General features: G+C 60.5%; 110 protein-coding genes and 1 pseudogene (1 of these 111 running past the window's edge). 50 read left to right on the top strand and 61 right to left on the bottom strand.

The annotated features are described in order from the left end of the window. From aspT to FA04_RS36145, 4 genes are all read right to left on the bottom strand, one after another. A protein-coding gene (aspT, locus tag FA04_RS30815) for an aspartate-alanine antiporter (RefSeq protein ID WP_034798732.1) crosses the window boundary here: on the bottom strand, window positions 1-1,297 show its 5' portion. 395 nt of this gene lie to the left of the window's left edge; only the first 1,297 of its 1,692 coding nucleotides appear in the window; it begins with the start codon at window positions 1,295-1,297; its stop codon lies off the left edge, out of view. 386 nt (window positions 1,298-1,683) lie between these two features. After that, window positions 1,684-2,136, bottom strand: coding sequence for a DUF2721 domain-containing protein (locus FA04_RS30810; RefSeq protein ID WP_034798730.1), 453 nt, complete (start codon window positions 2,134-2,136; stop codon window positions 1,684-1,686). Window positions 2,137-2,711: 575 nt separating this feature from the next. Continuing rightward, window positions 2,712-3,251 (bottom strand): ABC transporter substrate-binding protein, encoded by a 540-nt coding sequence (locus FA04_RS36150; RefSeq protein WP_234798883.1) that lies wholly within the window; start codon window positions 3,249-3,251, stop codon window positions 2,712-2,714. Next, window positions 3,248-3,778 carry a TroA family protein gene (locus tag FA04_RS36145; protein ID WP_234798882.1) on the bottom strand — a complete coding sequence of 177 codons (531 nt, stop codon included), beginning with the start codon at window positions 3,776-3,778 and terminating at the stop codon, window positions 3,248-3,250. The genes FA04_RS36150 and FA04_RS36145 overlap by 4 nt, the downstream gene beginning before the upstream one ends. Window positions 3,779-4,307: 529 nt before the next feature. Here FA04_RS36145 and FA04_RS30795 point away from each other — a divergent pair. Then, a complete protein-coding gene (locus FA04_RS30795; RefSeq protein WP_034798802.1) occupies window positions 4,308-5,309 on the top strand; it encodes an Lnb N-terminal periplasmic domain-containing protein in 1,002 nt (333 codons plus the stop codon). Window positions 5,310-5,595: 286 nt separating this feature from the next. Here the strand turns inward: FA04_RS30795 and FA04_RS30790 are convergent, their stop codons facing one another. Beyond that, the gene (locus FA04_RS30790) at window positions 5,596-5,742 is read right to left on the bottom strand and encodes a DUF1127 domain-containing protein (protein WP_064817045.1); all 147 of its coding nucleotides are present in this window, start codon (window positions 5,740-5,742) and stop codon (window positions 5,596-5,598) included. A 472-nt stretch (window positions 5,743-6,214) separates the two neighbouring features. Here FA04_RS30790 and FA04_RS30785 point away from each other — a divergent pair, with 472 nt between their 5' ends. From FA04_RS30785 to FA04_RS30750, 8 genes are all read left to right on the top strand, one after another. Then, window positions 6,215-6,961: a GntR family transcriptional regulator gene (locus tag FA04_RS30785; protein ID WP_034798725.1), complete on the top strand. Its 747-nt coding sequence runs from the start codon at window positions 6,215-6,217 to the stop codon at window positions 6,959-6,961. A 69-nt stretch (window positions 6,962-7,030) separates the two neighbouring features. After that, window positions 7,031-7,717 carry an N-acetylmannosamine-6-phosphate 2-epimerase gene (locus tag FA04_RS30780; RefSeq protein WP_034798722.1) on the top strand — a complete coding sequence of 229 codons (687 nt, stop codon included), beginning with the start codon at window positions 7,031-7,033 and terminating at the stop codon, window positions 7,715-7,717. 2 nt (window positions 7,718-7,719) lie between these two features. Next, complete coding sequence (locus FA04_RS30775) at window positions 7,720-8,592, top strand: ROK family protein (protein ID WP_051659466.1); 873 nt, start codon at window positions 7,720-7,722, stop codon at window positions 8,590-8,592. Next, window positions 8,589-9,923 (top strand): extracellular solute-binding protein, encoded by a 1,335-nt coding sequence (locus FA04_RS30770; protein ID WP_034798720.1) that lies wholly within the window; start codon window positions 8,589-8,591, stop codon window positions 9,921-9,923. Before FA04_RS30775 ends, FA04_RS30770 begins: the two co-directional genes overlap by 4 nt. 248 nt (window positions 9,924-10,171) lie before the next feature. Continuing rightward, complete coding sequence (locus FA04_RS30765) at window positions 10,172-11,059, top strand: carbohydrate ABC transporter permease (protein ID WP_051659465.1); 888 nt, start codon at window positions 10,172-10,174, stop codon at window positions 11,057-11,059. Next, a complete protein-coding gene (locus tag FA04_RS30760; protein ID WP_034798718.1) occupies window positions 11,056-11,877 on the top strand; it encodes a carbohydrate ABC transporter permease in 822 nt (273 codons plus the stop codon). Before FA04_RS30765 ends, FA04_RS30760 begins: the two co-directional genes overlap by 4 nt. Before the next feature lie 17 nt (window positions 11,878-11,894). Continuing rightward, window positions 11,895-12,956, top strand: coding sequence for an ABC transporter ATP-binding protein (locus FA04_RS30755; RefSeq protein ID WP_034798716.1), 1,062 nt, complete (start codon window positions 11,895-11,897; stop codon window positions 12,954-12,956). Between the two features lie 318 nt (window positions 12,957-13,274). Continuing rightward, entirely contained in the window at window positions 13,275-13,676 is a 402-nt protein-coding gene (locus FA04_RS30750) for a hypothetical protein (protein ID WP_060516733.1), read from the top strand. A gap of 245 nt (window positions 13,677-13,921) precedes the next feature. Here FA04_RS30750 and FA04_RS30745 read toward each other — a convergent pair whose 3' ends face one another. The 5 genes from FA04_RS30745 to FA04_RS30725 form a co-directional block, all read right to left on the bottom strand. Then, window positions 13,922-14,161 carry a tautomerase family protein gene (locus tag FA04_RS30745; RefSeq protein WP_034798712.1) on the bottom strand — a complete coding sequence of 80 codons (240 nt, stop codon included), beginning with the start codon at window positions 14,159-14,161 and terminating at the stop codon, window positions 13,922-13,924. A 183-nt stretch (window positions 14,162-14,344) separates the two neighbouring features. After that, entirely contained in the window at window positions 14,345-15,232 is an 888-nt protein-coding gene (locus FA04_RS30740) for a branched-chain amino acid ABC transporter permease (protein ID WP_176960447.1), read from the bottom strand. 24 nt (window positions 15,233-15,256) lie between these two features. Next, the gene (locus FA04_RS30735) at window positions 15,257-15,994 is read right to left on the bottom strand and encodes an ABC transporter ATP-binding protein (protein WP_226020830.1); all 738 of its coding nucleotides are present in this window, start codon (window positions 15,992-15,994) and stop codon (window positions 15,257-15,259) included. Window positions 15,995-16,085: 91 nt separating this feature from the next. Then, window positions 16,086-17,249, bottom strand: coding sequence for an ABC transporter substrate-binding protein (locus tag FA04_RS30730; protein ID WP_051659459.1), 1,164 nt, complete (start codon window positions 17,247-17,249; stop codon window positions 16,086-16,088). Between the two features lie 22 nt (window positions 17,250-17,271). Continuing rightward, on the bottom strand, window positions 17,272-19,152 hold the full coding sequence (locus FA04_RS30725) for a branched-chain amino acid ABC transporter ATP-binding protein/permease (RefSeq protein WP_082936616.1): 1,881 nt from the start codon (window positions 19,150-19,152) through the stop codon (window positions 17,272-17,274). 180 nt (window positions 19,153-19,332) lie between these two features. Between FA04_RS30725 and FA04_RS30720 the strand changes: the two genes are divergently transcribed. The 7 genes from FA04_RS30720 to FA04_RS30690 all read left to right on the top strand — a co-directional run bounded on the left by FA04_RS30720 (window position 19,333) and on the right by FA04_RS30690 (window position 27,533). Then, on the top strand, window positions 19,333-20,214 hold the full coding sequence (locus tag FA04_RS30720) for a MurR/RpiR family transcriptional regulator (protein ID WP_034798710.1): 882 nt from the start codon (window positions 19,333-19,335) through the stop codon (window positions 20,212-20,214). Window positions 20,215-20,261: 47 nt separating this feature from the next. After that, complete coding sequence (locus FA04_RS30715; RefSeq protein ID WP_082936615.1) at window positions 20,262-20,924, top strand: cysteine hydrolase family protein; 663 nt, start codon at window positions 20,262-20,264, stop codon at window positions 20,922-20,924. Window positions 20,925-20,962: 38 nt separating this feature from the next. Beyond that, on the top strand, window positions 20,963-22,306 hold the full coding sequence (locus tag FA04_RS30710; RefSeq protein ID WP_051659458.1) for a glutamine synthetase family protein: 1,344 nt from the start codon (window positions 20,963-20,965) through the stop codon (window positions 22,304-22,306). A gap of 18 nt (window positions 22,307-22,324) precedes the next feature. Then, on the top strand, window positions 22,325-23,143 hold the full coding sequence (locus tag FA04_RS30705) for an N-formylglutamate amidohydrolase (RefSeq protein WP_051659457.1): 819 nt from the start codon (window positions 22,325-22,327) through the stop codon (window positions 23,141-23,143). Further along, window positions 23,140-24,444, top strand: a complete 1,305-nt coding sequence (locus FA04_RS30700; RefSeq protein ID WP_034798708.1) for an aspartate aminotransferase family protein — start codon at window positions 23,140-23,142, stop codon at window positions 24,442-24,444. Before FA04_RS30705 ends, FA04_RS30700 begins: the two co-directional genes overlap by 4 nt. Window positions 24,445-24,622: 178 nt before the next feature. Next, a complete protein-coding gene (locus FA04_RS30695; RefSeq protein WP_034798706.1) occupies window positions 24,623-26,920 on the top strand; it encodes a PBP1A family penicillin-binding protein in 2,298 nt (765 codons plus the stop codon). A gap of 385 nt (window positions 26,921-27,305) precedes the next feature. Then, a complete protein-coding gene (locus FA04_RS30690) occupies window positions 27,306-27,533 on the top strand; it encodes a hypothetical protein (RefSeq protein ID WP_034798704.1) in 228 nt (75 codons plus the stop codon). A 375-nt stretch (window positions 27,534-27,908) separates the two neighbouring features. Here FA04_RS30690 and FA04_RS30680 read toward each other — a convergent pair whose 3' ends face one another. Together FA04_RS30680 and FA04_RS30675 are read right to left on the bottom strand one after the other, a co-directional pair. After that, entirely contained in the window at window positions 27,909-28,904 is a 996-nt protein-coding gene (locus FA04_RS30680; protein ID WP_034798700.1) for an ABC transporter permease, read from the bottom strand. Between the two features lie 46 nt (window positions 28,905-28,950). After that, a complete protein-coding gene (locus tag FA04_RS30675) occupies window positions 28,951-29,739 on the bottom strand; it encodes an ATP-binding cassette domain-containing protein (RefSeq protein ID WP_234798880.1) in 789 nt (262 codons plus the stop codon). Between the two features lie 150 nt (window positions 29,740-29,889). Between FA04_RS30675 and FA04_RS30670 the strand changes: the two genes are divergently transcribed. The 4 genes from FA04_RS30670 to FA04_RS30655 all read left to right on the top strand — a co-directional run bounded on the left by FA04_RS30670 (window position 29,890) and on the right by FA04_RS30655 (window position 33,812). Further along, window positions 29,890-30,870, top strand: a complete 981-nt coding sequence (locus tag FA04_RS30670; RefSeq protein WP_034798698.1) for an NAD-dependent epimerase/dehydratase family protein — start codon at window positions 29,890-29,892, stop codon at window positions 30,868-30,870. Between the two features lie 48 nt (window positions 30,871-30,918). Then, the gene (locus FA04_RS30665; RefSeq protein WP_034798695.1) at window positions 30,919-31,911 is read left to right on the top strand and encodes a sugar-binding protein; all 993 of its coding nucleotides are present in this window, start codon (window positions 30,919-30,921) and stop codon (window positions 31,909-31,911) included. Between the two features lie 179 nt (window positions 31,912-32,090). Next, a complete protein-coding gene (locus tag FA04_RS30660; RefSeq protein ID WP_034798693.1) occupies window positions 32,091-32,987 on the top strand; it encodes an NAD-dependent epimerase/dehydratase family protein in 897 nt (298 codons plus the stop codon). Window positions 32,988-33,029: 42 nt separating this feature from the next. Further along, entirely contained in the window at window positions 33,030-33,812 is a 783-nt protein-coding gene (locus FA04_RS30655) for a FadR/GntR family transcriptional regulator (protein WP_034798691.1), read from the top strand. 133 nt (window positions 33,813-33,945) lie between these two features. Here FA04_RS30655 and FA04_RS30650 read toward each other — a convergent pair whose 3' ends face one another. Beyond that, entirely contained in the window at window positions 33,946-34,860 is a 915-nt protein-coding gene (locus FA04_RS30650; RefSeq protein WP_034798776.1) for a LysR family transcriptional regulator, read from the bottom strand. Between the two features lie 128 nt (window positions 34,861-34,988). Here FA04_RS30650 and FA04_RS30645 point away from each other — a divergent pair, with 128 nt between their 5' ends. From FA04_RS30645 to FA04_RS30635, 3 genes are read left to right on the top strand one after another with little or no spacing between them, the layout of a single operon-like run. Beyond that, entirely contained in the window at window positions 34,989-36,287 is a 1,299-nt protein-coding gene (locus FA04_RS30645; protein ID WP_034798689.1) for an MFS transporter, read from the top strand. Between the two features lie 21 nt (window positions 36,288-36,308). Further along, window positions 36,309-37,397 carry a tartrate dehydrogenase gene (locus FA04_RS30640; RefSeq protein WP_034798686.1) on the top strand — a complete coding sequence of 363 codons (1,089 nt, stop codon included), beginning with the start codon at window positions 36,309-36,311 and terminating at the stop codon, window positions 37,395-37,397. After that, the gene (locus tag FA04_RS30635) at window positions 37,394-38,662 is read left to right on the top strand and encodes a glycerate kinase type-2 family protein (RefSeq protein WP_034798684.1); all 1,269 of its coding nucleotides are present in this window, start codon (window positions 37,394-37,396) and stop codon (window positions 38,660-38,662) included. Before FA04_RS30640 ends, FA04_RS30635 begins: the two co-directional genes overlap by 4 nt. A gap of 310 nt (window positions 38,663-38,972) precedes the next feature. Here the strand turns inward: FA04_RS30635 and FA04_RS30630 are convergent, their stop codons facing one another. From FA04_RS30630 to FA04_RS30605, 6 genes are all read right to left on the bottom strand, one after another. Continuing rightward, complete coding sequence (locus tag FA04_RS30630; protein ID WP_034798682.1) at window positions 38,973-40,046, bottom strand: ABC transporter ATP-binding protein; 1,074 nt, start codon at window positions 40,044-40,046, stop codon at window positions 38,973-38,975. After that, window positions 40,043-40,870 carry a carbohydrate ABC transporter permease gene (locus tag FA04_RS30625; protein ID WP_034798680.1) on the bottom strand — a complete coding sequence of 276 codons (828 nt, stop codon included), beginning with the start codon at window positions 40,868-40,870 and terminating at the stop codon, window positions 40,043-40,045. The genes FA04_RS30630 and FA04_RS30625 overlap by 4 nt, the downstream gene beginning before the upstream one ends. Beyond that, entirely contained in the window at window positions 40,867-41,769 is a 903-nt protein-coding gene (locus FA04_RS30620) for a carbohydrate ABC transporter permease (protein ID WP_034798678.1), read from the bottom strand. Before FA04_RS30620 ends, FA04_RS30625 begins: the two co-directional genes overlap by 4 nt. Window positions 41,770-41,971: 202 nt before the next feature. After that, window positions 41,972-43,204: an ABC transporter substrate-binding protein gene (locus FA04_RS30615; protein ID WP_034798675.1), complete on the bottom strand. Its 1,233-nt coding sequence runs from the start codon at window positions 43,202-43,204 to the stop codon at window positions 41,972-41,974. Between the two features lie 59 nt (window positions 43,205-43,263). After that, window positions 43,264-44,166, bottom strand: a complete 903-nt coding sequence (locus FA04_RS30610) for a sugar phosphate isomerase/epimerase family protein (RefSeq protein ID WP_034798673.1) — start codon at window positions 44,164-44,166, stop codon at window positions 43,264-43,266. A gap of 10 nt (window positions 44,167-44,176) precedes the next feature. Beyond that, entirely contained in the window at window positions 44,177-45,211 is a 1,035-nt protein-coding gene (locus tag FA04_RS30605; RefSeq protein WP_082936614.1) for a Gfo/Idh/MocA family protein, read from the bottom strand. Between the two features lie 137 nt (window positions 45,212-45,348). Between FA04_RS30605 and FA04_RS30600 the strand changes: the two genes are divergently transcribed. Beyond that, on the top strand, window positions 45,349-46,365 hold the full coding sequence (locus FA04_RS30600; RefSeq protein ID WP_034798668.1) for a LacI family DNA-binding transcriptional regulator: 1,017 nt from the start codon (window positions 45,349-45,351) through the stop codon (window positions 46,363-46,365). Here FA04_RS30600 and FA04_RS30595 read toward each other — a convergent pair. The 6 genes from FA04_RS30595 to FA04_RS30570 all read right to left on the bottom strand — a co-directional run bounded on the left by FA04_RS30595 (window position 46,302) and on the right by FA04_RS30570 (window position 53,272). Next, on the bottom strand, window positions 46,302-47,462 hold the full coding sequence (locus tag FA04_RS30595) for a glycoside hydrolase family 88/105 protein (protein WP_051659455.1): 1,161 nt from the start codon (window positions 47,460-47,462) through the stop codon (window positions 46,302-46,304). The two genes, FA04_RS30600 and FA04_RS30595, sit on opposite strands and share 64 nt — an antisense overlap. A gap of 8 nt (window positions 47,463-47,470) precedes the next feature. After that, window positions 47,471-49,024 (bottom strand): polygalacturonase PglA, encoded by a 1,554-nt coding sequence (gene pglA / locus FA04_RS30590; RefSeq protein WP_034798666.1) that lies wholly within the window; start codon window positions 49,022-49,024, stop codon window positions 47,471-47,473. A 75-nt stretch (window positions 49,025-49,099) separates the two neighbouring features. Then, a complete protein-coding gene (locus FA04_RS30585; RefSeq protein ID WP_034798663.1) occupies window positions 49,100-50,365 on the bottom strand; it encodes an ABC transporter substrate-binding protein in 1,266 nt (421 codons plus the stop codon). Between the two features lie 39 nt (window positions 50,366-50,404). Next, window positions 50,405-51,499, bottom strand: coding sequence for an ABC transporter ATP-binding protein (locus FA04_RS30580; RefSeq protein ID WP_034798661.1), 1,095 nt, complete (start codon window positions 51,497-51,499; stop codon window positions 50,405-50,407). Between the two features lie 2 nt (window positions 51,500-51,501). Then, entirely contained in the window at window positions 51,502-52,386 is an 885-nt protein-coding gene (locus FA04_RS30575) for a carbohydrate ABC transporter permease (RefSeq protein ID WP_034798658.1), read from the bottom strand. A gap of 4 nt (window positions 52,387-52,390) precedes the next feature. After that, a complete protein-coding gene (locus tag FA04_RS30570) occupies window positions 52,391-53,272 on the bottom strand; it encodes a carbohydrate ABC transporter permease (RefSeq protein ID WP_034798656.1) in 882 nt (293 codons plus the stop codon). Window positions 53,273-53,485: 213 nt separating this feature from the next. Between FA04_RS30570 and FA04_RS30565 the strand changes: the two genes are divergently transcribed. Further along, entirely contained in the window at window positions 53,486-54,406 is a 921-nt protein-coding gene (locus FA04_RS30565; RefSeq protein ID WP_034798654.1) for a helix-turn-helix domain-containing protein, read from the top strand. A gap of 123 nt (window positions 54,407-54,529) precedes the next feature. Here FA04_RS30565 and FA04_RS30560 read toward each other — a convergent pair whose 3' ends face one another. From FA04_RS30560 to kduI, 4 genes are all read right to left on the bottom strand, one after another. After that, complete coding sequence (locus FA04_RS30560; RefSeq protein WP_064817069.1) at window positions 54,530-55,666, bottom strand: mandelate racemase/muconate lactonizing enzyme family protein; 1,137 nt, start codon at window positions 55,664-55,666, stop codon at window positions 54,530-54,532. A 20-nt stretch (window positions 55,667-55,686) separates the two neighbouring features. Then, window positions 55,687-56,598: a 5-dehydro-4-deoxyglucarate dehydratase gene (gene kdgD / locus FA04_RS30555; RefSeq protein ID WP_034804438.1), complete on the bottom strand. Its 912-nt coding sequence runs from the start codon at window positions 56,596-56,598 to the stop codon at window positions 55,687-55,689. A 92-nt stretch (window positions 56,599-56,690) separates the two neighbouring features. Further along, on the bottom strand, window positions 56,691-57,434 hold the full coding sequence (kduD, locus tag FA04_RS30550; RefSeq protein WP_034801873.1) for a 2-dehydro-3-deoxy-D-gluconate 5-dehydrogenase KduD: 744 nt from the start codon (window positions 57,432-57,434) through the stop codon (window positions 56,691-56,693). Then, a complete protein-coding gene (gene kduI, locus FA04_RS30545) occupies window positions 57,431-58,255 on the bottom strand; it encodes a 5-dehydro-4-deoxy-D-glucuronate isomerase (protein ID WP_034801876.1) in 825 nt (274 codons plus the stop codon). The genes kduD and kduI overlap by 4 nt, the downstream gene beginning before the upstream one ends. Window positions 58,256-58,340: 85 nt before the next feature. Here kduI and FA04_RS30540 point away from each other — a divergent pair, with 85 nt between their 5' ends. The 9 genes from FA04_RS30540 (at window position 58,341) to FA04_RS30500 (ending at window position 66,308) form a co-directional block, all read left to right on the top strand. Next, a complete protein-coding gene (locus FA04_RS30540) occupies window positions 58,341-59,135 on the top strand; it encodes an NAD-dependent epimerase/dehydratase family protein (RefSeq protein ID WP_034801955.1) in 795 nt (264 codons plus the stop codon). 2 nt (window positions 59,136-59,137) lie between these two features. Next, the gene (locus FA04_RS30535) at window positions 59,138-60,655 is read left to right on the top strand and encodes an aldehyde dehydrogenase (NADP(+)) (RefSeq protein ID WP_034801878.1); all 1,518 of its coding nucleotides are present in this window, start codon (window positions 59,138-59,140) and stop codon (window positions 60,653-60,655) included. A gap of 83 nt (window positions 60,656-60,738) precedes the next feature. Further along, a complete protein-coding gene (locus FA04_RS30530) occupies window positions 60,739-61,476 on the top strand; it encodes a FadR/GntR family transcriptional regulator (RefSeq protein ID WP_034801880.1) in 738 nt (245 codons plus the stop codon). Window positions 61,477-61,556: 80 nt separating this feature from the next. After that, window positions 61,557-62,297 (top strand): FadR/GntR family transcriptional regulator, encoded by a 741-nt coding sequence (locus FA04_RS30525; RefSeq protein ID WP_034801882.1) that lies wholly within the window; start codon window positions 61,557-61,559, stop codon window positions 62,295-62,297. A 44-nt stretch (window positions 62,298-62,341) separates the two neighbouring features. After that, the gene (locus FA04_RS30520) at window positions 62,342-62,701 is read left to right on the top strand and encodes a cupin domain-containing protein (protein ID WP_418235975.1); all 360 of its coding nucleotides are present in this window, start codon (window positions 62,342-62,344) and stop codon (window positions 62,699-62,701) included. Between the two features lie 95 nt (window positions 62,702-62,796). Continuing rightward, the gene (locus FA04_RS30515) at window positions 62,797-63,819 is read left to right on the top strand and encodes an ABC transporter permease (RefSeq protein ID WP_034801884.1); all 1,023 of its coding nucleotides are present in this window, start codon (window positions 62,797-62,799) and stop codon (window positions 63,817-63,819) included. Continuing rightward, window positions 63,819-64,706 (top strand): ABC transporter permease, encoded by an 888-nt coding sequence (locus FA04_RS30510; RefSeq protein WP_034801886.1) that lies wholly within the window; start codon window positions 63,819-63,821, stop codon window positions 64,704-64,706. Before FA04_RS30515 ends, FA04_RS30510 begins: the two co-directional genes overlap by 1 nt. Before the next feature lie 4 nt (window positions 64,707-64,710). After that, the gene (locus FA04_RS30505) at window positions 64,711-65,547 is read left to right on the top strand and encodes an ABC transporter ATP-binding protein (RefSeq protein WP_034801888.1); all 837 of its coding nucleotides are present in this window, start codon (window positions 64,711-64,713) and stop codon (window positions 65,545-65,547) included. After that, window positions 65,547-66,308, top strand: coding sequence for an ABC transporter ATP-binding protein (locus FA04_RS30500; RefSeq protein WP_034801890.1), 762 nt, complete (start codon window positions 65,547-65,549; stop codon window positions 66,306-66,308). Before FA04_RS30505 ends, FA04_RS30500 begins: the two co-directional genes overlap by 1 nt. 456 nt (window positions 66,309-66,764) lie before the next feature. Here the strand turns inward: FA04_RS30500 and FA04_RS30495 are convergent, their stop codons facing one another. The 3 genes from FA04_RS30495 to FA04_RS30485 all read right to left on the bottom strand — a co-directional run bounded on the left by FA04_RS30495 (window position 66,765) and on the right by FA04_RS30485 (window position 70,249). Continuing rightward, the gene (locus FA04_RS30495; RefSeq protein WP_034801892.1) at window positions 66,765-68,363 is read right to left on the bottom strand and encodes an ABC transporter substrate-binding protein; all 1,599 of its coding nucleotides are present in this window, start codon (window positions 68,361-68,363) and stop codon (window positions 66,765-66,767) included. A 90-nt stretch (window positions 68,364-68,453) separates the two neighbouring features. Next, on the bottom strand, window positions 68,454-69,083 hold the full coding sequence (locus FA04_RS30490; RefSeq protein WP_034801894.1) for an SGNH/GDSL hydrolase family protein: 630 nt from the start codon (window positions 69,081-69,083) through the stop codon (window positions 68,454-68,456). Between the two features lie 17 nt (window positions 69,084-69,100). After that, window positions 69,101-70,249: a mandelate racemase family protein gene (locus tag FA04_RS30485; protein ID WP_034801896.1), complete on the bottom strand. Its 1,149-nt coding sequence runs from the start codon at window positions 70,247-70,249 to the stop codon at window positions 69,101-69,103. Between the two features lie 653 nt (window positions 70,250-70,902). Here FA04_RS30485 and FA04_RS30480 point away from each other — a divergent pair. Next, on the top strand, window positions 70,903-71,127 hold the full coding sequence (locus FA04_RS30480; RefSeq protein WP_034801898.1) for a hypothetical protein: 225 nt from the start codon (window positions 70,903-70,905) through the stop codon (window positions 71,125-71,127). Between the two features lie 99 nt (window positions 71,128-71,226). Here FA04_RS30480 and FA04_RS30475 read toward each other — a convergent pair whose 3' ends face one another. Both FA04_RS30475 and FA04_RS30470 read right to left on the bottom strand, forming a co-directional pair. Then, window positions 71,227-71,730, bottom strand: a complete 504-nt coding sequence (locus FA04_RS30475; RefSeq protein ID WP_034801900.1) for an SRPBCC family protein — start codon at window positions 71,728-71,730, stop codon at window positions 71,227-71,229. After that, window positions 71,723-72,070: an ArsR/SmtB family transcription factor gene (locus FA04_RS30470; RefSeq protein WP_034801901.1), complete on the bottom strand. Its 348-nt coding sequence runs from the start codon at window positions 72,068-72,070 to the stop codon at window positions 71,723-71,725. Before FA04_RS30470 ends, FA04_RS30475 begins: the two co-directional genes overlap by 8 nt. Window positions 72,071-72,208: 138 nt before the next feature. Between FA04_RS30470 and FA04_RS30465 the strand changes: the two genes are divergently transcribed. Further along, a complete protein-coding gene (locus FA04_RS30465; RefSeq protein ID WP_034801903.1) occupies window positions 72,209-72,994 on the top strand; it encodes a L,D-transpeptidase in 786 nt (261 codons plus the stop codon). Between the two features lie 164 nt (window positions 72,995-73,158). Here FA04_RS30465 and FA04_RS36335 read toward each other — a convergent pair whose 3' ends face one another. From FA04_RS36335 to FA04_RS30395, 16 genes and pseudogenes are all read right to left on the bottom strand, one after another. Continuing rightward, window positions 73,159-73,593: an AbrB family transcriptional regulator gene (locus FA04_RS36335; protein ID WP_051659601.1), complete on the bottom strand. Its 435-nt coding sequence runs from the start codon at window positions 73,591-73,593 to the stop codon at window positions 73,159-73,161. Window positions 73,594-73,675: 82 nt separating this feature from the next. Beyond that, window positions 73,676-73,816: pseudogene (locus tag FA04_RS36330) on the bottom strand (AbrB family transcriptional regulator); the annotation flags it as partial. Window positions 73,817-73,820: 4 nt separating this feature from the next. Continuing rightward, complete coding sequence (locus FA04_RS36325) at window positions 73,821-74,246, bottom strand: AbrB family transcriptional regulator (protein WP_051659602.1); 426 nt, start codon at window positions 74,244-74,246, stop codon at window positions 73,821-73,823. Then, complete coding sequence (locus FA04_RS30455; RefSeq protein WP_034801905.1) at window positions 74,243-74,542, bottom strand: antibiotic biosynthesis monooxygenase family protein; 300 nt, start codon at window positions 74,540-74,542, stop codon at window positions 74,243-74,245. Before FA04_RS30455 ends, FA04_RS36325 begins: the two co-directional genes overlap by 4 nt. Then, entirely contained in the window at window positions 74,539-74,964 is a 426-nt protein-coding gene (locus FA04_RS30450; protein ID WP_034801907.1) for a cupin domain-containing protein, read from the bottom strand. The genes FA04_RS30455 and FA04_RS30450 overlap by 4 nt, the downstream gene beginning before the upstream one ends. Continuing rightward, window positions 74,961-76,361: an NAD-dependent succinate-semialdehyde dehydrogenase gene (locus tag FA04_RS30445; protein ID WP_034801917.1), complete on the bottom strand. Its 1,401-nt coding sequence runs from the start codon at window positions 76,359-76,361 to the stop codon at window positions 74,961-74,963. The genes FA04_RS30450 and FA04_RS30445 overlap by 4 nt, the downstream gene beginning before the upstream one ends. Continuing rightward, window positions 76,358-77,146: a hydroxypyruvate isomerase family protein gene (locus tag FA04_RS30440; RefSeq protein ID WP_034801919.1), complete on the bottom strand. Its 789-nt coding sequence runs from the start codon at window positions 77,144-77,146 to the stop codon at window positions 76,358-76,360. The genes FA04_RS30445 and FA04_RS30440 overlap by 4 nt, the downstream gene beginning before the upstream one ends. A gap of 27 nt (window positions 77,147-77,173) precedes the next feature. Then, complete coding sequence (rraA, locus tag FA04_RS30435; RefSeq protein WP_034801921.1) at window positions 77,174-77,647, bottom strand: ribonuclease E activity regulator RraA; 474 nt, start codon at window positions 77,645-77,647, stop codon at window positions 77,174-77,176. An 11-nt stretch (window positions 77,648-77,658) separates the two neighbouring features. After that, on the bottom strand, window positions 77,659-78,297 hold the full coding sequence (gene otnC, locus FA04_RS30430) for a 3-oxo-tetronate 4-phosphate decarboxylase (RefSeq protein WP_034801923.1): 639 nt from the start codon (window positions 78,295-78,297) through the stop codon (window positions 77,659-77,661). Then, window positions 78,294-79,565: a 3-oxo-tetronate kinase gene (otnK, locus tag FA04_RS30425; protein WP_034801925.1), complete on the bottom strand. Its 1,272-nt coding sequence runs from the start codon at window positions 79,563-79,565 to the stop codon at window positions 78,294-78,296. Before otnK ends, otnC begins: the two co-directional genes overlap by 4 nt. Window positions 79,566-79,585: 20 nt before the next feature. Beyond that, window positions 79,586-80,251, bottom strand: a complete 666-nt coding sequence (locus tag FA04_RS30420; protein ID WP_034801926.1) for an arylsulfatase — start codon at window positions 80,249-80,251, stop codon at window positions 79,586-79,588. A 59-nt stretch (window positions 80,252-80,310) separates the two neighbouring features. Further along, entirely contained in the window at window positions 80,311-81,387 is a 1,077-nt protein-coding gene (locus FA04_RS30415) for an ABC transporter ATP-binding protein (RefSeq protein WP_034801927.1), read from the bottom strand. After that, window positions 81,380-83,140, bottom strand: a complete 1,761-nt coding sequence (locus tag FA04_RS30410) for an ABC transporter permease (RefSeq protein ID WP_034801928.1) — start codon at window positions 83,138-83,140, stop codon at window positions 81,380-81,382. The genes FA04_RS30415 and FA04_RS30410 overlap by 8 nt, the downstream gene beginning before the upstream one ends. 61 nt (window positions 83,141-83,201) lie before the next feature. Then, entirely contained in the window at window positions 83,202-84,299 is a 1,098-nt protein-coding gene (locus tag FA04_RS30405) for an ABC transporter substrate-binding protein (protein WP_034801929.1), read from the bottom strand. 124 nt (window positions 84,300-84,423) lie between these two features. Next, window positions 84,424-85,518 (bottom strand): isocitrate/isopropylmalate dehydrogenase family protein, encoded by a 1,095-nt coding sequence (locus FA04_RS30400; RefSeq protein ID WP_034801931.1) that lies wholly within the window; start codon window positions 85,516-85,518, stop codon window positions 84,424-84,426. A gap of 87 nt (window positions 85,519-85,605) precedes the next feature. Next, entirely contained in the window at window positions 85,606-86,532 is a 927-nt protein-coding gene (locus tag FA04_RS30395; protein ID WP_034801933.1) for a GntR family transcriptional regulator, read from the bottom strand. A 189-nt stretch (window positions 86,533-86,721) separates the two neighbouring features. Between FA04_RS30395 and acnA the strand changes: the two genes are divergently transcribed. After that, window positions 86,722-89,304, top strand: a complete 2,583-nt coding sequence (gene acnA, locus FA04_RS30390; protein WP_034801938.1) for an aconitate hydratase AcnA — start codon at window positions 86,722-86,724, stop codon at window positions 89,302-89,304. A 72-nt stretch (window positions 89,305-89,376) separates the two neighbouring features. Here acnA and FA04_RS30385 read toward each other — a convergent pair whose 3' ends face one another. Together FA04_RS30385 and FA04_RS30380 are read right to left on the bottom strand one after the other, a co-directional pair. Further along, window positions 89,377-89,859 carry a BA14K family protein gene (locus FA04_RS30385; protein ID WP_034801940.1) on the bottom strand — a complete coding sequence of 161 codons (483 nt, stop codon included), beginning with the start codon at window positions 89,857-89,859 and terminating at the stop codon, window positions 89,377-89,379. 358 nt (window positions 89,860-90,217) lie between these two features. Next, window positions 90,218-91,129, bottom strand: coding sequence for a LysR substrate-binding domain-containing protein (locus tag FA04_RS30380; RefSeq protein ID WP_034801943.1), 912 nt, complete (start codon window positions 91,127-91,129; stop codon window positions 90,218-90,220). Window positions 91,130-91,251: 122 nt separating this feature from the next. Here FA04_RS30380 and FA04_RS30375 point away from each other — a divergent pair, with 122 nt between their 5' ends. Beyond that, window positions 91,252-92,505 (top strand): aromatic ring-hydroxylating oxygenase subunit alpha, encoded by a 1,254-nt coding sequence (locus tag FA04_RS30375; protein WP_034801946.1) that lies wholly within the window; start codon window positions 91,252-91,254, stop codon window positions 92,503-92,505. Next, window positions 92,495-93,580: an FAD-binding oxidoreductase gene (locus tag FA04_RS30370; RefSeq protein ID WP_034801950.1), complete on the top strand. Its 1,086-nt coding sequence runs from the start codon at window positions 92,495-92,497 to the stop codon at window positions 93,578-93,580. The genes FA04_RS30375 and FA04_RS30370 overlap by 11 nt, the downstream gene beginning before the upstream one ends. Before the next feature lie 45 nt (window positions 93,581-93,625). On the opposite strand, the gene gfa is transcribed toward FA04_RS30370, so the two are convergent. The 6 genes from gfa to FA04_RS30340 form a co-directional block, all read right to left on the bottom strand. Further along, the gene (gene gfa, locus FA04_RS30365; protein ID WP_034801952.1) at window positions 93,626-94,198 is read right to left on the bottom strand and encodes an S-(hydroxymethyl)glutathione synthase; all 573 of its coding nucleotides are present in this window, start codon (window positions 94,196-94,198) and stop codon (window positions 93,626-93,628) included. Between the two features lie 118 nt (window positions 94,199-94,316). Then, window positions 94,317-95,444, bottom strand: a complete 1,128-nt coding sequence (locus FA04_RS30360; protein ID WP_064817068.1) for an S-(hydroxymethyl)glutathione dehydrogenase/class III alcohol dehydrogenase — start codon at window positions 95,442-95,444, stop codon at window positions 94,317-94,319. A gap of 91 nt (window positions 95,445-95,535) precedes the next feature. Beyond that, window positions 95,536-96,477, bottom strand: a complete 942-nt coding sequence (locus tag FA04_RS30355; protein WP_064817067.1) for an electron transfer flavoprotein subunit alpha/FixB family protein — start codon at window positions 96,475-96,477, stop codon at window positions 95,536-95,538. Window positions 96,478-96,499: 22 nt separating this feature from the next. Beyond that, window positions 96,500-97,249, bottom strand: coding sequence for an electron transfer flavoprotein subunit beta/FixA family protein (locus FA04_RS30350; protein ID WP_064817066.1), 750 nt, complete (start codon window positions 97,247-97,249; stop codon window positions 96,500-96,502). Window positions 97,250-97,294: 45 nt separating this feature from the next. Then, on the bottom strand, window positions 97,295-97,900 hold the full coding sequence (locus FA04_RS30345) for a dimethylsulfonioproprionate lyase family protein (protein ID WP_034799986.1): 606 nt from the start codon (window positions 97,898-97,900) through the stop codon (window positions 97,295-97,297). 2 nt (window positions 97,901-97,902) lie between these two features. Then, window positions 97,903-99,939: an NADH:flavin oxidoreductase gene (locus FA04_RS30340; RefSeq protein WP_034799985.1), complete on the bottom strand. Its 2,037-nt coding sequence runs from the start codon at window positions 99,937-99,939 to the stop codon at window positions 97,903-97,905. 147 nt (window positions 99,940-100,086) lie between these two features. On the opposite strand from FA04_RS30340, the gene FA04_RS30335 reads away from it, so the two are divergent. From FA04_RS30335 to FA04_RS30305, 7 genes are all read left to right on the top strand, one after another. Then, the gene (locus FA04_RS30335) at window positions 100,087-100,716 is read left to right on the top strand and encodes a TetR/AcrR family transcriptional regulator (protein ID WP_034799984.1); all 630 of its coding nucleotides are present in this window, start codon (window positions 100,087-100,089) and stop codon (window positions 100,714-100,716) included. Between the two features lie 7 nt (window positions 100,717-100,723). Beyond that, on the top strand, window positions 100,724-101,524 hold the full coding sequence (locus FA04_RS30330; RefSeq protein ID WP_034799983.1) for a pyrroline-5-carboxylate reductase family protein: 801 nt from the start codon (window positions 100,724-100,726) through the stop codon (window positions 101,522-101,524). 65 nt (window positions 101,525-101,589) lie between these two features. Continuing rightward, a complete protein-coding gene (locus FA04_RS30325) occupies window positions 101,590-102,591 on the top strand; it encodes an ABC transporter substrate-binding protein (RefSeq protein ID WP_034799982.1) in 1,002 nt (333 codons plus the stop codon). Window positions 102,592-102,694: 103 nt separating this feature from the next. Further along, window positions 102,695-103,582 carry an ABC transporter permease gene (locus FA04_RS30320; protein ID WP_034799981.1) on the top strand — a complete coding sequence of 296 codons (888 nt, stop codon included), beginning with the start codon at window positions 102,695-102,697 and terminating at the stop codon, window positions 103,580-103,582. Then, window positions 103,575-104,654 carry a quaternary amine ABC transporter ATP-binding protein gene (locus FA04_RS30315; RefSeq protein WP_034799980.1) on the top strand — a complete coding sequence of 360 codons (1,080 nt, stop codon included), beginning with the start codon at window positions 103,575-103,577 and terminating at the stop codon, window positions 104,652-104,654. Before FA04_RS30320 ends, FA04_RS30315 begins: the two co-directional genes overlap by 8 nt. Window positions 104,655-104,777: 123 nt before the next feature. Continuing rightward, window positions 104,778-106,763 carry an oxidoreductase gene (locus FA04_RS30310; RefSeq protein ID WP_034799979.1) on the top strand — a complete coding sequence of 662 codons (1,986 nt, stop codon included), beginning with the start codon at window positions 104,778-104,780 and terminating at the stop codon, window positions 106,761-106,763. A 1-nt stretch (window position 106,764) separates the two neighbouring features. Beyond that, window positions 106,765-107,784, top strand: coding sequence for an Ldh family oxidoreductase (locus FA04_RS30305; RefSeq protein ID WP_034799978.1), 1,020 nt, complete (start codon window positions 106,765-106,767; stop codon window positions 107,782-107,784). 62 nt (window positions 107,785-107,846) lie between these two features. Here FA04_RS30305 and FA04_RS34715 read toward each other — a convergent pair whose 3' ends face one another. Together FA04_RS34715 and proC are read right to left on the bottom strand one after the other, a co-directional pair. After that, window positions 107,847-107,981, bottom strand: a complete 135-nt coding sequence (locus tag FA04_RS34715) for an FCD domain-containing protein (RefSeq protein ID WP_082572910.1) — start codon at window positions 107,979-107,981, stop codon at window positions 107,847-107,849. Window positions 107,982-108,202: 221 nt separating this feature from the next. Beyond that, window positions 108,203-109,024: a pyrroline-5-carboxylate reductase gene (proC, locus tag FA04_RS30300; protein ID WP_034799977.1), complete on the bottom strand. Its 822-nt coding sequence runs from the start codon at window positions 109,022-109,024 to the stop codon at window positions 108,203-108,205. A 395-nt stretch (window positions 109,025-109,419) separates the two neighbouring features. Here proC and FA04_RS30295 point away from each other — a divergent pair, with 395 nt between their 5' ends. Next, on the top strand, window positions 109,420-110,457 hold the full coding sequence (locus FA04_RS30295) for an NYN domain-containing protein (RefSeq protein WP_082936613.1): 1,038 nt from the start codon (window positions 109,420-109,422) through the stop codon (window positions 110,455-110,457). A 414-nt stretch (window positions 110,458-110,871) separates the two neighbouring features. On the opposite strand, the gene FA04_RS30290 is transcribed toward FA04_RS30295, so the two are convergent. Continuing rightward, a complete protein-coding gene (locus FA04_RS30290) occupies window positions 110,872-111,081 on the bottom strand; it encodes a dodecin (RefSeq protein WP_034799975.1) in 210 nt (69 codons plus the stop codon). Window positions 111,082-111,353: 272 nt separating this feature from the next. Between FA04_RS30290 and FA04_RS30285 the strand changes: the two genes are divergently transcribed. The 3 genes from FA04_RS30285 to aac(3) all read left to right on the top strand — a co-directional run bounded on the left by FA04_RS30285 (window position 111,354) and on the right by aac(3) (window position 113,072). Then, a complete protein-coding gene (locus FA04_RS30285) occupies window positions 111,354-111,632 on the top strand; it encodes a hypothetical protein (RefSeq protein WP_034799974.1) in 279 nt (92 codons plus the stop codon). Next, complete coding sequence (locus FA04_RS30280) at window positions 111,629-111,844, top strand: hypothetical protein (RefSeq protein WP_034799973.1); 216 nt, start codon at window positions 111,629-111,631, stop codon at window positions 111,842-111,844. Before FA04_RS30285 ends, FA04_RS30280 begins: the two co-directional genes overlap by 4 nt. Window positions 111,845-112,259: 415 nt before the next feature. Continuing rightward, window positions 112,260-113,072, top strand: a complete 813-nt coding sequence (gene aac(3) / locus FA04_RS30275; protein WP_034799972.1) for an aminoglycoside 3-N-acetyltransferase — start codon at window positions 112,260-112,262, stop codon at window positions 113,070-113,072. Window positions 113,073-113,275 lie beyond the last annotated feature (203 nt).

Raw genomic sequence — 113,275 nt, 5'->3', positions numbered from 1 at the left:
AGCGGAGCCAGCCGAAGAAAAGCCCGGATATCAATGCGCCTCCAGACGTGGACAGGGTAAACGGCACATCGCCGACCTTGTAGACGAGCGCACCGAGCAAGCCACCGATGGCAATTGCGGCGCCGATGAAGGCGACATCGGCAATGTCACTCGGCCGGTCGGCCACACCCAGGGCTTTGGCGGCAGCCGCGGTGTCCTGCGTTCGCCCGACGATCGTCAGGATATCGCCGCGGTGGACTTGCGTGTTCGGAAGGATCGGAATTTCCGTCGCCGTAGCGCCACGGGCGATCCGGCGCAGGAACACGCCACGGGACGTTGGCCATTGTGCCAGTTCCGCCAGCGTCTTGCCGTTCGCCTCCTTGGTTGTGACAAGAACATCGACCCCTTCGACCGGCACGGCCAGCAACTCGCGGTCGTCGACTTCCTCTGCCGTTTGACCGATCACGCTTACCAGCACTTCGCGCCGCCCGGCCACGGCAACGACGTCGCCTGCCTGGATCACCGTGTCTGCCGTAGCATCCTCGATCTTTCCCCCGCGACGAATACGTTCAATGAAAATCCGCTGCTCAGGGATCATCGATTCGGCTTCACGTGCCGTCTTGCCGACGACCGGCCCGCCCTCGCGGACCCGATAGGCGCGCAACTCGTAGTGGTGCCAAGCGGTTCCAGCGCCCCCCGCTTCCTTCTTGCCACCCTGCTCGGCCTCGTAGCGTTTGCATTCCGCCTCCAGGTCGATACCCATGAGCGCAGGACCGATCAACGCCAGCACGATGGCCGATCCGATCGTTCCGAAAATATAGGTGACGGCATAGGCGACCGGCATGGCGTCCAGAAGACGTTTGGTTTCTTCCGGCGCCAAACCAAGGCGATTGATGGCATCCGTTCCCAATCCCATCGACGCCGAGATGGTCTGCGAGCCTGCATAGAGCCCCAGCGCGGAACCCACATCATAACCGGCTATCTTGGCAGCGATATATGGCGCTCCCAGGCAAAAGACACACACAACCGCCGCGAACAACGCTTGCGGGAGGCCATCCTTCGCGATGCCCCGAACGAATTGCGGCCCGACGCCGTAGCCGATCGCAAACAGGAACATCAGAAAGAACGTGGCCTTGAGCGGCGGCGAAATGGTGATCCCGAGTTGACCGATGATGACGGCAGCGATCAGCGTCGCAGTCACCGCACCGAGGCCAAGGCCTTTGTAGGTGAATGAACCGAAGTAGTATCCCAGCGCCAATGAGAGAAAGATTGCAATTTCAGGATATGTGCGAAGCGTGCTTACGAACCAGTCGATCATAATAACATCCCCAAAACGTGGTAATCGGGACAAAATCAGACTAAGCGCTCATCGCTATTTACGCGAGAATACACCCATGCCCACCCGTTACAAGACATTATTTGTTTATAGTAATACTAGTATGAAAAACGCCGCGGTAACCGCCAGAACGAAGGACATCTTACGCTCTTTGTGCCCGTTCATGCATTCCTGGAGGAAACTGTTAGATGGCCTTGATCCGGGGGCGGCCCTGTCGCTCTATTAGCAGTCTGCGACTCTGCGGAAGAAACCAGAGGCGATCGAAACCTTAAATGCTCCGGTTAGAAGCCGCAGGTCGGTCCAACGGTCGCCTGCGCGTCCCCGAGATCTGGCTGCGAAGGCTTCCTGTGAACCTTTGGACTGTCCGATCAATCGCGTTCCGGGGTGGTTTCGTCCATCCGTATCTGGCGCAACATGCTGCGCCCAGCAATAAGCATCTCGACAAGGAATGCGACAAGCGATCCGATAAGCGACAGGATCGCACCGCCGAAGAACCAGAAGAGATTTTCTTCACGAAACCCGAACTGAAGCGCACCGGCGAGTAGATTGAGGATTGCCCATCCAGTGCAGATCGCGGCAAACGTCCCGAGTGCGACAGCTATTTCCAGGGCAAGCGTACGGCGGCGCAGATAGTCCAACTGCGTGCGTCGCCCGCCCCCTCGCTCACCTTTTTCCTGTATCGCATTGAGCCGATCGGAAACCCTGCCAAGACGCATCTCGTAGACACCGACGAAACCTGCCGTACCAGCGAGGAGAAATACCGGCGCCAGAGCAGTTTGGACAATAGAGGCAAGATCCGTGACGATTGCTGGTGTTTGCATGTGTGCTCTCAACAACTTTCGCGCAATAGAACATTAGCAATCTGTAGCGGCCTCCCCAAAAGGCAAATCACTATAAGCGGGCTCGGGGGGGCGGTCACTTACGATTGAAGGCCAAAATGGCCGCAGCCACTCCAGGGCAAATTCACCCTTTCGTGTGCTCGTGAAAAGAACAGGAAGCACGACCTTTGTTACGTCAAAAGAAGCGGAGAAGGCCAAAGGCAAGCACGGCCTGCCAGAACATTTGACAGAAAATCTTGCACCAGCTGAGAAGCTCGTTGCCAGCGCCGGCGGCGCCCTGAAGAGGAACGACGTCAACACGAACTACGCGGCCTGGCCGTGAGCCACCTGCACTTTTGGGTACGTGCGCCAATAGGGACCGCGTCTTGGTCCTTTAAGTCAGCAGTTCACCCATGGAGAGCCTGCGAAACGCGAGGCAGACATTGGCGACAAGCGCCTCCTTTTTGGGGCCACGGTCTGGGTAGCGGGTCATGTTGTCCTTGTGCATGAAGACGTAGCCGCCGCGCGCCGTCGTCGTCGGGTACTGCCAGATCCAGTCCGCAGGCTACAGGTCGCCCTTACTGGAAGAGCTCGGCATATCTGCTCGCAGGCGCATTGCTTTCAGTTTCAAGGATCGCAGCGACCTGGTCGTCTTTCAGTTCGGCGCCGTAAATGAGCTTGTAGTTGTCGAGGATCTGCTTCTTGAAGGTGGGAGCAAAATCGGCCCCATGGGCGACCGCCGCCAGCCATTCCGATGTCAGGAAGATTTCCGGCGCATCGGGGGTGCTGGCAAAGATCGGCTGCTTGTATACGCGCTTCTCCTTCACGGCCTTCAGGCTGGCAAGGACCGGGTTGTTGAACAAATCCTTGGGGTTGAGGTCGGTCGCATAGGCGGGAATGATGATGATGTCCGGGTTCCAGACGAGCAACTGTTCAAAATCGACGGTTCGCCACCATTCACCGGTTTTATCCGCCGCCGGGTTGGTGACGCCGCTGAGGGAAAGATCCTGCGAGCCATTGGCGATGACTTGGATCTGGTCGGCGACGTTGTCGATGTGAAGGACAGACGGAAGCGCCGACTTGTCGAGCTTGGCAACCTTTTCATTGAGGGCCTTCAACGTTTCGGACTGTGCTTCAGGATTGCCTGGGCGCGGTCGTTGCGGCCGGTCATGTAGCCACTGAGCGTGACATAGTCGAGCCGGTCCTGCTCGGAGCAGCATTGCCAGCCGACGAGAGTGAGCCCCACCCGCTCCAGCGGTTCGATAAGCTTCTCGTCATGGGTCCACTGGATCACCACGTCGGGTTTTTCCGCAAGGATCGCCTCGACATTCGGTACGAAGCCATCCTGGGCGGCACTGGCATTGATTTTGGCCATTTCCGGGAGCATCTCGGCATAGATGCCGCTGGTAAAGTACCTCACCAGCGAATCCTTGTTCATGCCGACGATGCGATCGGCCTTTTCGTCCACGGCACGATAGATGATCGGCGCCGAGCGAACTGTCGTCACGACGCGTTCCGGCGGTTTTGCAAACATGACCTTCTTGCCGCGGTGGTCGAGGAAGGCCGTTTCGGTCGACGCCGCGGCCGGCAGAAACGCCGATAGGGACAGTACCAGTGCAGTGAATGTCTTGAGGCGGCTTGACATATACGCTCCATCGCAAGGTCGGTAGGTTCGGACCAAGTTCTGCCAGTCAAGTTATCGCGCCGTGTCCAGCGCTCCGTAAATTTTTAGGGAGATTCGCCAGAAGATGCTGCTGCACCGGACGAATAGCGCGGTCTGCCTCCAGGCACCAAGGCAGTTTAGTAAACCGCATCGGTCGCGCGAAGATGCCGAGCCAGTCTACGGTTGGCGGCAGTTGACGATTTCCGGAGGTCTTCCCCGTCAATAATTGACGGTTCCCTCCTCACCGCGGCTGCAACGCGCTCGTGCGGAATGTAACCGTTACGTTCTTCAGTAGCACGATATATTCGACATAATGCTGACGAAGAGCGAACCTGGGGAAATACTGTGTGGTTTAAGCGGCTCTTGAAATGGGCCAATCGAGAATGTGACGAGAGGAGTCAAACATGAGCAAGCGGCAGCCCAAACAAAGCGGCTGGCAAACTACGCGGGACCTGAAGTGTTGAGGAATCCAGGTTGGAACAAGCAAAGGAGTGGCTGGAGTCGCTGGGCTCTGGTTGTTCTGACTGTTCCGCCGGCGATTCTGCTAGCCGTGGCAGCCGCCTGGGCCTCGCTTGCATTATGGTATCGTCTTCCCGTTTCCGAATTCACAAGAGGTTTTATCGCCGGACTCTTTGCACTTGTCGGGCTTTTGACGGTCGCCGCGCTGTTTGGCCGCTGGCGTCTCAAAGCTCTCCTGGTATTTGCAGTTGCGTTCGCAGTTGTCTTGATTTGGTGGAGGACGATCAAACCCGTCGAAGACGGTTCGTGGGCACCTGATGTTGCACGACAGGTTACAGGCGAATTTCACGGCGACCTGCTGACACTAACCAATGTTCGCAACTTCGAATGGCACAGCAGCACGGAATTCGTCGAACGGTGGACCACGCGGACCTACGATATGAGGAAGCTCCGAACAGTCGACCTGTTCATGTCCTATTGGGCGGGGCCAGAGATTGCCCATGTAATATTCAGCTTTGGATTTGAAGGCGGCGAGCAGCTCCCGTGGTCGGTCGAAGTCCGTCGGCGGGTTGGCGGCGCGTTCTCGCCGCTCGCAGATTTGTTCAAGAGCAATCCTTTGGTGATCATCGCAGCCGACGAACGGGACGTGGTGGGCGTCCGGTCAAATTTCCGCAGCGAGGATGTTCAAATCTATCGCCTGAAGGCGTCACCTGACCAGGCGCGTGCGCTTCTGCGCGAGTATGTTACAGACGCCAACGCTCTTGCCACAACGCCGCTCTTCTACAACTCGCTTACGACCAACTGCACGACGACGGTTGTCAAGATGATGCGCGTTGTAGGAGACTCGATCCCGTTCGACTGGCGTCTCATCGTCAACGGGTATCTTCCCGACTACGCTTATGATCGGGGGGCGGTCGATACGTCAGTGTCGCTCGCAGAACTCAGAAATGCCAGTCATATCGGCCAACGTGCTCGGGACGACGGGTTGTCGCCAAATTTCTCAAAGGCAATAAGACTCGGCGTGCCTTCGCCAGTGCCGCAGGGCTCGCCTTGAAGACGGCGAACGGTCATCAGGGAGCTCATCAGCAATCCGCAACAGCCTGTTTCATTCTTCGCTACGTGCGCATGTCAGTCTTCTGATGGAGTTTCTTCCCCGAGCCAACTGGGCGTGAGCCTTGCCCCGCCTTCCCCGGCGGGGTTTTCTTTTGGACGATTTTGCGGGGCGCGCCAGCCTGGAACATATGGTGTTCCCTACGCCCCAACAAACTCCATGACCTCAAAAGCAAAAGCGCCCGCAGGAGATGCAGGCGCTTGGCAATTCTTCAGTCTTTAAGATCGCCTTAGCGGGCGAAGGCCGTACGTGCGACGCGGTCGATGTCGGCGCGTTCGATGCCGAGGTCGCGAAGTTCGCGGTTCGACATGCGGCCCAGTTCGGTGACCGTCTGACGGTACTTGCGCCAGTTGTTGATGGAGCGTGCGATGTTCATTTGATCCCCCTTTCAATGGGCTTTCGAAGCCTGGCTGCCAGTCCGTGGCGCCTCGTTTCGCTTCGATGAACACCTTATAGCTCAGGCTTTCCGTAAGTTGCAGCGCTGAAAACTCAGCGCTCCCATGTGGGAAATGCATAGGCGGTCGCCAGCCGACGGTTCAGCTGCGATGGCCATGAACCATCATGAGAGCTGTGCGTTACATGTCAGATCGTGAGGTAAAGAACATGGCGCGAACTTTTAGAAGCCAAAGCCACCGGGCGAACCTACTCCATCTTGCACTCGCGGTGCTCGCAATGCTGTTCATCGCAGCGATAGTGGCACTGCTTTAGGCTCGTGCAGGACGCCATTTGCCGCCACGGATCGGCGCCACACATTGGCCCGGCATGTGTCGCTGAGGCCGATTACGACAATACCAGTTTAAAACCTATGAAAAATTTTGCATAAGGGGTCATCCGGAAAGGTGATCCCCATGAACGATCAGACAACGCTCGAGTTTCTTGCCAGCCAAATGTCGGGCGACAGCGGCGAGCCGCTCTATCGCCGCCTTGAAGAGGCGATCAAACAGGCCATCAGCGCCTCGACACTCCGCCGCGGTTCGGTCATCCCCAGCGAGCGGGACTTGAGCGAGGGCCTTTCGATTTCGCGCGTGACGGTGCGCAAGGCGATCGAAGGGCTCGTCGCTGATGGCCTGCTTGACCGCCGCCAGGGGGCAAAGACCGTTGTTTCATCACGTGTCGAGAAATCCCTGGCCACGATGACGAGCTTCTCCGAAGATATGCGCTCGCGCGGGCTGGAACCCGGTTGCACCTGGATCTCACGTGAAATCAGCCGCCCGTCACCCGCTGAAATGATGGCGCTTGGCATTCCGGCGGGAGAAAAAATCGTACGCCTTAGACGATTGAGGACGGCCAACGACACGCCGATCGCGATCGAAACGGCATCGCTTCCCGCCCGCTTTGTGCCGGATCCGGACGCCATCGGCGCGTCCTTGTACGAATATCTCGCAGCCCACGGCGCTTTGCCTGTCCGGGCACTGCAGCGCATGCAGGCAAAGCCTGCAAGCGATGAAGAGCGACGCCTGCTCGCAACGCCCGAAGACACGAGCCTGCTCGTCATGGAGCGGCGCTGTTTCCTGGCCGATGGGCAAATTGTCGAATTCACCCAGACCAAGTACCGGGGTGACGTCTACGACTTCGTTATCGAGCTGATGAGGTAATACCAGTATAATTCCTGTTGCAATCTGGTCTTACACTGTTACCGTGAGGCCTCCATTGGGAGAGCCTGCGTGACCTTCGACATCCATAGCCTCAAGCACGGTCTGATCGTTTCTTGCCAACCGGTGAAAGGCGGCGTCATGGACAATGCCGCCATGGTTGTCGGTTTCGCCTTGGCCGCGCTCGACGGCGGCGCAACCGCCCTTCGCATCGAGTCTGCAGACTATGTTCGCGCCGTGCGCCAGGCGACCGATCGGCCAATTATCGGCCTCGTCAAACGCGACCTGGAGACATCGCCGATCCGCATCACCCCCTTTGTCGAGGACGTCGATGCTCTGGCGGCAGCCGGCGCCGATATCATCGCCTATGATGCCACTGCTCGCGAACGGCCGGTTGCGACCAGGACGCTGATCGAGCGCATTCACGCCGGCGGCAAGATCGCCATGGCGGATTGCTCTGTTTTCGCCGACGCCGAGCGCGCGCTTGCCGAAGGTGCCGAGATCGTCGGCTCAACCCTTGCTGGCTACACCGGACCGGTCGAGCCGACGGAGCCGGACTTCGCGCTCATCGCCGCCATGCGCGGCCTCACCCCTCACGTGGTTGCCGAAGGCTGTGTGCGCACGCCCGAACAGGCCGCTCAGGCGCTGCAGGCGGGGGCCTTCACTGTCGTCGTCGGTTCCGCGATCACGCGTCCCGAACATGTGACGGCGTGGTTCCGGCAGGCGCTCGATCAAACGCTTGCCGGAAGCGAGGCTTGATCATGACTGAGCCCCGGACCGTTCTTTCGATCGATGTCGGCGGCACGAAGATGCTGGCTGCCCTTATCCGGGGAACAGAGATCGTCGACACGCACCGGATGCCGACGCCCCGCCAAGGCGACCCGACCCAGTGGCTCGCCGCACTCTTCGGTGCGATCGCGTCCTGGCGCGGTGCGTACGGCTCGGTCGGCGCCGCGGTCACTGGCATTGTCGATAACGGCCAATGGTCAGCGCTCAACCGCAACACACTCGCCATACCTGATCGGTTTCCGCTGACAGCGACGATCGAACGACTGGCTGACGTGCCGGTACTGGCTGCAAACGACGCCCATGCGGCCGCCTGGGGTGAATACGCCTTTGGCGCAGGCAACCGCGAAGACATGGTCTTCCTGACGATCTCCACCGGCATCGGCGGCGGCATCGTCCTGAACGGGCGTCTGCTCGAGGGCCTCGCCGGACACTTCGGCCAATCGCGTAGTGCCGAATGGGCTGATGATGTGCTCGAAGATCGCGTGTCCGGCCACTGGATCGCCAGGGAGGCATCCCCCCACCAATCCGGCGCCACCGCGCGCGACGTCTTTGCCGCGGCCCGAAATGCCGATGACTGGGCCAGGCGCATCATCGAAACATCCGCGGGGCGAACCGCGCTGCTCTGCCGCAACATCCAGCTCACGTTGGACCCGAAACGCATCGTCATCGGCGGCAGCATCGGCCTGGCCGAAGGCTATCTCGCCGCCGTCGAACGCGCACTGGAACCGGTGCCGCCACGCCTTCGACCATCGCTACACGCCGCCGCCCTTGGGGAGAATGCAGGGGTGATCGGCGTTGCTAATCTTGCAGAGTGTCAACAAAACTTGAGGGAGAACCAAAAATGACATTTGCGACAACGAAAAGACGTGCGCTGCTCGCCGCAGCGGGTATTGCGAGCCTGCTGGCGGCCACGCCGGCCCTTGCGGAAGTAACGGTGCTCGGCTGGCCGGGCGGCCCGGAAGAAACGGCACTGCGGGCTGCCGCCGACGCCTACAACGCCAAGTCAGACGTTGCCGAGAACGACAAGGTCGAACTTCTGTTCTTCAACCGAGACGGCTTCTGGGACAAGCTGCAGGCCGATCTCGCCGCTGGCTCGAAGGCCTTCGACCTCAACCTGCTCGCTACCTATTCGATCGGCCGTTACGCGCCGTTCATGGAGCCGGTCGAACTTTCGGGCGAAGCCAAGGCGGTCTATGGCGATTCCGTACTGTCGACCATGCAGTACCAGGGCAAGCAATATGGCGTGCCAACCGATCTCTCGCTTCACTTCATGTATTTCCGCAAGGACCTGATCGAGGCCCTGCTGAAAGATGACGCCGGCAAGGCGAAATATGCCGAGATCTCGGAGAAGTATCTCGGCAAGAAGCTGGAGCCCAAGATCCCGGACGAGTGGACCTGGGACGATTACGCCGCCACCGCGCTCTACTTCACTCAGGCGGTCAACCCGGACAGCCCGACCCGCTACGGCACGGTGCTGCAGCTCAAGAACCTTCTCTTCAACATCATGGTCTGGCAGTCGGTACCACGCGCCTATGGTGCGAACTGGATGGACGACAGCGGCAAGATCACCGTGAACTCCGATGCCTATCGAAAGGGCCTCGAGATCTACAAGCTGCTCTACGACAATGGCGCATCACCGAAGGACTCACTGTCTTACGAATTTGCCGAGGCGAATGCCGCCTTTGCGTCTGGCCAAGTGGCCGCAATGCTGCAATGGAATGCGGCAGCCGGCGACCTGACGAGCAAGGAGAAATCCCCTGCTGTGGCAGACGTGACCGAAACGGTCGCACCACCTGCAGGTCCTCAAGGGCGCTTCACCCATATCCACGGCCTCGGTTTCGGCCTCAACAAGAATGCCGAAAACAAGGAGGGTGCGGCCAAGTTCGTGAAGTGGCTGTCTTCCAAGGAAGCCGCGCTGATCTACGCCAAAAACAACGGCGCACCAGCCCTGACGCCGGAAGTGGTCGTCGAGGTCGCCGATTCCCGGCCTGATCTCGTCAAGCTCGGCGAATTCGCCGGCAAGTACGGTTACGTCATGAACGGTGCTACGTCAGCCAAGGCGCTCTCGGTCTACGAACTGCAGGCCAAGGAGTTCACCGGCTACTGGTCCGGCCAGCAATCGATCGAGGATGCGCTCGCTAGCACCGAAAAGGGCATGGCAGACCTGCTGAAGTAAGTGAAAGGGTTGCGGCGTCCACCAGGAAGGCCGCAGCCCTCAACGACAAGCGGGTACCGGGGAATCTTTCTCCACCCCACTTGCCAGTGCTCCGCACGGGATCCAGGTGCGCCGCGTCCGCGGTGCCAAAGAGCCATCCAGCTCAAGGATTTGGGCTGGCTAGATCTCCTGTAACAGGCACTGGGAAGTGGACCGAGGAAACACCTTGCGTCCCCTTGCCCGACCGACAACAGACACAGATCGGTGCCATGACGATAGCCAGACCGCAATCCAATGCCCCTGAGTTCCGGCTGCTCGCCACGCCGCTCGTCCTCTTCCTGCTCGTTTTCCTGGGCTTCCCGGCCCTCGTCAATCTGATCTATTCGGTCTCCGAGGTCTCCTTCGAGACGCTACGCCAGCCGACGTTTACCGGGCTCAAGAACTTTCTCTCGGTCTGGAGCGATGCGGCTTTCTGGCAGGCGAGCTGGTTCTCGCTGCGCTTCGGCCTCTTGACCGCTATTCTCGAATGCCTGCTCGGGCTGTCGCTGGCGATCTTCCTGTCGCCGCTCATCGAAAAACGGAGCTGGCTGATGGCGATCCTGATGCTGCCGCTCATGGTCGCGCCGGCACTGGTCGGCCTGATGTACCGCCTTGTCTTGCACGAATTCGTCGGGCCGGTACCTTATTATCTCTGGACCTATTTCGGCGCCAGCATCTCGTTCCTTGGGCCCGGCTCCGCCTTCTGGACCCTGGTCGTCGTTGAGACGTTGCAGTGGACACCATTCACGCTGCTGCTTTTCTACATGGCTTATCAGGCGATCCCTTCCGAGATTGCCGAAGCATCCGCAATGGACGGGGCGCGAAGCCTGCAGCGCCTGTGGTTCATCGAACTGCCGATGATGGGCCCTACGATCGCGGCCGCGTTGCTTATCCGCTTCATCGACGGCTTCCGGGTCTTTGACAACGTCTATGTGTTGACCGGGAGCGGTCCCGGCGGATCGACGGCATCGCTGTCGATCTACATCTATGAGGCCTTCTTCAAGCAGGGCGCCATCGGCAAGGCGGTTGCCGCCTCAGTCGTCCTGTTCGTCGCCTCCTTCGCCGTGCTTTATGGCCTCAATGCTCTCGCCAGCCGGCGGAAAGGAGCCAAGCGATGATGTCAGTACTCCGTTGGTTCGTGTTCGCTGTTGCCGCCATCGGCTTGAACTTTCCGGTGCTGGTGACGCTTTCCACCTCGTTCAAGAGTGCGCGCGAGCTTTCCGGCAACCCCGGTCTCTGGGTCCAGGCCCCGACATTTGAGAACTACCGCGCCGTGTTCGAGGTCTCCGATCGGCTGAACATCTTCCTCTATCTGTTCAACAGCCTTGCTGTGGCGCTGATGGGAACGGTACTTGCCGTGGCGCTGGCGCTCCCCGCAGCCTACGCGATTGCCCGCGGCAAGATTGGCGAACGCACACTCCTGCCCTTTATTGTCAACCTGCGCGCCGTGCCGCTGATCATCTTCGCCATCCCGCTCTACATGATGTTCCAGTGGCTTGCGCTGCTTGATACGCGCCTGGGGCTGGGGCTGATCCTGACGATCGTCAACCTGCCGCTTGCGCTCGTCATCCTCGTCAACGCCATCCGTGACCTGCCCGCGGAACTCGACGAGGCTGCCCTCATGGATGGTGCAAACCGCACGCAGATCCTCATCAAGGTCGTGATGCCGCTCTGCCGGCCGGCGATCGTCACCAGCCTGATCTTCGGCTTCATCACCGCGTGGAACGAATTCCTCTTCGGCCTGATGCTGACGACCTCGAAGGCAGTTCCGGTCACGGTCGGCGCATCCTTCTTTTTTGCCGCAAGCGGCGGCGGTGTGCAGTGGGGCGTAGCATCGGCAGTGATGGTCGTCGGCGCTTTGCCGCCAATGCTGCTCGGCCTCGTGATGTACCGCCAGATCAGTGGATCGATGACCGCCGGCGCGGTCAAGGGTTGATATTCCAGGAGACACGCATGGGAACGATTTCGCTCAGGAAAGCCGGAAAGCGCTACGGCGCAGTTGAGATCATCCGGGAGCTCGACCTTGAGATCGCCGACGGTGAATTCGTCGTCATCGTCGGGCCCTCCGGCTGCGGCAAGTCAACGCTGTTGCGCATGATCGCGGGTCTCGAGGCAACGACCGACGGCCAGATTTTGATCAATGGGCGGGATGCGACGTCCGCTTCGCCGGTCGATCGTCAGCTCGCCATGGTCTTCCAGTCCTATGCGCTCTATCCGCACATGACGGTGCGGCAGAACATGGGCTTCGGCCTGAGGCTCGCCAAGGTGCCGTCGGCGACCGCAAGAGCCAAGATCGAGGCAGCGGCGGAAACGCTGAAGCTCACGCCCCTTCTGGACCGCTATCCGAAGGAGCTCTCGGGCGGCCAGCGCCAGCGAGTCGCAATCGGGCGGGCAATTGTGCGCGAGCCGGTCGGCTTTCTCTTTGACGAGCCGCTTTCAAACCTCGATGCGGCGCTGCGCGTCGATATGCGACTTGAGATCGCCAAGCTGCATCGCACGCTTGGCGCCACCATGATCTATGTGACCCATGACCAGGTGGAGGCGATGACGCTGGCCGACCGGATCGTCGTGATGAAGGACGGGCGGATCATGCAGCAGGGTAGCCCGAGAGACCTCTACGAAAAGCCGGCGAACCTTTTCGTCGCGCAGTTCATCGGCAGCCCAAAGATGAACCTCCTGCCATGCCGGCGCGACCAGGGCGGCCGCCTCGACCTGAGCGGCGAAGGCGATCTAGCGCTTCCCATGCCAGGGACGGTCGAACCCGAGAAACTGGGCGCAAGGCCCGAGCACTTGGCGCTGGTTGCTCCGGAAACTGGGCATTGCCGCGGCGTCATCGAGGCGAGCGAGTATCTCGGCGGCAATATGAGCGTCTTCGTTCGCGCCGGCCGGCTCGGCCTGATCAATGTCAGCGCACCGGCCGACACACCTTTCCGCGTTGGCGAAGCCGTCGGGATCCGGATCGACGAGAGCCGGTCCTCGCTGTTCGATGGTACGGGCGCAGCAATTGGTGCCTGACACTGGGGGATCCCTCGAAGGCCTTTGAGCTAGGCAGGCGCTCAAGCGATCGGCAGCGTTCAGATGGCAAAAATCGGTTCATTGGCCGATTTCACATCAAACGCTGTGGACCCTGGCAGGCGAAAGAAAAGCCTTCGATTGACCCAACAGCAAGCATGCACATTGGGGAACAGTTAAAACTTGTAGGTCGGACAGCCGACCGTGCGATTTCACATAGATACCCAGCAATCATGAGCGATAATGGTACCGAATGCCGACGAGCAACAGGGTCGTCCTGGCCGGGATGGCCCAGCGAAGTGCTCGTCGCTGTAGCGCTGAATGAAAGCCGATGAAATGTCGCGAAAGTATCTAGCACTCCAGGCCGACGGCGCCGTTGGAAAGATGGAGTTGAACCAAGAGATCGCGGCCGCGCTCGAAAGGTTGCCGGATGATCCTTCGCTCTACTTCGATCTTGGAGAAGCACATCTGCTTATTCCGCTCGAGCAGCTTGTTAACGCGCGAATGCGCGAACGAGGCATCATCAGCGCGAACCGCTATATGCTTGCGTCGGCGCGCGGCAAGCAGGAGAAGCGAAAACCCCTCACTGTACACGCCCTTGGCAACGGGCTGTGGCTCGTGGTGGACGGGAATTCAACGCTGCTCAATGCTCGTCATTCCAATTGGCGGGCTGTACCTTGCACCACGGTTGATAAACCGACGTGGGATCCGAGCTCAGCCTGACGATCACAAGTGCAGACGTAGATCCGGGTCGCGGGGTTGGCGCCTACGGAGCCAGCGCAGGTGCCTGGTGCGCCACCCCATCCTGAATAGCGCGTTCTTCCGCTGGCAGCGCCAGCAGATGAATGAACATTGGACACTCCAATCCTGTCAGCACAGCATGCCGGGCAAAGTGGCCGTGTGGCCGAGGCGAGCGGGGTTTGCATGGCACCCCCGCTTCATTCAAAAACGCCCTCGGCGATCACCCCCTACGACTGTGAGAGAGCCCCGTAACCCGGCCGTTTATAGAGCGTGCTTTCGTTCGCCACGATTTCCGGGTCGTAGACACTCGCATCCCACTCCGCCGGATCCACTTCCAAGATGGAAACGGAAAGCGAAGCGTCGCTTGAGCCTAGGATGGTTTTCGCAGCTTCGACCACTTTCGCGGCGAATTCCTGTTTCTGCTCCTCGGAGCGGCCAAGGAACATCTTTACGACTATGTGCGGCATTTCCATTCCATTCGTTGATACCAAGTGCCATGACGGGAAGACGACAGGGCCCAAGGGCAAGCCGCAAATCCTGCCGACCTCGACGAGCCCACAAGGTGATTGCGGACGATCAATGCCAACTCATTGCCATTGCTTGCGTCTACACTGACCCTATCATCCCGATACCAGGTGCTTTCGCGAACATCAAAGCTTGATGACGGTCTTCTTTGCAAGCAACCCCTGCGGAGCAAAGAGCAGAACCCCGATGACGAGCAGGATAGTGAAGGCGTCGCGGTAGCTGAGCAGGCTTTCCGGCAGATAGGCTTGCAAGAACACTTCGATGAAGCCGAGCAGAAAGCCGCCGGCGACAGCGCCGGAGAGGCTGCCGAGCCCACCGATAATTGCGGCGATAAAGGCTTTGAGCACTGGCAGGAAGCCCATCAACGGATCGACACTGCCGCGCTGGGCCACCCAGAGGATGCCGGCGACGCCGGCAAGCAGGCCGGAGATCGCAAAGGCGGTAGCGACCACCGCATTGGCGCGGATACCCATCAGCCGAACGATAGCGAAATCTTCGGATGCAGCACGCATGGCACGACCGAGCACGGTCGTGCGAAGGAAGAGGTTCAGGCCGACCAGCATGATGATCGTGACGAGGATCGACGTTCCCTGAATGAGGCCCAGATGCAGGCCGCCGATCTCGATCGTGCCAGAAAAGCTTTCGGGCATCGGCACCGGCTTCGGACGGGCGGAAATGAAGTTCTGGAAGATCACGCGCAGGATCGCGCTAACGGCAAAGCTCGTTAGAAGCAGCGTCGTGCCACTGGCGCCGCGCACCGGCCGAAAGGCGATGCGCTCCATCAGCATGGCAAGCACGATGGCGATCAAAAGAGCCGCGCAGACAGCGAGCGGAAACGGCAGGCCCAGCAACAGGGCAAAGCAGAGGCCGTAGCCGGCAGCCGTCATCAGTTCGCCATGGGCGAAATTGATGAGCCCCATGATCGAGAAGACGACCGCAAGGCCAAGCGCCAGAAGCGCATAAGTGCCGCCGAGGCTGAGCGCATTGACGAGTTGCTGCAGGAACATATCCATGAATTGACCCTCCACGCGCTCGGCTCAGGCGCCGAGATAGGCGCCCTGGATTTCGGTTGAATTGCGCAGTTCGGCGGCCGTGCCCGAAAGCACGACCCGGCCATTGGCCATGACGTAGCCCGCGTCAGCAATCTCGAGCGACAGAGAGACGTTCTGCTCGACCAGGAGGATCGTCAGGCCCTTTTGTCTCAGCCCGGCGATCAGGTCGAAGATCAGATCCACCACCTGCGGCGCCAGGCCGAGCGAGGGCTCGTCGAGCAGCAACAAGTCAGGCGACGACATCATCGAGCGGGCGATCGCGAGCATCTGCTGTTCGCCCCCTGAGAGCGAGCCGGCCTTCTGGGTGAGGCGTTCTTTCAGGATCGGGAATCGCGAGAGCATGTCTTCGCGCACCTCTGATATCGCGCCGCGCGCCTTGTGCATGGCGCCGCCGAGCAGCAGGTGTTCGTCGACGGTGAGGCTCGGGAAGATGCGCCGTCCCTCGGGCGTCAAGGTCATTCCGAGCCGGACAATCTGTTCCGGCGCGAGGCCGGAAACATCCCGGCCGTTGAAAGACACACGTCCGGCCTTCTTTCCCGCCAGACCGACAAGCGCGTTCAGCGTCGAGCTCTTGCCAGCGCCGTTGGCGCCGAGCAACGTCACGATCTGCCCTTTGCCGACGGCGAGATCAACACCCTTCAGGGCTTCGACCGCACCATAGGCGACCTTAAGGCCGCTCACTTCCAGAAGCGGCTTCAGAACGGGAATTTCACTCATCATCATCGGGCAAAGTCCTTGCCGTGGATTGCAAAGCGCCGCCGGCGCAGACAGGCACGATCCCCGGGGAAATCCGGGGACCACCACAGGTGATCGATCAGGGGGCTGGAACGTCGGCGGCCGCCGGAACGCCCTGACTGATCAGCTGGCGATTGCCGCTTTCGATCTGCACCAGCGATACCGAGCGCATCGGCATCCCTTGCGTGCCGGCATAGCTGATCGGGCCGGTCACACCCTGGACGTTTTCGAGCGAGGCGATCGCGTTGCGTATGGCAACCGGATCGATACTGTTTGCCTCCGTCACCGCCGCGTCGATCACCTTGCCAAGGTCGTAGCCGTTGGCGATGTAGACCGTATCCGGCACCTGACCGTATTTTTCCTTGTACTTCACGTTGAAGTCAGCGAGCGGGCTGCCTTCGCTGGCAAATCCTGCGGTTGTAAAGACAACCCCGTCGACGGTGGCACCAAGGCCGAAGGTCGTGGGCGAATCGATGCCATCGCTGCCGAGGATCGGCGTGGCCACCCCTGCACCGCGCAGCTGACGGATGAAGGCTGGGAAATCCGGCTCGTAGGCCGCCGTCATGATGACGTCGGGCGCCGGGTTCATCGCCTTGATCTTGGTGACCTCGGCGCCGAAGTCCTGCTGGCCCATGCTATAGGTGCCCTCACCGAGCAGTTCGCCGCCCTTGGCTTTGAACGCAACGGCGAAATACTCCGGCAGCTTCAGAGTATAGGCGCTATCCGGCGACTTCAGGATGTAGGCCTTCTTGTAACCCTTCTCGAACGCGTAGGTCGCAAGAACAGAGGCCTGGACGTTGTCGGCCGGATAATTGCCAAACATGTAGTCGCCCACCGCAAGCGGCATGGTCGGCGTCGTGGCGCAGAAGGAGAAGGCGGGGATCTGGGCTGCCTGCGTCACCTGGCCGGCAGCAATCGACGGATCGGCATCGCAAGGCGTGATCACGATCTTGACGCCTTCGTCAACCAGCTCCTGCGCCACCAGCGCCGTCTGCGCCGCATCCGAGCGCGTATCCTTGGCGACGAGCTTGATCGGGAATTTGCCGGCAGCACCACCGGCCGCATTGATCTCCTCGACCGCCATTTCCAGACCCTTCAGCGACGGCTGGTCATAGGGTGCAAGACCGCCGGTCTGTGCGGTCGCAAGACCGATAACCAGATCGTCTGCAAATGCGGGTAGCGGCGACAACGCGATACCGCCAAGCATGGTGGTGAGGCACAGGGCCGTGACGTTCTTCTTCATCCGGAAAGCTCCCTCTTTTGATTTATGCTGGTTTATGCAGGCCCGGCGCGCCGGACGGCAGAACGGGGGTCCCGACGGGCGCGTTGCGCGCCTGCGCCGCTGAGCGGCGGCGGCCGATGTAGGCCTCGATGACATCAGGGTTAGCCTGGATTTCCGCCGGTGTGCCGATGGCGATCTGCTGGCCCTTGTTGAGCACGACGACAACATCGCAGAGCCGCATGATCAGCTTCAGGTCATGCTCGACGACGAGCAGGCCGAGGCGGTATTTCGCGCGGATGCGGTCGAGCACATGCATCAGTTCCTCGGTCTCGGCCGGGTTCATGCCGGCAGCCGGCTCGTCGAGCAGCAGGTAACGCGGCTTCAGCGCCAGCGCGCGGGCGATTTCTAGCCGCCTCTGCGCACCGTAGGAAAGCGTGCCGGCCAGCCGGTCGGCAAATTCCGCGAGGCCCACTTCCGAAAGCACCGTCAAGGCACGGGCAGCGGGATCCTCACCGCCCGCCTTCAAGGCGCTCGCCGCAACCGTGACGTTCTCGATGACCGTTAGGTTCTTGAAGAGACGGATGTTCTGGAAGGTGCGGGCAAGGCCCGCGACGGGAACCGCGTGAACGGCAAGCGACGCCACATCCTGGCCATCGATCAGCACGCGGCCCGTCGACGGCGGCACGACGCCGGACACACTGTTGATCAGCGTCGACTTGCCCGCACCGTTCGGGCCGATAAGGCCAGTGACGATACCGGGCTTGATCTCGAAATTGGCGTTCTCGAGCGCCACGAGGCCGGCAAATTTCTTGCCGAGATTTTCGACCCGGAGAGAGCCGTGACCGGCTGCAGCGGCCTCGGACGCAGGCACGCTTTTCACCGGCACAACGTCCTTCTCTGTGGAGCGCTTGAACCAGCCGAAGCGCTCGTCAAGTTCGCGCACACCGAAGAGGCCATCCTGCAGGCGGTACATCACGACGAGGATTGCCACGCCGATCCCGATGTCGGTGAGGCCGAAGACGGTCGGCAGCTTGAGGAAGCCGAGATCGACGCCACCCTCGAGCTTGCGCAGGAGTTCGACAATCAGCATGATTACGGCAGCGCCGCCGACGGCACCCGAGACGGTGGTGATACCGCCGAGAATCAGCATCGCCAAAAGCATGAAGGTGAGGTTGAAGTAGAAGTCTTTCGGCGAAAACGCGCCGAGGAAATGGGCCAGCAAGGCGCCAGCAACGCCTGCAAGCACCGCACCGAGAACCCAGGCGAAGAAGCGCTGCAGTTTGACATTGACGCCGACGGCGCTCGAGGCGATCTCGTCTTCGCGCGACGCCCGAAGCTTCAAGCCAGCACTCGAATCCCGATAGAGACGCGCAACCACCACGGCAGCGATAGCAAAGGGCACCGCCACCCAGAGATTGACCGCGCGGGGAATACCAAAAAAGGTCTGGCTGCCGCGGGTGAAATCGGTCGAGGCGACGAGCACAACATGCACGATGACGAGGAAACCAAGGGTCGCGATCGAAGCCGATGAGCCGCCAAGGCGCGCCACGGGAATGCCGATCAGCACCGCGACGAGCGCAACCACGACAAGCGCAATCGCAAGTGCCGGAAGGAAGGGCATGCCCATCCCGGCCAGCCATTCCGGCAGATGTGGCAACGCTGTCTTTTGGATGATCGGATTTAGCGTCAACAGACCCGACGCATAGGCACCGATCGCCATGAAGCCGACATGGCCGAAGGAAACGATACCGGAATTGCCGGCATAGATGCCGATGCCGAGCACGGCGATGACGTTGATCATGTAAAGCGTCACCAGGCGCTCGCCGCTGCCCGGAAAGAACAACGAGGCGATGGCGGCAGCGGCCAAAAGCGGCAGCGACGCTACAAGGATACCAACGACGGTTTCTCGCCTGACGCGCACCATCCGCATTCCCCCAGATTTTGGCCCGGCCGCGTATTTTTTGGCTCGGGTCCGTTCCCGACATGAACGTTATCGCAGATCGACCAAATGTCAATCTTGTTTCAAAAAACATTATCTGCTAGCAATTATGTAACAAAAATTAGAAATCGGAATTCACGCCATCGTTTTTGGGAGGCAGAAATCGTGGCAATCCGGGACCGACTGACAGACGGCGCAATTACCTTCACGCGCTCGGAACTGAAGATCGTCAGGCAGCTTCTGTCGAATTATCCGGCAGCAGGGCTGAACACGGTCGCGCATCTCGCGGCCGCTGCCGGCGTCAGCAATCCGACCGTCGTGCGCTTTGCCAACACACTGGGCTTTGAGGGTTATCCGGAGTTCCAGAAGGCGCTGCTCAGTGAAGTCCAAGAGCGCATGAGCTCGCCGCTCTCCATGCTCGACGCGCGCCGCCCGTCGCTGGAACAAGAGAACTTCTACCAGTACTTCCTTCGCGCCAGCATCCATGCGCTGGAGTCTTCGATGCAAATGCTGCCTTCGGAAGACTTCGAGGCAGCCGTGGATGCGGCGGCCGACATGAGCGCTCGCATCCATTGCCTCGGCGGCCGCTTCAGCGGCTTTCTCGCGGGCCTCCTCTGGTCGCACATGAAGCAGCTCAGGGGCGACACGCGCTGGATCAACGGCAGTCAGGCCGACCAGGTCGATCAGCTTGTCGACCTCGGCAAGCGCGACGTGCTTTTCGTCTATGACTATCGCCGCTACCAGAACGACACGATCCGCTTTGCTCGTCAGGCGGCCGAGCAAGGATCGCGCATCGTCCTCTTTACTGACCGCTGGCTCTCGCCGATCGCCGATTTCGCGACAGTGACGCTGACGGCACCCGTCGACACGGTCTCGCCCTACGACACGATGGTGCCGGCGATTGCCCAGACGGAGGCGGTGATTGCGGCACTTACCGCCCGCCTTGCCACGCAGTCACGTGGTCGCATCGAGCGCATGGAGGACCTGCGCCGCGGATACGCCATCACGGAGGACGCCTTCAATCCAGCCGTTGAAGACGACCGCTGACCTTTTCCGCCGTCCCGGCGAACCAGAACAAACCGAGGAGAATTCGAATGAGTGCAGTCACTGTCAAGGTTGGCGACGATCGCTTGAGGCGCGACAGCGCCTATGAGGCTGGCCGCACCTCGCTGCTGTTCGTCGACATGCAGCGCATCTGGTGCGAGCCGAACCTCGACCCGATCCACCCGCAGGACGCCGAGAGCTATTATCACAGGCGCCTGCGCCAGACCGTCATCCCCAACCAGGTACGCATTCTGGAGGCGGCGCGAAAGGCCGGTTGCGATGTGCTGCACACGATCATCGAAAGCCTGACGCTCGACGGCCGCGACCGCTCGCTCGACCACAAGCTCTCCGACATGCACGTGCCGAAAGGTTCTCCGGAGGGGCAGGTCATTCCGGAACTTTCGCCCATCGACAACGAGATCGTGCTGCCGAAGACGTCGTCGGGCGTCTTCAACTCGACCAACATCGACTACGTCCTGCGCAACCTCAACACCCGCTACCTGATCATCGCCGGCGTCATCACCGACCAGTGCGTCGACATGGCGGTGCGCGACGCCGCCGACCGCGGTTACCTTGTCACCGTCGTCAACGACGCCTGCGCCACCTATAGCGAGCAGCGCCATGACGCGGCCCTTCGCGCCTACTCCGGCTATTGCTGGACGACCGACACTGAGACGGTGGTCAGCCGCCTCGGCACTTTGCGCCAAGCCTGAGTCGCCGCCTAAAAAATGAACGAATAGAGGGGAACCCCATGACGGAAACCAACAACGGCAAGGCGGCCGCCGCACTGACGGAACTTGCCACCTTCGTCACGACCGACATCGCCGGCATCACGCGCGGCCGCAGTTTTGCGGCTTCCGAGATCGACAGCTACCTGCGCAAGGGTGTCGGCTGGGTGCCGGCCAACCTGGCGCTCACGCCCTTCGACCTGATTGCCGAGAACAATCCCTGGGGCTCGGCCGGCGACCTCCGGCTGATGGCCGACCCCGACAGCAAGGCGCGCGTCACCTGCCTGCCAGACGAGACGCCGCTGCATTTCTATCACGCCGACATCACCGACCTCCAAGGCAATGCCTGGGACTGCTGCGTACGCAGCTTCCTGAAACAGACGCTGAAGGAATACGAACAAGTCGGCCTCAAAGTCATTTCAGCCGTCGAGCAGGAGTTCCAGTTGCTCGGCGTCGACTGGCCGGATGCGCCGTCCTTCGGCCTGCGCGCCCAGCGCCGTGCCGAACCCTTCGGGTCTCTGCTGATGACCGCTTTGCAGGAAGCCGGCGCCGAGCCGGAAATGTTCCTGCCGGAATTCGGAAAGGACCAGTTCGAAATCACCTGCCGTCCCGCCGACGCGCTGACCGCCGCCGATCGCGGCGCTACCATCCGTGCAATCACCAAGGAAGTCGCCGCCCTCTTCGGCTGGAATGCGAGTTTTGCCCCGAAGACGGTCTCGAATGGCGTCGGCAACGGCGTGCACCTGCATGTGAGCTTCACCGATCTTAACGGCAATCCGGTGACCTTTGACGCCTCGCGCCCCGGCAGGCTCTCCAAGATCGCCGGCGCCTTTGCCGCCGGCGTCATCAAGCATCTGCCGGCGCTGACCGCCTTTACCGCTCCGTCGGTGCTTTCCTACATGCGGCTCGTGCCGCACCATTGGAGCGCCGCTTACACCTGCCTTGGCGAAAAGAACCGCGAAGCGACGCTCAGGATCTGCCCGACACTGGACCTTCCCGGCAGCAATCCGGCCAGGCAGTTCAACATGGAATACCGCGCCGCCGACGCATGCGCCAGCCCGCATCTGTCGCTGGCCGTCTTGTTGAAGGCCGGCCTCGAAGGCATCAAGGCCGGGCTCGAACAGCCGCCCTTGATCAATTCCGACCCCTCCGATTTCTCGGCGGCAGAGCAGGAGAAGCTCGGTATTCGTCGCCTGCCCGCGAGCCTGCCGGAAGCTCTGGATACGCTCGTCGCCGATCCGGTCGTCACGGGCTGGTTCTCTCGAGATTTCCTTGACTGCTACATGGCGATGAAGCGCAAGGAGATCGAGATCGTCGATGGGCTCTCGCCGGACGAACTTTGTGCCCGCTATGCGGCGGTCTACTGATTGACGGATGGGCAACCCATGACCTCGACAACGGCCATCAAGAGCCTAGAACCCGGCGCGCGACACGACCCGAGCGCGCCGCTGCTTTCGATCGACGAACTGCCGCCCTATGCGGTCTTCAACCCGGACGGCACCTCCCCGATCCTGCTCTTATGCGAGCACGCCTCCAACCGGATGCCACGCGCGCTCGGCGATATGGGGCTTCCGCTGCACGAGCGCCAGCGCCACATCGCCTGGGATATCGGCGCCATGGCGCTGGCTCAGCACCTAAGCCTCAGCCTCGATGCACCACTGTTCTTCACCAACTATTCAAGGTTGGTGATTGACTGCAACCGGCCGCTTCCCGCCCCCTCGATGATCCCCGAGATCAGCGAGACGACGGAGATCCCCGCCAACCGAAACCTGAGCGACGAAGAGCGGCAGCAGCGGATCGATACGCTGTTCACGCCCTTCGCTGAAGCGGTCAGCCGCCGTCTCGACCGGCTCGAAGGCGAAGGCAAGCGGCCATTTGTCGTCGGCATCCACAGCTTCACGCCGGTCTATTTCGGCAAGCCGCGCCCCTGGCAGGCCGGCATCCTCTATCGCGACGCCGTCGATTTTGCCGGTTCGCTGATCCGAGAACTGGCCAGCGAAAGCCAGCTGACGATCGGCGACAACGAGCCCTACAACATCCATCCCGATGAGGATTACACCGTGCCGGTTCATGCCGACGCGCGTGGGCTTCCGGGCGTTCTGGTCGAGGTGCGCCACGATCTGATCGATACGGATGCGGGCGTCACTGCCTGGGGCGAGCGTCTCACCCGGTGTCTTAAAGCTAGCGTAGGGGAAGCCCCGTGACCGCACTCTACAAGAGAGACCAAGCGGCAATCGCCAACCTGCAGAAGCTGCGCTTCTTCCCGCTTGCAGTGACCGGTGGCCGCGGCGCGAGGCTGACGGAGGAAAACGGCCGCGAACTGATCGACCTCTCCGGGGCATGGGGGGCGGCGAGCCTTGGCTATGGCCACCCGGCGCTGGTTGAGGCAATCTCCGGTGCTGCGGCAAATCCCGCCGGCGCCAGTGTTCTTTCTGCCGCCAATGGACCGGCGGCGGCCCTTGCCGAAAAACTCCTCACGGCCTTTCCCGGATCGGGCGACAACAAGGTCTGGTTCGGTCATTCCGGATCCGATGCCAACGAGGCGGTCTTTCGCGCTGTCACCAAGGCGACGGGACGGTCGGGCGTCATCGCCTTCGTCGGCGCCTACCACGGCTGTACCGTGGGCTCGATGGCTTTTTCCGGCCACAGCGTCCAGGCGGGCGCGACCAAGGCGGACGGACTGCTCCTGCTACCGTACCCCGATCCCTACCGGCCCTACCACGACGACCCGACAGGTGGTGCGATACTCGCAGAATTACGGGAGCGACTTGAGGCGGCGCCGGAGCGTTTCGCGGTCGCCTTCATCGAGCCGATCCAGTCAGACGGCGGCCTGATCGTTCCGCCAACCGGTTTTTTTAAAGCCTTTTCCGCGATCTGCCGGGAATTCAATGTGCTCGTCGTCTGCGACGAAGTGAAGGTCGGGCTTGGCCGCAGCGGCCGCCTGCATTGCTTCGAACATGAGGATTTCGTCCCCGACATCTTGACCATCGGCAAGGGTCTTGGCGGCGGGCTGCCGCTTTCTGCCGCGATCGGCCCGGCACGCATCCTCGATTGTGCCAGCGCCTTTGCCATGCAGACGCTCCACGGCAATCCGATCTCTACTGCCGCCGGCCTTGCCGTTCTTGAAACCATTGAGCGCGACGAGCTTGCGCAGGAAGCGGAGCGCAAAGGCAAACTGCTGCGCGACGGCCTGGCAAGGCTTGCCGAACGATATCAACTGATCGGCGATATCCGCGGTCGAGGTCTTGCCTGCGGCGTCGACCTCGTTCTCGATCGGCAGACACGGGCTCCAGCGCGAGCGGAAGCAGCAAAACTTATCTATCGGGCCTATGAACTCGGCCTCGTCGTCTACTGTGTCGGGATGAACGCAAATGTTCTGGAGATGACTCCGCCGCTGACCGTCGCGGACACCGACATCGTTCAGGCATTAAACGTTCTGGATCGAGCTTTCGCCGAAGTCTCCGACGTTCCGGATACAGTTGTTTCGCAGTTCGCGGGCTGGTAAAGGCAGTCTCAAGACCTAAGCTCGCGCCCGCCACAGTTGGGATTTTTAGGTCCCACCTGTCGTGACGCGCGCACTGATGATGGCGGCGTATTTCCTTTGGCTGGAACCAGCGTCTTTGCCGTACGTTGAGAACCCGCCACAGTGCTCTAAGTCATTAAGGGTTTGAGCGTCTTAAAAAATGCCCCGCAATCCTCACGTCTCTACACGAAGTGGCACTGGGTCGGACGACCATCAAAAGGCGGAAATGCTCGCCCAGAGAGCCCCCGCGGGAACAAAAGAGGCCGATCACAGCGCAGACGCTGACCCGTTGATACGAGCTGGAACGAGCGAACGTCCACCTCTGCCGTTTGAGCAGACCCGACAGGCAGCGCACGCTCTGCTTCGTGCGCTTCACTACGATTTGCGGGCTATCTCAACAGCGGTCAAGGTCAAGGTCCGGGCGGCTGCTTCGTCCGTAAAGACCAAGGTCCAGGCTGCGGATAAGCAAACTCTTTCATTTCTGCTGAAAAATCTCGGCGGGGCACTTGCGAACGCTCCCAAAAAGGCAGGACGAGCGCTTCGCCGGTCTAGCCAGCCTGTCTTGCAAAGGAAAGCCAGGTGGAAATCGGCGGTGCGGCTGACCGCCGTTTTCTGTATTCTGGTTGGTGTAACGGGGTTGGTGTGGGCGCTAAAAGATGTCCCTTGGGCCGAGATCCGGGACGGTACACTAAAGCCTATCGTGGTGTTGGAAACCGCGGACGGTCAGCCGCTGGTCAGACAAGGACCTTATCAAGGACCTTACGCACAGTTCGACCAATTCACGCCACAACTGATCGATGCGGTACTGTCTGTTGAAGACCGGCGGTTCATGGACCACTTCGGCATCGATATCAGAGGCATCGGACGAGCGCTTCTTCGAAACCTCAAGGCAGGGTCGGTTGTGGAGGGTGGTAGCACGATCACCCAGCAGCTCATCAAGTTGCAGTATCTCGACAGCGATCGTACGGTAAAACGAAAGATACAGGAGTTCGTGATTGCCCTGTGGCTGGAGTGGAAACTCGGAAAGCAGGAAATCCTGACGCGTTACCTCAACAGCGCCTATCTTGGCGCTGGCGCAACGGGTATGCCGGCCGCCGCACGCATTTATTTCAACAAGGATATCGGAGCGCTAAACCTTTCGGAATCGGCGCTTCTGGCGGGATTGTTGCGGGCTCCTAGCCTATGGAACCCGATCGACAATCTTGAAGGTTCCCGAAAGCGCACATCGGTCGTCCTCGACGCGATGGTTGCGAACGGCAAGGTTGACGCGTCAAAGGCTGCGCAGATCAAGGCGAGCTTTGCTACCCTCCACCCGACAACGCCAACGCCCCGATCCGGCAGTTGGTTTGCGGACTGGGTCTCACCGCAGGCGAGCGAAATCGCCGGGACTTCGCCGGGCTCGACCACAGTTCGAACGACGCTTGTTCCCCGGCTTCAGGGGATTGCCGAAAGGGTCATCAAGAGGGCCTTGGATACTGAGGGAAGAACTGTTGGTGCATCTCAGGCCGCATTGGTGGCAATGACCCCGGATGGAGCGGTTGTGGCCATGGTCGGCGGCCGCGATTACAAAGAGAGCCAGTTCAACCGTGCCGTCACGGCAAAACGGCAGCCGGGCTCCACCTTCAAGCTGTTCGTTTACTATGCCGCTCTGAAGGCCGGACTTTCCTTATCCGACCGGGTACTGGACGCACCGATCGAAATCAACGGCTGGTCACCAGAGAATTCCGGCGGCCGCTATCGCGGCTGGGTCACGATCGCTGAGGCCTTCGCCCGGTCTCTAAACGCGCCAACAGTGGCGCTCGCCCAACATGTCGGCCTTGACAAGGTGATCAGTGCCGCGCGTGAACTCGGGATCGACGCGCCACTTGTCGATACGCCTTCGCTGGCGTTAGGCACGTCCGAGGTCAGCTTGCTTGACCTGACAAGTGCCTATGCGTCCGTGCAATTCGGCAAGGCCCCCGTTGAACCCAGGGGAATTATCGAATTTCAGGCTTCGAACCAAGCAACGGCTTTTCGAGTCGGGGCAAAAGATACGCCAAGCGTGGATCTGGCCCCCTATCGGCGCGATCTCCTTTCCCTTCTACAGCTTGTTGTGGAACGCGGTACCGGGCGCGCAGCCGACCCCGGCGCGTTTGCTGCTGGCAAGACCGGCACCAGCCAGAACAATCGTGACGCTTGGTTTGTCGGGTTCACCGAGCCGCTTGTCGCAGGGGTCTGGGTGGGCAACGACGATGACACGCCGATGAAAGGCGTAACGGGCGGGGATATGCCAGCGCAGATTTGGCGGGATTTCATGCGGGAAGCGTTGGCGACCCCCGCAGCGGGCGTTCTGGTTGACGACAGCGCTCCGCCTCAGAGCTGCAACATCACCGCTTGCTCTCGCAGCTATCGCTCCTTCCGGCCATCGGACTGCAGCTACCAACCCTATTTCGGGGAGCGAAGGCTCTGCGAAAAATGACGAATACGTCGGATCAAATGCGAACCGCCCACAAAGGCGGCAAGCCTCGATGCCTTCCCCTCTCGGAACCGGCCAAGGCGGCCCAGCAAGCGGGAACCTTTTCCGTACATTCGTGTTTTTGCTTTGCTGATGATCTCGGATCCCTCCGGATCAAGGTAGGAGCCCCATCATCGCTCCGGCGAAGGTGGGGCTTTTTCACAACGCCGTCAACGCTTCGTGACAACACCGCGTAGCCGAGGGCCGCCGCCAGGCCGTGCGCAGGTCGTGCAACTGGAAGAGCTCGATCCGCTGTAACAGCTCGATCCGCGGACCATGGTCATAGCGATGACGGCAGACGTGCAATGGCCATGAGACAATTCTGCCCGAAGAGCGTTATGTAGTTGGTATGAGCAGATTCACGGAAGCCGAAATCGCATTGATCGAGCGCCTACGCGCATTGAAGGCTATGCCGGACATGTCCATCAACGTGTTTGAAGTCGGCGATCCTTTGACCTCGGCAGGATTCTCGCAGGATGAAATCCTGGAGGTGCTCTACGCTCTTGAACAGGACAAAATCATCGCTCTGTTGCCTGGAAACCGACTGACAATGCTCAAAGAACTGCCGAATGGCTAGTGTGGCGCTGCGGGTTTGGCCGTAAATTGCCTCACCAAGTGCAACACCGTCGAGCTTGCCCTCGACCAAATCTCGACCTCTTTGCCCTCGGTCATAAGTATCCCCGTCTCCTGGCCCTGATGGCCATAGGCGCTGGCTCGTATGCCTATGGGTAGCGAGCACCCCGAGCCACAGTATGCTGGATCCGTCATGCCTCTCCTCTCCAGTGAGACGCATAGGTCCGAGCAGCCTTCACGACCGCAAGCGGCCTTCGAAGAATGGTAGGCGGGTGATGAACGCGTTCTCCACCGGGAATAGAACACAAACTCGCACTACCGCGCGCACTGGCATGCGCGACCAACGCGTGAGAAAATCGCGTGCTGCAGGGCGTGTGCGCTACTCGCTTTGGCGGAAATTGCGGATGCGATCGAAAAGGACTGCAAGGATTATCGCGCCGCCGATGAATGTCCCCTGCCAGAACGCATTGATGCCGAGAAGTCCGAGGCTATTGCGGATCACCTCGATGAGTGCCGCACCGACAAGTGCGCCGAAGGCAGTACCTGCGCCGCCAGCGAGATTAGCGCCCCCAATCACTGCCGCAGCGATGACCTGCAACTCCATGCCCGCTCCAATATTGGTCGTCACAGCACCCAGCCAGCCGGTCTGAATGATGCCGGCGATGCCAGCCGACAGCGCCGAGATCATATAGACGCAGACCTTGATGGGTCGTACGGGAAGGCCCGTGGCAACGGCCGCCTTTTCGTTGCCACCAATGGCGTAAATGTAGCGGCCGATCCGCGTCCACCGCAGCACGAAGCCGGTCAGGAGCGCCAGCACGATCATGTAGATCACTGGATTGGCGATACCGAAGACCGCCCCACCGCCCAACGCCAGCAGCTTGGCATGATCGGGGCCAAATTCGAAGACGACAGTATTGTTGGACGCGACCATGGCCAGGCTCCGGGCAACCGAGAGCATGCCGAGCGTTACGACAAAGGGCGGAAAGCCGAGATAGGCAATCAAGATGCCATTGAACGCGCCGATCACTAATGCCGTGGCGACCGAGACGGCAATGCCCGTCCCTATGCCGTATCCCGCATGCATCGTGACTGCAAGTACCATACTGCACAGGCAGAGCACCGACCCTACCGATAAATCAATCCCACCGGTGATGATGACAAGCGTCATCCCGAGCGCGATGATTGCGATGAAAGTGACGTTGCGGGTGATGTTGTAGAGGTTCTTTGCCGTTGCGAAACTGTCGGTGGCGAATGACAGGAAGATGCAGGCGAGAACGACGGCGACCAGTACCCAGAAGGTCTGGCTGCCCAGGACTGTTGCTGCGAGCGTGCGCTGCCTATGGGCTATCGTCTCGTGCAGCGTCGTTGCCATGTTAACCTCGCGTTCCTCCGGCGCAAAAGACCCAGATCGTTTTCCGCTATCCACCCTCAATGGCGCCAGTAATAAGTCCTGTCACCTCTTCCGGAGAGGTCTCGATGATTGGCTTGTCCGCCACCTTTCGGCCTCGGCGCATGACAACGACGCGATCGGCGACATCGAATACGTCGGGCATGCGATGGCTGATAAGCACAACCAGAATGCCACGATCGCGCAGTTGTCGGATGAGATGGAGCACTTCAGCGACCTGGCGCACGGAAATGGCCGCGGTCGGCTCGTCCATCAGAACGATTTTCGCCTCCGAAATCATCGTACGCGCAATCGCCACCGCCTGGCGTTGACCGCCCGACATCTGTTTCACGAGGTCGCGTGCTCTGGTCTCGGAACGGAGTTCCTTAAAGATCTCCGCGGCCCTCCGGTACATTGCCTTGTAGTCGAGCACGCCCAATGGGCCGATGCCCCGCCTCAGTTCGCGTCCGAGAAAAACGTTCGCCGCCGCGGTGAGATTGTCACAAAGGGCAAGATCCTGGTGCACGATCTCAATTCCGAAGTGCCGCGCCTCGACCGGGCGATGCAGCACGATTTCGCTGCCATTGAGGCGCATCGTGCCTTCGCTCGGTCGAAAGTTTCCCGCAATCATTTTGACGAGAGTCGACTTGCCGGCGCCGTTGTCGCCCATCAATCCGACAACCTGGCCCGCCTCTAACGACAGCGAAATGTCATTGACGGCCTGTATGGCCCCGAAGTGCTTGGAAATATTGCTGAGTTCTAGCAGCACGACCAGCCTTCCAAACTCCCAAGACGCGCGGCCTTCACCAAGGCGCGTCACAATATGCCCGCCCCTTGAGTGAGAGATTGCTTATTTACGCAAATCATCACAACCGCGTCAATGATCTCTCGTCTGATAAACCTTATTTGTATGACAATTAGACATTGACGAAAGTCGCAATCATATATTAGCTACTACTGGGAGATAAGCATGCTTATCCTTGTCACCGGGGCAACGGGCAAGGTCGGGCAGCACCTCATATCCACGCTGCTTGACCGACCACGTTTTTCGAAAGCGCGCATTCGCGCGCTCTGCCACAACCGCGTGCTCAATCCAAGCGAGCGCCTCGAGATTATCCGCGGCTCCATCGCCGATCGCGCGGTCGCTGACGCCGCGGTTGCCGGCGCGACCCATATCGTGCATCTGGCGACCTGCAAGGAAACGCCCGCCGACGTCATGGATGTGACCGTCAAAGGTCTCTTTTGGCTGCTCGAAGCGTTCAGAATGAGCCCAACAGCCCGGCAGTTCATTCTGATCGGCGGCGACGCCGCGGTCGGCCATTTCTTCTATCGCCATGAAGGACCGATAACCGAGGTGACACCGCATCGCGCCTATCCCGGCAGCTACGCGCTCTCCAAAGTCCTCGAGGAGGTGATGGTCGAGCAGTACTCAGTCCAATATGGGATGAACGTCTGCTGCCTGCGCGCGCCGTGGATCATGGAAAAGGACGACTTCAGGCACTCGCTTTCTTTCGGCGACGACGTTTTCGGTGGACCGGACTGGAAGACGTATTTTCCGCCCCATGAAGCCAGGCGCCACGCAAAGGCCGGAACCGTACCATTACTGCGCGATGCCGACGGAAGACCGCTCAAGCGCAACTTCGTCCACGTCAGCGACCTTGTGTCAGCGATCCTCAGCACGATCGACAATCCGCACGCAGAGCGTCAACGTTTCAACATCGCCATGGATCGTCCGGTCGATTACGGCGAGGTCGCAAGCTATCTCGAACGCACGCGCGGCCTACCGTCGGTCGATGTTCCGAGCCATTTCCACTCAAACTGGTTGGACAACAGCAAGGCAAAATTCCTGCTGGACTGGCAACCGGAATACGATCTCGAAAAGCTTATCGACCAGGCCTTTCAATACGAGCGTCCACCAAGTGACCCTCGTATCGTCTGGTATCCGGGTTGATTTGTGCCGCGGACAGAGGGTGTCCGCTTGTTTCAACGGGAGGATAAAATGAGGAAAGCATTGGTGCTCGCAGTCGCAGCGCTGGCGCTGGGCGCCGGCCCCGCCGGCGCCCAGACGAAAAAGCAGCTCGTCATCGTCGTCAAGGGTCTCGACAATCCCTTCTTCGAGGCGATCAATCAGGGTTGCCAGAAGTGGAACAAGGAAAACACAAGCTCGGAATATGAATGCTTCTATACCGGCCCGGCGTCGACTTCCGACGAAGCAGGAGAAGCGCAGATCGTCCAGGACATGCTCGGCAAGCCCAGCACGGCTGCGATCGCCATTTCGCCTTCCAACGCCAAGCTGATCGCCCAGACGTTGAAGTCGGCAAACCCGACAGTCCCGGTCATGACGCTTGACGCCGACCTTGCCAAGGAAGATGCGGGCCTGCGAAAGACCTATCTTGGTACCGACAACTATACGATGGGCGCGCGGATCGCGGACTACATCAAGAAGGCAAAACCGAACGGCGGCAAGATCTGCACGATCGAAGGGAACCCTGGCGCTGATAACATCCTGCGCCGTGCTCAAGGGATGCGTGACGTGCTGACCGGCAAGGACGGGCTGGCCGAGCTAAAGGGTGAAGGTGGCTGGACCGAGGTTGCTGGCTGCCCGGTCTTTACCAATGACGACGGCGCCAAAGGCGTGCAGGCGATGACGGACATTCTTGCGGCCAATCCCGATCTCGACGCCTTCGGCATCATGGGTGGTTGGCCACTGTTCGGTGCGCCGCAACCCTATCGCGATCTGTTCAAGCCAATGGCAGACAAGATTGCGAAGAATGAATTCGTCATCGGCGCGGCCGATACGATCGGAGAGGAAGTGGCGATCGCCAAGGAGGGTCTCGTGACCGCACTTGTCGGCCAACGACCCTTCGAAATGGGCTACAAGGCGCCATCGGTCATGCTCGACCTGATCGCCGGCAAGCCGGTAGACGATCCGGTATTTACCGGTCTCGATGAATGCACCAAGGATACGGCCGATACCTGCATCCAGAAATAGGAACGGTGGCCGGAGCGCCCTTTGACGGCCTCCGGCGCCTCCGCCCCATGAGCAGCGAGCGCGGTCAGCACGCTTGACGGCCGGCCGCGACTCCTTGCAACGACCCCGCTTGGAAGTTCCCTTCGGCGAACTATCATCGACAAGACCATTCCCCAATTTTGCAAAGCACGGAGAGCGCAATGACCAAGCGGATCATCTTCACCGGAGGTAGCGGCAAGGCTGGTCGCCATGTCGTGCAATACCTCCTCGAGCAGGGCCATCAGGTGCTCAACCTCGACACGAAGCCCCTCGATAACCCGAAAGTACGCACGCTGATCACCGACATTACCGACAGCGGCCAAGTGTTCAATGCACTGTCGAGCTACACCGGCCTGCACGAATTCGACCCGTCGCTTGCGCCGCAACCGATCGATGCCGTTGTTCATTTCGCGGCGATCCCGCGCATCCTGATCGCGCCTGACAATGAACTCTTTCGCATCAATGTGATGGGCACCTACAATGTCATTGAGGCCGCGACGAAACTTGGCATCCGCAAGATCGTCCTCGCATCCAGCGAAACGACCTACGGTCTCGTCTTCGCCAATGAGCCACGAAACCCGACCTATTTTCCGCTCGATGAGGACTATGACGTCGATCCGATGGACAGCTACGCGCTCTCCAAGGTGGTGAACGAAAGGACCGCGCGCGCCTTTGCGCTCAGAAGCGGAGCCGACATCTATGCATTGCGCATTGGAAATGTGATCGAGCCCAACGAATACCACCTTTTCCCAGGCTGGTTTGCCGATCCTGGATTTCGAAAGCGCATCGCCTGGAGCTACATCGACGCGCGGGACCTCGGCCAGATCACCCTCAGGGCCATCGACACGGATGGTCTCGGGTTCCAGATCTTCAATGCAGCGAACGACGAGACGTCTTCAGACCTTCCGACGCAAGAGCTGATCGACCGGTTCTATCGGGGCGTACCGGTCAAGGGACAGCTTGGCGAATACGAGACACTTCTGTCGAACCGGAAGGCGCGCGCGATGCTCGGTTTTCAGCCGCAACACAGCTGGCGGACCTATGTTGGCGGCAGGTGATGCAATGCGTGGCTAGAGGGTTCGAGATACGAGAAAAGATGAATGGCTGAACAGCGACCAGAAAAACTCTCCGCAGGCTCGGGTACCGCGGAGGCGGCGCGTGCGACCCGACGGCTCGACGCGCCGCGCATGTCAGGGCCGAGCGTTCATATGTCGCTTGCCGAAGATATCGGGCTCAGGATCGTGCGTGGCGACTATCCTCCGGGAACGATCCTGCCGAACGAGGCCCAGTGGACGGAAATCTTCAATGTAAGCCGAACCGCTGTCAGGGAGGCGATCAAGATATTGATGGCCAAGGGGCTACTCGCATCGCGTCCAAAAATCGGCAGTTGGGTGGAGCCGAAGGAGCGTTGGAACCTGCTCGACCGCGACGTCCTGAGTTGGTACGCACACTCGCCGGATCGGATCCAGTTCCTCAAGACCGTACAGGAATTTCGTCACATCATCGAACCGGAAGCCACCGCCCTTGCAACGATCCGCCGCAGCGAAGAACAGATGGCCGAAATCAGCGAGGCGCTGAGAGACATGGGGCAAGCGACAACGCTGCAGGCTCGCACCCAAGCTGACACGCGGTTCCACCTCGCGATCCTGCGCGCTTCCGGAAATGACCTCCTCATTCCGCTCGGGACGTTGATCGAATCCGCACTCAACCACCTTTTCCTGCTGGTAACCCGGAACGACAGCACCCTCGTCCATGCCCTTAGGCTCCATGAGAACATCGAGAAAAGCATTCGGCTTCAACGCCCGAACGCGGCCCGTAACGCCGTAAGGCGACTTTTAGCGAACACCGATGCACTCATTGCGCATTCAGAGCGCAACATGTGAGCTCAGGGCGCGCCGCACGTCGTCGTGAACAAACTGCTGCTGAGAACTACCCATGCGGTGGACCGGCTAAGGCCCCCCGCGCAGCGTCAGGCCGAGGATCGCGATCGTGACAGCCTTTTACGGCTCGTGGCGTTCACGCAAATTCCGCGTATCGCGCGACATTGTGCTGCAACAACGCGAGCATCGTGTCGCGCAACGGATCTCGCACCGCTTTCATCCAGGCGGCTGAGAGGGGTAGTCGATGCATCGGCGATCCCGATGGATGAGCGAGCGGGATGTAGCTCACACCTGACACAGCAAGTTTCGAGGTCCAGCGTGGAACGATGGCGGACCCGATTCCGGCGGCAACCAGATTGATTATCGTCTGCTTTTCATCGGCTATTTGTGCGACGCGGGGACGCATGTCAAAGTCCGCGAACAATCCCATTGTGAGGTCATGACTGTGCGGTCGCGAGCGGCGTTCTGGCACGATCAATGGCTCTTCCGCCAGATCCTGGACGGTAATTTCAGACCGTCCAGCAAGAGCACTCCCCATTGGTACCGCAACAACTGCCGTTTCATGAAACAGCAACTGCACATTCAGAGTGCGGCTGATCCCATCGCGAGGACGGATCAAAACAAGGTCGAGGCGCCCGGCCAGCAGTTTCGGAATAAGCCGGACAGACTTGTCTTCAATGATCTGGGTGATGACATCAGGCGCCGCCTCCCGAAAATCCTGCAAGAGCAACGGTAAGAGACCGGCGGCAGCACTATCGATCGCGCCGATGCGCAGTATGGCGGACGGCCTGTGTCGGGCTGCACGAAATTTTTCGGCAACTTCGTCAAGCCGCCCCAGGAGCGGCCGCACTTCTTGCAAAAGCGACACGCCGTCATCGGTCAGGCTCACGCTTCGGGTTGTTCTACTCAACAACTGCGTTCGCAAAGATTCTTCCAGTAACCGGATGTGCCGGCCGAGCGAAGCAGGCAGCATGCCCGTCTTCTGGGCAGCTCTTCCAAAGTGCAGTTCTTCGGCGACCGCGACAAAACACCTGAGCTGTTCGAGTTCCACCCCCACGCCCTCCATTATATCAATAAATTATATAATTGCATGAACCTTCATGCGCAGGAAGGGAGAAACTAACCTTCTCGACAAGCGCGAGAGGACGCGCCGGGTTCGAACATAGGGAGGAGCTTGTTTTGACGAGCGACCGGGAGACGCGCGTATTGCGCAAAATCACATGGCGCATCGTGCCATTCATCATGGTTCTCTACCTGATCGCGTTCATCGATCGCGTGAACATCGGCTTCGCGTCTTTGACGATGAACCAGGACCTTGGATTTTCATCGACCGTCTTCGGCGTGGGCGCGGGCATCTTTTTTCTCGGCTACTTTCTTTTCGAGGTGCCGTCGAACCTCATTCTCCACAAAGTCGGCGCCCGCATCTGGATTGCCCGGGTGATGATTACTTGGGGCCTGGTATCGGGCGCGATGGCGCTGGTCCAAGGCACGACGAGCTTCTACACCCTGCGCTTCTTGCTGGGCGTGGCCGAAGCTGGGTTCTTCCCAGGCATCATTCTTTATCTGAGCTATTGGTTTCCTGCGCGTCGCCGAGCGGCTGTCACCGCGATGTTTATGGCAGCTGCTCCGCTTGCAACAGCCATCGGGTCGCCTATTTCTGGCGCCCTTCTCGAGATGCATGGCATCTGGGGCCTGGCCGGCTGGCAGTGGATGTTCATCATCGAAGCTGTTCCGGCGGTAATCTTCGGTGTCGTCGTATTGTTTTTCCTGACGGACCGACCGGAAAAGGCAAAGTGGCTTACCGACGACGAGCGTGCTTGGCTTGTGAAGACCATGGAGCAGGAACAGGCCGGCAAGGTGAAGGCAAGCCACGGCATCTGGGCAGGGCTCGCTGATGTAAGGGTCCTTGCACTTTCGCTCATCTACTTTGGCACGTCAGCAGGTCTCTACACGCTCGGAATCTGGGCACCACAGATCATCAAGAGCTTTGGCCTTTCGTCTTTCCACGTTGGTTTGATCAATTCCATTCCAGCTGTTTTTGCTGTGATCGGCATGATTGTCTGGGCACGCCATTCCGACAGGACCGGCGAACGCACTTGGCACGTTGTCGGTGCCTGTCTGCTGGCTGCCGCGGGCCTTGTCTTTGCAACCGGTGCGACGACTGTGTTTGCCGTGATGATCGCCCTGACGCTTGTGAACATCGGGATCAGCGCCTCCAAGCCGCCGCTGTGGAGCATGCCGACGATGTTCCTCTCAGGCCCGGCCGCAGCCGCTGGTATCGCCACCATCAATTCATTGGGCAACCTCGGCGGCTTCGTCGGCCCCTCGATGATCGGCTGGATCAAGGACACGACAGGGAGTTTTGCCGGTGGTCTCTACTTCGTCGCGGCACTGCTCGTGATTTCGGCAGTGGTCACTCTGATCCTTGCTCGCGGGGCCTCCCGCGAGGCCACTCGGACGGCTTCCATTCAACATTGAAATCCAGATTGGAGAACAACAATGCGCGAATACAAAATTGCAGCGATACCGGCCGACGGAATTGGCCCGGAAGTGATCGCAGCGGGTCTTCAGGTCCTTGAGGCGCTGGAGAAGCGTAGCGGCGACTTCAAGATCCACTCCGAAACCTTTGACTGGGGCTCGGATTACTACAAAAAACATGGCGTCATGATGCCGGCCGATGGTTTGGAGACACTCAAGAAGTTCGACGCAATCTACTTTGGTGCGGTTGGTGCGCCGGATGTCCCCGATCACATCACGCTCTGGGGCCTGCGTCTTCCAATCTGCCAGGGCTTTGACCAGTATGCCAACGTCCGACCGACCAAGATACTCCCAGGAATTACTCCGCCGCTGCGCAACTGCGGGCCAGGCGACCTGGACTGGGTCATCGTTCGAGAAAATTCCGAAGGCGAATACTCGGGCCACGGCGGTCGCGCCCACAAGGGGCTGCCGGAGGAAGTTGGCACCGAGGTTGCCATCTTCACACGCGTCGGCGTTACCCGCATTATGCGCTACGCCTTCAAACTCGCCCAGTCGCGGCCGCGCAAGCTCTTGACCGTCGTCACCAAGTCGAACGCGCAGCGGCATGGCATGGTCATGTGGGACGAGATCGCTGCCGAAGTTTCGAAGGAATTCCCGGATGTGACCTGGGACAAGATGCTAGTCGACGCGATGACGGTGCGCATGACCCTGAGGCCGGAAAGTCTTGACACCATTGTAGCGACCAACCTGCATGCCGACATCCTGTCGGATCTCGCCGGCGCCCTTGCTGGTTCCCTCGGCGTCGCACCGACTGCCAATATCGACCCGGAGCGTCGCTTCCCATCAATGTTCGAGCCGATTCACGGCTCAGCTTTCGACATCACCGGCAAGGGCATCGCCAACCCCATCGCCACCTTCTGGACGGCCGCCCAGATGCTCGAACATCTCGGAGAAAAAGACGCTGCGACAAGACTGATGACGGCTGTCGAACGCGTCACCGAGGCAGGCATCCTCACCCCTGATGTCGGCGGCACCGCCACCACACAGCAGGTGACCGATGCCGTTTGCGAGGCGATCGCCGGCTCAAACATCCTCGTTGCTGCCGAATGACCTTTAGCGATACATCCGCCCGCGATGCGCTGCGTCAAATGTTCGACGCAGCGGTCACCAGCGCGGATCCGGTTAGAGTGGTGTCAAACCACCTGCCCGATCCGCCCAAGGGCCGCTGCATCGTGATCGGAGCCGGAAAGGCTTCGGCTGCGATGGCGGCGGCACTCGACGCCGCATGGAGCGACGTTGAACTTTCCGGACTAGTCGTGACGAGGTATGGCCATGCAGTTCCTGCCGGGCGCATCGAAATCGTCGAAGCGGCCCATCCGGTCCCCGACGCGATGAGCGTTGAGGCGGCGACACGTATCCTTGAGAAGGTCCGCGACCTTGGGCCGGACGATCTGGTCATTGCCCTGATTTCAGGCGGCGGTTCCGCTTTGCTGGTTGCTCCAGCCGGCAACATGACGTTGGCTGACAAGAAGGAGGTCAACCGGATGCTGCTTGCCAGCGGTGCGACGATCTCGGAGATGAACACCGTTCGAAAGCAGCTTTCAAACATAAAAGGCGGACGGCTCGCGCAGGCAGCATATCCTGCAAGGGTCGTCACGCTCGTGATCTCCGACGTGCCGGGCGACAACTCTTCCGAAATTGCCTCGGGACCCACTGTCTCCAACGAGACGGGCGTTGTCGAGGCTCGCGAAATCGTCGCGCGCTACAAACTCGCTCTTCCACCGGAAGCGATCGCCGTTCTCGACGGTGGCGGCTCCGCGGCGGCGAGCGCCCCGATTAACGCAGAAACGCGGCTGATAGCCTCACCGTCCACAGCCCTGCATGCGGCGGCACAAGTTGCGCAATCTCACGGGATCCGCCCCTTGATCCTTGGCGATGCGCTTGAGGGAGAAGCGAGAGAAGTCGGTACAGTCTTTGCCGGCATCGCGCTCTCCGCGCGCGACAAGGGCTTACCGGTTGCGGGACCAGCCGTGCTCCTGTCGGGCGGAGAAACGTCCGTGTCCTTGCCGAAAGGCTCGACCGGACGTGGCGGCCGCAACACCGAATTCCTGCTGAGCCTTGCGATTGGCTTGAGTGGTGCAAATTCGATCTGGGCAATTGCCGGAGACACAGACGGTATCGACGGTCTCGAGGACGCTGCGGGTGCTTTCGTCACTCCTGACACCCTTACCCGTCTGCAGCAAGTCGGCATTGCTCCGCGCACCGCGCTTTCACAACATGACAGCTACACCGCATTCAAGGCGATTGGCGACCTTGTCGTCACCGGGCCAACACTCACAAACGTCAATGACATACGCGCAATCCTGATCGGATAGAAATCATGCTCCCACGCAGCAACCGCAAGGCCAAGATCGTTGCGACGGTCGGGCCGGCTTCAAATTCGCCCGAAACGCTCAAATCGTTGTTCCTCACCGGCGTCGGACGGACCTTCAAACTGTCATCGTCAGCGGATTCCCGTTCGCGACTGAAGGCAGCACGAATAATCTCCGTGTCGCTCAGATCGGGAAAGCATGATCCTCGAAGCGGGTCGAGCCACCGCTGAGAACCGACGAGTTGGCCGGGAACGCGCAGCCGAGGCGTCGGCAGGCTCCTTTTTTGGCGGTGCGCGCCTGGATAGTTCGGGCTTCAATCGGCAAGGCGGCGCTGGGTATCGGCATCGAAAAGATGCATGCTGCCGGGAGCAAAGCTCAGTCCGACCCGGTCGCCTGCTCTTGCGACCGATCGGCCATTGAAGACCACCGACAGCTCGGGCGTGGTTGCCATTGTCAGAAAGCACGTCGCACCGGTCGATTCGATCATTGCCACTGGTGCTGAGAGAATGCCCTCATCGGCTGCCGCAAGTTCGATATGCTCCGGACGCAAGCCGACGCTCAAGGCCTGTCCTGGCTGCACCGTCCGGTTAAGGGCGATCGTTTGTTTGGTACCGACATCGAGGATGATCGAGCGTCCGTCCGGACCGCCGACCGCGGGCAGGAAATTCATGGCAGGAGATCCAATGAAGCCGGCCACGAACTTGTTAGCCGGCCGGTCATAAAGCTCAAGCGGACTGCCCTGTTGTTCGATGACGCCGTCACGCATGATGACGACATGGTCCGCCATTGTCATCGCTTCCACCTGATCGTGCGTGACATAGACCGACGTGGCGCCCAGCCGATCGTGCAGCGCGCGGATTTCTTTGCGCATATGAACGCGAAGTGCGGCATCAAGATTGGAGAGCGGCTCGTCGAACAGGAACGCCTTTGGGTGCCGGATAATCGCCCGGCTCATCGCTACGCGTTGCCGCTGACCCCCGGAAAGCTCGCGCGGGTAGCGCGCCAGGAGATGCGTGAGCCCGGTGACGGCGGCAACTTCATGTGCCGCCTTCTTGCGTTCGGCCTTGGCAACGCCCCTGATGCGTAGGCTATAAGTCAGGTTTTCCTCAACCGTCATGTGCGGATAGAGCGCGTAGGACTGGAACACCATCGCCACATCGCGCTTGCGCGGCGGCACTGCATTCATCACCTCGCCAGCGATCTTGAGCGTACCGGACGATATGCTCTCCAGGCCCGCCAGAGACCGCAACAACGTCGACTTCCCGCAACCTGACGGACCGACGAGAGCTGTAAAGCTGCCTTTGCGGATCGAAAGCTCGATGTCCTTCAGCGCATGGTAGGCACCATAATACTTGTTGACGTTCCTTAGTTCGATCTGGGCATTCATTTGAGCGCTCCCGAGGTAAGACCAGAGACGATGCGGCGTTGCAGGAGGACGAAAATGGCGAGGATCGGCGTCACGTAGATCGCCGCGTAGGCCATGATATTGTTCCATTCATTGGTGTTTGGCCCCATGAAGGAGTTCAACCCCACGCTTGCCGGTTGCAGCTCGACGGCCTGGATCATCGATTTCGAATAGACGAACTCGCCAAAGGCCTGCATGAAAATCAGGATCGCACTGACGAGGATGCCGTTGCGTGCGAGCGGCAGGACGATATTGAAGAATGCGCCGACCCTGGAGTTGCCGTCGACAAGGGCTGCTTCCTCCAGTTCCTGTGGCACGCTCATGAAGGTCGCGCGCACCAGGACGACGAAGAACGGCATGCTCTTGGCCGCAATCGCCAGGATGACGGCAAGCCGCGGATAGTTGAGCAACCCAACTTGCGAAAAGCCCACGAAAATCGGCGTCACCATCAGCGACGCCGGAAGGACCTGCAACATGAGGATGAGGAAGAGCCCGATATCGATCCAGATGTTGCGATAGCGCGCCAGCACGTAGGCGCAGCCAACACCAAGCACGGTGATGACGCTGACCGCTCCGCAGGCGATGACCAAGGAGTTCCAGATGTACCGGCCCATGTTCCGGCTCTGCCACACGTTGCCGAAGATTTGCCACTGGGGATCGCTCGGCCAGAAGGTCGGCGGAGTGGCAAACATCTCCGACCCCGATTTGATCGTGGTGATGTACATCCAGTAGAGTGGGAACAGATAAAGGCCGGCGAGAATGATCGCGATTGCGAGAAGCAGGCGATCCCGGGATACGTTGCTCATCCGCGCACCTCATGTCGTGTCGAACGCACGTAGACGACAGAAGCGATCATCACAAAGACGATCATGATCACCGAGATCGTCGCGCCCTTGGCGAAATCGTACTGCCGGAAAGACAGATCCCAGGCCCAGTATTGCGTGACGTTGGAGGCATTGTTCGGCCCTCCGGACGTGATCGAGGCGAAAAGATCGAACTGCTGCAGCGTGAAAATGAGCCCGAGCGCGATGATGGCCCCTACGGACGAGCGCATCATCGGCAGCGTGATCGTCCAGAAGCGTTGCCAGACATTGGCACCATCCAATTCGGACGCCTCATAAAGGTCCCGCGGAATGGCCGACAGACCGACGGACATCAGGATCATGTTGAAGGAGGTACCGAGCCAGATATTCGCGATGATGACGGCCCAGAGCGAGTAACCGGGATCCGAGCGCCAGAAAATATTGCTGTCGATGAGGCCTGTTTCCCGCAGCATGAAGTTGAGCACGCCAAAATCGCCCGACAGGATCCAATTCCAGATCGCGCCAACCACGAGGCCAGGCATCACCCAGGAAACCAGAAACAGACCCCGCACCCACGAGGCGCCTGGAAAATTTGTCCAAAAGAACAGCGCCAGTCCAAAGCCGACGAGGAACTGACCGGCGATCGAGGCGACGACGAAAGTCGCGGTATTGGCCAGGATCGGCCAGGTTTCCGGCTGGGCGAAGAGATCGCGGTAGTTCTTGAGACCGACGAACGGGCGCCAGAAGCTGCCGAGGCTGAACATGTCCACCTCCTGGAAGCTCATGGCGATGTTGTAGAGCAGTGGCAGGCCGGACAGGGTTAGCAGGAAGGCGAGCGGCAGGCTCACGAGGCCGATATCGAAGCCGCGGCCGTCGATGATGCTGGATAGAAGGCGTTTCATGAGCTCCTCCGCCGCCAAGGCCTCAGCGCATTTGGGCTGACGCAGCTTGGCCTGCAAACTAGACAACCAGAACCACGCCGGCATAGCCGGCATGGTTTTTGCGGGTTTCCGTCCCAGCGCCTCAATGCGATCGAGCGCTTGCGGAAGGCGGCCCGGCTCTCCGGTTCAGGCGGGATGCCTCTAGGCCGCCTTGGCCAAGACTTTAGCCCAGGACTGCCTTTATCTTTTCAGCAGCCTGGTCGAGTGCTTCCTTCGAGCTCATCTGTCCCGTCAACGCTGCCTGGATTGCATCCTGGATTGCCTTTGAGATCTTCGGCCATTCCGGGTGCGGGCCGCGCGGCTTTGCGTATTTCAACTGCTCATTGAAGACCTTAAGGGCCGCGTCCTTGAGCGGCACGCCAGTCTCCGGAATAGCGATGTCGGAACGGGCGGGAAGCTGGCCGAAGTCCTTGAACATGCGATCGTCCTGCGAGACGAAGTACTCGAGCACCTTGAACGCTTCGGCAGGGTGTTGCGTGTTGGAGAATATCGCCCAGTTGAAATCGCCCATGGCCGATGAACGCTCCGCACCGAGCTCAGGCACGGGCAACAGAGCGACACCCCAGTCGAACTTCGCCTCCTTGACCATCCGGTCGAGCTCCCACGGACCGGAGATGACCATGGCGGCGTTGCCGGAGTTGAAGGTACCGGTCGAATCCCACTGTCCGCGGGTGAGCGTGTCCGGCGACGCCAGCTTCTCCGTAATGATGGTCTTCCAGATGTCGAGCGCCTTGACGGCGCCATCCGAATTGATGTGCTCGTAGCCACCACCGGCCATTTGGGCCCAGGGGAGAAACTGGAAGGTCCCCTCCTCGTTCGCCTTAGCTGAAAACGCGATCCCATAAACGTTGGCCGCAGGGTCCGTCAGCTTGCGAGCCGCATCGACGAGTTCGTCCCAGGTTTGCGGCGGCTTGGAAGGATCGAGGCCCTTCGTCTTGAACATGTCCTTGTTGTAGTAGAGCGCAATCGTGTTCGTGGCCTTGGGAAGACCGTAATTCTTGCCATCCCACATGGTGGAGGCGAGCGGGCCAGGGAAATAGGTCGACGTCTTGACCACCGTCGACTTGGCGATCATATCGGTGAGATCGAGGAACGCGCCGCGCGACGAAAAAAGCGCATGCTCAGGATTGTCGATAGCGATGATGTCGGGTGCCTGCCCGGTCGAATAGGCGCGCATCGCCTCGCTGACGACGTCGTCAAACTGGATCTGGCGGTACTCCACCTTGATGCCAGTGTTCAGCTTGTTGAAGTCCGAAATCAAGTTCGGTGCGGGTTGAATATCGCGATCGAGCGACCAGACGCTGATCGTGACATCCTCCGCCTTGGCGGTGAGGCCGAATAGAGAGACACCTGCAAGGGCGAGCGCGCCCAGGATTGCGGATCCGCGGATAGCCATTTTCTCCTCCTTTGATTATCCCCGAGCCGGCATCCTCCGTGCCGGCCAACATGCACGTCTCAGACCGGATCGATGACGAAGTCGCCGCCCCGGCACGTTTTGAGGTAATTCAGGCCGTGAACCTGGCCGGTCATCTCCAGATCGTCGCGATAGACCGGGTCATGCCAGCCTTCGATATCGATCGAGCCGGACCAACCAGCCAACCGAAGTTCGGAGATCACGTCGGTCCAGTTCGTGTCGCCAAAGCCGGGCGTACGCATGAAGACGAATTTCTCTTTGCCGAAGATCCCGTGTTCACGGATGACGTCCCAGCGGATGGTCGCGTCCTTGCCGTGCACGTGGAAGATCTTGCTTGCCCATTTGCGGATCTGCGGCAGCGGATCGATCAGATAGACCATTTGATGGCATGGCTCCCATTCGAGCCCGATGTGGTCGTCTGGCGTCTCGTTGAAGATCAGTTCCCAGGCATCCGGATTATGCGCGATGTTCCAATCGCCGGTATGCCAGTTGCCGTCCATGGCACAGTTCTCGAATGCAATCCTTACGCCCTTGTCGGCGGCACGTTTCGACAGCTCGGACCAGATTTTCCTGTAACGCGGCAGGCTGTCGGTCAAAGGCTTGCCGCGAAGGCGGCCGGTGAACCCGGCAACGCAGGTCGCGCCGAAGTGGTGGGCATTGTCGATGCAGTCTCGCCAGCCCTGCAAGGTCTCTTCGTCGATCGCGGTCGTCTCCAACGGATTGCCGAACATGCCGATCGTGGAGATGGTGATGTCACGATCGCCGACCGCCGCCACGCAACGCTTGCCGAGGTCGGCGAGGTCCTGGCCATTCGTCGTTTGCCAGAAGAAGGGCTCGAAACTCTCGAAGCCCATGCCCGCGATCTGGGCGATACGCCTGTCGGCACCGCCCTTCGTGGCAGAGATCATCGTGCCAATACGGATGGATTTGCTTGGGTTGATCAAAATAGGCTCCCTAGGCTGCAATGGTGACGCGTTTGCCATCCCGCGCGCTGTCGATCGCGCCGAAGACCATGGCAAGGCTCTTGATGTTGTCGCTGCCGTCGGTTTCCGGCACGGTTCCCGCGTCGATCGCGCGGATGAAATTCTCGATCACGCTGGCATGCCCGTTCGTATCGGCGAGATCTTCGGTATCGGGCACCGCAACCGGTTCAACGGTGCGCATGAAGCCCTCCTGACCCGTAACGACTTTGGCGTCAAAGCGATCGCCGCCATCCCAAAGCAAGGTGCCCTTCGAACCGGTGATGCGCCACGCGCTCTCCCAACTGGTGTTGGCACCCTCAGCGCACCAGGAACCGCGATAGGTGAAGGCGACATTGTCGGAGAACTCGAAGATCGCATTGGCGGCCGCGCCATGGCGATACCAGGAGCCCTTGGGATTGTATTCGTGGCAATAGACCGCGAGCGGGTCCTTGCCCGACATGAAGCGCGCTGCATCGAAGGTGTGGATGGCCATGTCGAGCAGCAAGACATTGTCCATCTGCTCGCGAAATCCTCCGAAATGCGGGCCGAGGAAAAAGTCGCAATGCAACGCCGTCAGCTCACCGAGAACGAGCGACTCGATGAGGCGGCGTATGCGCCGAACACCGCTGATGAAGCGACGGTTTTGAACGATCGCATGGATCCGCGAGGCCGCTGCAGCAAGTCGACGCAATTCGCGTGCCTCGCCGAGCGAGGCGGCCATGGGCTTCTCACTCAAAACGTGGCAACCATGCGCAAGTCCGGCGGCCACCACCGCACGACGTGCGGCCGGAACGACGATGTCGAACAAAAGATCTGCGCGGCTCTCGCGAAGCACGGTCGGCAGGTCCGTTCCGATAACGATCCCGCCAAGGTTAAATTCGGTAGCGAGCGCCTCAGCAGTCGCCTGGTCGAGATCGACGAGGCCAACAATCTCGACTTTCACGCGAAGAAGTTCGCTCTCCGTCAGCGCCCTCAGCCAGCCTTTGGCCATAGCTCCGCACCCGCACAAAACGGCCCTGTATCGCACGTGATTTCCTCCAAGAAACGGAAGCAGCAACTCCTCAATTGTCTTCCGTAAACGTTTACGATACTATGCGGCAAAGGGTTTTTATGTCAAGAGGTGTGAAAATGACCAGTCGCGGGTCTGGGGAGGAACGCGGAAAAATGAAGGGGATTCGCGAGCTTGCCGAACACCTCGATATCTCGATCGGGACAGTATCCCGGGCGCTGAACGGTAAGCCCGACGTCAACGAAGAGACCAGAAAAAGGGTGCTCGAAGCAGCCGAGTCCCTTGGTTATGTCGCCAACCAATCGGGCCGTGCGCTCCGCAAGGGCGCGACCGGCGTCATCGGCTTCATGATGCAGACCGGCTCCGAAATCACCGGCCAGGGGGACACATTCTTCATGAGCGTCTTCGACGGTGTCCAGACCGTCTTTGCTCGTCACAAGCTCGACCTCGTCGCCCTGCTCTGCTCCTCTGAGGAGGATCCGAACGACTACTTGAAGCGCGTTGTCGCGCGCGGTTTTGCCGACGGCATCATCCTTTCCGCAACAAGGCGACACGATGCCCGCTTCGAGCTGTTGTCCAAACGCAAGATCCCGTTCATCACGCTCGGACGTAGCCTGACAGATGTCGGTCAACCCTGGCTTGATCTGGATTTCGAGGGCATGGCTGAAGCATCGATCGATCGGCTGGTTGCGCACGGCCACAAGCACATAGCGATTACGCGGCCGCATGACGACATGAACCTGGGCTATGTGTTTGAAGATCAGTGCCGTGCGACCCTGGCCCGACATGGGCTTCACCTCGACGAGCGTCATGTGTTCCGCTCAACCCCGAACGAAGCGGGAGGGTATCAAATCGCCCGGGAACTGAGTGCGCTTGAGACCCGTCCGACGGCGATTGTGCTCATCAACGAAGCAATCACTGTCGGCCTTTATCGCGGACTGGTGGAAGCCAGCATAAAGCCCGGACGGGACATGGCGATCATCGGTCGTCAAAGTCCGCATTCGCAATTCCTGTCGCCCCGATTGACGGCTTTCAGCCTGTCCCTACGCGATCTTGGCATAGCACTTGCCGAATCCCTGCTTGGTACGATGCCGGCTTTTGCCGACATTTACCCGGTGAGATCTGCGCGGTTCCTCTGGCCCATGACGCTCGTCCCGGGTGAGAGCGACTGATCGACACGTTTGCTGACACTTTCGGCGAAGGCCATCATCAGCGGACCGACGCCCTTGGGATCGTCGCTCACCAGCCGTTCTGCGAGGTAGTAGCCGGGCGTACCGTCCCTGTACGTGCCTTCGAAGCCTCCGAGACCTGCAACGCAGACGATCGTCGTCAGCCTGGTTATGCCCTGGGCGTCGGCAATGAGCCGCATAGAGAGCAGAGCGTCGAGTGCGCGGCGGCCGGCCGCGATTGTCTCTGACGCTCGATCAGGTTCGACGAGCCCAAGGCGTGCGGCGCGGATCAGCGCATAGGCAAACATGGCGGAGGCCGAGCTTTCCTCGTAGTTGCCTTCGAGGTTCGGTGCGTCAAGCACCTGCATCCAGAGGCCAGACGATGTCTGCCGCGCCATGAGTTCCCCCAAAAGCTGGCGTGCCCTCAGCCGATGAGGACCGGAGATTTCGTCATCAGGTAGAAGCGCCAGCGCATCCACGAGCGCCATCGCCAGCCAGCCAACAGCCCGTGCCCACACGGCAGGCGATTTGCCTGTCTCCGGATCGGACCACAGCTGTTTTCGGCTGTCGTCGTAACCATGAACATAGAGGCCGGCCGGGGTCGCCGTTAGCGAAAGCGCCGTCGAAAATTGCCGAAGGGCGTCAGTAACAAGCGCCGGCCTATCCGTGGCCAGCGCATATTCGATTTGAAACGGCAGGCCCATATAGAGCCCATCGAGCCAGACCTGGTGTGGGTAGCGCTTCTTGTGCCAGTAGTTGCCCTGGGGGATGCGCGGATGGCTTTCGAGTTGACCAGCCAGATGTTCTGCCGCCGCGAGATAGCGGGCGTCGCCGGTATCCCTGGCCAAGGCAAAGAGCGATCGTCCGGCGAGAATGTGGTCGATATTGTATTCTGTGGGATCGTAGCCGAGGAGTGAGCCATCGGGCCCGATTTGCCGATCGGCCAGCCGGTGAAGATGGTCCATCCAACGTTTCTCGCCCGTCGCCTGAAACAGCAGCTGAAGGCCTCGGTAGAGGCAGCCGTCTTCGTAACACCAGCTCCCGCCCTTGTAGGGACTGTAGCGATGCGCGAACTGGTCGAAATAGTCGGTCGGGTTCATGGGATCTCTCACTCGAAGTGCGTTGATATCGCGGCGGTGCTCAGGAGCGCCGGCTCGTCGCAATCGACGTCCGCTTGTTCCGAGACGATCGTTTCATGCCGCATCGGTCGGATCCCGTCGGCCATGACAGGAGGAGCGGCTGTGGCCTCGTAGTTGAAGGAGACGATCTTGAGCCGACGAATTTTGATGTTGCGGATTGGGGCCTCCGGCAGGCCAAGGAAGGTACCGGCGACATGGGCCAACTTCCGGATCTCGACATCCTCGATCGTGACGCCGTCGATGACAGGCGTGCCCACATCGACTGGAGCCGGCTGGCGGGATTGCACCCAGGCGTCGTGGCCGTCGGCATCGCAATGGTAGTGTGCGTTGGCAGAAAGCGCGGTCTCGACGCCGTCCATAAGAACGCTGCGCATAGCGATATCGGTGATCGCTCCACCACGCCCGCGCCGCGTCTTAAGGCGCAGGCCGCGATCTGTACCGACCATGGCGCAATTCTCGATCGAAACGTCGTGCACGCCACCAGACATTTCCGAACCAATGACGAGCCCCCCGTGGCCACGCTCCATCAAGCAGTGGCTCACCCGCACGCCACGCGTTTCGCTCAGATGGTCATCCTCACCATTTGGGCCGCGTTTGCCGGCCTTCACGGCGATGCAATCATCCCCGACGGAAAAGCGCACGCCGGTGATTGTCACGTCGCGACAACTTTCAGGATTGAAGCCATCGGTATTTGGGCTGTCGAACGGAGCGGAAATGAATAGTCCTGCCGCCGTCAATTGCCTGCAGCCCTGCGGGTGGATCGTCCAGGAGGGCGCATTGCGGATGGCAAAGCCAAGGAGCTGCACATTTGAGCAGGAAACGAGATGAAGGCCGCGCGGGCGGCGTGCACCGTCACGCGTTTCTTTCGGCCAGGTCCACCAGTCGCCCCTATCGCCGGAACCGTCGAGCGTGCCCTGCCCCTCGATTGTCAACTCTTTCACGCCAACGGCATGGAGCGGAGCTGCGAAACAGTCGGCCGGAAGGCCTTCCCAGCTCCCCAACATCCGGCCGGACGCGTCACGGGCGGGCAGGATGGGCCATCCGCGCCGCACCGACGGCGCTCGCAAGACCGCCCCTTGGGAAAGGTGGAAAGTCATGTGGCTCTTGAGTTTGACCGGAAATGCCGTCCAGACCCCAGCCGGCACCCTCAACGTACCGCCCACCGGAACCGCAGCAACGGCCTCTCTCAAAGCAGCCGCATTCCGGCGGGCACCGTCGAAATCCTCGGGAAGAACATCAAGGACAAGACCAAACTCGGCGGCGTCGACGAGCCCCGCGCAGGACGGGGTGTCAAACTCGACCGCTTCAAACCCTTCCGCTTCGAAGCGGTAACGTGTGCGAGGTTGAAGCTCGTGCAGCAGAGGCACAGCAAGGGAGGTCTCTCCCTGCCGCATCTGATTGTCCCCGTCGGACGAGGAAAGGCGCCACTTCGCTGTCGCCGGCAGGTGGTATAGCGCTCCGCGTGCCGGCAGGCAAAGCGCCGCCGTTCGCGCCGACAGCGCGATGATGGATGGTCGGGTCATGATCTCTCTCGTGTAGGCTTCCCGTAGGGCGCAGGGACGCCCGCCGCGACAAGCAACGGCGGGCAGTCTTAGCGATCAGTCAAACTTGGCGAGAACGTCGTTCACCGTATCGATGATCTGTTCTGCCGCCTCCTTGGCATCGAGCTGCCCGTAGGCGTATTCCTCGAGCGTATCGATGAAGGCGGCGCGGATCTCTGGGTGTTCATTGAACGGCGAAACCGTCGGCCCGCCGGCGGCCAGCACGATGGCATTGGCGGCGCGCACCTCGGGCTCGCCCTTTTCGCCAAGGCGAGTGGCAGCGGCCTTCGACGCCGGCAGGCCGCGAGAGGTACCGAGTGCATCGATCCCCTCCGGCTCGTTCAACAGGCAGTTGACGATTTGCGCCGCAGCCGCTGGGTCCTTCGAATTCTTCGAGATCGAGAACACCATGGAGGGCTTTCGATAGACGCCGTCCGTTACCGCATCAGCAAGCTTGAGCATCGGCACGGGCGTCAACACCTGACCGTCCTTCAACGGATCGGCATACTTGGAATAGGTCGAATCCCATTCATAGGAACCGGCGACCTTCCCCTCGGCCCAAGAGGGTTTCTCGAACAGATTGACGTTGCCGTCGGCGGCCTCTTCCTTCTGGGAGCGAATGGCGCCGGTCTCGACCAGCTTGCCGAGGAAGGAAATGCCTTCAGCCAGCTCCTCAGGTGTCCAGGCAACACGGTTGGTCTCAGGATCGACGAGATCCTTTCCGGTCTTCTGGACGACGGCCAATGTCGTTAGAAGTTGCGCGGTCTCCTTGACGGCGTTGAAGGTGTAATAGTCCTTGCCAAGCTTCTCCTTAATCGTTGCCGTCGTAGCGAAGAACTCTTCCCAGGTTTTCGGGATAGGCACCCCGGCCTTCTCGAAGGTCGTGGCATTGAAGAAGAAGACGCGGCCGGTGGTCGAGACGGAAAGCCCCTGCAAGACGCCGTTCATTGAGCCCGCCGCGAGATCGGCTTCGCTCCAGTTGGAAAGATCGATCGCCTGGAGCGTCCGCAGGTCCGCAAAACCGTCACCATTTTTCGAAAACAGCGGCAGCCACGGCCAATTGACCTGCACGATATCGGCCTCGGTCTTGCCGGCCATTTGGGTCGTTAACTTTTCGAGGTAGCCGTCAAAACCAGTGAACTCGCCTTTGACGGTATGGCCATATTTTTCACCGCAAGCTGCGATCGCCTTCTGGGTGGCAACGTGGCGGCTCTCGCCGCCCCACCACGCCATGCGTAGCTCAGCGGCGTGCGCTGCCGTGGCGAGCGCGAGAGCGCCATATGCAACGCTGGCGAGCGCAGCGTTCTTTACTGTCATTCTCATTGGTTTCTCCTCCTTGAAATTGAACGACGCATCGCCTCCTCAAAGCGACACGTTGCGGCCATCGGTCTTGTCGAAAACATGAAGCTTTCTGGGGTCGGGGCGCAGCCGGATCAGATCGGAGCGGCCAAGAGCCTCGAATTCGGCGGCGCCCACTACACTCACCAGCTTTCGACCCTCGAGATCGGCGTGAAGGTAGACTTCATGGCCCATGAACTCGGCATTCGTGAGTTTCGCTGTGAACGCAGGGCCGTCGGTGGCGAGTGAGAGGTGCTGCGGGCGCATGCCGAGCACCGCCTCTGCCGGCCTCGCCGAGAGCCTTGCTTGAAGGTTGGAGCCGAGCGGCAGGCGCTGGGTCCCGATCGAAAGATGCCCGTCGACAAGTTCGGCATCGACAAGGTTCATCTCGGGGCTGCCGATGAAGCCAGCGACAAAAAGGTTCGCCGGGCGATTGTAGAGCTCCTTCGGCGCGGCAACCTGCATGATGTGGCCCGCCTGCATGACGCAGATGCGGTCGCCCATCGTCATCGCCTCGGTCTGGTCGTGTGTCACGTAAATGACCGTTGAGGATAAGCCTTCGGCCTTGAGCTGGCGGTGCAGGTCGGTGATGCGGACCCGCATCGAGGCACGCAGCTTGGCGTCGAGGTTGGACAGCGGCTCGTCGAACAGGAAGACGCCGGGCTTCTTGATCAATGCACGCCCAAGCGCCACGCGCTGAGCCTGGCCGCCGGAGAGCTGCTTCGGCAACCGATCGAGCAACGGCTCGATTTCAAGGATCTTGGCTACGTGAGCGATAGCCGCGTCGATCTCCGCCTTCGGCTTGCCGGCAATCTTCAACCCGAAGGCCAGATTGCCGCGCACTTTCATGTGCGGGTAGAGTGCATAGTTCTGGAACACCATTGCGATGGAGCGTTTGCCGGGCGGCAGGTCGTTAACCCGCTGGTCGCCGATCACGACCTCGCCTCCCGAAATCTCCTCGAGCCCCGCGACCATGCGCAATGTGGTGGACTTGGCGCAGCCAGAGGGACCGACGAAGACCATGAACTCGCCATCCTCGATATCGAGATTGATCCCGTGCACAGCCTTGAATGCGTTGCCGTAGACCTTTTCGAGGTTCTTCAATTGGACCTTAGCCATGTTCAGCCTTTGACTCCCCCAGAGGAGATCCCTTCAATGAAGTACCGTTGCGCAGCGAAGAAGACGACCAAGGCAGGCGTGATCGTCAGCACCGACATTGCGAGAATGCGGTTCCATTCGAAGGCTTCGGTGGTGTCGATGGAAAGTTTGAGCGCGAGGCTCACGGGATATTTGTCGACCGATGACAGGTAAATCAGCGGTCCCAGGAAGTCGTTCATGGTCCACATGAACTGAAACAGGCAGACAGAGATCAGCGCCGGCGCGAGCATCGGCACGACGATGTAGACCAGCGTCTGGAGACTGTTTGCGCCGTCAACACGAGCGGCCTCTTCCATATCCGCCGGAAGCGAGCGCAGGAACTGCACCAGCATGAAGACGAAGAAGGCATCGCCCGCAAAGGCGGAAGGTACCCAGAGCGGCAGGAACGTGTCGAGCCAGCCGAGATCGCGAAAGAGAATATACTGCGGAATGCGGGTTACAACATTTGGCAGAAGCAGGATGGCAATGACCGAACCGAAGAGGATCTTCTTCAGCGGAAAGTCGAACCTTGCGAAGGCATAAGCCGCCATCGTGCATGAGATCGCCGTACCGATGACCTTCGGCAGAATGATCAGGAAGGAATTCCAGAAGAACCGGCCGAACGTATAGGGCGTCGACGTCTGCCAGCCCTTTACATAGCCGTCAGCCGTCGGATTTGCCGGCATGAAACCAGCACCAGAAAAGATCTCCGAATTCGTCTTGAAACTCGCGCCTACCAGCCAGATCAGCGGGTAGAGCATGACGAACCCAACAGAAAACAGAAGCACATAGCGAACCGCCGTGGAGATCAGGCGGACCCTTGCCCTGCGTGCAGCCACGCGATCGTTGAGAGCTTGAAACTCGGTCATCTCGTCAGCTCCTCTTGTCGCCGGCGTAATAGACCCACTTCTTGGAGGACCAGAAGGCAACAAGGGTCAGCACAGTGATGATGGCGAAGAGCACCCAGGCGATAGACGAGGCGTAGCCCATGTTGAACTTCTTGAAAGCCTCGTCATAAATGTAGAGCGGCAGCAGATAGGTCGCCTTGAGTGGGCCGCCCTGGGTGATGATGTAAGGGCCGTTAAACTCCTGGAACGCCTGAACCATCTGCATGATCAAGTTGAAGAAAATAACCGGCGTTAGCAGCGGTAGGGTGATCCAGAAGAAGGTGCGCACTTTGCCGGCGCCGTCGATGGCGGCCGCTTCATAAAGTGACTTGTCGATCGATTGAAGGGCGGCAAGAAAGATCACCATGGCCGAGCCGAACTGCCAACAGCGCAGCAGCGTGATGGTGAAAAGCGCATTCACGGGATCGCCGAACCAATCGACGGGCGCGATACCAAGGGTCGAAAGCGCCATGTTCGCAAGGCCCTGCGAAGCGAAGACATAACGCCACAAAACGGCAATCGCGATCGACCCCCCAAGGATTGAAGGCACATAGAACGCCGTTCGAAAAAGACCGATGAATTTCAACCTGTGGTTTAGAATTGCAGCGATGAAGAGCGCAAAGGCGAGCTTCAAAGGCACGGTAATGAACACGTAAAGCAGCGTTACGTTCAGCGACTTGATGAAAGTCCGGTCGCGGGTAAACAGCCGCTCGTAGTTGGCGACACCTGTCCAGCGCGGCTCGCTCATCAAGTCGTAACTCGTGAAGCTGAGATAGAATGAGCCGATGAACGGAATGGCCGTGAAGATCAAGAGGCCGATAATGTAGGGCGCCAGATAGCCAAGCCCTAAAAGACGATGCCCTTTCATGCCGGCCCTCCCGGACGGCACTGCAGAGCGGCCATTTTAGATACGGTTTCGTACAAATTACGCTCCCGGAACGGCGCAGACAGGCGCAGGCTGTAGCCTCCTTCCCGTCCGCTGACCGATCTCCTCCCAGTTCGATGCGGTGCGTGCATGCATTTCTGCGATGACATTCACGTATTTTTGTCGCAGAATGAATTCACAAAGGCGAGGAAAAAGATGGACGAAATTGAAGGTGGAATTCTCTCAGCTATTCCACCGGCGGCGCTGACGCTTAATCTGACCCGCGCTGCTATCCGGATGGAGCATTCGCAGACTTGGCGCATCGACAAGTCGAACCCGGTCGACGACCTCGTCATCTGCCTTGAAGGGCGCGGCCACTATCTGGTCGACGGCGAGCCACGCGTGATGGAGCCGGGTGATGCCATGCTGATTTCGCGCGGCCAGCGCTTCATCGGATGGAGCGAGGGACCGGAGACGTATCTTGGCCTCGCCCAGCATTTCACTCTTGATATTTACGGCCGCCACAACCTGGTCGAGCAGATGGATTTGGTGCCGAAGTTGAGACTGGCGCGGTGGGGGTTGCTTGAGCCGTTGGCGCGCCACTATCGTCAAAGCGCGCCGCCCTCTTCCGTGACGCTTGGCCAGCACCACCTGTTCATGGTTCTGTTGATCGCTTTCATCGAGGATGCGTTCATCGGGTGGCGAGACCATGCCACCTACCAGCCCGAGGGGGCAGACGCGATCGATCTCGCTGTCATGAAGGCCGCAACGATGATCTCCGCCAACCCGCTCGACCCGGATATTGCGACGAAAGCGGTTGAGGCATCACCCTACAATCGCGATTATTTCCTGCGGGAATTCCAAAAGCGCGTGGCGCGCACGCCGCGCAAGTACCAGGAACTGAAACGCATGGAGCGGGCGATGCACTTTCTCGAAGCAGGGCTTTCGGTTTCCTCTGCGGCCGCGGAAGTCGGCTATCCCGACCCCTACTACTTCTCACGCATGTTCAAGCGAACTCTGGGTCTCAGTCCACGCGATCACATGAAAAGGGTTCGCCAAAGCCGAGATGGCGGCCTCATGCACCTCGACGAGCGCGAACAGGCCCTGGTACTTGCCGACGGGCTTGCGGGCGACTAGCTCGAAGTGTGTTGGCGCTAAGCCGGACAGACAAGCAACCATGTGTCTCGCCGCGATGATGTGGGAGAACATACCCGGCAATTTCGGAAATGGCCCTGGTCGGCACGCGTGTCAACAACACTTTCATGTCTCGGGCATCTTGAACCTGGCGAGCGCGTCACGATCGATCTCGATGCCAAGGCCGGGCGCATCGGGGATGGCAACGACACCGTCGACCGCCTCGATCGGCGCCTTCAGCACCGCCTGCCGGAACGGGTTTTCCGTCCGGTCGAACTCCAGGATCGGTTCGATCGGGTTGACCCGCACCGGATCCGGCGTCATCGCCGCCATGAACTGCAGCGCGGCAGCGATATGCACGCCCGTGCCCCAGACATGCGGCACGATGCCAACGCCGTGCAGCGTCGCAAGGCTCGTGATCTTCGCCATCTCGGAAAAACCGCCGCAGCCGCAGAGATCCGGCTGCAGGATATCGACGGCACGGCTTTCGATCGCCGGCCACATGCCATAGCGGCCATGCCAGGTCTCGCCGCCGGCAACCGGGATCGGCTGGCCGGCCCTGACCGCGCGATAGGCGGAAAGCTGTTCCGGCACGACCGGCTCCTCGAACCAGTCGATGTCGTAGTCGGCCGCCGCCTTGCCAAGCCGGATCGCCTCGGTGACGGTGTAGCCATGGTTGGCGTCGATCATCAGTCGCATCTCGTCGCCGATCGCCTCGCGCACGGCACGAATGACACGCAGGTCTTCCTCGATGCCGAAGCCGATCTTGATCTTGCAGGCATGGAAGCCTTGCGCCCGGCGCTCGGCCATCTCCAGCGCATTGTCGGAGACCCGGTCGACGCCATCGCGCTTGAAGCTGCCGGTCGCATAGGCGCGCACGCTCTCGCGCCAGCGCCCGCCAAGCAGCATGGAGACGGAGGCACGATAATGTTTGCCCTTGATATCCCAGAGCGCGATATCGATGCCGGAAAGGGCGGTAATCGCAAGCCCGCGCTGCCCCTGATCGCGCAGCGCGTTGTAGAGGATCGCCCAGAGCTTTTCCGTCTGGCGCGGGTCCTGGCCGATCAGCCAGGGCGTGTACGCCGCAACCACCGCCGCATTCGGCCGCGCCGGGCCGAGGCACTCGCCCCAGCCGATCGTGCCGTCGTCGCACTCGATCTCGACCAGCACATGGGCGCGACGGTCAAAACGCATGGAGGCGCTTTCGAACGGCACGGCCAGCCGATGTTCGAGAAGGTGGGTGCGGACGGCGACGATCTTCATGGGCTATCCTCGCAAAACGCTCATTTCTGACGCTTGTTCGCACCGATGAGCGCGTCGAGCATGGCGACTTCCTCCTCGGTCAAGTCTTTCAGCGGCGCACGCACCGGACCGGCATCAAAACCCTGCAGCCGCACGCCGGCCTTGATCGCCGACACCGCATAGCCCTTGGCGCGGTTGCGGATGGCCATGAACGGATAGAAGAACTCGTTGAGGATGCGCTCGCAGGTGGCGCGCTCGCCGGCGCGAAGGGCGGCATAGAATTCATTGGCAAGGCCCGGCACGAAATTGAAGACGGCCGAGGAATAGGTGGTGAAGCCGGCACCGAGATAGGCCTCGGCAAACAGTTCCGCCGTCGGCATGCCGCCGAGATACATCAGCCGGTCGCCCATCTTGGCGGTGACCTGGCGCACCAGCCCGATGTCGCCGGTGCCATCCTTGAAGCCGATCAGGTTCGGGCATTCGTCGCACAGCCTTGCAAGCGTGTCGGCCTGCAGCACCGCGTTGTCGCGATTATAGACCATGACGCCGATGCCGACCGACTGGCAGATCTTCTTCACATGGGCATAAAGCCCTTCCTGCGGCGCATCGATCAGATAGTGCGGCAGAAGCAGGATGCCGTCGGCACCGACGCGCTCGACCGAACGAGCGATGTCGACCGCCATCTCCGTGCCATAGCCGCAGCCCGAGACGATCGCCGTGTCGCCGGAAACGTCCTTGGCCGCCCTGACGATGCCGGGGATCTCGTCCGGCTTCAGCGAAAAGAACTCGCCGGTGCCACCGGCCGCAAACAGAACCGGGGCCTTGTAGCCGGCCAGCCACTCGACATGCGCCCGATAGCTGTCCGGCGCAAACCGACCCTCCGCATCGAAATGCGTCACCGGGAACGAAAGCAGGCCCGATCCAAGCGCGGCCTTGATCTGCTCAGGGTTCATAACGTTGATTTCCTCTATGGTTGATAGCCCCAGATAATCGGGATATCACACCAATGTCAACAGTCATCATACAACTCATCATACAAGTCATCTTAGCGCGCCAGCCAACCGCCATCGACATTCAACACCGCACCATGGATGTAGTTCGCAGCCGCCGAAGACAGAAACACGGTCGCACCCGCAATGTCTTCGGAGCGCCCCCAGCGGCCCGCCGGAATCCGCTCGAGTATTGCCTTGCTACGTTCAGGATCTGCCCTTAGAGCCTCGGTGTTGTTGGTCTCGATATAGCCGGGCGCAACCGCATTGACGTTGATGCCTTTTGACGCCCATTCGTTGGCGAGAAGCTTCGTGACGCCCACAACGCCATGCTTGGCGGCGGTGTAGGACGGTACGCGAATTCCGCCCTGGAAGGAAAGCAGCGACGCGATGTTGACCACCTTGCCGGACATGCCCTTCGCAAGCAGCTCCTTGGCAAAAGCCTGGGTCGTGAAGAACAGTGCCTTGAGGTTGACATCCATGACTGCATCCCAATCAGCTTCGGAAAAATCAACCGCGTCAGCGCGACGGATGATTCCGGCGTTGTTGACGAGAATGTCGAATTCCGCACCGGCAAATACTCCGGTTGCCGCCATCGGATTGGCGAAATCAAGCGCCAGTGCAGTCGCCCTTCCCCCGGCCTTGTCGATGAGCGCAAGGGTCTCGTCGGGCGCCCTGCGCGCGGCGCAGACAACCTCAGCGCCCGCCTGAGCCAGGCCAACTGCGATCGCTTGGCCAAGACCAGCATTCGCCCCTGTGACGAGAGCCTTATGTCCTTCAAGAGAAAAGAGATTTTTCATCGCAGATCCGCCGGTTGAATGAAATCCATATCCGTGTAATCGACGTTGTCGCCGGCCATCGCCCAGATGAAGGTATAAGAGCCGATGCCCGCGCCCGAGTGGATCGACCATGGCGGCGAGATCGCGCCTTCCTCGTTGGCGATAAACAGATGCCTCGTCTGCTGTGGCTCACCCATCAGATGGAGCACGCGAGATTTTTCGTCCATACCGAAATAGAGATAGGCCTCCATGCGGCGATCATGCACGTGGGAGGGGATCGTGTTCCAAACGGAGCCGTCTTCGAGCGTTGTGTAGCCGAGCACGAGCTGGCAGCTTTCCATCACGAGCGGGTGGATGAACTGATTGATGGTCCGCTTGTTGGAGGTTTCCATCGCGCCAAGCTTGACCTCCTTGCTTTCACCGAGTGTCACAAGCCGCGCCGGCAGGCTGCGGTGCGCCGGGCAGGAGACGATGTAGAAACGTCCGCGTCCGGCAAACGTCACCGCACCAGAACCGGCCCCGAGATAGAGCACATCGCCGCGGTTGAGCGCGTATATCTCATCACCGGCTGTCACCGTACCGGCCTCACCGATGTTCACGACACCCATTTCGCGCCGGTCAAGGAAGGACGGCGTCTTCGTTTCCTCGACCCGATCGAGCGTCAGCGCAGCACCGTTAGGAACGGCACCTCCCATAACGAAGCGATCGTAGTGCGTGTAGACCAGCCGGATCTCACCGGGCCGGAACATATCCTGCGCCAGGAAATGCTTACGCAGGCCTTCTGTATCGAGCGCTCGCGCATAGTCCGGATTAACGGCCTGCCTTGTTTCGACGGTCAGCATTCGGTCCTCCTTTGAGGTATTGCGAACAAGAGATAATACATGTAAGTCCGTATTGTATGATAACGTGTTCAAGGTCAAGACCCGAATGAAACGCCTCCTGATCACGGGCGCGGCTGGCGCGCTTGGCCGCGCCTTGCGACCGCGACTGGCGTTGCTTGCCGAAACAATCCGTCTTGGCGACATCGCACCGGCTGATGTCACCGGCCCCAACGAGGAATGGATGCACTGCGATCTCGCCGAACCATGGGCCGTCGACGCGATGGTGGCGGGCTGCGACGGTATCGTGCATCTGGGTGGGATCTCCGTCGAACGCCCGTTCGACGAGGTTGTCACCGGCAACATCGTCGGCCTCTACAATCTCTACGAGGCCGCCCGCGCCCATGGCTTGCCCCGCATCATCTTTGCAAGTTCAAACCACACGATCGGCTACTATCCGCAGACTGATCGACTTGGGCCCGATGCACCGTTTCGCCCCGACGGGCTCTATGGTGTGTCCAAATGCTTCGGTGAATCGCTCGCCCGCCTGTACTTCGACAAGTTCGGACAGGAGGCAGCACTGGTGCGCATCGGCTCCTGTACAACTGAGCCGATGGACCATCGGATGCTGTCGACCTGGTTTTCTCATGGCGATTTCGCATCGCTGATCGAAGCCGCTTTCCGCTCCCCAGTGCTTGGTTGCCCAGTCATTTGGGGCGTTTCAGCAAACGACAGCTGCTGGTGGGACAATTCGCATCTGACTTGGCTCGGCTGGAGGGCGAAAGACAACGCCGAGGCCTGGCGCGAGAAAATCGAAACGAACGCGGCGAAACCAACCCCCGACAAATCAATGGCGCGCTTTCAAGGCGGTGCCTTTACCGACAATCCTATCTTCAAGGAGTGACAATGACCTTCACCCCTCACGGCAAACACCTGGTTGCGGGCGAGTGGATCGCGACCGAGCAGACATTCAGCAGCGAACCGGCCCATGGTGCCGCGTTTGACTTTTCCGTCGGCACGCCGGATCTGGTCGACAGGGCCGCAAAATCGGCCGAGGATGCCTTCTGGTCCTATGGCCATTCAAGCCGGAAAGAGCGCGCGGCATTTCTAGAAACGATTGCCGATGAGATAGAAAGCCGCGGGGCGGCCATTACCGAGATCGGCAGTGCAGAAAGCGGTCTGCCGCCCGCCCGGCTAGAAGGAGAACGTGGACGCACCACCGGCCAGCTCCGACTTTTTGCAGCCCATCTCGAAAAGGCCGACTATCTCGACAGACGCCACGATGAAGCGCTGCCTGACAGAAAGCCCCTGCCGCGCCCCGACATCCGACTGCTTCAGCGACCTGTCGGTCCGGTTGCGGTGTTCGGTGCCTCCAATTTTCCGCTGGCTTTCTCGACAATGGGCGGCGATACCGCGTCGGCTCTTGCCGCCGGGTGCCCGGTCATCGTGAAGGGCCATTCAGCCCATCCTGGCACGAGCGAAGTGGTTGCCGAGGCTGCCCACGCAGCGATCAGGAAGCAAGGGCTTCACCCCGGCGTATTCTCACTCATCCAGGGCGGTCGCCGGGACGTCGGCACTGGCCTCGTTACACATCCCCTCATCAAGGCCGTCGGCTTTACCGGCTCGCTTGCGGGTGGCCGCGCGCTTTTCGACCTATGTGCGAAGCGCCCGGAACCAATCCCCTTCTTCGGCGAACTGGGTTCGGTCAACCCGATGTTCATCCTGCCCGAAGCCGGCAAGGTCCGCTGCGAGGAAATCGCCAAGGGTTGGGCAAGCTCGTTGACGATGGGCGCCGGACAATTCTGCACCAATCCAGGCATTGCCGTGATCGCAGCAGGCGAGGCGCCAGCGTTTGCGGAAAGCGTGCGTGCGGCGCTTTCGAAGATCGGCGCACAAGTGATGTTGACGGATGGAATTGCCAAAGCGTATCGCGATGGGCGCAATCGCATCGCCTCAGGCAGCGGCGTTCGCGACGTCTTCACATCCAGCTGCGATCGGCGCAACGTCACACCCAATCTCTTCCTCGTCTCTGCACGGGACTGGCTCGCCAACCATACGCTTTCAGAAGAAGTCTTCGGCCCGCTCGGCCTCATCGTCACGGCCGAAAGCATTGAAGAACTGGTCGTCGTCGCCCAGAGTTTCGATGGCCAGCTGACTGCAACTCTTCATCTCAACGACGGAGACACCGATCTTGCACGCCAACTTATGCCGATCCTGGAGCGCAAGGCCGGCCGTCTTCTCGTGAACGGATTTCCCACGGGCGTGGAAGTCTGCGACGCCATGGTTCATGGCGGGCCCTATCCGGCCTCTACGAATTTCGGCGCGACCTCGGTCGGAACTATGGCGATCCGCAGGTTTCTGAGGCCCGTATCCTATCAGAATGTACCTGACGGGCTTTTGCCTGCTGATTTGCTATCGGATTGAGGAGCGATTGCCTCGTCCGCCATCTTTGGCGTATCCAGAGATGAAGCGGCAGGTGCCGCCACATCCTGGAACCGGGCAACCACATGACGATAGCGACTGCTTCCGATACGAACGCCCCGCAGCCCAGGACCCTGGTGGCAAAGGTTACCGACGTTCTGCGCTCCCATATCGCCGAGGGCCGCTACCGGCCCGGCGACCGCCTGCCATCAGAGGCGCAACTGACCAAGGAATTTAACGTCAGCCGCACTGTCGTAAGAGAAGCGATTGCAGCACTGCGTTCCGACGGATTGGTCGAGGCACGACATGGCGTCGGCGTTTTCGTGCTGGAGCCTGCCCCGGCCGCAAGAAATTCGTTTCACAACGTCGATCTCGCCCGCGTCTCATCATTGATCGAGATGCTGGAAATCAGAACGGCAGTCGAAGGCGATGCAGCCGGGTTGGCCGCGCTTCGCCGCTCCCCGGGACAGGAAGGCAAAATTATCGAAGCGTTCGAAGCATTTCGCATCCGCGCCGAAAGTGGTGAGCCGACCGCCGAAACCGATTTTGCTTTTCATCTCGCCATTGCCGAAGCGACGAACAATCCAAGGTTTGCCGAGTTTCTCCATGTGCTCGGGCCGGCTGTCATCCCGCGCCGTGCGGTCGCCCGCGAGGGAGAGGAAGCCGCCCTTCCCTCCGTCGAGATGCGCCGGCTTCTCGATGAACACGAGGCGATACTCGACGCGGTCCATAGCGGGGATGAGGAACAGGCTCGCGCGGCCATGCGCGATCACCTGAAGAACAGCCAGACACGATATCGCTCCATGCTGCGAACCTTGCGCTAGCACTGGTTGAGAGAGCCGCACTTGCATTCGAACAGATTACGACTAACATGCCAGACAGGTTTGAGCATGTTAGGACGAAAATGGAAGCCGTAAACACTATGGAGCGTGGCACGTCGCTTGCGGCAAAAATCAGCGCCGCGCTGCGTCGCGATCTGGCGGAAGGCGTGTTTCGCCCCGGCGACCGGCTTCCGAGCGAAAGCGCTCTGACGCGCGAGTATTCCGTCAGCCGCACAGTCGTAAGGGAAGCGATTGCCATCCTTCGCGCCGACGGGCTGGTCGAAGCGCGCAAGGGCGCCGGCATATTTGCCCTTGAGACAAAGCCGGAAAAGGAGCAGCCTTTCAAGGATTTGAAGACCGAGCGGATTTCGTCGGTCATAGAGCTTCTTGAACTTCGGACGGTTTTCGAGGTGGAATCGGCAGGGCTGGCGGCCGCGCGCCGTTCACCCGCCCAGATCGAAACCATCCTTGAGGCCCATCATCGTGTTGGCGAGTGCCTGGCAACTGGCAATCCTACGCGCGATGCGGATTTCGAGCTTCACCTGGCGATTGCGGAAGCCACGCAAAACCGGCGTTTTCCGGAGTTTCTCCAACTGATCCGTACTGGCATCATTCCGCGCGGCGAGTTGCAGGGATCTGCGCCGGGGTCGCGCCCGAAGGACTACAACCTCCATCTTCAGGAAGAGCATGGCCAGATCGTTGAGGCAATCATCGAAGGCAATGCTGAAGCGGCGCGCGAGCGCATGCGCGCCCACTTGCGGGGAAGCCTTGATCGGTACAACGCGCTCTTGCGTTCCCGCACCATGAGCCCCGACGCAATTTAATAGACGCGCAGAGTTGTCATACAGGCGAAAGGACATGTATGGTGATGTTGTCATACATCACCTATGAGGTCCGCATGTCTCTTCCTACTTTCCCCACGATTTCGACCGATACCGGCGTCACCCGCCAGGTGCTTTCAGATTCGCCTGAGCTCATGGTCGTCTCCTTTCGCTTCGAAAACGGTGCAAAAGGCAAGCTCCACCGCCACCCGCACGTGCAATCGACCTATGTGGCGCGCGGCAAATTCCGCTTCTTTCGCAATGGACAGACCTATGAATTGAAGGCTGGCGACAGCCTCGTAATCCCCGGAAACACGGAACATGGCTGCGAATGCCTGGAGGCAGGAGAGCTCATCGACTGCTTCACACCCCGCAGAGATGACTTCCTCTCCGTCAGCTCTGCTTGACACTCGACATAACCTGTGACAGGTTCAGTGAAAGTTGTCATACAGGATTGGAGCCTGTAACGCCTCACCGCAGGCGACTGACAAACGGAGGAACCATGTCAATTCGTCGCCTACGCTTCCACGGCGTGGCCGGGCATGTCGGGACCATTGCGGTCACGTTGCTCGGCCTTCTGCTCCTGACGTTCTTCATCGGCCGCCTTATGCCTGCCGATCCGGTCCGCGCGATCGTCGGGGAGGACGCAACCCGCGAGACCTACGAACAGGTCTATCGTTCGCTCGGGCTTGATCGACCTCTTTGGGAACAATTCGCCTACTATCTTGGAGACGTTTTCACCGGCAACTTCGGAACCTCCATCCGCACGGGCCAGCCGGTCATTCAGGATATCCTGCACGTGATGCCGGCAACGATCGAGCTTGCAACCTTCGCAATCCTCATCGGAGCCGGCCTCGGCGTTCCGCTCGGAGTGCTTGCTGCCGTCAACAAGGACCGCTGGCCCGACCATGTCGTGCGCGTCTTCAGCCTGTTCGGGCACTCCATGCCGATCTTCTGGACCGGCATGATCGCGCTTATCGTCTTTTATGCTTATCTCGGCCTCGTCGGCGGCAGCGGACGCATGGACCAGTTCTATATTGGCCTTATCGAGGAGCGGACCGGATTCCTGCTGATCGATAGCCTGATCGCCGGCGAAATGGATGTGTTTTGGTCGGCCGTCAACCACATCATCCTGCCGGCGTCGCTGCTTGGCTACTCCTCTTCCGCCTATATCACGCGCATGACCCGCAGCTTCATGCTGGATCAGCTCGGTCAGGAATATGTCACGACGGCGCGCGTCAAAGGCCTTTCTCGCAGCCAGACGATCTGGCAGCACGCCTTCATCAACATTCGGGTGCAACTGGTCACCATCATTGCGCTTGCCTATGGCTCGCTGCTCGAAGGCGCCGTGCTGATCGAGACGGTCTTCGCGTGGCCGGGCTTTGGCCAATATCTCACCAATAACCTCATTACCGGCGACATGAACGCCGTCATGACCTGCGTCCTGATCGTCGGGATCATCTTTATCGCCCTCAATCTTCTGTCCGACGTTCTCTATCGCATCTTCGACCCGAGGACACGCTGATGACCACCCAAGCTGAAACTGCGTTCCGCTTGCCGGCTCCGCTTTACGCACTCAAGAACATCGTGCGCTTCCTGTTGAAGAGCCCAACCTCGACCTTCGGTCTTGCGGTCCTGGTGCTGCTCGTCCTTGTCGCAACCTTCGCGCCGCTGATTGCCACCCATGACCCCTATGCCCAGAACCTCGCAAACACGCTGCAGGCGCCTGGAAATGGACATCTGTTCGGCACCGACGAGCTTGGTCGTGACATCTTCAGCCGCCTGGTCTGGGGCTCGCGTATCACGCTTACGATTATCTTCCTCGTCTCGATTGTCGTTGGCCCAATCGGGCTCGTCATCGGCACGACTGCCGGCTATCTCGGCGGGAAGGTCGATACCGTGATGATGCGGATCACGGACATCTTTCTCTCCTTCCCGAGCCTCATTCTTTCGCTCGCCTTCGTTGCAGCGCTGGGTCCAAGCCTGAACAACGCCATTATCGCGATTGCGCTGACCTCTTGGCCACCGATCGCACGCCTCGCGCGCGCAGAGGCAATGACCTTTCGCAAGGCGGACTACATCTCGGCAGCCAGGCTCCAGGGCGCATCGGCCACACGCATCATCGTCAAGTCGATCATGCCCATGTGCCTGCCCTCGGTGCTCATTCGCCTGACACTGAACATGGCGACCGTTATCCTGACGGCTGCCGGTCTCGGTTTTCTGGGGCTCGGCGCCCAACCTCCGCTGCCGGAATGGGGCGCGATGATTGCGACAGGCCGCAAGTACATGCTGGACAGCTGGTGGCTCGTCACCTTCCCGGGTGTCGCCATTCTTTCGGTCAGTCTCGCTTTCAACCTTCTCGGCGACGGGCTGCGCGATGCGCTAGATCCGAAGCAGATGAACCGGAGGTAGACCGATGAGCCAAGACATTCTTCAGGTCGAAAACCTCCGCATCCGCTATGGCGGCGCAGCGACCGATGCCGTGCGCGGCGTGTCCTTCACCCTCGGCCGCGAACGCCTTGGCATCGTTGGCGAGTCCGGTTCCGGCAAATCGACTGTCGGACGGGCCTTGCTGCGACTTCTGCCGGGCGCCACGATTACCGCCGACACGCTGCGCTTTGCCGAGCTTGATCTGACAGCCCTTTCGGAAAAGGAACTGCTCAAGGTTCGCGGCCGGCGCATGTCCATGATCCTTCAGGATCCGAAATTTTCTTTGAACCCTATTCGCCGGGTCGGTGACCAGGTGGCGGAAACCTATCTGCGGCATTTCAATTGCACCAAGGCGGAGGCGCGTGAAAAGGCGCTCGCCATGCTGTCGGCAGTCAAGATCCGCGACCCGGAGCGCGTTTATGACCAGTATCCGCACGAGATATCCGGCGGCATGGGGCAGCGCGTGATGATTGCCATGATGCTGCTTGCTGATCCCGAGCTCGTCATCGCCGACGAACCGACCTCGGCACTCGACGTCACGGTGCGACTTCAGGTGTTGAACATTCTCGATGGGCTGGTGCGGGATCGCGGCATCGGGCTCATCATGATCAGTCACGATTTGAACCTTGTACGCAATTTCTGCGATCGCGTACTCATCATGTATGCCGGCCGTATCGTTGAAACGCTGGCCGCCCGCGATCTCGACAAGGCCCAACATCCTTACACGCGTGGCCTGCTGGCAGCTCAGCCGCGGATCGGCGGCCCACGCGCACCGCTCCGCGTGCTCGATCGCCGCCCCGAATGGCTGGAGGAGAAAGCCTGATGTCCGTCTCTATCGAAGTTCGCGATGTCTCTATCACCTTCGGTAGCGGTCCCACCGCGGTCAAGGTGTTGCCAACCGTCACCTTCTCCGTGGCGCCGGGCGAATGCTTCGGCCTCGTCGGCGAAAGCGGATCAGGCAAGTCCACGGTCCTGCGTTGCATCTCTATGCTGACCGACATCTGGACCGGCGACGTACTGATCGGCGGCAGGTCGGTGCGTGACATGCCGCTGATTGAGCGTTGCCGCACGCTGCAGATGGTCTTCCAGGATCCCTACGGTTCGCTGCATCCACGCCAATCGGTTCGCACGGTGCTGAACGAGCCTCTCGTCATCCACAAGCTCGGCGACCGGGAGGAGCGCATACGCAAGGCAATCACGGATGTGGGGCTGCCGGTCTCCTTCCTCGATCGTTTCCCCCACCAGCTCTCGGGCGGCCAGCGCCAGCGTGTTGCGATCGCGCGGGCGCTGATCCTCGAACCTTCCCTGCTGCTCCTCGACGAGCCGACGTCGGCGCTCGATGTTTCGGTGCAGGCGGAAATCCTGAACCTGCTTCAGCGTCTGCGTGAGGAGCGCGGCTTCACCTACATCATGGTGACGCACGATCTGGCCGTCGTGGACCATATGTGCGACCGTTTCGCGGTCATGTTGCGCGGAGAAATCACCGAAGTGCTGCCGCGCGAGGCGATCCCCGGCAACCAGGCAACCCACGCTTACGCGCGTGAGCTGATCGGCGCCTCGCTGGAGTACGAAGGCTCGCACTGAGCAAGCCGCATCTCCTCCCAAAAGAAGACTCCTCCTCCCCAACTCGCCCGGTCCTGTGCCGGGCTTTTCCTTGCCTGATGGCCCCGGTTGAGGACTATCGGTGTCTGAGCTTGCCAATGATCCCGGGAGCACGCCTGCGACCCTTTCGGCGCGTGCAGCCCGGGCATGTGAACCTGGCCGCGGCACGCTTGCCAATCGCTGCCCCTCCCCAGACGTACCGGTGATGAAGGTCTTCGCGAGGCGAGGGCGATGGGTAGGCAACCACGCAAACCCGCACAGATGAGGAATACTTCGGCTTCAAGCGAGAGGAAACCGAACAGCGGCAGCCACGGGGTGACGTTGCCGATTTCGTTCCGCATGCGTTGGCGCCCGGCCGACGGCACTTTTCAATGCAAAAAGAAGGCGCATGGTCAAATGCGCCTTCTTTCCTTCATTTCATTAAATTCCCGGAGCCGGTCACCGCTCCTTGGTGACACCTTCGAAGCGCGAGAGCCAGGGGCTGACGATCATCCCTTTCACATCGCTGCGGTACGCGGCCGTGTCGACCACTTCCGAGAAGGGTTGGATCGACATGACGACCTCGTCCATGTACTGCTGCACGCCCTCGTAGAGCTTGGCCTGCTTGGCCTGGTCGCGCTCAACCAGGGCCTCTTCGATCATCTTGTTCAGCTTCTCGTCATAGAAGCTGGTGCGCCAGCTCTGATAGTTGGTGAGCTTGGCATCGTCCGAATTGTCAGGATTGTAGGCGATAGAGCGTAAATTGTTGTCGGGGTGCGGCTGCTGGCCACCGCCGCCGCGGCCGAGAAGCAGTTCAAAGTTCCGTTCACGCATCGCGCCGTAGATCTGGTCGCCCGAACCGCTGATGAGCTCCGCCTGGATGCCAGCCTGGCTCAGCGTGTTCTGGATGGCCGTCGCAGCCTTCATGAAAGGATCTTCAGACAGGACACGCAACGTCGTCTTAAAGCCGTCCGGGTAGCCTGCCTCGGCAAGCAGCGCCTTTGCCTTGGCCACATCAAGTTTGTAGCCTTCGTCCGGCAGCGCGCCGAGGACGCCTGTCGACAAGGGCCGCTGATGCAGCTTGCCGTAGTAGGGCATGACAGCCTTGTCGAGACCCTCGTAATCGATCAGGTAGCGCAGTGCTTCACGCACTTTCTTGTTGGCGAAGCGCTCATCCTTCATCGAGACGCTGAGGTAGTAAAAACCCGAGCCTGGTGTCGATGCGATGGCGATCGCCTCGTCGGCCTCTAGCGACTTCAGGTCCGGCGCCTGCAAGGAATAGGCAACGTCAATGTCGCCTTTTTCCAGAAGCAGCCGCTGCGACTGCGATTCCGGCAGATGACGCATCAGCACCCGCTTCATTGCGGCCTTTTCACCCCAGTAGTCGTCGTTGCGCGTGAGGATGATGTACTCGTTCGATTTCCACTGCGTGAGCGTGAAGGGGCCGGAACCGGCGGAGTTCAGGGTCAGCCAGGCGGCGCCAAGATCGCCGTCCTTCTCGTTTTCGAGAACCGTCTTGCTGTCGAAGATGGAGCCAGGTCCGTTCTGCGCAAGGATCATCAGCAGCAGGTTCGGGTCGTCGGGTTTCGGAAGATTGATAACGAAGGTGTGGTCGTCTTCGGCGACGAAGGCTTTGTCGGCTTCTTCGAGCGTGAAGCCCCTTGTTTTCAGGAAAGAAGACTGCGCGAGATTACGCGCAAGCAGGCGCTTCAGGCTCCAGGCAACATCCTGAGCCGTGACGGGATTGCCCGACGCAAATTTCGCATCGCTACGCAGGTGAAAACGAATTGAATCGCGATCGGCGGAGACCTCCCAGCGCTCGGCAAGGCGTGGCTGGACACTGCGGTCCTTCGGCGAAAGGATGACCAGCGTATCGTAGATGTTGTTGAGGACCTGTACGGTCTCGCGGCCAGTGATGGCAGCGGGATCGAGCGTCAGGATGTTGCTCATTGTCGTTGCGACGACGAGTTGATCTTCCGGAGTTTCGGCGAACACGCCGTGTGGCGTTGAAGCGATGAGAAGCGCGCCGAACGCGACCGTTGCTAGAAAGCGTTTCATGTTTCCTCCTATTGCGGCCGCCCATGCGGGAGTTCGGCCTTCCGGTTACAAGTTCTGCCCCACCTGTTCCTCCACAGGCACCAGGACAGATCAGCCAAGAATTTCGGCAACGGGTGCTGCGAGCGCCCGGCCAATCGCCGCCGTGGCAGCGGCTTCCAGATGGACCCCATCGACCCGCGAGGCGTGTGCGACAGAGCCGGCATCAAAGAAGGCGTGTCCAAGTTCATCTGCGAGCTTGCGGTAGAGCGGAGAAAGCCGCTCTGATTCAGCAATGCTGCGTCCCGCCGCTGGCACCCCGCCCGGACCGGCGCAACAGGGTGGAGGGGCGACGATCAGCATTTTTGGCCTCGCACCACTTGGCTTGTAGGGAAAAGTGTCGATGATTTGCGCCAACCGGCGCACGCCGGAGACCGCTCCCTCCGCCCGCCCGCCATGCACGGGCTTGATGTCATTTGTACCGAGCATCACGATGATGAGGTCGAGCGGCATGTGGCTTGCGAGCGCTACTTGCAGCGCCTTGGCCCCATTGCGGCACGCCGGTCCACCATGGTCGTCATAGCAGGTTGTGCGGCCACCAAGTCCTTCGGGAATGACCTTTGCCGCACCGTTGAGTTCACGCGAGAGCACCTCGGGCCAGCGGCCTTCAGGCGGATGGCGTAGCCCGGTCTGTGGATCCGCTCCCCACGTCAGGCTGTCTCCAAAAGCGAGAATGGTTTTCATGAAAGATACCCCGCTTCTCACCGCACGCGGTTGTTCTCGATGAACTCGAAGTTGATATCCTCGCCGAGCCCCGGCCGAGCTGGGACATGGACATAGCCCTCGCGATCCATTGGATCGGACAATGACTTTAGGTAGTCGTGCCCGTCGTCGTATTCGAGGAACGGGTGAAGCAGCCCGCGTTCGTACCAGCGGCAATTCTTCGTCGCCGCGACGACATGCAAGTTCATCGCCGTATTGCCGTGTACCTCGCACTCCATCCCGAAGGCCTCGGCAAGATGCATCGTTTTTAATGCCGGCGTGATGCCGCCCACGTCATTCACCCCGGTCCGCAAGATGTCGCAGGCGCCCGCCTTGATCCATTCGGCACGGTGCCAATGCTTGCCGCCAGCGCTTTCCGGACCAACGACGGGGATATCGAGATTGTCGGCCAGCCACTTGTAGGAAGACAGCGACTGCTCATCCATCGGCTCTTCGATCCAATCGAAGCCGAGCTTTTCCAGTCCCCGCCCCAACTCGAGCGCATCCGTGCGCGAGTACCAATGAAAGGCGTCGATCATCAGGCGGATATTCGGTCCGACGGCTTCGCGCACGGCCGCACAGGCCTTGATGTCCATTTTCACATCCGGCGCCCAGCTGACAGGCGGCATCCAGGTGTGCAACTTGATGCCCTTATAGCCGCGCTTGACGAGAGCTTCGGCAAAGCGACCATAGTCTTCAGGTGTTGCGAGCCCCCCTTCCAGTTCGTCGCCGCACATGATGGAGCCGTAGGCCAACACCTTATCGCGATAGCCGCCCACCAACTTGTATACAGGTTGGTTCAAACTCCGCCCGGCGAGGTCCCAAAGGGCGCAGTCGACCACCGCGAGCGTGCGATCCGTCAACTGCGCGGCCGATCCGCGTTGCCAATGGGCAAGGTCCTGCCAAAGCCGCTCGCGATCTCGGTGGTCCTGGCCAATCAGGACTTTCTTGACGAATTTGTCGATGACATGCGACCGCACGATTTCCGGCGCCGTGAAGGAATGCCCCTCCTGGCCGTCCTCCGTGCGAACAGTCAGCATAGCTTGCTCTACCTGGTGCGGCGGGCCTGGATGCGCGTGACCGGCGCTGTCCGAATGGCGGCGCGTGGTCGTGCGGAAAACCCGCACTTCGACGTCAGTGATGATCATTGGTCCTCCGGCATGTGAAAGGCGCGGCCTGGCCACACCAACTTGTCTAGGGCTAGATTAGACAGATATCAGTCAATCTGTCAAACCTGTATGACATGTTTTTAGAATATACCTGATAAGAACCCGGCCGCCCTGTGATCTCGCATAGATCGGGACGCAAGCCATGATGCGAGCGGAGCGACAACTTCGTGCTCCAGCAGGGCGAGCGACCGGCCAACGTGTGAGATCAACATCGCGTGCCGAACGAGGGGAACATGCGCAACAGCAACGGAAACGACCGTCCACTCGCGGGCTGGGTAGGTTTCCAGTCAGCCCCCGAGGATCCAGACGTGAAATTGCCCTCGATTGGAAATCGCGCTGGCTTGTAGCAACGCTCGGCAGACCCGTCCTGATCCGGGTTTCTTCGCGGTTACGCACCGCTGAGCAGGGCTTCTGGTAGAAATCGAAGGCCGTGTCACCGGCAGCGCCAAAGTGGGGGACCCCATTCCTTCACGACACGCTTTGGAAGCACAAATGCGGCGGCGAGACTGCCCTATCCTTTTTGACTGCGACCGCTACCAACGAAGGGCTATCGAAACCACTCCCTGTCCGCACGATGTAGGTCTGATCCTTCGCATACCTTCGCCATCACCTCAGCGGACAGCCTTGCAAAGATGACCTTGAACGAAGCAGATCCTCGCCGAAAATACGCTGTCCGCTATCCGGACGGACTGACATCACAAGAAGCAATCGCCCTGCTCGAGCAGGCATGCGCCGACGTCGCCCCGAACCTAACACTGAGCGAAATGAGTGACGGAGCCACGGTCGAGGGCGAGCCCTGGCACGTTCTGTCGGTCTGCTTGGCGCTGCCGCTGTTCGAGTTGACTGAGATACTCTAGCCGCCCTCGCCAGCTATGCGCCTTTGCCCAGCCCCCCAACGGCCGTGAAGTCCGCGTCAAAGGACCAGACGTCTACCGGGGAGCGTTTCCCGATCCGTGCTACTCGCCGGTGCTGGAAAGCAATTCGTCGAGCTGATCCAACTGCTCGGGCAATGCGGCCGCCCCGCTCTGCAGTGCTTCCTCAAGCGCTTCCTTGGACGGATAGACTTCGTGGAAAGTCAGCAACGTTGTGCCGCCCTCGTCCTTAAAGGTCACGGTCGTGATTGCGCCCTCTTCGCCCTCATCGTTGGTCCAGACTATGCGCTCGTTCGGCACCACCTCAAGATACTTGCCATAAAAGGCCATGGTGTCCGAACCGCCGGCGCCGAATTCCAGCCGATACCTGCCGCCGGTACGCACGTCCATCTGGCACGATACGAGCGAAACGCCAGGTGCCGATTTTGGCACCCACCAGCGCTGGAACAGCTCGGGCTGGCTCCACGCCCTGTAGACCATGCTCGGCGGCGCATTGAATGTCCGCGTTACGACGAGTTCGCGGTCCCCTTTGCGCTCGACTGACGTGCGGTTCTGCGCGCCAGCGGCTTTGTTGACTTGCTCATTCATCGCTTACCTCCCGTTTCAGTTCGCTGATGATCTCGTCCAGTGCTGCGAAGCGGGCCTCGAAGAGTTTGCGATGCGCCTCGATCCACTCGGCCTCCGCCTCAAGGCCACGTTTCCCAAGCTTGCAGGTTCTCACCCGTCCGACCTTCTGCGTGACGACGAGCCCCGCCCGTTCGAGAACCTGGATGTGCTTCTTCATGCCGGTCAGTGTCATCTGGAACTTGTCCGCCAGACTGGTGATCGACGCGTCCCCTTGCCCAAGTAGATCGATGATCCCGCGACGGGTCGCATCGGACAGCGCCGCGAACGAGAGATCGAGAGGGGCATTATAATACTGAACCATGTAGTTCAGTATTTAACTTGCTTCCGAAGGAAACGCAAGCGGCGCGGCGGGGGACGCTTTCACTTCTTTTTAACCACGAATCGTGAAACTGCGCAGATCCGGAGGCATGATGCCGACGTTCGTCTAGGGTAAAAGTGCATGCGTAACCCGCAAGATCAGAAGCTCACCTCCGGCGCGACCAATTCGGAACCCGGCTACCTCATCACCCGCCGTGCCCTGCTTTCGAACCTCGGCGTCATGACCCTGCTTGGTGCCTCCGGCTGCTCGCAGTCCCTCGAACTCCCATCGCTCGAGCCGTCCAGTCGGATGTCGACTGCGAGCGTTGACTATATGTCGACCGGCGCAATCCCACCGATCAGTGTCGACAGCAACATCACCGACAACAGCACGATGTATGCCTCGCTGAACGACAATGGCTTCGTCATCCCGGCAATCCCATTCCAGAAGGTCAAACCGGAATTCCGTCGTCAGATCGTTCGCGACCCTACCGGCGAGGCGCCGGGCACGATCGTGGTGCGGCTTAGCGAGCGGCATCTCTATTGGGTGCAGGAAGGTGGCGAAGCGGTCCGCTACGGTGTCGGCATCGGCAAGGCCGGCTTCGAGTGGAGTGGGCGGGCAGAGATCCAGTATACGAAGGTGTGGCCGACCTGGACGCCGCCCAAAGAGATGATTGCGCGCAAGCCGGAGCTGGTGAAATGGACGGGCGGCCAGCCGGGTGGCCTCGACAACCCGCTCGGAGCCCGGGCACACTATATCTTCAAAGACGGCCAAGACACCGGCTATCGCGTGCATGGCTCACCGGAGTGGTGGACCATCGGCACACAGGCATCTTCCGGTTGCGTACGCATGATCAACCAGGACGTTGTCGATCTCTACAACCGGGTCAAGGCGTCGCCGACCAAAGTCCCGATTGTCGTCGCATAAGAGGGCGCTTCGAGCCCATTTCCCGGGATGCCAAACACCCAGGGCCAAGAGGATATGCGGATAGAGCCGCCGCCATCGCGGCCGAAAACGAGCCGCAAACTGGGCTGCAGCTTCCGAGCCACCAAATGAGCCACCCGGCATGCGCTCAAGACTCGTTCTGCCCTTTAGCTACCCGAACAGGGGCGCTGCACGAACTCACCGCACCGCTCCTTGAGCAGCCGGAAGGCGAGGGATGCACCGGCGACGACGGTGAGCACGCGCACAACATGGTGCAGTACGACAAAGGGCACTTCCACATGCAGCGACAAGGCAATGAGGCTCATTTCAGCGACCCCACCGGGAGAATAGGCAAGGACATAGGCAACGAAGCGGTCGCCGCCGGCCAGCGACAACAGCCAGGCGAACATGACGGTGGACAGAAGCATCAGGACCGTCGCGCCAGCGGCTAGCGCCAGCGCGCGCAAGATCAAGCGCGGCGAGGCATTGGCAAAGCGGCATCCAATCGTCGCGCCGATCACGACCTGCGCACAGGCGAGAGCGGCCACCGGCAGTTCGAAATCCGTCACACCAACCAGATGCAGGATGGCGCTGGCAAGCATTGGCCCCACGAGAAACCGTGCCCGGCAGTTTTAGAAGCGCGCCAAGGGCAACGCCACCAACGACTGCACTGCCAAACCAGATAACGTCCTCCGCCGATATTGCCATTTCACCGGCAGAAAAGATGCCCGTTCTGTCAATGGTAATGCCTGCAAATGTCTGGATCAGAAAAGGCAGAGTTAAGACGACGAGGAAAATCCGGGCAGAGTGAATGAGGGCAATCATGCGCTCATCGCCGCCCTTTTCCGCGCCAAGTGTGATCATTTCGACGAGCCCCACCTGGCATAGCCGAGAAGAAGGCGGTGACGGGATCAAGCCTGGCAATCCACCGAAAATAAACAAAGGCCAGTGCACCGGTGGGCGCAATGAAGGCGACCAAGCCGACGAGCGAAATGCTCCAGGCTGCCGCATGCGCGAATGCATCCGGTGAGAACGAAGTGCCGAGCATCGCACCGATCACCGCTGCCATCGGTGGTCTGGCCTGTTTTGGCAGAGAGACGGGAAGGCCTGCAAAGGCACAGACGGCCGTAGCCAGCATGGCCCCCAGCAGCCATGCGAGCGGCATATGCGCGAGCCACATCAAGGAGCCGCCGAAAGCACCTATGGAGAGCGTCAGCGCAAATCGCCCGCCCGTCTTCCTACCGGCGCGGTTCACCGGAAGCTCATAACCTGGCGCGTGTGCGTTACGACGGGTGTGGTCGCAAAGCACGGACCGACGATCTTGCGCCAAGTCTGAAAATCCGCCGAGCCTCGAAACCCGACCGTGTGATCCTCGACCGTTTCCCAATCGACGACGAGGCGATAGACCTGCGGCGTCTCGATGACACGGTGGAGAGCGATCCCGCGACATCCCCTGGCGTGGAGGAACAGCGGAGCGGCCTTTTCGACGCCCCGCTCGAAATCACCCTCCATCCCCGGCTTGATGGTCAGTTCTGCAACTTCCTGGATCATGCCTGGGCGCCCGGCTTGTGGCCATGCTCGGCGTCAATCGTGTGCTCCTCGCCGGTGTCGATCATAGTCCGGGTGGCATCGATCGATGCATAGACCCAGAAGATCCGCATGGGCTCCGTCTCCGACGCATTGATGAAGCGGTGCGGAACGTTCGCCGGTATCCAGGTCGTATCATTGGGTCCGAGGGGATAGCGCACACCGTTGATCTCGGCGATCGCCTCGCCATCGAGGATCATTACGCTTTCCTCGCAATTGTGCTTGTGCATGCCAATCGCAGCGCCTGGATCGAACGCGGTGATGCCGTTGATCATGCTACTTGAGCCGCACTTGCGCGTGACCAGCGGCGTGGTGCGTGCGCCGTTGCCACGGTCGTTGGTCTTCAATTCCCTTGGCCGCAGTACGGCCGGCATCGCAATGCTCATCGTGCTCCTCCATGTGCTGTCGCCGGCGTCTGGGCGGCGCCAATCCACACGGTCTTGATGTTGACGAACTCGCGGATGCCGTAGACCCCGAGTTCGCGCCCGTAGCCGGAGCGCTTGATGCCGCCGAAAGGGTAGCGAGGGTCGGAGGCGACCATGCCGTTGATGAAGACGGCGCCGGCTTCGATGTCGTGCGCAAGCGATCGGGCGCGTTTAAGATCGCTGGTCCAGAGCGCGGCACCGAGGCCGAATTCCGTCTGGTTGGCGAGCGCCACCGCCTCTTTGGCATCCTTAACGCGGATAATCGCCGCAACCGGCCCGAAGGTCTCCTCGCAAAACGCAGCCATGTCGGGGCGGACATGGTCGAGGACCGTCGGCGAATAGTAGAATCCATCACCTTCAAGCGGCGCACCGCCAACTCTAAGTATCGCGCCGGCAGAAAGGCTGCGCTCGACCTGTTTGTGCAGGCCAGTCATCAGGTTCTCCCTGGCCATCGGGCCGATATTCGTTTCGCGCTCCATCGGGTCGCCGATCTTCAGCTTCGCCACCTCTTGTAGGAAGAGTTCAACGAACCGGTCGGCGATGGTTTCCTCGACGATGAAGCGCTTGGCATTGACGCAGGATTGGCCGACATTGATATAGCGCGCCTTGACTGCGATCTTTGCCGCCTCTTCGAGATCGGCATCGCCGAGCACGATGAACGGGTCCGAGCCGCCGAGCTCAAGCACCTGCTTCTTCAAGGCCTTACCGGCCTGGGCAGCGACAATCGCCCCTACTTCCGTCGATCCCGTCAACGTCACGGCGGCGATCCGATCGTCCGCGATGATGCCGGCAACCTTCGACGGCTCGATCAGCAGCGTGGCGAAGAGACCTTCAGGGCAGCCGGCTTCCCGCATCACCTCTTCGATCGCGAGCGCGCATTCCGGAACATTGTTGGCGTGCTTCAAGATTGCGCCATTGCCTGCTGCAAAGGCCGGGGCCGCAAAGCGGAAGAACTGCCAGAACGGATAGTTCCACGGCATGATCGCCAAGACCACACCGAGCGGATCGAAGGCGATGACGCTCTCAGCCGCGTTCGACGCCACCGGTTCATCCGCAAGGTACTTCGGCGCATTCTCGGCGTAGAAATCGCAGTTGTAGGCGCATTTTTCCACCTCAGCTTCGGCTTCTACGATCGGCTTGCCCATCTCGCGGGTGATCATGGCGGCATAGCGAGACTTTCCGGACCGCAGCACCCGCGCCATGGCGTAAAGAAGCGTGCAGCGCTCAGCGACTGGCACTCTTCGCCAGCCGGCCTGTGCCTTCGCCGCCGCGCTCAACGCCTGGTCAACATAGGCATCGTCGTGAAGGTCGTAGCGCGCGAGCTCGCGGTCGTTGGCCGGATTGATGGAAACGATCATGCTCTTCTCCTGGTTTCTGATCTCGCCCGCCAGGCGGCGAGAAATGTCAAACTCTCGGCAGTGTTCGCCGAGGGTGTGAACTCGAAGCCGACGGCGCCCTGGAAGCCATGCGCTTTGAGTGCCGAAAGGACCGGTTCGAAATCGATCGTCCCAGTCCCTGGCTCTTGCCGCCCCGGATAATCGGCGATGTGGACGTGCCCGATGCGATAGGCATTTGCCGCGATCCACCGAGCCGGATCGATGCCGGTCGCGCTCGCATGGAAGGTATCGAGGAGCAGCAAGAGATTGCCGGGACCAAAGACATCCTGCACGTGGCGCGCCTGCTCCAGTGTGGAGAGCGCATAGCCTGGCACCGACCGCTCACTGATCGCCTCGATCAGGATCTTCACCGGCGTGCCGGCGGTTCCCTGGATGGCGTAATGCAGGTTCTCGAAGTACACGCTTTCGGCGTCTGCATCGCTAGGTGGAATGCCGGCCATCGGGTGAAGGTAGGGCGCATCGGCGGTGAGCGCGAACTCAAGGGCGTTATCGAAGGCTGCGCGAAATTCGGACTGCCGGCCCGGCAGCGCGGCGAGACCTTTTTCGCCCTTCGCGAGGTCGCCGAATGCGCAGGAGAGCTGCGCAAAGCGGAGACGGTGTTTCTCTAAAAGACCGCGGATGATCGCCGGCTCGAACGTCTCCAGATAAGGGTGTTCAATGGCATCAAAACCCACCGCAGCCGCCGCTTCGAAGCGTTCCTCGAAGGGTAGCTCCCTGAACCGATAGCCGATATGGGCCGAGAACATGGACCGCGTGGTCACCGCACCATCCCCTCAGCAAAGATCGCGGGCGCTGACGAGCACGCCGTCCGCATCCGCATAGAGGTAGGCGCCGGGCGCGAACGTGACGCCGCCAAATTGGACCGGTATGCCCGTCTTGCCGGCACCGTCTTTCACGGACTTCTTCGGTGTCACCGAAAGGCAGAAAACGCCCACGTCCATCTCCGCGATCTCAGCACTGTCGCGCACCGCACCGTTGATCACGATGCCGGCCCAGCCATTGTCGCGAAGGATCATCGCGATCTGGTCGCCGAGCAAAGCGACGCGGCTCGAGGCGCCACCATCGACGACCATGACCCTGCCCTCGCCCGGCTTCTGCAGTTCGGCCTTCAACACAGCATTGTCCTCGAAGCATTTGACGGTCGCAATCGGACCGCGGAAGGACTTCGTCTTCCCGACTTTCAAAAAGGGAAGATCGCAGAAGTGCACTTCCTCCCCATGCGCATCGACGAGATCAGCCGTTTTCATCAGTTTCTCCTTCAATAGCTGCCGAAAACGGCCTTTAATTCCGTGACGTTTTCAGGGGAAAGCATGCGTTTCGGCGCATCGCGCAGCAGCACCAGCAGCTTGGCAGTTTCCTCCAGTTCCTCGGCTGCGTAGACCGCCGATGCGATATCCTTGCCGGTAACGACGGGGCCATGATTAGCAAGCAGCACGGCGGCATAGCGACCACCAAGCTCCGCGATCATGTCGCCCATGCTTTCATCGCCCGGCTTGACGTAGGGTAGCAGCCTCACTTGCCCCACGCGCATGACGACGTAAGGGGTGAGCGGCGGAATGCAGTCGTCCGGATCGGTGTCGGCAAGACAAGAGAGAGCCGTGGCGAAGGTCGAGTGGAGGTGAACCACCGCACCTGTCTGTGGTCGCGTTTCATAGAACGCCCGGTGCAGGAACACTTCCTTCGAGGGCTTGTCTCCGGAGATGTGCCGGCCGCTGCGATCGAGCTTCGAGATACGTGCAGGATCGAGGAAACCGAGGCACGAATTCGTCGGGGTCATCAGGATCCCGTCCTCGACCGCAGCACTGATGTTGCCGGCGGAGCCGACCGAGAAACCACGGTCGAACAACGACTTCGAAAGCCGAGCGATCTCGTCGCGCATCCTGATTTCAGCACTCATCTGCCTGCGAGCCTTTCCAACGCTTTGACAAAAAAATCGGGGGCGCCGAAATTGCCGGACTTCAGCGCCAACGACACAGCTTTTGCCCCACCCGACAACAACACCGGCACCCCGGGATCGATTTCCGGCCCAATCGTCAGCGCACCGAGATCGAGTGCCGAAACGACCGCCCCGGACGTTTCCCCACCGGCAACGACGAGGCGACGGACACCAGCCTTGACCAGTTCCTGAGCCGTTTTCGCAAAGAGTTCATCGAGCGCCGCGGCAACCGCTTCCCGGCCGAAGCGCGCTTGGACCGCCTGGACCTCGTCGGGGGTGCTCGAGGAATAGACGAGCGGCGCCCTGCCCTCGTTGGCAAGCAGGAAGGATGTCAGCATGGCGGTCGTCACCGAGCCGGCCATGACACCTCCAACGTCGATCGCGAGCGTCGGGTGGTTCTTGCGGTGGATCTCGACCTGTTCGCGGGTCGCACCGGAGCAGCTTCCGGCGAGAATGGCCTCCGGCCCATCGACGCCTGCGACGCTGGCGCTGGTTCCGGCAGCAAGGCCTTGCTCGATGAAGTTCGCGGCAAGACCGATCGCGATGCCAGAACCTCCCGTGACAAGGCGATCTCCCGCCGCAGCACGACCGATTGCGACGAGATCGTCATCCGTGATTGCATCGACGATGACGAGCGTGCGATTGCGCTCGCCGTTCTCCCGCAGCGCTGCTCCGATTTCGGCCGAGCCTTGCCGCACGACGGCGATCTCGACATGTCCAACCTCAGTCGTCGACTGGAGCCGCAGCCAGCGCCGGATGTCCGCATCGGTCATCGGGTTAAGTGGATGGTTTTGCAGGCCGGACTCGCTCAGAAGCCGATCCTTCACGAAGAGGTGACCGTTATAGACCGTTCGGTCGGCACCGGGAAATGCGGGGCAGGCAATCACGCCGCTGACGCCCAAGGCCTCAGCAAGCGCTTCGGCAACCGGGCCGATGTTGCCGGCCGGAGTGGAATCGAAGGTCGAGCAGTACTTGAAGACGATCTGCCGGCACCCCTGATCGAGCAGCCAGCGCAGGCTTTCCAGCGACTGTTCGACGGCCGACGCTACATCGATCGACCGGCTCTTTAGCGCAATGACGCCGGCTTCCACCTCGGGCTCGGCCTTTGCACGAGGGATTCCAAGGTATTGTACCGTGCGAAGACCACCCTGCCGCGGCAGGCCCTTGGCGAGCGTATTCGCGATATCGCTTGCCCCTGTAAAATCGTCTGCGATAACCCCAAGCAGCATTGAAGGTGTACTCCCGAATTTCATGCTGCGCCGAGAAGGCGCTTGAGTTTGTCGATGGCGGCATCCGGGCTCGACAGAACCGGGATGTCCGTCACCGCCCGCACCTCCGGTACGGCGCGTGCCGTGGAAAAATGCGCAAGCACGATGCTGTCGAAGCCACGCAAACCCGCCGCCGCTTCGGCGACGAGCCGATTGTGGGTCTCTACATCACCCGCCCGCACCGCCTCGATCGCTCCGTGAACCAGGAAGCTCTCCATGGTCGCGGTCGGATCGATCCTTTCGGCCTCTTCCAGAAACTCCGCCTCCATGCCGTCGCGCGCAGGCGGGAAGGTGTAGAGCATGGCAGTCCTGCCGCCTTTCCGGATCGCAGCCTCGAACATCGCCTCGTTGGGTTTCAGCACCGGGATGTCGACGGTCGCCGCAGCCTGCTCGATCGCCCGACCGAAGGCCGAGCAGGTAAACAGCACCGCCGCACTCCCGATCTGCCGCGCATATTGGGTCAAGGCCTCGATACGGGCCGTCAGGACTTCGGTGATGTCGGCGCTGGCGGCACGGTCGGGCGAAAGGCTGTCTTCCAGGAGGTTGACCAGATTGGCGTCCGGCCAGGCCGTTGCGAAAGCAAGTTTGATCGGTTCCATCGCGATCGGCGTTGCATGGACGAGCGTTATCCGAGGCTGTCTCGACATGAATATACCCTTGAATGGAGCGGTCGCCGCAAGAAGCAGCGACCGCCTGGCGGCCTTCGCTAGCGTTGGCCTGCCGAGAACACCCAGACGCTTTCAGATGGAATTCGTGCCCAGACCGTGCCGGTCGCAAGCTGCCTTGCGCCGTGTGCCTTGGCGACGAAATCACCGCGACGCAGACGGTATTCCCAGCGGTCGCCGAGATAGATACTGTCGTCGAGGTTCATCTCGAGCCCACCCGCCTCGGGCTGGTCGCTGACGCTGATCTGCTCGACCCGGATCACCGCCCGCGCGTCGTCGGATGGGTTGACGCCGGAGGCATCGCGCACGGTGCCGTCAAGGCTCCAGTTGTCGCCGCCGATGACGGCGCTGCGGCCGTTGATCGACTTGACCTTCGCCTTGACGATGTTGTTCGCGCCCAGGAAGTCAGCCGAATAGAAGCTGTTCGGGTTGGAATAGATCTCCTGTGGTCCGCCTTGCTGAACGATGCGACCGTCCTGCAGCAGGAGAATGTTGTCGGCTGCGGCGAGCGCCTCGCTTTGATCGTGCGTGACGAGGATAGCGCAAATTTCAAGGTCGAGGATCAGCTTGCGGATCCAGTAGCGAGCCTCCTCCCTCAGCTTCGCATCGAGATTGGAGAGCGGCTCGTCGAGCAACAGCACGCGCGGCTCGTAAACCAGCGCCCGGCAGATGGCGACGCGCTGTTGCTGACCGCCCGACAGTTGCGACGGGAAGCGATCGGAAAGATGGCCAAGACCCATGCGCTCCAGGATCGCCTGCACGCGCTTTTCGATATCGGCCTGCGTCACGCCGCGGAGCTTCAGCCCGTAGCCGACATTTTCCTTGACGGTGCGATGTGGCCAAAGAGCGTAGGACTGAAACACCAGACCGATGTTGCGCTGCTCGGGCGGAAGCGCGAGCTTCTTTTCGCCATCGAGCACGGTCTTGCCGCCGATGACAATCTGGCCAATCTCCGGCTGCTCGAGCCCGGCGATACAGCGCAACAGTGTGGTCTTGCCGCTGCCCGACGCGCCGAGCAGGGCGACGATGGAGCCGCGCTGCGCGGTGAAGGACGCGCCTTTGAGGATCTGCAGACCGCCCAGCCACTTCTGGACATTGCTGACAACGAGTTCAGTCATGGATTTTTGCTCCCAAGCGGAGGGCGAGTGCGAGACCTGCGCCCGTCAAGACGATGCTGATGAGGGAAAGAGCGGCGATCGTGTTCATGGCGCCGGTCTGAAGAAGGGAGACCATCAGCGAACCGATGACTTCCGTGCCGGCGCCCATGAGGTAGACGCCGGTCGCGTACTCGCGGAGGAAGATGATCATGATGAGCGCCCAGGCACCGGCCAGACCCGGCCGGACGATCGGGATCACCACATCCTTCCAAGTGCGGCCGATCGTGGCGCCCGTGGTGCGCGCGGACTCCTCGAGCTCCGGCGCAACCTGAATGAGCGTGCCCTGCAAGAGGCGCAGACCATAGGACAAGCCGACGACCAGATAGGCGACGAAAAGGCTGACCAGTGTTGGCCTCAGCGGCGTAAGCAACGGCACAAACAGGAAGACCCAGAAGAAGGCAAGGCCGACGACGAGGCCCGGAAGCGCACGCGGCAGGAGTACGATATAATCCAGCACCGTGTTCGACATGCCCCAGTTGCGGTGACCGGCCAGGCCGACGGCGAGATAGATCGCCACCGCCGCAGCACCACCGACCACCGACAGGATGATCGTGTTGACGATACCGTTGTAGAGGCTCGGCACTTCGAGCATGCGGCTGAAATTGGTGAGCGTCAGTTGGTCGAAGAGGTTGACGCCCTCGCCCCAGGCATCGACGAAGGCACGTACGGTGATGCCGCCGATCGGGAGGACAACCGATACGAAGAGCCAGAAACCGATGAGCGAAAGGGCAATGACCTGGCCGCTCGCGCCGAGTTTCAAGGTGGCGACCCGGGCACCCTTTCCGCCGAGCGCTGCATACTTGCGAGCATTGCGCAGCAGCCTGCGCTGCATCCAGACGAGCGGCAGCGTGATCAGTACCAAAACGACCGCGACGACAGCCATGAGCTGATAGGTCGGTGTGCCGAACAGCGTCGTCAACTTGTAGATATAGGTGGTCAGCACCATGATCCCGTTCGGATCGCCAAGAACGAGCGGAATGCCGAAGGTCTCGAAGCCGAGCAGGATGTTGAGGGCCGCCGCAAAAATCAGCGCCGGCAGCACCATAGGCAGCGTGACGTCGCGCGAAACCTGCCAGACGGAAGCGCCGGTGGTGCGTGCGGCTTCTTCGAGGTCCGACGGCAGGTTCCTCATGGCCGAAGAGACATAGAGGTAGACGTGCGGAACGTGGCTCAGACCGGCGATCAGGATCATGCCCGGCAGGCTGTAAATGTTCCAGGGTACGAAGCCCAGCACACTGCGGACGAAGAGCGAGACGAAACCGGTCGGACCGACCGACACCGTGTAGCCAAAGGCAAGCACGATAGACGAAATGAACATAGGCACGAGCACGAGGATCTCGAGCAGTCGCTTGCCCTTGATGTCGGTGCGCGTGATCAGAAAGGCGAGCAGACCCCCGAGCGGCACTGCGATCGCCACCATGCCGAAGGAGAAGATCGCCGTCGTACCGAGAGCGCGATAGAAATTCTTGTCGGTGAAGACGTACTTGTACGCATCGAAGCCGAAGTGCGCACGGGGGCTGAAGAACGCAGCCGTCAGGAAACTCTGATAGATGATCAGGCCGACGGGTGCCAGGACGGCAACCGCGAGCAGACCGATGACGATGCGCCGATAAAAGTTTGCATTTCCATGCCGCGGCATCTTTGCCGGATACTTCTTTTCGGCTGCGGCTTTCGTCAAAGGGACTGCAGCCGGTGCTTGGATGTGGGTTGACATTCTATGCCTCTCGCAAACGGTGGCGGAACCGCGGCGCCTGAGCGCCGCGGTCGGCTAAGCATCAACGGCCGAGGGCGGCTTTCCAGTCGTTGAGGAACTGAACGCGCTTCATCTGGTCCATGTATTCCAGAACACCCTCGTCGACGGCGATCGGCTTCAGGCCGCCGCCGACGCGTTCGTTAAGCGTCTTGATGTTGAGGCCGGCGGTCACGTCTTCACGGATCGACGGCAGGCCGCCTTCAGCCAGAAGCGACTGGCCTTCGGACGACAACATGAAGTCGACGAAAAGCTTGGCCGCGTTCGAATGCGGAGCGTCCTTGGTGATCAGCGCCAGACGCGAGAAGGCCGGCGTATAGTCCGTGGCGAAATGCACGCCGAGGTTCGGGCTCTCCTTGACCCAATCGAGCGCGTAAGAGCCGATAATGTTGATGGCGATGACGTTTTCACCCGAAACGACCGTTTCCTTCATGCCGCCGGAGCTGGAATAGATCTTGGCGCCATTGTCGCCCATGGCCTTAGCAAGATCCCAGAAATCCGGCCGGTTGCGTGCGTCGTTGGAGTGGTGCAGGAAGCCGGAGCCGCTCTTTTCAGGATCGAACGTGGCAACCTTGCCCTGAAGCTCGGTCTTGTTGCTCTTCAGGAACGTGATCATGTCGCCATAGGTCTTCGGAAGCTTGTCTTCGGAAAGCGCCTTGGTGTTGTAGATCACGCCGATCGGTTCGACCGTGGTGGCGTAGAGCGTGTTCTTGTAGTTGGCCCAGCTCGGAAGAGTGCCGGCTTCAGGTGAAGCGTATTCGGCCGCATAGCCATCCTGAACCAGCGTCATCTGCAGGTCCATCGCCGAACTCCAGACGATGTCGGCGGTGGTCTGGCTGGCGGCGGCCTCCGAGATCACCTGGTTATAGGCGCCGTTCGTCCCGAGATCGTTATAGGCGATCTTGATTCCGTACTTCTTGGTAAAGGCATCCTGTAGCTTCTGCGACTGGGCAGCATCGGTCGAGGTGTAGATCGAAACGGTGCCCTCCTGTTTCGCCTTGGCGATGAGTTCCGCATAATCTGCTGGATAGCCCGCGGGTACTTCCTGCGCGTGCGCCGAAAATGCCGTCATGACCGCGGTGACCGCAACGGCCGCAAGGCGGCCGGAAACATACTTGTTCATCTTCTCTTCTCCCAAAAGACGCCCGGCTCCAAATCTCCTCCGGGCAGTTTCGCGAGGGCCGTTGCCGCCCTCGCGTCTCCATGTCCACTCTTTGGCTTTTAATTATCCAAAGTACAAACCTCGATCAGGCGCTCGCAAGCTTCCGATCACCCTCACCACTGCGAACAGCACGTGCCACGAGCGAACCAAAAGCATCCGTGCCGGTGCTGCCGCCGAGGTCGCGCGTCCGCGCGTCGGGGTTCGCGAGAACCTCGTCGACCGCCCGCTCGATCTCCGCGCCCGCCGCTTCAAATTGTGGCAGACCGCGCTGCTCGCCGAGCCAGCTGAGCATCATGGCTGCGGACAGGATTAGCGAAGTCGGGTTGGCGACGTTCTGGTTCTGGATATCGGGGGCAGAGCCGTGCTGCGCCTGGGCACAGACAAGACCTGTCTCGGCATTGGCGTTGATCGAACCGGCCAAGCCGAGACTACCCGAGAGCTCACTGGCGAGATCCGAAAGAATGTCCGAGTAGAAATTTGTCGCGACGATCACGTCAAACCGCGAGGGGTCGCGAACCAGATGGGCAGCCATCGCGTCGATGATGAATTCGTTGAGCGTGACCTCGGGGTATTCGGCGGCGACCTTGCGTACCTGCTGAAGGAACAGGCCGTCCGTAAGGATAAAGTTGTTGGCTTTGTGGACCGCAGTCACCTTCTTGTTGCGCTTCATGGCGAGCAGGAAGGCCTGTCGCGCTATGCGCTCGCAGGCAGAGGCGGTGATTTTGCGCACGGAAAGTGCCACGTCCGGCGTCGGCATGAACTCTCCCGTACCGGCATACATGTTGCGATCGGGATAAAAGCCTTCCGTCGCCTCGCGCATAATGACGAGGTCCATCTTCTTGGCGTCGTTCAAGAACGGACGGGAGCGCGCCGGACGCACATTCGCGTAGAGGTCCAGCTTGACGCGGAAGCCTGCCGAGACGTTCACGCCACCCTTGTCGCGGGCCGGATAATCCATGTGGGACTGGGGGCCCAAGATAATGCCATCAAAAGTGCGGGCACGATCCAGCGTCTCGTCGCGAAGCGTCGAGCCGAATTTTTCCAGGCTCGCGAAACCGGTGTCTTCGAAATGGTACTCGAGGCCGAGATCGAAAGCCGCGTCGGCTGCCTTCAGGACCTCCATGGTTGCCGCAGTGATCTCCGGACCGATTCCATCACACGGCGTCACGAATATTTTCATCAGCTAATCTCCCATGAGGCGACGAGCGAAGTCGCCGCTCTACGTCACGGGCGAATTATTGGCTTTTTAAATCTGAAAATGCAATCTCTATTTTTCGAGATTGTCTTTTTCATGCGCTTGGTGCGACCAGGACCAGGTAATCGGCGACTTCTTCGACAGCGCGCCCCCAAGGTGCCGACGCATAGCGTAGGAAGCCTCGACGACCTCGCCGCGCTCAAGAAGATCAAGGATTTCGAGGTGTTCCTGGCATTGCCGTACCGTACGGCTACGATCGACGCGGGATCGATATTCGAGGAGGCGTCGCATGCGGTTTACCCGCACTAGCGAGATGTGGAAGAAGGGATTGTTTGACATCTTGATGAGCTCTTCGTGGAAAAGCGCGCCATTGTGCAGAAGGCGCTCCGCCGGTAGTCGCTCGATGTCCGTCTCAAGCATGCGCATCTGGATGCGCCGTTGCTCATCGATGATCTTTCGATCGAGGCTGAACTCCGGCTCAAGCATGGCGGCCGGCTCGATCAGCATGCGAAAACGATAGATCTGCTCGAAGGCTTCCGGTGTTTTTGCGACCGGCAGGAAGCGCCAGCCATAACCCTGCTTGCGCTCAGCCCATCCTTCACGGGTCGCGCGCATCAGCACGTCGTTAACCTGGGACTTGGTCAGTTCGTAGCGCTCGCGCAGCGTCTGCTCCGTGACCTCCGCCGGGATACGGTCGGTTAGCCAGTCTTCGGCAAGGCGCTGGTAGTCGTTCGCAACTTCGAACGGCTCGGCGTCTTCACGGACCCGCTCGGCGATGGCACCTGGCGGTTCTTTCACAAAGAAGCCGCGGTTCTCCTTCTGCTCCAGCAGCCCCTGCCCGGCTAGGATCTCCATCGCCTCGCGGACCGGTGAACGGGAAACGCCGAAACGATCGGCCAATTGTTGCGTCTTTACATGGTCGCCGACAGTGAGCTCTCCCGATGTCACAAGCAGGCTGATTTCGTTGGCGATGGTCTGGGCCAATTGGCTGGAACGCATGTCGATATTCCCCGGATTCGGAAAGCTTTGCCGGGTCCAACGATATTTCACCCCACCGCCAAAGGGAACTGACATCCCTTCTTTTTGCATATTTCGCCAACGAAAAAGCCAAAGGAAGGCGGTCCATTGATTGACTTTGCTGCTATTGTGGCTTTTTAGTTATAAAAAAGCAATATAGGAGCAATCGACATGGTGCTGCGCATTCCTTCGGAACACGGAACGCTGAACGCAATTGACCTGCGCACCGCTTTTGGTCCTGACTTCGAATGCCTGCCCTGGGTTCTGCGTAATCTCCTTGAAAACGTAGCGCGCAAGGATGTGGCTCGGTTATCCGCCACCGTTTCGGCCCTCAAGGCCTGGCTTTTGACTGGCACGAGCGAGGCAGAAATCGCATTTCACCCCTCCCGTGTCCTCATGCACGATACGACGTGTGTGCCGGCTCTCGTTGATATTGCCGCCATGCGGGACGCGGTCGCGGATGCTGGTGGCGATCCGAGCGAATTGAGCCCCGTTCTCCCGGTCGACGTCTCCGTCGATCACAGCGTTGCCGTCGATCGCTACGGCCAGCCTGATGCCCGCCGTTTCAACATGCAACGGGAAATGGACAGAAACAGCGAGCGCTACCGCCTGATGAAGTGGGCAACCCAGGCTCTACCGGGTGTCAAGGTGCACGCCCCAGGTACCGGCATCATGCACACGATCAACCTCGAGCAACTCGCAAAGGTGATTTCCATCGAGGAACGCGATGGAGAAAAATGGGCCGTACCCGACACGCTGATCGGCACGGACAGCCACACGCCGATGATCAACGGCATCGGCGTATTGGCTTGGGGCGTCGGGGGTCTTGAGGCCGAAAGCGTCTTTTTTGGGTTTCCTGTGACGCTACGCATTCCCGATGTGGTCGGCGTGCGGTTGATGGGACGGCTCGCACCAGGCGTTCTGTCAACCGATCTCGCGCTGGAAGTGACCCACCTGCTGCGGCGTCATGGAATATCAGGGGAATTTGTCGAATTCTTCGGCGAGGGTGTTTCGACGCTTTCGGCCGGAGACCGCGCCGTCGTCGCCAATATGGCACCGGAATACGGCGCCTCGACGGGTTACTTCCCTATAGACGAACAAACCCTTTCCTATCTCGCCCAGACGGGTCGCTCTCCGTCCCATTGCCAACTCGTCCGCGACGCGGCGAAGATGCTCGGCCTCTGGTTCGAGCCTGCCGTTTCGCCGCGCTATACCGGCGTGATCGAGCTCGACCTTGCGGCGGTCGAACCCTTGATGGCCGGTCCACGCCGCCCGCAGGACAAGCTGCCATTGGCCGATGCCCTAGGTGCACTTGAGACCGCATGCGGCCGGCCCTTGGAGCAAGGCAAACCCGGCATACCGGACGGCGCAATCGCGATCGCCGCCATCACGAGCTGCACCAACACGTCGGATCAACGGCTGTTGGTCGCGGCGGGCCTGGTTGCCCGCAATGCGAACCGGTTGGGTCTGCGCCCACCCTACTGGGTCAAGACATCGCTGGCACCCGGCTCGCCATCGGCCGAGCGTTTCTTGAGGCGCAGTGGATTGCTTGCTGATCTTGAGGCCGTCGGGTTCGACATCGTGGGGCACGGGTGCACGACCTGCATCGGAAACTCTGGTCCGCTTCAGGGCGATATGGCTGAAGCAATCGCCGGCGGCACGATCGCGGCAGCACTGCTTTCCGGTAATCGCAACTTTCCTGGCCGCGTGCATCCAAGCCTCCAGTTCGGCTTCCTGGCATCGCCGCCTCATGTTGTGGCTCTGTCGTTGATCGGAAGGTTCATTCCAAACCCCATGAAGTGGGAAATCGCCCGGAGCCCGGAGCAGACAGCCATTCATCTCGGTGATTTGATGCCTGGCAGTGACGAGATCGACGCTGTTCTCAAGCAGCATTCCGACGCACAAGATTTTCCCCAGGCTTTCCTGGATGCGGAACGAAATGATGCCTGGCGCGCGCTGGCCGCTCCGAAGTCGCCGACGTTTCCGTGGAACGAAGCCTCAACCTACATCCGCCGGCCACCCTTTGCTGCTGTGGAGACAGCCAATCGCCTCGGAAACTACAGGGCACATCCCTTGCTCGTGTTGGGGGACGACATGACGACGGACCATATCTCGCCCGCGGGCCAGATTAGCGCTTCGAGCTTCGCCGGCCGCCACCTCGTGGCCGCTGGCGACCCTGCGGACGATCTTAACGTCTACGCCGCACGTCGCGGTAATTGGAAAGCAATGGTGCGCGGCCTCTTTGACAATCGTACAGCCGCCAACCACCTCCTTGGCGGAAGGCCTGCATCGATGACCATCCACGCGCCTACAGGGGAGGAAGCGCCGCTGTGGGAGACGGCGGAGCGCTACCGATTGGAGCACCGGTCCGTCGTTATCATTGCAGGGCAACGCTATGGCGCTGGATCGTCGCGAGACTGGGCCGCAAAAGGCATCGGGCTACTCGGCGTTCGCGCCGTGATCGCCTTGAGTTTTGAGCGGATTCATCGAACAAACCTCATTGGCATGGGCATCCTTCCTATTCTTCTGCAGGAGGAGGAAGTGCCGCGGATAACAGCCACCGATCTCCTGGAAGTCAACGCGACGACCATTTCTCCGCGCGGACCCGTGCCACTGGTCTTGAGACGTGTTTCAGGTGAATGCCTGCGATTGACGGCCCGAGCAGCCGTGGAGACGGGGCAAGAAGTAGAGAGCCTCCTAGCAGGCGGCATGATCCCCCAAATTCTGGGTCGCCACTTCAAGCAACGCGGCTGAAGCAGCAACCACCACGGTGTCGGAGAGCATCGAAGCGACCCGACACGTTCTGGCAAGCGGGCGCCTCGCTGGTCAGTAGTACGGCGACACACATTCCTGGCGCGGCCCATAATAGGGTTGGAAGGAGTTGTCGTAGGCACGGTACGAACGATAGCGGTCATAGCACCATTCGACATGCGACGACGGCGCGTTGGAATAGACCTGCCGAGGCGGTGAGGCGATTGCGCCACCGATGATCACTCCTGTCCCGAATGCGGCCAGGGGATACCACCATCCATCACTGTGGCGACGGTACCCGTCGCGGCGGTACCGGTAACCCTCATAGCCATTGTAATGGCCGTATCGTGGAGCTGCATTGTAGCGGTTGCTGCCGTAGCGGTAGACGTCGTAGCCGCGCTTGTGCGGCGGTCCGCCGTAATGGCCTGGCTTATGATGGATTAAATCGACCGGCTGGGAGGTCTGCCCAGTGGAAACAGCGAACATCGGAACCGCCTGCGCCGAGACCGCCGATAGCGCCGTGCCGGCGGCCAAGAGTACTGCACCTATTTTCTTCATAAATTTCCCACCTACAGAGTCCTAGCGATCGGCATTCGACCTCCAACGGGTCAAATGGGCTCGGCACCGTGCAGGTGCCACCGATCATCAACAGATCGAATCCCTCTGACCAAGTTAGTTACTGCGAGAGGTTCCGCCATAGGACCTCAGTCTTATGGCGGCCGGCAAAGGTCTTATGTGCTCGGCAAGCGCATCGGTTGGCGCGGCACAAAAGGCGTCGCATTGGCTCATTCCGGGCGAGCCCGGCCGCCGTGAAGGAGCATTTATCGATCACCAAACGGCTGTCGCTCAGTTCTCAAAAAAGAAGAGTGGCGGGACGCGCTAAATCGGCCCCCGACCACAAGTTACGGACGATCTCTCATTCCGCGCTTGAAGAGACCTCGCGCAGCCACTCGATGAACAGCCGTCCGCTTTCCTTTTTCGGTCTTCTCGCCGGCACCACGACAAAATATGCCGCCCTGGTGCGAATGGAGGCTTCGGTAAGGCGGACCAAACGAGTTTGCCGAATAAGGTCAGAGACAAGGCGGTTCCAGCCGAGGGCAATGCCTTGCCCGTTCATCGCCGCATAAATGGCTTCCGTATAGAAGCTGCATCGCAGGCCGCGGGCGCGTTTCGGCGCTTTTACGGAAAATGCTGCAAGCCATTCATCCCAGCCCGTCCATGTCGGGTCATCAATATCGCTCGTAATCAGCGGATGATTGATGAGGTCTCCCGGCGTGCGGATCGGATCCGCCGTGGCCAGATAATCTGCACTGCAAATCGGGAAAACCTCGTCCTCGAACAGGAACTCCGCCTGGCCGTCTGGCCAGGTACCGGTCCCGTAGCGGATCGCCAGGTCCACATCGCTAGCCTCGATACTCGTTCGAGCATCCTGTGTGATGATGCGAAGCTTGATTTCGGGATAGGCTCGAGAAAACGCAGCGATCCTTGGCAGCAGCCAGAAATGTGAAAAGGAGATGGTCGCTGCAATTGCCAGCTCGTCATCTGCTCCCTCCGACCGAAGATCCGCAACGGTGTCGGCAATAAGATTGAACGCGTCGCCGGCCGCTGCGTAAAGCAGCCGGCCTTTATCAGTCAGTTCGATCTTGCGATGAAGCCGCCGAAACAAGGGGAACCCAAAGTCCTCTTCGAGCAAATGGATCTGTCTGCTTATAGCCGCCTGCGTCACGCCGAGTTCCGTCGCGGCCCGTGTGAAGCTCGACAATCGAGCCGCTGCCTCAAAGGCCGTCAGCGCGGTGAGCGGCGGGAGTTTCTTCCTCAGATTGACCATCTTGGATCCATTACATTTGGTAATGTGAAACGCGCATATTTGTGCCGTTGAGCGACTGCCGCGCCTGAGCGATCCTCTTTGTGGAGCCCCTCGAGCTTCCGATCGGAACATAAGGTGGAATTATGCTGCAGACATTTTCTTCTCCCATATCATCGCTGCTTGATGCAAGAGCGGAGGGCCATTCGCTTCCCGCCGGTCTCTACACGCGAGAGGATGTCTTCGAGGCGGATCTGGAGGTCTTTTTCCGCCGGCACTGGATCTGCATTGGGCTTGAATGCGATGTACCGGAGCCGGGCGATGCAACCGTCGTCGATATTGGCAAGACCAGCCTCATCCTCCTGCGCGACGATGACGGCGGGATCCGCGTCATGCACAATGTCTGCCGCCACCGAGGCGCCCGACTGCTCGATCCAGGCAAGACGATCGTTTCGAAGCTTGTCTGTCCCTACCACACCTGGACCTATGAGCTTTCCGGTGAACTGAGCTATGCGCCCCATATGGGCAAGAGCTTCGACAAGGAATGCCGCAGCCTCAAGCCCGTGATCTTCAAGTCGGTTGGCGGCCTTGTTTATGTCTGCCTTTCGAACGATCCGCCCGAAGATATTGAGCGTCTCGTCGGGGTCATGGCAGAACGGCTTGCTCCCTACGATATCGCCAACGCCAAGGTCGCGTATGAATCCGATGTCATCGAACAAGGCAACTGGAAGCTCACGATCGAGAACAACCGTGAATGCTACCACTGTTCCGCCAACCATCCCGAGCTCTGCGTCTCCTTCGTCGACCTCGATTTCGGCTTCGATCCGGACGCTTTGAGCCCGGAAGATCGCGCCCAGGCGGAGGAGCATTTTTCGCTCTATGAGGAGCGCACCAGGCGGTGGGAGGCAGATGGCTACCCCTCCGCGGCGGTCGAGCAACTGGTGGACTGCACCACCAACTTTCGGACGCAACGGCTGATCATTTCGGGGGCGGGCGAATCCCAGACGCCCGACGCGACCGCTGCCTCGGCAAAGCTGCTCGGCACGATGTCGCGCAAGGATCTCGGCGACATGCATCTCTGGGGTCACAACAGCTGGAACCACTTCATGGGCGACCACGCCGTCGTTTCGATCGTCATCCCCCTATCGGCCGACAAGACGCTCGTGCGGACGAAATGGCTTGTGCACAAGGATGCCGTCGAGGGGGTCGACTACGAACTCGAAAAGCTCACCAACGTCTGGATCGCCACAACCGAGCAGGACGCCGAACTGGTCGCCCGCTCCCACGCCGGCGTCGAAGATCCCGCTTACGTGCCGGGTCCCTACTCGCCCTTCTCCGAAACAAACCTCGACAAATTCGCGTCGTGGTACATCGATCGGATGCGCGCCCATGGATACTAAGAGCAACTTTTCTCCCGCCGGGCGTCTCGAGCCGAGCGATATCTGGAGCCGCGACGCGGACGAGGACCTGGTCTGCATCGATGTCCATCAGGAAACACACGACGTGAAGACCTTTACCTTTGCGTCCACCGAAGGCAAACGTTTTGCCTTCGAAGCCGGTCAGTATTTCCTGTTCGACCTCGATATCGAGGGCGAGCCGGAAAGCCGCTGCTACAGCATCTCGTCCTCGCCGAAGCGCAGCAATGCGTTCTCGGTGACCGTCAAGCGCGTCGCCGACGGCAAGATCTCGAACTGGCTTCACGATCGGCTCACGGTCAACGCCAAGGTCAAGGCGAACGGTCCCCTCGGCCAGTTCATTCGCCCGAACGGTCGGAAGTACCTTTTTCTGTCGGGAGGGTCGGGGATCACACCGGTCATGGCGATGGTTCGCGAATTGGCCGATACATGCGAGCCTGTCGACGTCGTCTTCATGCACGCGGCGCGAACCCCGAAGGACCTCATCTTCCGCGACGAACTCGCGTCACTCGCCTACCGGATGAAGGGCCTGCGCTTGCAGTTTCTGCCGGAAGTCGTTACCGGCGAAACCAACTGGCATGGCCTGACGGGACGCATATCGGCTGCTTACTTGCAGCTTGCTGTTCCCGATATCGCCGAACGCATTGTCATGTGCTGCGGCCCTGCCCCGTTCATGGCGGCAGCGCGCACGATCGCTGCCGAACTCGGCGTTCCGCAATCCAACTACATCGAGGAGAGCTTCGATGCGGCCGTGATCGACACCCCGGATATTCCTATCGTCGATCAGCCGGCGACCCGAACGTTCCAGGTCGAGTTCTCCAAACAGGGCCGCAAGATCGAAATCGGGGGCGAGCAGACCGTGCTTTCCTGCGCAAAGAAAGCGGGCGTAAAACTCGCCTCATCGTGTTCGAACGGCGTCTGCGGCACGTGCAAGTCCAAGCTCGTATCGGGTTCGGTCGAGATGAACCACAATGGCGGGATAAGGCAACGAGAGATCGATGCTGGGCTTTTCCTTCCTTGCTGTTCGAAGCCGCTCAGTGATCTCGTCGTCGATCGCTAGGCTTGGCCTAGCGATCGACATAGCGGACAGTCAGCGGTCTGACTATTAGGCAGGAAGCGCGCCGCTCTTCTTGGCCGCCCAGGTGGCGAGAACGTCCATCAGGACTGGGTTGAGACAGTCATAGGGTTCGAGGCCCAGTTCGCGCAGCCGCGCGCGCATGCTGTCCATTCCGGCCGGGTCATAGCCGCTCTCGATGATCGACGATACGAAGGCGGCAAAACCCGGTTTTGCCCAGCCTGCCTCCTGGAAGCGCTCAGGATGAACGAAGGAAAGCCCCTTGAACGCGTGGTCACGCTCGACCGGGCCGTACATGTGTACGCCGCAATCCTTGCACGCATGTCGCTGGATCAGCGCCGCCGGGTCCACGACCGCAAGCTTGTCGCCATTTTCGAGCACCTCGACATTTTCCGTTGGCGCGACGGCGACAACCGAGAACGCGGCACCATCTGGTTTCCAGCACTTTGTGCAGCCGCAAGCATGGTTGTGGGCGATATCACCCTTGACGCGCACTTTCACGGGATTGCTCGCGCAGTTGCAGACCAGCGTGCCGCCGGAAAAGGCAGCGTCCGTCGCCTTGAACCCGCTGTCGAGGGATGGATGGATCGCAATGCTTGGCATGGGCTTCTCCTCCTTCTGGCCGGCGCACAATGCCCGGCTGCTTGTTGGCGCCGCCGGCTAGATCACGCTGCGGCGCAAAAAGTGCATTTGCAGTCTGGAAACGGTCCTCAACCCGCGCTCAGTATAACACCACGCTGCGAATGCTCTCGCCCGAATGCATCAGTTCGAAGCCCTTGTTGATGTCTTCGAGCGGCATCGTGTGGGTGATCATCGGGTCGATCTCGATCTTGCCTTCCATGTACCAGTCGACGATCTTCGGCACGTCGGTGCGGCCGCGCGCACCGCCAAAGGCGGTGCCCATCCAGGTGCGACCGGTGACGAGCTGGAACGGCCGGGTGGAGATCTCCTGGCCGGCGCCGGCAACGCCGATGACGACCGACTTGCCCCAGCCGCGATGCGAGGCCTCGAGCGCCTGGCGCATCACCTTGGTGTTGCCGGTGCAGTCGAAGGTGTAGTCGGCGCCGCCGATCTGGTCGGCGCCGCGCTTGGTCATGTTGACGAGGTAAGGCACGATTTCATCGCCGACCTCCTTCGGGTTGACGAAGTGGGTCATGCCGAAGCGTTCGCCCCAGGCCTTCTTGTCGTTGTTGAGGTCGACACCGATGATCATGTCGGCACCGGCAAGGCGCAGGCCCTGAATGACGTTGAGGCCGATGCCGCCGAGACCGAAGACGATCGCAGTCGCACCCATTTCCACCTGTGCCGTGTTGATGACGGCGCCGATGCCGGTCGTCACGCCGCAGCCGATGTAGCAGATCTTGTCGAACGGCGCGTCCGGGTTGACCTTGGCAACCGCGATCTCCGGCAGCACCGTGTAGTTGGCGAAGGTCGAGCAGCCCATGTAGTGGTGGATCGTGTCCTTGCCGATCGAGAAGCGCGAGGTGCCGTCGGGCATCAGGCCTTGGCCTTGCGTCGAGCGGATCGCGGTGCACAGATTGGTCTTGCGCGACAGACACGACGGGCAGGAGCGGCACTCGGGCGTGTAGAGCGGAATGACATGATCGCCCTTCTTCACCGAGGTCACACCCGGGCCGACGTCGACGACGATGCCGGCGCCTTCATGGCCGAGGATCGCCGGGAACAGGCCTTCCGGATCGGCGCCGGACAGGGTGAAGTCGTCGGTGTGGCAGATGCCTGTGGCCTTGACCTCGATCAGCACTTCGCCGGCCCGCGGGCCTTCGAGCTGAACCGTCATGACCTCAAGCGGCTTGCCTGCCTGAACGGCAACGGCGGCGCGTACATCCACTGTGGTATCCTTTTCGTTGATGCTTCAATCGCGTGGAAGGGCCAACCGAACCACGGTCAGCCCACCTGGGTTCGGTCGCTTAAAAACGGACCTACGAAGCCTTCTGCAACTCCGGCAGAGCGTCGAAGAGATCGGCAACCAGTCCGTAGTCGGCGACCTGGAAGATCGGCGCCTCTTCGTCCTTGTTGATCGCGACGATGACCTTCGAGTCCTTCATGCCGGCGAGGTGCTGGATGGCACCGGAGATGCCGCAGGCGATGTAGAGATCGGGGGCAACGACCTTGCCGGTCTGGCCGACCTGCCAGTCGTTCGGCGCGTAACCGGCGTCGACGGCAGCGCGCGAAGCACCGACGGCAGCACCGAGCTTGTCGGCAACCGGCAGGATGACTTCCTGGAATTTTTCCGACGAGCCGAGCGCACGACCGCCCGAGATGATGATCTTGGCAGACGTCAGCTCCGGGCGGTCGGACGACGACAGGGCATCGGCGACGAAGGAGGAAACGCCGGGGTTGGCGGCAGCCGAGACGCTCTCGATCGCCGCCGAGCCGCCTTCAGGGGCGGAAGCGAAGGAAGCGGTGCGCACGGTGATGACGCGCTTGGCTTCGGTCGTCTGCACCGTCTGGATGGCGTTGCCGGCATAGATCGGGCGCAGATAAGTATCCGACGAGACAACTTCGATGATTTCCGAGACCTGAGAGACGTCGAGCAGGGCTGCGACGCGCGGCATGACGTTCTTGCCGACCGAGGTCGCGGCGCTCACGATGGTGTCGTAGTTGCCGGCGAGCGAGACGATCAGGGCCGCCAGCGGCTCTGCCAGGTTGTTGGCAAGCGAGGCGTCGTCGGCAACGATCACCTTGGCAACGCCCGCAAGCTTGGCGGCCTGTTCGGCTGCAGCCTTGGCGCCGGCGCCGGCGACCAGCACATGCACATCGGCTCCAGTCCCACTGGCGATTTTCGAAGCGGCGCTCAGCGCCTTGGCGGTCTGGTCGGAAAGGTGGTTGCTGTCGTGGTCAGCCAGAAGAAGAATGGCCATGATAAAATCTCCCTTCCTTAAATCAGAGCACGCCGGCTTCGACTTTAAGCTTTTCGACGAGCTCGGCGACCGACTTGACCTTGATGCCGGCCTTGCGGCCCGACGGCTCCTCGGTCTTCAGCACCTTGAGGCGGGCGGCCGTGTCGACGCCGAAGTCGGCCGGGGTGTGTCTGTCGAGCGGCTTCTTCTTCGCCTTCATGATGTTCGGCAGTGAGGCGTAGCGCGGCTCGTTCAAACGCAGGTCGGTGGTGACGACGGCCGGCAGCTTGATGTCGATCGTCTGCAGACCGCCGTCGACTTCGCGCGTCACGGTTGCCTTGCCATCGCCGATCTCGACCTTGGAGGCGAAGGTGCCTTGCGCCCAGCCGAGCAGGGCCGACAGCATCTGGCCGGTCTGGTTCGAATCGTCGTCGATTGCCTGCTTGCCGACGATGATCAGGCCCGGCTGTTCAGCCTCGGCCACGCCCTTGACGATCTTGGCGACAGCGAGCGGCTCGACCTGGTCTTCGGTCTCAACCAGGATGGCGCGGTCGGCCCCCATGGCGAGCGCCGTGCGCAGCGTCTCTTCGGCCTTGGCCGGACCGACGGATACGACGACGACTTCGTCCGCCTTGCCGGCTTCCTTCAGCCTGAGCGCCTCTTCGACCGAGATTTCGTCGAACGGGTTCATCGACATCTTCACGTTCGCAAGCTCGACGCCCGAACCGTCTGCCTTCACCCGGATCTTGACGTTGTAGTCAACGACCCGTTTCACCGTCACAAGTATTTTCATGGCAAACCTTTCTCCCGCGCTCGGTCTCGGCCGAACGCCCTTTCGTCAGTGCCTCGGTCGATCAGGCAACAATGCCCAGAATGCAAACAGCGGTTTCTCACCCGACCGCATGGCGTGTCTGACGCCAGGCGGATTGTAGAAGGAACCTCCGATCCCGGGTGAGAACCATTCGGAATCGCCATGCTGAAACTCGCCTTCCGACAGGACGAGGTACGTCTCTTCCGGGGCGTGGTCGTGGTCGGGATAACGCACATACGGCGCCATCAGCGTCGCGCCGAGCCAGAGGTCCCTCCGGTCCTCCAGGCCACCCGGTCCGGCGATCATCGCATTGGCGTGGCTCATCAAGAAATTTTCGCTGGCCGTATGGTCGTAGACCGAGCGCCACTTCCATTCGAGCATCGGCTCAAGGTCCGAGAAGCGTCTGATTAGCGTATCCAGGGACGATCGGCCGGTTTCTGCAGCCAGCACACTGTCGAGATGTTGGCTGCAGACCGGGAGGCGCTTGCCGATGTCCAGACGTTGCGGTTGCGGCGCTTCAAGCTGGGCAAAAATCTGCATGAGTGACTGGCGCGCCCGCAGAGCCTGTGAAAACTGGTTGAACGCGACAAAGGCCGCGTCCAGAAACGCTTGCAAGGCGTCAAACCGCGCCATTCTCAGATGTCCTTGGCAAGACGCAGCGCATCGTAGATAGCCGCATGTGTATTGCGGGCCGCAACGGCATCGCCGATCCGGAAGAGTTGATAGGCGCCCTCCGGGTTGCGTTCGACGGACTGCGGCGTGCCGGCAATAAGCTCGTCGTAGGAGACTTCGCCAAGGTTCCGCGAGCCAGGCTTCAATTCGAAATAGAGGTCGTCCAGCGGGATGGTTCCGTGGTTGACGACGATCTGGTCGAAGGTCTGCTGCTTGGCAACGCCGCCATAGTCACTGCCAACATGGGCGATGATCTGGTTGCCACTCTTTTCAACCGACTCCAGCCGGTACGTGACTGTGAAGGTGACGTCGAGTTTCTGCAGCGAGCGCATGTAAGGAACGAGGTTCATCGCCATGACTTCGGGCGCGAAGGAGCGGTCCGGTGTCATGATTTCCACCTTGGCACCGGCCTTGGCGAGGAACTCGGCTGCCTGGAGGCCCGCATGGTCGCCGGCGTCGTCGAAGATGAGCACGTTGGTTCCAGGCTTCACATCACCGGAGATGATGTCCCAGGAGGAAACGACGAGTTCGTTGCCCTTCGACAGCACCTCTGTGTGCGGCAATCCACCGGTAGCGATAATGACGACATCGGGCTTTTCGGTGAGTACCGTCTCAGCCTCGGCCCAGGTATTGAACCGGAAGGTGACGCCGAGCTTTTCGCACTGGCTCATGCGCCAGTCGATAATGCCGATCATTTCCCGCCGGCGCTCGCTCTGGGCCGTCAGGCGGATTTGACCGCCCGGATTGTTCGCGGCCTCCAAAACAACGACCTCATGACCCCGTTCCGCCGAGACGCGAGCAGCCTCAAGGCCGGCCGGACCGGCACCGACGATGACGACCTTCTTGCGAACGGCAGCCTTCGGGATCCGATGCGGCATCGTTTCTTCGCGACCGGTCGCCGCATTGTGAATGCAGAAAGCCATGCCACCTTGATAGATGCGGTCGAGACAGTAGTTGGCGCCGACGCAGGGGCGAATATCATCCTCGCGCTTTTCCATGATCTTCCGCACGATATGCGGGTCGGTCATGTGGGCGCGGGTCATACCGATCATGTCGACCTTGCCGGCAGCGATTGCGTGACGGGCCGTCGCCACGTCCTGGATCTTGGCGGCATGGAAGGTTGGAAACTTGGTTGCCGCGCGCACATCGCCGGCAAAATCCAGATGTGGTGCGCTCGCCATCCCCTGAATCGGGATGACATCTGTGAGGCCCGGATCCGTATCGATATGACCGCGGATGACATTCAGATAATCGATGAGGCCGCTTTCCTTGAGACGACGGGAAATCTCCAGGCCTTCGGCCTTTCCGGTCCCGCCGGGAAGACATTCGTCTGCCGTATAGCGAACGCCAAGGATAAAGTCGTTGCCGACCCTTTCGCGCATGGCCCTGAAGACGTCGAAACAAAAGCGCAGGCGGTTATCGAGCGAACCTCCATAAGGACCGTCGAGTTCGTTGGTGAGCGGCGAGGTGAACTGGTCAATAAGATGCCCGTAGGCTTCCAGCTCGACACCATCCATACCGCCCGCCTTCATCCGTTCGGCGGCGTCCGCAAAGTCCTTGATAATGCGCTCGATGTCCCAGTCTTCGAGCTTCTTGGGAAAGGCTCGGTGCGCTGCCTCGCGATGATGTGAGGGTGCAACGACCGGGAGCCAATCGCCCTTGTCCCAGCGGGTACGCCTGCCGAGGTGCGTGAGCTGGATCATGATCGCAGCCCCCTCTTCATGCACGGCGTCGGTCATTTGCCGGATCCAAGGCACGATCTCGTCCTTGTATGCGAGCAGGTTGTTGAAGACCGGAGGGCTGTCCTTGGACACTGCCGCCGAGCCGGCGGTCATCGTCAGCGCCACCCCGCCCTGGGCCCGCTCAACGGTATAGGCGCGGTAGCGGTCCTTCGGCATGCCGTCTTCGGGATAGGCAGGCTCGTGAGACGTAACAATGATGCGGTTGCGCAGGGTCAAATGCTTCAACTGAAACGGCTGAAGCAGGGGATCGTTCGACATGCGACGGGCTCCGGTTTATGGGAATTTATCGCAACGGTAAGCGGAAATGTACATAGGTGTCAATAATCAAAAACACCGTGGTTCAGATATTCGACACATATGTACATTTTGCTTGAAACGGCCGTTTGGATTTGTTAGGAGGCAATCATGGAACAGGCGATGACTGACACTGGCTGGCGCGGTTCTCAGGAGGGATGGCTCGAGGCCGCCTATGACTCCCTGCTCGAGTCGGGCGTGGACTCGGTGAAGATCCTGCCGTTGGCCAAACGGCTCAATCTTTCCCGGACCAGCTTCTATTGGTTCTTCAAGGACCGGGAGGAACTGCTGAGTGCCCTCGTCGCGCGCTGGAGGGAGAAGAATACCGGCAATCTGGTCAAACAGTCCGAAGCCTATGCGGAGTCCTTGGCCGAGGCGATGCTGAACGTTTTCGACTGCTGGGTGAACAAGGAACTGTTCGACTCCCAGTTCGAGTTCGCCGTTCGCAGCTGGGCGCTGCAATCGCCCGAGATACAGGCCGAAGTCCATGAGGCCGATCAGGCGAGAATGGAGGCGCTGGGCCGCATGTTCATGCGGTTCGGATATGACGCGGGACCGGCGGACGTTCGCGCACGAACGACCTACCTGGTCCAGATTGGATACATCTCGATGCAGTCCAAGGAGGATCTTGCGCTCCGCATGAAGCGCATTCCGGAATACATCGCGATTTACACCGGACAAACACCACAGCAGAGGGAGCTCGATCGCTTCTTCGCCCGGCATGGCTACAAACCAGAGTGAGAGAAGCATGGAAACGGGCGGGCCTTTGAGGGTTGGCGTAATTGGTGGTGCGGGATGGCTGGGCGGAGCAATCGCCGACGCCATTCTCGACGCCGGCATCGTCGAGCCTCAGAACCTGTCGCTCTCCTATCGCAGCGAGCGCCCCGACCGTTTCAACCGCTCCTTCTGGACATCGGACAATCAGGCACTTGCCGACCGCTCGGACGTCATCGTTCTCTCCGTCCGTCCGGCTGACTGGCTCAGCCTGAACGTTGTTGCCGAGGGCAAGCTTGTCATCTCCGTCATGGCGGGCATCCGCCTCAGCGCCCTTGTTGAGCATCATCGGACGGACCGCGTGGCCCGAACCCTGCCAAATGCGGCGGCCGAAGTCCGCAAGTCCTATACGCCGTGGGTCGCAGCCGCCGGGCTGCAGAACGACGATCGAGACATCATAAGGGCGATCTTCGATGCTTGCGGTTCTCAGGATGAAGTGCATTCAGAAGCGGAAATCGACTATCTGACCGGCCTCACCGGATCCGGGCCTGCCTTTCCGGCGCTGCTCGCCGAAGCGATGATGGCAGACGCCGTCTCGCAAGGACTGGCTCCCGAGATCGCCAAGCGTGCCGTCAATACCCTTATCACGGGTGCCGGTCGGCTGCTTGAGCAGCGTGACGACTGTCCGACCGACATTGTCCAGACCTTCCTCGACTATCGCGGCACCACCGCGGCCGCGATCGAGGAGATGCGCGCGGCCGGATTCGATACCGCCGTCTCACGCGGATTGAGGGCTGCGTTCAGGAAATCGGTTCGCATGGGAGAAGCCTCCTAGCGTCGTTGAGACGGGGTCCGCGGCGCCCCGCCTCAGAAGAAAAGCCGCCAAAAGAGGGAACGATAATGAAAAGCTTGCTAGCATCGACATGCCTGTTCCTTGGGACCGTCGCCGGTTCGTCGCTCGCCAGCGCGGCAGACTGCGGCAGCGTCACCATCGCCAGCATGAACTGGCAAAGTGCCGAGGTCATTTCCAATCTCGACAAGATCATCCTCAATGAAGGTTACGGCTGCAGCGCCGAAATCACCATCGGCGATACCGTACCGACGATCACCTCCATGGCGGAAAAAGGCGAGCCGGATATCGCGCCCGAGGCCTGGATCGATCTGCTTCCCGACGTGGTCAAGAAGGGAACCGAAGAAGGCCGTATCGTAAAGGTCGGGTCTCCGCTGCCCGATGGCGGCGTTCAGGGCTGGTGGATCCCGAAGTATTTCGCCGATGCCCATCCAGACATCAAGACTATTCCCGATCTCCTGAAGCATCCCGACCTCATCAAGGACCCTGAAGACCCGAGCAAGGGCGCGATCTTCAATGGTCCACAGGGCTGGGGTGGAACGGTCGTGACCGCACAGCTCTACAAGGCTTTCGAAGCAGAGAAGGCCGGCTGGACGCTGGTGGACACCGGCTCGGCAGCAGGCCTCGACGGCTCGATTGCCAAGGCCTATGAGCGCAAGGAAGGCTGGGTCGGCTATTACTGGGCACCGACCGCCCTGCTTGGCAAATACGAGATGGTGCAGCTTGAGGCAGGCGTCCCCTATGACGCAGCCGAGTGGAAGCGTTGCATTACGGTTGCCGAATGCACTGACCCGAAGCCGAGCGCCTGGCCGGTCGATACGATCGTGACACTTGTCGCCAAGCCCTTTTCCGAAAAAGCTGGCCCCGAGGTCATGGAGTACCTCAACAAGCGCTCCTGGAGCAACGAGACAATCGCCAAGTTGATGGCCTGGATGACCGACAACCAGGCGAGTGGCGAGGAAGGTGCAAAGCACTTCCTCGAAGAAAACCCGGATATCTGGAAGAAGTGGGTCTCCCCAGAGGCCGCCGCCAAGATCGAGGCTGCGCTCTAGTCAGCACGGCCGAAAACCCGGTGCGGTGTGCCTTCAGCATATCGCACCGTTCTCGCCGACATAACAACAAGAACGCATCGGCTCTTTCGAGAAGGGGAACCGAATGGACTGGTTTTATCAATTTCCCAGCATGGACGACAACGCGCTTCGAAACCTCAAGAAAGTTATCGACGAAACGTTTCGCGGCTTTACCCGAAACTACGGTGATCTGATCGAGGGCTTCTTCGTGCCGCTCCAGCATTTTCTAATCGCTTCTGAACGGTTCATGACCAAGACGCCCTGGCCGATCATCACGCTCCTCATCCTCGCCATCGCCTGGGCAGCGACCAGAAGCATTCGCATCGCCGCCGGCTGTCTCGTGACGCTGTTGCTCATCGGCTACTTCGACATGTGGGACGATACGATGCGGACGATCTCGATGATCTTCGTCTGCACGATCCTGTCGATCGCGATCGGCCTGCCGATCGGCATTCTCATGTCGCGCTCCGACAGGGTCCAGCGGGTCGTCAACCCGGTGCTCGACGTCATGCAGACCATGCCAAGCTTCGTCTACCTGATCCCCGTCGTCATGCTGCTCGGCATTGGCAAGGTGCCGGGCCTGATCGCCGTCGTCATCTACGCGATCCCGCCGATGATCCGGCTCACCAATCTCGGCATTCGCCTGGTCGACAAGGACGTACTGGAGGCGGCCGATGCCTTCGGCGCCGACAACCGGCAGAAGCTCTTCAAGGTGCAGCTCCCGCTTGCGCTTCCGACCATCATGGCAGGGATCAACCAGACGATCATGATGGCGCTTGCCATGGTCGTCATCGCCTCGATGATCGGTGTTCAGGGTCTTGGCCAACCCGTACTGAAGGCGATCGCCAACCAGTACTTCACGCTCGGTATCTTCAATGGTCTTGCGATCGTCGGCATCGCCATCATGTTCGACCGGGTCAGCCAGGCCTATGGCGAACGATTGCAGAAGCACCGGGAGGTGGTCCATGGCTGAGCACGCTTTCGGCGGCATCGCAATCCGCCATCTCTATAAGATCTTCGGACCGGATGCCGGGGCTCATGTCGAGGCGGTTAGGAACGGCCTCACCAAGACCGAACTGAACGAGCGTCACGGGCACGTGCTCGGCCTTCGCGACATCAACATCGAGATGCCGTCGGGCTCGATCCAGGTGATCATGGGGCTTTCCGGCTCGGGCAAGTCGACGCTCATCCGGCATATCAACCGGCTGATCGATCCGACGGCCGGCGAAGTTCTCGTCGACGGCGTCGATGTGGTGAAGATGCCAGAGGCGGAACTGCGCGAGTTCCGCCGCCACCAGACCGCCATGGTGTTCCAGAAGTTCGCGCTGCTTCCGCATCGAAGCGTGCTCGACAACACGATCTTCGGCCTTGAAATCCAGGGCGTAGCGCGCGCACAAAGCATCGATACTGCCATGCGCTGGCTGGAACGGGTTGGACTTAAGGGCTTCGAGCACAAGTATCCCAATCAGCTCTCCGGCGGCATGCAGCAGCGCGTCGGGCTCGCCCGCGCGCTTGCCAACGACGCACCGGTGCTTTTGATGGATGAGGCCTATTCAGCCCTCGATCCTCTCATCCGCACGGACATGCAGACGGTGCTTCTGGACCTGCAGAAGGAGATTAAAAAGACGATCGTCTTCATCACCCACGACCTCGACGAAGCGCTGAGGCTCGGTGACCAGATTGCCATTTTGCGCGACGGCGAGGTCATCCAGCAGGGCACGAGCCAGGATATCGTGCTGAGGCCTGCCGACGACTATGTCGCCAATTTCGTCAAGGAGGTGAACCGGGGCCGCGTTGTCCATGTGGAGGCGATCATGGCACCGCTTGGCGCAACTGCAGCCGACAGTGGGCAACGGATTGCCGCCGATCTCACAATCGAAGAAGCGGTCCGTACGCTCGCCTCTGCGCCCGAAGGTGATATCACCGTCGTCGATCCGTCCGGAATGCCTCTCGGCACTGTCACCTTCCGCCAGCTCGCGGGCGCCATGGTCAATGCGCACGAGACGAACGATCGCGCAATGGCAATCGCGGCCAACGCGGCGTAAGCGCGGATCGGCCGGCGAATGCCATTCCTCCGGGCGGCCGGTCCTCCGCCCGGAAAAGCGCCAAGGGTGGCTCCTCCCTCATTCCATTCCAGTCCCGATCCCCTCCCCGCCAGGAGTTGCGCCATGTCCAAGAAATTTCCTCGGCTGTTTTCCCCTCTCAAACTGCGGTCCCACACGCTGAAGAACAGGATCGTGTTCGGCGCGCACACGGCGAACATGGCGGTCGAGGGTCTGCCGACCGAACGACATACCGCCTATTACCGGGAACGAGCGATCGGCGGCGCCGCGATGATCGTCGTCGAACCCATGCCCGTCCATGCCGCAGCCGTTTTAACTCGCGGCAATTTTCGCCACTCCGATGACAGTGTCATCCCCCATCTCAAGAAGGTGGTCGAGGCGATCAAAGGGCATGGAGCCATAGCGATCCAGCAGCTCTATCACGTCGGAGCGCATGGGGATTCCGACAATTCGTTCCATCCGCATTGGTCGCCTTCGGGCGGGCCGAGCTATCATGACAGCGACGGCTCGCATCCGATGACCGAAGCGGAAATCCTGGAAACGATCGATGGCTTCGTTGCGGCGGCACGTCGCTGTCGGGACGCCGGCTTTGACGGCGTCGAAGTATGGGCTGCCTATCTCGGTTTGGTCGACCAATTCTGGACGCCATGGTGCAATCGGCGCGACGATCAGTGGGGCGGTTCGCTTGAAAACCGCACGCGGATGTCTCGGGAAATCCTGACGCGGATCAGGGACGTCTGCGGGCCAGATTTCATTGTCGGCCTTGCCGTCAGTGACGAACCGGACGTGAAGGTTGCGCTTCAACGCGACGAGCTTGCCGAAATCATCCGACTGCACGACGAACTGGGCCTTATCGATTATGTCACCTGCGGCTCTGGCGGCTACCTCGATTTCTACAAGCTGATGCCGACGTTCCTCTGTCCGGAAAAACTTGGCGCCGATCTCGCTTCAGTCCTGAGGAGTGTCGTCAAGAACGCGCTTGTGATCGCCGAAAGCCACATCCGCACCCCCGAAAACGCCGAAACGGTGCTCGGCCAGGGAGCAGCCGACCTCGTTTCGATCGTGCGCGGGCAGATCGCTGATCCGCATCTTGCAAAGAAGGCGGCCGAAGATCGCCCGGAGGACATTCGCGGCTGCATCTCGTGCAATCAGATGTGCTGGGGACGCCGGTCGCGCGACTACTGGATCAGCTGTCTGATCAACCCGTCCGTCGGCCGCGAGGCCGAATGGAACGGCGACCGCTTTTTGAAGACCAGCGATCCCCAGCGCGTGCTGGTCATCGGTGGCGGCCCAGCCGGACTGGAGGCCGCCCGGGTGGCCGCCGAGCGTGGCCACGAAGTCGCGCTCGCCGAGGCGTCGAACCGGCTCGGCGGTAACTTCCTGCTCGCAGGCATGCAGCCACGAAGGGCCCAGATCCTCGATCTCATCGCCTGGTATGAGCGCCAGCTCGAAAAACTCGGTGTAGAGGTTCGCCTCAACTCCTATGTCGAGGCCGAGGACATCGATCCTTCCGAGTTCGGGCGTGTCATCGTCGCCACCGGCTCCTATTCGCCGGAGACGGTGTTCCAGAAAGCGCTGCCGGCGGTCGAGGCGATGCCGGGCCTGGCGAAGGGTAACGTCTTCACAGTCGAAGCCGTCATGGCGCGGCAGGCAAGGCCGGGCAAGCGCGTTCTGCTTTTGGATGAAGGCGGCGGCTGGCGCGGCTGCGGCACCGCCTGGAAGCTCGCCGAGGAGGGCCACGAGGTGGCGCTCCTGACGCCCGACCCGTTCGTCGGCAAGGAGCTGCAGCGAACCGCAGCCGACGTTCCGATGCGGCAGGCGCTCAGGAAACTCGGCGTCACATGGATCGTCGAAGCCAGCGTCATCGAATGGCACGGCAACGGCGCGACCATCGTCGACCACACCACGGGAGAGTGTCGCTTCATCGACGCGGATGCCTTGGTGACGGCCACCACGAATGCCCCGGCCGACTGGCTGATGCCGGGGCTCGCCGAACGCGGTATCGCTACGCGCCAGATCGGCGATTGCGCCGCACCGCGGCAGGCACCCTATGCGTTTTATGAGGGTAGGAAAGCGGGACTGGAGATCTGAGATGGAAGAGGTCGAACTCAACCAGAGGCAAGCAGAAGATCTGGCGATGAGAGCTTGCCTTGGTGCCGGCGCCAATCCGGCGAGCGCCCGATCGCTCGTGGACGCAACAGTGTCGGCCGCCCGCTTCGGCCCGAGCGCGGTCGGGTTTCCGCACCTCGTCGATTATCTGAACAGTTTTCGCGAGGGGCGCATCAATTGCGATCCCACGCCGGCCGCCACGCGCCCCTTCCCCGCTCACATCACCTGCGATGCCGACCGAGGCATCGCGCAGCTCGGTTTCGACCTTGCCTTCCGCGATTTCGTGGATGCTGCCCGCAACTTCGGGATCGCGCTCTTCACCCAGAAGAACAGCTATACAACGGGCGAGCTCGGCTACTACGTGCGCAGGCTCGCGCTGGAAGGCCTGAGCGGTCTTGCGGCGACCAACGCGAATGCCATGGTCGTAGCAAAGGCAGGAGGACCGGCTGTCTTCAGCACGAACCCCATCGCCTTCGGATTTCCGCTCGGCGCCAACGCGCCGCCACTCATCGTCGACCAATCGTCAAGCGCGACTGCCTACGTCAACATTGCCGCCGTCGCCGCCGAGGGACGAGAAATCCCGGAAGGATGGGCGGTCGACAACGAAGGCGCCGATACCCGGGACGCCGAAAAGGCACTCTTAGGCGCGCTGCTACCCTTCGGTGGCCGCAAGGGTGCGAACGTCGCGCTCCTCGTCGAAATGCTGTCGGCCGGACTTTCCGGTGGCTCCTGGTCGCTGGACGCATCAAGCTTCAGAACGGGCGATACCTCGCCCGCCGTGGGTTTGACGGTGATTGCGATGATGCCGGGCCCGCCAGGGAGCGACCACATCGCCCGCGCCCACCAACAGGTCCGGCGGCTCAAGGAACTTGGTGTCTACGTTCCAGGCGTTAGCGGCAGGCCTCGCTCGATTGACCAGCCATTGCGCGTGTCGCGCGCTGTCTTCGACGTCATTGGTCGCTTCGCGTCCAAGTGGGATCAATCGACTGGCGCACGAACGTAAGAATACCTGCCGTCTCAGATACGCTACACGCCGAGAGAAATCGCCATCCCTTCCTGGGCGGCCTACACCGCCATGTTCTTGCGCGACAGATCGAGGTGAGCGCGAACCAACGCCTCAGCTAGGTCAGGATCGTGGTCCGCAATTGCATCGATCATTTCGTCGTGCCGGCGTGACGCTTCGTGCAACTCTACCAACATGATGCCATATCCGAACGGCAACCTGTTTGAGCCATGGACAGCCGTGTTCGGTCATGACGCAGGCGACCGCAGAATTCATCGGTGCTTGGGCATCATAACATCGATAGTCAACTCGGCAACGGCACTCGAAGCGCCAACGCTCTAGCGAGGGCGACATCGCTATCCTTGAGCGAATGAACGAGGCGCACCGGTCCGTCATTGTCTCGCACAGGCATTACCGCTCAACCGACCACAGCAAGCTCGAGAGCCCGCTGATGCGCGGCCGCGGCTGCCTCCCTCAGCAAAGCCGCCAGACTCGGCTCGGCCATGAGGACCTCAAGTGCCGCAGCAGTCGTGCCGTTCGGGCTGGTTACTTGCTGGCGGAGCTCCGTGGGAGAAAAGACGCTGGCGCTGGCGAGAGTTGAAGCACCGTCAACCGTCTGCTTCGCCAACGCATGCGCAGTCTCTACCGGCAGACCGACAGCGATACCTGCCTCGGTCAAGCACTCGATGAAATGGAAGAGGTAGGCCGGCCCCGACCCCGATATTGCAGTCGCGGCATTGATGAGCTCTTCTTCCGGCAGCCAATGGACGTTTCCGACGGCTGCCAGAAGATCACTCACATAGGCCATCTGAACGTTACCGGTGTGCGCGTTGGCAAAAGCGGCAATAACTCCCATGCCGATCGACGCCGGCATGTTGGGCATGTCGCGCACGATCGGCACCGCACCAAGCGTCGCCTCGAAGGTCGCGATCGGCACGCCGGCGGCGATGCTGACAAAGGCGGCGGTTGCGCTAAACCGCCGGTATGTCGCAAGCATCGAGCCGATGACCTGCGGCTTGACGGCGACAATGAAGGCGCGCGGCTGCAGTGCCTGCGGCAGCTCGGACGCATCCGCGTAGGCCGCAGCGCCCGCTGCCACTGCGCGCCGGCGGAGGGCCTCCACCGGCTCGACCACATGAATTCGGTCAGCGGCAATGCCAAACCGGGCCACCCAGCCTTCAAGCAGCGCAAAACCCATGTTGCCGCAACCAACCAGCACGATTTCGCCAGACTGATCCATACCGTCGCTTCCCTTCATGCGCGCACTCGGCCCAAAGCACGCCAGCCCTATTGCTGCGCCAGTCGGTCCCAGCAATCGCCGAGTGCGACAGGCGACCGATGCTTCATGATCCGCTGGCTCGGCGTGCGTTCGAACTCGTCGACAACGGCGATGTTGCGCGAATGAGCCGGAATCGCCGGTGTGCAGCGCGCCCTCCAGCGAAGTGCGCACGACGATCTCGCCCCTGCCCCCTGTCGGCACCGGCTCGCCCTTTTCGTGGAGGATATCGACCGAGAACCAGGGCATCGGTTGACCCACGGCGCCGACAACGCGCAAACGACCGTCAAATCCAATTGACTATAAGCCCTCCCAACACTATGTTGGCAGTTAACAACTAACCCAGCATCCTGAGAGACATGGGCTCCGGGCGGTTGGGGGAAAAAGCCGGCGCAAGCCGGTTTTTTTATGCCCGGGAGCAAGGAGTGCCAGCGTTACGAACACGCGTCTATATCGACGGCTATAATCTCTATTATGGATGCCTACGCAAGACCGCGTTTAAATGGCTCGATGTTCTCGCCCTATTCGAGGCGCATATACTGCCGAGCATCCTTTATCGTCCCGAACCGGGCGCCGATCCGGCGACGATGATCCTGCACCCGGACTGTGCGATTAAATACTTCACGGCGAAGATTATCGACAGCGCGGCCAAGGGAGAGGATTCGGTCTCGTCGCAGGCTCACTACCACAATGCCCTGACGGCGCATTGTGCCGGACGGCTTTCCTTCGTGATGGGCTATTATTCGCTCTACAAGGCCAACCAGCATATCGTTCCGGCGGATGATCCGAAACGCTGGCCGCGTGACTGCGACAAGATCCAGGTGTGGAAGCTTGAGGAAAAGCAGTCGGATGTGAATCTGGCGCTCCAACTCTACGACGACGCGCTGAGCGGGGACGTCGACCAAGTGGTACTTGTCACCAATGACACGGACCTGGCGCCGGCACTTGAGATGCTGAAAGCGCGTTGCCCCCATATCGTCCGTGGGCTGGTGATCCCGACGCGCAATGTCGGCGCTGGCGGCGATCTTGAGCGCGAGGCGAACGTCTCGCTTGCGAAGCTCGCCCATTGGGTGCGGCGGCATATTTTGGATGAAGAGCTGCGCGCCTCGCAATTGCCGGATGTCGTTCCCGGCCGCCGTCGTGCCAGCATCAAGCCACACTCATGGTATGCGAAGCCGCATCACCTTGCGAAAATGCTGGAGATGGCGCGCCCGGTCCTGCGAGGCGAATGCGAGATCCTGAAATGGGCACGCAGAGAAAGCGTGCATCTCGGCGGCCGTCGGCCGATCGATCTGATCGCGACGGACGCAGGCGCGGCCGAGGTCTTCGACTACATCGAATCCTATATCCGGGAGCAGATCGAAAAGGCCGGGGAGCCGGACGATTTGTCGTCCTGAACTTGATGGGCGGAAGGTAGTTCGAGGGGTGGGGTTTCGGGGCAAAACTTACCTTACGTCGATGGTGTTCAAGTTGCTCGGTCTGGCAAAGACGACGCTCAGCCTGTACCGCACCTTGCTGCGCACCTGCGCGGGAAAGACAGCCGGCGAGCGTGGTTCCGCGGAACTACGCCATGATCTCGCGCCCGCGTTCGTTGACCAGCGTCCTGGCCACCACGTCTTCTTTCGATCTGCAGCAGCGTGCCCGCAGGGGCTCCATGGCACACCCCTGTCATGCGCGGAGCTTTATGCTGGAACAGAATGTAGCCCTTACTAACCCTGCACAATCGACTGAGCCGCGTGTTTTACCGGCGTGGCGCAACGATCGTTGCTGCAAGCGCCAGTCGATTCAAGCTGCGCCCACGCGTCGCCTGTTCAGTCGTCAATACGAAACCCGACCTTCATGACCACCTGGTAGTGCGCGACTTCGCCATCCTTGATGTGTCCCCTGATCTGGTCGACCTCGAACCATTCCAGGTTTCTCATGGTCTTCGATGCACGCGCGATCGCGGTTTCGATAGCGTCGGTAACAGACGACTTCGAACTGCCGACCAGCTCTACCTTCTTATAGACGTGATCACTCATAACAACCTCCCGTTTGCTTTGAGAAAGGACATCCTACAGGCAAGCTGCAATCCTTGCGCTAACAATCAGCGCAAGGAAGTGTCTGGCTCTATTGTCGCATCAATCTTTTAGCGACCTGTAATTTTTAAATGCCAAATGCATAAATCAAAACTATTGCTTAACACTGGTATGTACCAATTCCGATACGCGCACTTTCGGACATTCTTCCTGGCGTGCGGTCTAGAGCTTCTTGTCTGTCGTTGGTTTTCGCAAAGAGAGAGGTTTGCAAGCACATGAACGACTGGAGTACGGACGGGCGTGGCAATGTCCGGTCCTCGACCATCGTCGGCTGGAAAGCCGAGCCGGCAAAAGGCGATGAAACGGGCGACGTTTTCTTGAGGATCGAATTCAGCGTCGACCCTAATCTCACGGATGTGTCGGCGCTGCAGTTCAGATTAACCAGACAACAGGCCGATCACATCAGTGGGACGTTGGGAGGCCTTGCGGATCGGTCTTCATCGCTGCGGGGTGTCTGCCGGGAGGCCGGCGCGCTCGCTCTGCAACGAAAATGACCCAAAGCAAAGGGACGTTCGTGACCACGCGGAAGGAAATCGCCGATCGCGTCGTTGCGAAATGGCCAGAGTGCGGCATGGCGATCGAGCGTGATGCCGAGGTCGAGGTCCTGCTCAAGCTGCGGTTCACCGGCGATGTGCCCATCGATTGCATCCGGCGCAGATACCTCAAGTTACTTCAAGAACGCCGGCCAGGGCGCAAGGTCGATTGAAAGCCCTTGGCGGACCAAACCAAATGCGGAACGGGAGGCGACGCTGATGGGATATGACTGGAACGGCCGTCGCGAACGCCGTATGAAGATCGCGAGGCTTGGAACAGCCGTGGCTTTGGCAGCGCTCCTGGTATCGATGGCGGCCAAAGTCGCGAGCGAGGCCCTCTAGGCCACGGTGCTCGCTACGGCTCGTCGGGCGTCGCTTTAAACATCGCATGGAACACGTCTATGCATCCAGCCTCAATTAAGCATTGTTTGCTCGGAGAGGAGACAGTTCATGCCTACAATTGGCAAGTCGCCCGCCGGCCTCCGCACAAGCATGCTGGGTTTGACCTTCGCCCTCACTGGTAGCGTGGGTACTCGTGCTGGCCCTGGCGGCCTGATTTCAAGACCTCGGAAAATCTGAACTGGTTCGATGAAAACCCGGACTGAAATTACGACGGATCTTCGACAACTGGGCGTTCGAACGGGCGATCTTGTGATGGTTCACGCCTCCTTGAAAGCCGTTGGTGCTGTCAAAGGCGGGCCGACGGCCATTGTCGGCGCACTTCTCGATGCGATTGGATCATCGGGCACCCTTATGGGCTATGCCTCATGGGACCGCTCACCCTACGAGGAAACTTTGAATGGCGTCCGGATGGCTGATGAAGCGCGTCGTACTTGGCCGCCGTTCGATCCCGCAACCGCTCGCACCTATCCGGGTTTCGGCCTGCTCAACCAGTTTCTTGTTGAAGCGCCCGGCGCACGCCGTAGCGCTCATCCCGACGCATCTATGGTTGCGGTTGGGCCACTTTCCGAGACGTTGATCGAGCCTCATCGGCTTGGCCAGGCCTTGGGAAATGGCTCGCCAATCCAACGATTTGTCGAACTAAGGGGAAAAGTGCTCTTGCTGGGCGCCCCTTTGAACTCCGTTACCGCTCTCCACTATGCGGAAGCCATCGCCGACATCCCCGGCAAGCGGCGCGTGACTTACGAGATGCCGCTTCTTGGTCCGAATGGTGAAACGGTATGGGAGACCGCCGAGGACTTTGACACCAACGGCATCCTTGATCGTTTTGCGGTCGCGGGCCAGGCCGACGCGGTCGAAACGATTGCGAATGCCTACGTTGCCACTAGCCGGCACCGGAGCGGGACGGTCGGAGATGCGTTCTGCCACCTCTTCGACGCGCGGGACATCGTGTCGTTTGGTGTAGCATATCTCGAAAGCCGATTTGGCAAGGGTGCGTAGGCACCGCGAAACGGATCCACGAATACGGCGGTGGTCGCGGTGCCGCTCAGACGGACAAAGTGGGTGTACCAGGCGGCGGCCGCGAAAGCGAACAAAGCCGGTTCGCGCGAACTGTCCGCCCGATCCGCGATTGCGCAAGTCAGGTTCTTCTTCCGTGCAGCAGCCATTCCCTACCTCGCCGTGGAGCGTCCCTTATGGTGCCA

Origin of the sequence: Ensifer adhaerens, assembly GCF_000697965.2 — a bacterium.
Lineage (GTDB): Bacteria > Pseudomonadota > Alphaproteobacteria > Rhizobiales > Rhizobiaceae > Ensifer > Ensifer adhaerens.
The sequence above is the reverse complement of the archived record's forward strand: the minus strand, read 5'-3'. Positions and strand labels throughout refer to the sequence as shown.

Bases quoted from the DNA above. Each gene is read 5' to 3' on its own strand.
- FA04_RS30810 (WP_034798730.1), bottom strand. From the start codon at position 2,136: ATGCAAACACCAGCAATCGTCACGGATCTTGCCTCTATTGTCCAAACT.
- FA04_RS36145 (WP_234798882.1), bottom strand. From the start codon at position 3,778: ATGTCAAGCCGCCTCAAGACATTCACTGCACTGGTACTGTCCCTATCG.
- FA04_RS30790 (WP_064817045.1), bottom strand. From the start codon at position 5,742: ATGAACATCGCACGCTCCATCAACAACTGGCGCAAGTACCGTCAGACG.
- FA04_RS30785 (WP_034798725.1), top strand. From the start codon at position 6,215: ATGAACGATCAGACAACGCTCGAGTTTCTTGCCAGCCAAATGTCGGGC.
- FA04_RS30775 (WP_051659466.1), top strand. From the start codon at position 7,720: ATGACTGAGCCCCGGACCGTTCTTTCGATCGATGTCGGCGGCACGAAG.
- FA04_RS30770 (WP_034798720.1), top strand. From the start codon at position 8,589: ATGACATTTGCGACAACGAAAAGACGTGCGCTGCTCGCCGCAGCGGGT.
- FA04_RS30765 (WP_051659465.1), top strand. From the start codon at position 10,172: ATGACGATAGCCAGACCGCAATCCAATGCCCCTGAGTTCCGGCTGCTC.
- FA04_RS30760 (WP_034798718.1), top strand. From the start codon at position 11,056: ATGATGTCAGTACTCCGTTGGTTCGTGTTCGCTGTTGCCGCCATCGGC.
- FA04_RS30755 (WP_034798716.1), top strand. From the start codon at position 11,895: ATGGGAACGATTTCGCTCAGGAAAGCCGGAAAGCGCTACGGCGCAGTT.
- FA04_RS30750 (WP_060516733.1), top strand. From the start codon at position 13,275: ATGAAAGCCGATGAAATGTCGCGAAAGTATCTAGCACTCCAGGCCGAC.
- FA04_RS30745 (WP_034798712.1), bottom strand. From the start codon at position 14,161: ATGCCGCACATAGTCGTAAAGATGTTCCTTGGCCGCTCCGAGGAGCAG.
- FA04_RS30740 (WP_176960447.1), bottom strand. From the start codon at position 15,232: ATGGATATGTTCCTGCAGCAACTCGTCAATGCGCTCAGCCTCGGCGGC.
- FA04_RS30735 (WP_226020830.1), bottom strand. From the start codon at position 15,994: ATGATGATGAGTGAAATTCCCGTTCTGAAGCCGCTTCTGGAAGTGAGC.
- FA04_RS30730 (WP_051659459.1), bottom strand. From the start codon at position 17,249: ATGAAGAAGAACGTCACGGCCCTGTGCCTCACCACCATGCTTGGCGGT.
- FA04_RS30725 (WP_082936616.1), bottom strand. From the start codon at position 19,152: ATGGTGCGCGTCAGGCGAGAAACCGTCGTTGGTATCCTTGTAGCGTCG.
- FA04_RS30715 (WP_082936615.1), top strand. From the start codon at position 20,262: ATGAGTGCAGTCACTGTCAAGGTTGGCGACGATCGCTTGAGGCGCGAC.
- FA04_RS30710 (WP_051659458.1), top strand. From the start codon at position 20,963: ATGACGGAAACCAACAACGGCAAGGCGGCCGCCGCACTGACGGAACTT.
- FA04_RS30705 (WP_051659457.1), top strand. From the start codon at position 22,325: ATGACCTCGACAACGGCCATCAAGAGCCTAGAACCCGGCGCGCGACAC.
- FA04_RS30695 (WP_034798706.1), top strand. From the start codon at position 24,623: ATGCCCCGCAATCCTCACGTCTCTACACGAAGTGGCACTGGGTCGGAC.
- FA04_RS30690 (WP_034798704.1), top strand. From the start codon at position 27,306: ATGAGCAGATTCACGGAAGCCGAAATCGCATTGATCGAGCGCCTACGC.
- FA04_RS30680 (WP_034798700.1), bottom strand. From the start codon at position 28,904: ATGGCAACGACGCTGCACGAGACGATAGCCCATAGGCAGCGCACGCTC.
- FA04_RS30670 (WP_034798698.1), top strand. From the start codon at position 29,890: ATGCTTATCCTTGTCACCGGGGCAACGGGCAAGGTCGGGCAGCACCTC.
- FA04_RS30665 (WP_034798695.1), top strand. From the start codon at position 30,919: ATGAGGAAAGCATTGGTGCTCGCAGTCGCAGCGCTGGCGCTGGGCGCC.
- FA04_RS30660 (WP_034798693.1), top strand. From the start codon at position 32,091: ATGACCAAGCGGATCATCTTCACCGGAGGTAGCGGCAAGGCTGGTCGC.
- FA04_RS30655 (WP_034798691.1), top strand. From the start codon at position 33,030: ATGGCTGAACAGCGACCAGAAAAACTCTCCGCAGGCTCGGGTACCGCG.
- FA04_RS30640 (WP_034798686.1), top strand. From the start codon at position 36,309: ATGCGCGAATACAAAATTGCAGCGATACCGGCCGACGGAATTGGCCCG.
- FA04_RS30635 (WP_034798684.1), top strand. From the start codon at position 37,394: ATGACCTTTAGCGATACATCCGCCCGCGATGCGCTGCGTCAAATGTTC.
- FA04_RS30630 (WP_034798682.1), bottom strand. From the start codon at position 40,046: ATGAATGCCCAGATCGAACTAAGGAACGTCAACAAGTATTATGGTGCC.
- FA04_RS30625 (WP_034798680.1), bottom strand. From the start codon at position 40,870: ATGAGCAACGTATCCCGGGATCGCCTGCTTCTCGCAATCGCGATCATT.
- FA04_RS30620 (WP_034798678.1), bottom strand. From the start codon at position 41,769: ATGAAACGCCTTCTATCCAGCATCATCGACGGCCGCGGCTTCGATATC.
- FA04_RS30615 (WP_034798675.1), bottom strand. From the start codon at position 43,204: ATGGCTATCCGCGGATCCGCAATCCTGGGCGCGCTCGCCCTTGCAGGT.
- FA04_RS30600 (WP_034798668.1), top strand. From the start codon at position 45,349: ATGAAGGGGATTCGCGAGCTTGCCGAACACCTCGATATCTCGATCGGG.
- FA04_RS30595 (WP_051659455.1), bottom strand. From the start codon at position 47,462: ATGAACCCGACCGACTATTTCGACCAGTTCGCGCATCGCTACAGTCCC.
- pglA (WP_034798666.1), bottom strand. From the start codon at position 49,024: ATGACCCGACCATCCATCATCGCGCTGTCGGCGCGAACGGCGGCGCTT.
- FA04_RS30585 (WP_034798663.1), bottom strand. From the start codon at position 50,365: ATGAGAATGACAGTAAAGAACGCTGCGCTCGCCAGCGTTGCATATGGC.
- FA04_RS30580 (WP_034798661.1), bottom strand. From the start codon at position 51,499: ATGGCTAAGGTCCAATTGAAGAACCTCGAAAAGGTCTACGGCAACGCA.
- FA04_RS30575 (WP_034798658.1), bottom strand. From the start codon at position 52,386: ATGACCGAGTTTCAAGCTCTCAACGATCGCGTGGCTGCACGCAGGGCA.
- FA04_RS30570 (WP_034798656.1), bottom strand. From the start codon at position 53,272: ATGAAAGGGCATCGTCTTTTAGGGCTTGGCTATCTGGCGCCCTACATT.
- FA04_RS30565 (WP_034798654.1), top strand. From the start codon at position 53,486: ATGGACGAAATTGAAGGTGGAATTCTCTCAGCTATTCCACCGGCGGCG.
- FA04_RS30560 (WP_064817069.1), bottom strand. From the start codon at position 55,666: ATGAAGATCGTCGCCGTCCGCACCCACCTTCTCGAACATCGGCTGGCC.
- kdgD (WP_034804438.1), bottom strand. From the start codon at position 56,598: ATGAACCCTGAGCAGATCAAGGCCGCGCTTGGATCGGGCCTGCTTTCG.
- kduD (WP_034801873.1), bottom strand. From the start codon at position 57,434: ATGAAAAATCTCTTTTCTCTTGAAGGACATAAGGCTCTCGTCACAGGG.
- kduI (WP_034801876.1), bottom strand. From the start codon at position 58,255: ATGCTGACCGTCGAAACAAGGCAGGCCGTTAATCCGGACTATGCGCGA.
- FA04_RS30540 (WP_034801955.1), top strand. From the start codon at position 58,341: ATGAAACGCCTCCTGATCACGGGCGCGGCTGGCGCGCTTGGCCGCGCC.
- FA04_RS30535 (WP_034801878.1), top strand. From the start codon at position 59,138: ATGACCTTCACCCCTCACGGCAAACACCTGGTTGCGGGCGAGTGGATC.
- FA04_RS30530 (WP_034801880.1), top strand. From the start codon at position 60,739: ATGACGATAGCGACTGCTTCCGATACGAACGCCCCGCAGCCCAGGACC.
- FA04_RS30525 (WP_034801882.1), top strand. From the start codon at position 61,557: ATGGAAGCCGTAAACACTATGGAGCGTGGCACGTCGCTTGCGGCAAAA.
- FA04_RS30520 (WP_418235975.1), top strand. From the start codon at position 62,342: ATGTTGTCATACATCACCTATGAGGTCCGCATGTCTCTTCCTACTTTC.
- FA04_RS30515 (WP_034801884.1), top strand. From the start codon at position 62,797: ATGTCAATTCGTCGCCTACGCTTCCACGGCGTGGCCGGGCATGTCGGG.
- FA04_RS30510 (WP_034801886.1), top strand. From the start codon at position 63,819: ATGACCACCCAAGCTGAAACTGCGTTCCGCTTGCCGGCTCCGCTTTAC.
- FA04_RS30505 (WP_034801888.1), top strand. From the start codon at position 64,711: ATGAGCCAAGACATTCTTCAGGTCGAAAACCTCCGCATCCGCTATGGC.
- FA04_RS30500 (WP_034801890.1), top strand. From the start codon at position 65,547: ATGTCCGTCTCTATCGAAGTTCGCGATGTCTCTATCACCTTCGGTAGC.
- FA04_RS30495 (WP_034801892.1), bottom strand. From the start codon at position 68,363: ATGAAACGCTTTCTAGCAACGGTCGCGTTCGGCGCGCTTCTCATCGCT.
- FA04_RS30490 (WP_034801894.1), bottom strand. From the start codon at position 69,083: ATGAAAACCATTCTCGCTTTTGGAGACAGCCTGACGTGGGGAGCGGAT.
- FA04_RS30485 (WP_034801896.1), bottom strand. From the start codon at position 70,249: ATGATCATCACTGACGTCGAAGTGCGGGTTTTCCGCACGACCACGCGC.
- FA04_RS30480 (WP_034801898.1), top strand. From the start codon at position 70,903: ATGACCTTGAACGAAGCAGATCCTCGCCGAAAATACGCTGTCCGCTAT.
- FA04_RS30475 (WP_034801900.1), bottom strand. From the start codon at position 71,730: ATGAATGAGCAAGTCAACAAAGCCGCTGGCGCGCAGAACCGCACGTCA.
- FA04_RS30470 (WP_034801901.1), bottom strand. From the start codon at position 72,070: ATGGTTCAGTATTATAATGCCCCTCTCGATCTCTCGTTCGCGGCGCTG.
- FA04_RS30465 (WP_034801903.1), top strand. From the start codon at position 72,209: ATGCGTAACCCGCAAGATCAGAAGCTCACCTCCGGCGCGACCAATTCG.
- FA04_RS36335 (WP_051659601.1), bottom strand. From the start codon at position 73,593: ATGCTTGCCAGCGCCATCCTGCATCTGGTTGGTGTGACGGATTTCGAA.
- FA04_RS30455 (WP_034801905.1), bottom strand. From the start codon at position 74,542: ATGATCCAGGAAGTTGCAGAACTGACCATCAAGCCGGGGATGGAGGGT.
- FA04_RS30450 (WP_034801907.1), bottom strand. From the start codon at position 74,964: ATGAGCATTGCGATGCCGGCCGTACTGCGGCCAAGGGAATTGAAGACC.
- FA04_RS30445 (WP_034801917.1), bottom strand. From the start codon at position 76,361: ATGATCGTTTCCATCAATCCGGCCAACGACCGCGAGCTCGCGCGCTAC.
- FA04_RS30440 (WP_034801919.1), bottom strand. From the start codon at position 77,146: ATGTTCTCGGCCCATATCGGCTATCGGTTCAGGGAGCTACCCTTCGAG.
- rraA (WP_034801921.1), bottom strand. From the start codon at position 77,647: ATGAAAACGGCTGATCTCGTCGATGCGCATGGGGAGGAAGTGCACTTC.
- otnC (WP_034801923.1), bottom strand. From the start codon at position 78,297: ATGAGTGCTGAAATCAGGATGCGCGACGAGATCGCTCGGCTTTCGAAG.
- otnK (WP_034801925.1), bottom strand. From the start codon at position 79,565: ATGCTGCTTGGGGTTATCGCAGACGATTTTACAGGGGCAAGCGATATC.
- FA04_RS30420 (WP_034801926.1), bottom strand. From the start codon at position 80,251: ATGTCGAGACAGCCTCGGATAACGCTCGTCCATGCAACGCCGATCGCG.
- FA04_RS30415 (WP_034801927.1), bottom strand. From the start codon at position 81,387: ATGACTGAACTCGTTGTCAGCAATGTCCAGAAGTGGCTGGGCGGTCTG.
- FA04_RS30410 (WP_034801928.1), bottom strand. From the start codon at position 83,140: ATGTCAACCCACATCCAAGCACCGGCTGCAGTCCCTTTGACGAAAGCC.
- FA04_RS30405 (WP_034801929.1), bottom strand. From the start codon at position 84,299: ATGAACAAGTATGTTTCCGGCCGCCTTGCGGCCGTTGCGGTCACCGCG.
- FA04_RS30400 (WP_034801931.1), bottom strand. From the start codon at position 85,518: ATGAAAATATTCGTGACGCCGTGTGATGGAATCGGTCCGGAGATCACT.
- FA04_RS30395 (WP_034801933.1), bottom strand. From the start codon at position 86,532: ATGCGTTCCAGCCAATTGGCCCAGACCATCGCCAACGAAATCAGCCTG.
- acnA (WP_034801938.1), top strand. From the start codon at position 86,722: ATGGTGCTGCGCATTCCTTCGGAACACGGAACGCTGAACGCAATTGAC.
- FA04_RS30385 (WP_034801940.1), bottom strand. From the start codon at position 89,859: ATGAAGAAAATAGGTGCAGTACTCTTGGCCGCCGGCACGGCGCTATCG.
- FA04_RS30380 (WP_034801943.1), bottom strand. From the start codon at position 91,129: ATGGTCAATCTGAGGAAGAAACTCCCGCCGCTCACCGCGCTGACGGCC.
- FA04_RS30375 (WP_034801946.1), top strand. From the start codon at position 91,252: ATGCTGCAGACATTTTCTTCTCCCATATCATCGCTGCTTGATGCAAGA.
- FA04_RS30370 (WP_034801950.1), top strand. From the start codon at position 92,495: ATGGATACTAAGAGCAACTTTTCTCCCGCCGGGCGTCTCGAGCCGAGC.
- gfa (WP_034801952.1), bottom strand. From the start codon at position 94,198: ATGCCAAGCATTGCGATCCATCCATCCCTCGACAGCGGGTTCAAGGCG.
- FA04_RS30355 (WP_064817067.1), bottom strand. From the start codon at position 96,477: ATGGCCATTCTTCTTCTGGCTGACCACGACAGCAACCACCTTTCCGAC.
- FA04_RS30350 (WP_064817066.1), bottom strand. From the start codon at position 97,249: ATGAAAATACTTGTGACGGTGAAACGGGTCGTTGACTACAACGTCAAG.
- FA04_RS30345 (WP_034799986.1), bottom strand. From the start codon at position 97,900: ATGGCGCGGTTTGACGCCTTGCAAGCGTTTCTGGACGCGGCCTTTGTC.
- FA04_RS30340 (WP_034799985.1), bottom strand. From the start codon at position 99,939: ATGTCGAACGATCCCCTGCTTCAGCCGTTTCAGTTGAAGCATTTGACC.
- FA04_RS30335 (WP_034799984.1), top strand. From the start codon at position 100,087: ATGGAACAGGCGATGACTGACACTGGCTGGCGCGGTTCTCAGGAGGGA.
- FA04_RS30330 (WP_034799983.1), top strand. From the start codon at position 100,724: ATGGAAACGGGCGGGCCTTTGAGGGTTGGCGTAATTGGTGGTGCGGGA.
- FA04_RS30325 (WP_034799982.1), top strand. From the start codon at position 101,590: ATGAAAAGCTTGCTAGCATCGACATGCCTGTTCCTTGGGACCGTCGCC.
- FA04_RS30320 (WP_034799981.1), top strand. From the start codon at position 102,695: ATGGACTGGTTTTATCAATTTCCCAGCATGGACGACAACGCGCTTCGA.
- FA04_RS30315 (WP_034799980.1), top strand. From the start codon at position 103,575: ATGGCTGAGCACGCTTTCGGCGGCATCGCAATCCGCCATCTCTATAAG.
- FA04_RS30310 (WP_034799979.1), top strand. From the start codon at position 104,778: ATGTCCAAGAAATTTCCTCGGCTGTTTTCCCCTCTCAAACTGCGGTCC.
- FA04_RS30305 (WP_034799978.1), top strand. From the start codon at position 106,765: ATGGAAGAGGTCGAACTCAACCAGAGGCAAGCAGAAGATCTGGCGATG.
- FA04_RS34715 (WP_082572910.1), bottom strand. From the start codon at position 107,981: ATGTTGGTAGAGTTGCACGAAGCGTCACGCCGGCACGACGAAATGATC.
- proC (WP_034799977.1), bottom strand. From the start codon at position 109,024: ATGGATCAGTCTGGCGAAATCGTGCTGGTTGGTTGCGGCAACATGGGT.
- FA04_RS30295 (WP_082936613.1), top strand. From the start codon at position 109,420: ATGGGCTCCGGGCGGTTGGGGGAAAAAGCCGGCGCAAGCCGGTTTTTT.
- FA04_RS30290 (WP_034799975.1), bottom strand. From the start codon at position 111,081: ATGAGTGATCACGTCTATAAGAAGGTAGAGCTGGTCGGCAGTTCGAAG.
- FA04_RS30285 (WP_034799974.1), top strand. From the start codon at position 111,354: ATGAACGACTGGAGTACGGACGGGCGTGGCAATGTCCGGTCCTCGACC.
- FA04_RS30280 (WP_034799973.1), top strand. From the start codon at position 111,629: ATGACCCAAAGCAAAGGGACGTTCGTGACCACGCGGAAGGAAATCGCC.